This window comes from Streptomyces sp. NBC_01244 (assembly GCF_035987325.1).
GTDB lineage: Bacteria > Actinomycetota > Actinomycetes > Streptomycetales > Streptomycetaceae > Streptomyces.
The window spans coordinates 1,830,795-1,942,974 of the sequence record NZ_CP108488.1 but is presented as its reverse complement, the minus strand read 5'-3'; the positions used below and the strand labels follow the sequence as shown (position 1 = coordinate 1,942,974).

Genomic DNA, 112,180 nt, shown 5'->3' with positions numbered 1-112,180 from the left:
GGGATGGTTTGGCACCTCGATGTCGGCTCGTCGCATCCTGGGGCTGGAGTCGGTCCCAAGGGTTGGGCTGTTCGCCCATTAAAGCGGTACGCGAGCTGGGTTTAGAACGTCGTGAGACAGTTCGGTCCCTATCCGCTGTGCGCGTAGGAATATTGAGAAGGGCTGTCCCTAGTACGAGAGGACCGGGACGGACGAACCTCTGGTGTGCCAGTTGTCCTGCCAAGGGCATGGCTGGTTGGCTACGTTCGGGAGGGATAACCGCTGAAAGCATCTAAGCGGGAAGCCTGCTTCAAGATGAGTATTCCCACCTCCTTGAGAGGGTAAGGCTCCCAGTAGACGACTGGGTTGATAGGCCAGATGTGGAAGCCCGGTAACGGGTGGAGCTGACTGGTACTAATAGGCCGAGGGCTTGTCCTCAGTTGCTCGCGTCCACTGTGTTAGTTCTGAAGTAACGAACTGTGTCATATCCGGTTTGGTTAACTTCATAGTGTTTCGGTGGTCATAGCGTTAGGGAAACGCCCGGTTTACATTCCGAACCCGGAAGCTAAGCCTTTCAGCGCCGATGGTACTGCAGGGGGGACCCTGTGGGAGAGTAGGACGCCGCCGAACAATCATTGTAGAAAGCCCCGTACCGGGTAACCGGTACGGGGCTTTTCTGCGTTTACAGGCCGGTGCACCGGCTCCTGTAGGGTCAGGGGGCATCGTTCGACATTTCTACAGTCACAGTGGAGGCCCCCGGGTGGAGGTCCAGGAGACTCGGGTTCAGACTGACCGAATTTTCACCATTCCGAACATCCTGAGCATGGCTCGCCTCGCAGGCGTACCCCTGTTCCTGTGGCTGATCCTGGCCGAGCACGATGGCTGGGCTCTTGCCGTCCTCATGCTCAGCGGGATCAGCGACTACCTCGACGGGAAGCTGGCCCGGCGCTGGAATCAGATCAGCAGCCTCGGCCGGCTGCTGGATCCCGCCGCGGACCGGCTCTACATCCTGTCCACGCTGTTCGGTCTCACGTACCGCGAGATCCTGCCGCTCTGGCTCACCGGGGCACTGCTCGCGCGTGAGCTGATGCTGCTGGTCATGGTCTGGATCCTGCGCCGGCACGGCTATCCGCCGCCCCAGGTCAACTTCCTCGGCAAGGCCGCGACCTTCAACCTGATGTATGCGTTCCCCTTCCTGCTGGTGAGCACCTGGTCGGGTTGGTTGGCCTGGATGGGGTCAGTTTTCGGATGGGCGTTCGCCGGATGGGGTACAACCCTCTATTGGTGGGCAGGAGTCCTTTACGTGGTACAAGTCCGCCGGCTCGTGAAGGCGGACACCACGGCCGATTGAGCTCGCTCGGCGCCTGACTGACGCGGGGGAGTGTTCCAGTCACCGTCCGGGACGGGTGAGGTCGGCGATACGCCGTCTCTCAAGGAGGACTCTTCCGACATGAAGGCCGTCGTGATGGCTGGTGGCGAAGGCACTCGGCTTCGCCCCATGACCTCAAGCATGCCCAAGCCGCTCCTGCCGGTGGCGAACCGGCCGATCATGGAGCACGTGCTCAGGCTGCTCAAGCGGCATGGGCTCAACGAAACCGTGGTCACCGTACAGTTCCTGGCGTCGCTCGTCAGGAACTACTTCGGTGACGGCGAGGAGCTCGGAATGGAGCTCACCTATGCCAACGAGGAGAAGCCACTCGGGACCGCCGGCAGCGTGAAGAACGCCGAGGAGGCTCTGAAGGACGACACCTTCCTCGTCATTTCCGGCGACGCGCTCACCGACTTCGACCTGACCGACCTGATCCGTTTCCACAAGGAGAAGGGCGGGCTCGTCACGGTGTGCCTGACCCGGGTGCCGAATCCGCTGGAATTCGGCATCACCATCGTGGACGAGGAAGGCAAGGTCGAGCGCTTCCTGGAGAAGCCGACCTGGGGCCAGGTGTTCTCGGACACCATCAACACCGGCATCTACGTCATGGAGCCGGAGATCTTCGACTACGTGGACGCGGACGTCTCCGTGGACTGGTCCGGCGACGTCTTCCCGCAGCTGATGAAGGAAGGCCGGCCCATCTACGGCTACGTCGCCGAGGGCTACTGGGAGGACGTCGGCACCCACGAGAGCTACGTCAAGGCCCAGGCCGACGTACTCGAGGGCCAGGTCCAGGTCGACATGGACGGTTTCGAGATCTCACCCGGCGTGTGGATCGCCGAAGGGGCCGAGGTGAGCCCGGACGCGGTGCTGCGCGGCCCGCTGTACATCGGGGACTACGCCAAGGTCGAGGCCGGCGTGGAGATCCGCGAGCACACCGTCATCGGATCGAACGTCGTCGTCAAGAGCGGTGCGTTCCTGCACAAGGCCGTCGTGCACGACAACGTGTACATCGGGCCTCACAGCAACCTCCGCGGCTGTGTCATCGGCAAGAACACCGACATCATGCGCGCGGCCCGGATCGAGGACGGGGCCGTCATCGGCGACGAGTGCCTCGTCGGCGAGGAATCGATCATCCAGGGGAACGTCCGGGTCTACCCCTTCAAGACGATCGAGGCGGGCGCCTTCGTCAACACCTCGGTCATCTGGGAGTCGCGGGGGCAGGCACATCTGTTCGGCGCGCGCGGGGTCACCGGCATCCTGAACGTGGAGATCACCCCGGAGCTCGTCGTCCGGTTGGCCGGTGCCTATGCGACGACCCTGAAGAAGGGGGCGACGGTCACCACGGCCCGCGACCACTCGCGTGGCGCGAGAGCGCTCAAGCGGGCCGTGATCTCGGCGCTCCAGGCGAGCGCCATCAACGTCCGGGACCTGGAGAACGTACCGCTGCCCGTGGCGCGGCAGCAGACCGCGCGCGGCAGCGCGGGCGGGATCGTGCTGCGGACCTCGCCGGGAGTGCCCGACTCGGTCGACATCATGTTCCTCGACGAGCGCGGGGCGGACCTCTCCCTCCAGCAGCAGCGCAAGCTCGACCGGGTCTACGCACGCCAGGAGTACCGGCGGGCGTTCCCCGGCGAGATCGGCGACCTGCAGTTCCCGGGAAGCGTCTTCGACGCCTACACCGGTTCGCTGCTGCGGCGGGTGGACACCACCGGGGTCGCGGACTCCGGGCTCAAGGTGGTCGTGGACGCGTCCAACGGCAGCGCCGGCCTGGTGCTGCCCAGCCTGCTGGGCCGGCTCGGGGTGGACGCCCTCACGGTCAATCCGGGTCTCGACGAGTCCCGGCCCACGGAGACGGCCGAATCCCGCAGGGCGGGGCTGGTGAGGCTCGGCGAGATCGTGGCGTCCTCGCGGGCCGCCTTCGGAGTGCGCTTCGACCCGGTGGGCGAGCGGATCTCCCTCGTGGACGAGCGCGGCCGGATCATCGAGGACGACCGGGCGCTGCTGGTGCTGCTCGACCTGGTGGCCGCAGAGAAGCGCAGCGGCAAGGTGGCGCTGCCGGTGACCACGACCCGGATCGCCGAGCAGGTGGCGGCGTACCACGGGACCCAGGTGGAGTGGACGACGACCTCGCCCGACGATCTGACCCGGGTGGGCCGGGCGGAGAACACCATCTTCGGCGGTGACGGTCGGGGTGGCTTCATCGTCCCCGAGTTCAGCAGCGTCTTCGACGGGTCGGCCGCCTTCGTGCAGTTGATCGGGCTGGTGGCGCGGACGCAGCTCACGCTGAGCCAGATCGATGCCCGGATCCCTCGTGCGCACGTGCTCAAGCGAGACGTGCCGACCCCGTGGGCCGTGAAGGGGCTCGTCATGCGGCGGGTCGTGGAGGCGGCCGGGGACCGGCAGGTGGACACCACCGACGGGGTGCGGGTCGTGGAGGCCGACGGGCGGTGGGCCCTGGTGCTGCCGGACCCGGCGGAGGCGGTCACCCACCTGTGGGCCGAGGGACCCGACGACGCGTCCGCGCAGGCCCTGCTGGACGGCTGGGCAGCGGTGGTGGACGGCGCCGGGCACTGAGCGCCCCGCACGGGACGGCGTAGGCCGGAACGCAGCGGCGTAGGGCCGGAAGTCCGGTGGAGCGGGCGGGGCGAAGGTCCCGTCCGGTCCACCGGGCGTCCGCATTCGGTGGGAGCGGCGCCGACATGCGACGATGTGCGGCATGTCGCAGCCGCCCCACAACCGCAGTTCGGCACCTCCGGCGCGGCCGGACGCTTCCATGTCGCTGCTGACGCACGTGATGGACCACTCCCTCGACGAGGGCTACGCGGAGGCTTCGGCCCGGCGCGAGGCCGAGGGCACGTCCGGCCTGCCGCGGACCCTCAAGGCCAAACTGGGTCTCGCCGCCGGGCTCGTGCTCGCCGCCATGGTCGTCACCCTGGGCGCCGCGCAGGCGCGGGCGACCGCGCCGGTGCTGGCCAAGGAGCGTCAGGAACTCATCGACCGGGTCGAGCGGGCCGACGCGCACGCGGACGGTCTGGAGCGGGACATCGAGGGGCTGCGGGACACCGTCGCCGGCCGGCAGCGCGAGGCGCTCAAGCAGCACGGCGGCGAACAGGGCCAGCTCGTGGCGCTGCTGTCCGGGGCCACCGAGGTGCACGGGCCCGGGATCAAGCTGACGGTGGACGACGCGAAGGGCTCGACGACCGGAAACGGCACCAAGCCGCGCGAGAGCGCCGGATTCTCGGACACCGGGCGGCTCCGCGACCGAGATATGCAGAAGATCGTCAACGGGCTGTGGCAGTCGGGGGCGGAAGCGATCTCGATCAACGGGCAGCGCCTGACGTCCCTCTCGGCGATCCGGGCCGCCGGTGACGCGATACTGGTCGACAACAGGCCGCTGGTCCCGCCGTACGAAGTGCTGGCGATCGGCGACAAGAAGCGCCTCGGGACCGCGTTCCAGGACTCCGCGGACGGCCAGTACCTGCACGTGCTGCAGGAGAACTACGGCATCCGCTACTCCTTGTCGTCCGAGGCCGAGGTGCGCCTCCCGGCCGCGTCGAGCCTGACCGTACGTACGGCTACAGCAGTAGAGCAGCAGAAGGGTGCATCGTGATCGCGGTACTGGGCCTCGTGGTCGGAGTGGTGGTCGGACTTCTCGTCCGCCCCGAAGTGCCGGCCGTGGTGGAGCCTTATCTGCCGATCGCCGTGGTCGCGGCGCTGGACGCGGTGTTCGGAGGCTTGCGCGCGATGCTGGACGGCATCTTCGTGGACAAGGTCTTCGTGGTGTCGTTCCTGTCGAACGTGGTCGTGGCGGCGCTGATCGTCTTCCTCGGAGACAAACTGGGCGTCGGCTCGCAGCTGTCCACGGGTGTGGTCGTCGTCCTCGGCATCCGCATCTTCTCCAACGCCGCGGCCATCCGCCGGCACGTGTTCCGGGCGTGAGGCCGATGAGTACGAACGACACCCCGCCCGAGGAGCCCGGGGCCTCGGCATCGGCACAGCGGCCGAAGGCACAGCCGCCGCAGGAGCCGTCGGCCGGGCCGTCGGCCGGACCGTTGGGCAACGGGGCCGAGTCCGTGGGCGACGTGCCCGGGCCCGAGCGGACCGGGCCCGAGCAAACCGGGCCCGAGCAGACCGGCCGGCAGCGGCTGGCGGCCGGGCTGTGGCCGCCGCGGGTGAGCCGTGCCCAACTGATCGTCGCGGTGCTGCTGTTCGTTCTGGGGCTCGGGCTGGCCATCCAGGTGCGGTCGAACAGCGACTCCAGCGCGTTGCGCGGTGCCCGTCAGGAGGACCTCGTACGGATCCTCGACGAGCTGGACGGGCGGACGAAGCGGCTGGAGGACGAGAAGCAGACGCTCGAGGACCAACGCCGGGAGCTCGAGAGCAGTTCCAACCAGGCCGAGGAGGCCCGGAAACAGACCGTGGAGAAGGAACGCCAACTCGGGATCCTGGCCGGTACGGTGGCCGCGCAGGGGCCGGGGATCGTGCTGAAGATCACGGACCCCAAGGGTCAGGTGCTGTCGGACAAGCTGCTGGACACCCTCCAGGAGCTGCGGGCCGCCGGGGCCGAGGCCATCCAGATCAACGGGGTGCGGATCGTGGCGGACTCGTACTTCTCGGACGAGGAGGACGGGGTCGCGATCGACGGTAAGAAGATCACACAACCCTACGAGTTCAAGGTGATCGGCAAGCCTCAGGACCTGGAGCCTGCGCTCAACATTCCCGGTGGCGTCGTCCAGTCGCTGGAGAAGGAGCAGGCGGTCGTCGGCATCACACGTCCGGCGAAGATCGTTGTGGATGCCTTGCGGGCTGCGAAGCAGCCTGACTACGCTCGGTCGTCATCGACGTGATGCGGGAGGTGCGGGAGACCGGCTCAGGCGGGCGAATGCCTGCGGGGGGTCGAGGCACCGAAGTCGCGGTGCGTGGTGGAAACTGTCTGATGGTTACGGACGTTGTAAGTATGTCCGGGTCGGCAGGTGTTGCATTCGGAGTTCGTCCTGCCCCACGGGCGGGTCTGTTTCGGTCAAGGGGAATCGCCCGTGAAGTTGTTTGAGAAGTTGTTCGGCAAGAAGAACCGCGAGGAAAGCGGTGCGGCCAGGCACCGCGCGGGGCACGGAGACGTGGAAGGGCAGGGCGACCGGCCGCTCTTCCGCGACGAGGTCGCCGGGGCGGGTGATATTTCGGGCGCGCACGGCGCGTCGACTGTTGACCCTGCCGGTACCGGACGCATAGGTTTCGGTGAACCATCAACCTCAAGTACGGGTGGAGGGTTTGCCCCCGACCCGTATGCCACCAATGCCTCCGCGGGGCAGCCGCGGCGCGAGGAGCCGTCCATGTCGGCCGAGCAGATTTGCAGCAGGTGCGGGCACCGCAGCGATGCGGCGAGCCGGTTCTGCTCCAACTGCGGGGCGCCGCTGCGGGCGGGTCTGACGCCGGAGCGTGCCTCGGAGACCACGTCCACCATCTCGATCTCGGGCCTGGAGGCCTACGAGGCCGAGGTGTCGGGACAGACGCACGTGTCGTCCTCGCTGTCCCCCGAGGCCCAGGCCGCGGTGGAAGCGCTGCCCCCGGGTTCCGCCCTGCTGATCGTGCGGCGCGGCCCGAACTCCGGCAGCCGGTTCCTCCTGGACGGTGAGCTGACGACGGCCGGCCGGCACCCGCAGAGCGACATCTTCCTGGACGACGTCACCGTCTCCCGGCGCCATGTCGAGTTCCGCAGGAGCCACGACGGTTTCACCGTCTCCGACGTCGGCAGCCTCAACGGCACGTACGTGAACCGTGAACCGATCGACTCCGTCGCCCTGCACAACGGCGACGAGGTGCAGATCGGCAAGTACCGGCTGGTCTTCTACGCGAGCCTGCGGGGGCACTGACCCTTCAAGGGAAGGTCCCATGCTGCGTATCCCGGCAGGCGGTGCCGCCAAGGGCGGCACCGCCACCGCCGCCTCCTCGGGCGTGCGGCTGGTGAGCATCGGAACGGTGCTCACGATGCTGCGTGACGAGTTCCCCGAAGTCACGATCTCGAAGATCCGTTTCCTGGAAGCGGAGGGGCTCGTCGAGCCCAGGCGCACACCTTCGGGATATCGCAAGTTCAGCACCGACGACGTGGAGCGTCTCGCCCACGTCCTGCGGCTCCAGCGCGACCACTACCTTCCGTTGAAGGTCATCCGCGAGCAGCTCGACGCGCTCGCGCGGGGTGAGCAGATCCGTATCCCGGCGCCCACGGCGCACGGGGAGTCCGTCGACCCCACGAGCCCCGTCGCCCTCTACGGCGAGGTGGGCCGGGAGCGGCCGACCGTGGCCCGGGTGGGCCGGGCCGAGCTGATCGCCGCCGCGGACGTGGACGAGGTCCAGCTCGTGGAGTGGGAGTCCTACGGGCTCATCGCGGAGGCACCCGGCGGCGGGTTCGACGCCGAGGCCGTCACCGTGGCCCGTCTGGTGGCCGATCTCGGCCGATTCGGTCTGGAGCCGCGCCACCTGCGGGCCATGAAGGCCGCCGCAGACCGGGAGGCCGGTCTGGTGGAACAGGTCGTCTCGCCGCTGCGCCGGCACCGCAATCCGCAGACCAGGGCCCATGCCGAGGCCACCATGAAGGAGCTCGCGGGGCTCTCCGTACGGCTGCACGAGGCCCTCGTACAAACTGCTCTCGGGGTGCGGCTGCACTGATCCTGAGGGGTTTTCGGGCCGACTTCGGGTGACTTGGCAGGGGCTTCGGGGCAGGCTTGGGGCAGCCCGACTACCCAAACCTGCCGAGCAGGTCCTAGGGTTGCTGTGTGAACGAGCTCGACGTTGTGGGTGTCCGGGTGGAAATGCCCTCGAACCAACCGATCGTGCTCCTGCGTGAAGTGGGAGGCGACCGGTACCTCCCCATCTGGATCGGACCAGGGGAGGCGACCGCCATTGCCTTCGCGCAGCAGGGCATGGCCCCTGCCCGGCCGCTGACACACGACCTTTTCAAGGACGTGCTGGAGGCGATCGGCGAGGAGCTCACCGAAGTCCGGATCACGGATCTGCGGGAGGGCGTTTTCTACGCGGAGCTCGTCTTCGCCAGCGGAGTCGAGGTGAGCGCGCGGCCCTCCGACGCCATAGCGCTCGCCCTGCGGACCGGGACGCCGATCTACGGCAGCGACGGCGTGCTCGACGACGCCGGAATCGCGATCCCGGACGAGCAGGAGGACGAGGTGGAGAAGTTCCGCGAGTTCCTCGACCAGATCTCGCCAGAGGACTTCGGTACCGGCCCGCAGTGAGGCGCGGGTCGTGCCGTCCTCCCGGATATTTCAGCCCATTCGAGTAGCCTTTCCCCGCAATGGGGTACGGGAAACCACTCTCAGGGTGATTATCACTCGGCGTGCCGAGTGTGGCGATCGTTGACGCACCCCTGGTGACTGCCTACCTTCGAGATGGCAGGTCAAGGACGGAGGGTCGGCGTGAGAGTCACGGGCGACGGTATGACCGGGGGCATCCCCGCACGGAGTGACGGTGGGCCGTACCCGCTGCACGGTGGTGCGGTGAACTCCGCGCGCCGTCAGCCGGAGCCCGCGCCGGTCGGTTCGGTGGGGCCGGTGGGGCCCCAGGGCGGCGAGCCCGCACCCGAGCAGGTCGGATACCGAGGGCCGACGGCGTGTGCCGCGGCCGGCATCACGTACCGGCAGCTCGACTACTGGGCGCGGACCGGGCTGGTGGAGCCCACGGTGCGTCCCGCCTACGGGTCGGGGACGCAGCGCCTCTACAGCTTCCGGGACGTGGTCGTCCTCAAGATCGTGAAGCGCTTCCTGGACACCGGGGTGGCGCTGCAGAACATCCGCACCGCCGTGCAGCACCTGCGCGACCGGGGTTTCTCGGACCTGGAGCGGATGACGCTGATGAGCGACGGCGCCACCGTGTACGAGTGCACTTCGCCGGACCAGGTCGTCAGCCTGCTCCAGGGCGGCCAGGGCGTCTTCGGCATCGCCGTGGGCGTGGTCTGGCGCGATGTGGAGAACGCGCTGTCGCAGCTGCACGGGGAGCGCGTGGACACGGGCGAGACGGTGGTCGGGCACAACCCGGCCGATGAGCTGGCCGCCCGGAGGAACCGGGCCGTCTGAGGCGCAGGGGCGGGGCCGGGGACCGGGGCGGGCCGGGTGGTCCGTCCGGGTCCGGTCCGGTCCGCGGCGGGCCGCCCGGCCCGCCTGCTGTGGGTTCGGGCCGATTGTCAGTGGCGTAGGGCAGCATCGGAGCTGTGAGAGCCGCGCCGACCATCCTGCACCTGGACATGGACGCCTTCTACGCCTCCGTGGAGCAGGCGTCGAAGCCGAGCCTGCGCGGCAAGGCCGTCATCGTCGGCGGGCTCGGGCCGCGCGGGGTCGTCGCCACCGCCTCCTACGAGGCCAGGCGGTTCGGGGTGCATTCCGCCATGCCGATGGCCCAGGCGCGGCGGCTCTGCCCCAACGGCGCGTGCCTGATTCCGCGCTTCAGCCTGTACCGCGAGGTCAGCGACACGGTCATGGGGATGCTCCGGGAGCTGTCCCCCCTCGTGGAGCCGCTGAGCCTGGACGAGGCCTTCGTGGACCTCGAGGCGGGCGGCGTCGCCTTCGACGCGCAGGCCGCGCGGGCCGTTGGCGAGCGGCTGAGGGCAGACATCACCGCCGCGACCGGGCTGAGCGGGTCGGTGGGGCTCGCGGGGTCCAAGATGCTGGCCAAAGTCGCCTCCGAGGAGGCCAAGCCGGCCGGGCTGCTGCTGATCGAGGTCGGCACGGAGCGGGCGCACCTGGCACCCATGTCGGTACGGACCCTGCCCGGGGTGGGGCCGGCCACGGGGGAACACCTGCGGCGGGCCGGGATCACCACGGTGGGGGAGCTGGCGGAGGCCGGCGAGGACGAACTGGTCCGGATGGTGGGGCGCTCGCACGGCGTCGGGCTGTACCGGATGGCGTTGGGGGTGGACGAGCGGCCGGTCGTCGCCGAGCGCGACGCGAAGTCCGTGTCGGTGGAGGACACCTTCGACGTGGACCTGCACGACCGGGTACGCATCCGGAACGAAGTGCAGCGGCTCGCCGACCGGTGCGTGGAGCGGCTGCGCGGGTCAGGGCATTCGGGGCGGACCATCGTGCTCAAGGTGCGGCGGTACGACTTTTCCACGCTGACCCGCTCGGAGACGCTGCGGGGGCCCACGGACGACCCCGCGGTGGTGCGGGAGGCTGCGGCGCGGCTGCTGGAGGCCGTGGACACCACGGGCGGGGTGCGGCTGCTGGGGGTGGGCGTGACGGGGCTGGCGGACTACACGCAGGAGGATCTGTTCGCTTTCGCCGATGCGATGGCTGCGCGGGCTGGGGCGGGGTCGGGTGACGGCGGCGCCGCGGGGCGGCCTGCGGCCGGCGCTGACGGGGGGCAGGAGCCCGAGGGACCCTTCCGGGTCCGGGGTGCCGTCCCGGGGCCGGGGCCGGGTCCGGGGCCGGAGCCGGAGGCGGACGAGGGTGCCGGTCAGGGCCAGGGTGGGGCAGTCCCCGCCGGGGCGGTGCCGGGCGAGCCCATCGGGCAGGGCCAGGGGCAGGCGGCTGGGGAAGAGCAGGCTGAGGCCGTTGGGCCGTCGGGGCTGGCGGAGGGGCTCGGGCACGCCCAGGGCGCTCAGCGGGGCCCTGGCCGGGGCGAGGGTCCTGGGCAGGGGTCGGGTGAGATCGCTGGGCCGGGGTGCGGTAGCGCGTTGGCGCAGGGGGAGAGCGTTGGGCAGGGGCAGGGGCAGGGGCAGGGGCAGGGGCAGGGGCAGGGGCAGGGCCAAGGCCAGGGCCAGGGCTCGGAGCAGGGCCAGGGATCGGAGCACGGCCAGGGCCAGGGCTCAGAGCAGGTGCAGGTGCAGGTGCCGGGTGAGATTGCTGGGCCTGATCGGGGTGCTGAGTTGGCGCAGGGGGAGGGCGTCGGACAAGGCCAAGGCTCGGGGCTGGGGCTGGGGCAGGCGCAGGGGCTGGGGTCGGGGTCGGGGTCGGGGGAGGTCGCTGCGCCGCGGGGTGTCGGGTCGGGGCAAAGGGGCGACGTCGGGCACGGCCAGGGCGACCTGCAGGGGGTGGGCGTTGGGCGTGGGCCGGGTGAGGTTGCTGGGCAGGGGCTCGGGGGTGCGGGGGGTGTTGAAGGTTTGGTTGAGCGGCGCTGGGCGGCCGGGAGTGATGTGCGGCATGCGGTGTACGGGCCCGGGTGGGTGCAGGGCAGCGGCGTCGGGCGGGTGACCGTACGGTTCGAGCAGCCCGGATCCGAGCCGGGCCGGGTGCGGACGTTCCTGGTGGACGACCCCGAGCTGGAGCCGTCCGACCCGATGCCGCTGGTCGGGGACCGGGCCGTGGGGGTCGGGGGCTCGACGGCTCCGGAGTGAGCCTGGGAGGGCACGTCCTTGCGCCGACCCGGGGTGCCTGTGTCTGGGGGGAGCTGGAGGAACTGTTCGCTGCCCGGCTCCCTGGGGGCCGGCAATAGTGCGCTGCCTGCTGCCTGCTGCCTGCTGCCTGCTGCCTGCTGCCGGGCGCTTGCTAGCGGCCCCGCCGGGTGTCCGCAGCTGGACGCCTGCCATGGGCCGCCGGGTGTCAGCGGGTGCCGCGAGTGTGCTGCTGGGTGCCGGCTGCGTCGTGTGAGGCGCTGAATACCCGCTACCCGCTGGGAGGCGCCGGGTTCCCCGCTGCCGCTGCCGCTGCCGCTGCCGCTGCCGCTGCCGCTGCCGCCGACCGCAGCCAGGGTGCTCGCTGGCAGCTGCTGCGGTCAGGTGTCGGCCGCCGCCGACCGTTCCCGCTGCCCGCTGTCGGGTGTTGTGGCTGCCCGCTGCCCGCTGCCCGCTGCCCGCTGCCCGCTGCCCGCTGCCCGCTGCCCGCTGCCCGCTGCCCGCTGCCCGCTGCCCGCTGCCCCGGGGGTTGGTGGGCAGCGGGTGTGGGGTGGTGGGGTTAGGGGGTGTCGGGGGCTTTGTGGCCGAAGTCGTGCTGGAAGTCGGAGGGGAGGGCCAGGTCCAGGCCGTAGTGGTGGTAGAGCTGCAGCTCCTGTTCGGGGGAGAGGTGGCGGCCGACGCCGAAGTCGGGGGCGTCCTTGATGAGGGAGCGCTCGAAGGGCACGCGCAGGGTGTCGCCCACCATCTCGCTGGGCTCCAGCGGGACGAAGGCGTCCCGGCTGAAGAGTCCGGTGCGTACGGCGGCCCATTCCGGGACGCCCGTGGCGTCGTCGAGGTAGACCTCGTCGACGGTGCCGATCTTGGTGCCATTGCGGTCGAACGCCTTGCGGCCGATCAGGCTGCGGGGATCGATGTCGGTCTGCACGGTCCGGTCCCTCCGTTTGGGCGCAACTCCTCCGGTAATGACTACAAAAGTGCATTTCCGGAGAGGGGGCCACTCGAGGGAGGTGCCCAGATCCTCGCTGGTAGGCTGGGTGACGGCTGTTGACCCTGTGCGGGAGAGTCCTCCGAGTGAGTGAGACGGAGGCGCCGAAGGAGCAAATCCTCCCCGGAATCTCTCAGGCATACGTACCGCACGTGGTGAGGCCACTCTGGAAAGCAGGTGCGGGAACCGGGCGCGCAGTGCCGGTCCCTCTCCTCACCGACGGTGAAAGCCGGATCTCGTGGGCGATCCCCGCGCGGCCCGGTGAAGCTCTCAGGTTGTGATGACAGAGGGGGAGGCCGTCCGGGTGCCCGCGCCGTGGTGCCCCTCGCAGGTCGTACGACCAGGAGGCCTCCGTACATGACCGCCAACCGCATTTCGCTCTCCCAGCTGGAGCGAGGCATCCCCTTCGAGCAGCGCCACATCGGCCCGGATGCCGAGGCGCAGGCGAAGATGCTCGCTCAGGTGGGCTACGGCTCCCTCGACGAGCTCACCGCCGCCGCGGTGCCGGATGTGATCAAGACCACCGCCGCGCTGAACCTGCCCGAGGCGCGGACCGAAGCCGAGGTGCTCGCCGAGCTGCGCCAGCTCGCCGACCGCAATCAGGTCCTGTCTTCGATGATCGGCCTGGGTTACTACGGCACCTTCACGCCGCCGGTGATCCTGCGCAACGTCATGGAGAACCCGGCCTGGTACACGGCGTACACGCCGTACCAGCCGGAGATCTCCCAGGGCCGCCTCGAGGCCCTCCTGAACTTCCAGACCGTCGTCGCCGAGCTGACCGGCCTGCCGACCTCCGGCGCCTCGCTGCTCGACGAGGGCACGGCGGCCGCCGAGGCCATGACCCTGGCCCGCCGCGTGGGCAAGGCCAAGGGCAACGTCTTCCTCGTCGACGCCGACGCGCTGCCGCAGACCATCGCGGTGATCGAGACCCGCGCCGAGCCGATCGGCATCGAGGTCGTGGTCGCGGACCTGTCGGGCGGGATTCCGGCCGAGATCGCCGAGCGCGGCGTCTACGGCGTGCTCCTGCAGTACCCCGGTGCCTCCGGCGCCGTGCGGGAGATCAAGCCGGTCATCGAGCAGGCGCACGCGCTCGGCGCCATCGTCGCCGTCTCCGCCGACCTGCTCGCCCTGACCCTGCTGACCTCCCCCGGTGAGCTGGGCGCGGACATCGCGGTCGGTACCACCCAGCGCTTCGGCGTCCCGATGGGCTTCGGCGGACCGCACGCCGGCTACATGGCCGTCCAGGCCAAGCACGCACGCTCGCTGCCCGGCCGCCTCGTCGGCGTCTCCGTGGACGCGGACGGCAACAAGGCCTACCGCCTGGCGCTGCAGACCCGTGAGCAGCACATCCGCCGTGAGAAGGCCACCAGCAACATCTGCACCGCGCAGGTGCTCCTCGCCGTCATGGCCGGCATGTACGCCGTCTACCACGGCCCGGACGGGCTGCGGACGATCGCCCGCCGCACCCACCGCTACGCCGCCCTGCTCGCCGCCGGTCTGACGGCCGGCGGGGTCGAGATCGTGCACGGCGCCTACTTCGACACGATCACCGCGCGGGTCCCGGGCCGGGCCGCCGAGGTCGTGGCCGCCGCCCGTGAGGGCGGGGTCAACCTGTACCAGGTCGACGCCGACCTGGTCTCCGCCTCCTGTGACGAGACCACCCTGCGCGCCGACGTCGACGCGGTGTGGGCCGCCTTCGGGGTGACCGCGGACCTGGAGGCGCTCGACGCCACCACGGCCGACGCGCTTCCCGAGGGGCTGCTGCGCGAGGACGCGTACCTGACCCACCCGGTCTTCCACCAGCACCGGTCCGAGACGGCGATGCTGCGCTACCTGCGCAAGCTCTCGGACAAGGACTACGCGCTGGACCGCGGCATGATCCCGCTGGGCTCCTGCACCATGAAGCTCAACGCGACCACCGAGATGGAGTCGGTCACCTGGCCCGAATTCGGCCAGGTGCACCCGTTCGCCCCGGTCGAGCAGGCCGAGGGGTACCTCACGCTCATCACCGAGCTGGAGGAACGTCTCTGCGAGGTCACCGGCTACGACAAGGTCTCCATTCAGCCGAATGCCGGCTCCCAGGGTGAGCTCGCCGGCCTGCTGGCCGTCCGCGCGTACCACCGGGCGAACGGCAACGAGCAGCGCACCGTCTGCCTCATCCCCTCCTCCGCGCACGGCACCAACGCCGCGAGCGCCGTGATGGCCGGCATGAAGGTGGTCGTGGTCAAGACCGCCGACGACGGCGAGGTGGACGCGGACGACCTGCGGGCCAAGATCGAGCAGTACCGCGACGAGCTCGCCGTGCTGATGATCACGTACCCCTCCACGCACGGTGTGTTCGAGGAGCACGTCGCCGACATCTGCGCCCAGGTGCACGACGCCGGCGGTCAGGTCTACGTGGACGGTGCCAACCTCAACGCCCTGGTGGGCCTGGCCAAGCCGGGTCACTTCGGCGGCGACGTCTCGCACCTGAACCTGCACAAGACCTTCTGCATCCCGCACGGCGGCGGCGGCCCGGGCGTCGGCCCGGTCGGTGTCCGGGCGCACCTTGCCCCGTACCTGCCCAACCACCCGCTCCAGCCGACCGCCGGTCCCGAGACGGGCGTCGGCCCGATCTCGGCCGCTCCGTGGGGCTCGGCCGGCATCCTGCCGATCTCCTGGTCGTACGTGCGCCTGATGGGCGGCGAGGGCCTCAAGCGCGCCACCCAGGTGGCGGTGCTCGGTGCCAACTACATCGCCAAGCGCCTGGAGCCGCACTACCCGGTGCTCTACACCGGCCCGGGCAACCTGGTCGCGCACGAGTGCATCATCGACATGCGCCCCCTGTCGAAGGCGACGGGCGTGAGCATCGACGACATCGCCAAGCGCCTGATCGACTACGGGTTCCACGCGCCGACCATGTCCTTCCCGGTCGCCGGCACGCTCATGATCGAGCCGACGGAGTCCGAGGACCTCGCCGAGATCGACCGGTTCTGCGACGCGATGATCGCCATCCGCGCCGAGATCGAGCGGGTCGCGGGCGGCGAGTGGCCGGTGGACGACAACCCGCTGGCCAACTCCCCGCACACGGCGGCGGCGCTGGGCGGCGAGTGGAACCACCCGTACACCCGCGACGAGGCCGTCTTCCCGGGCGGGGTGTCGGCCGCGGAGAAGTACTGGCCGCCGGTGCGCCGCATCGACGGTGCCTTCGGCGACCGGAACCTGGTGTGTTCCTGCCCGCCGCTGGACGAGTACGACAACTGATGCGGTGACATGGCGAAGTGACATGACGCCGTGACATGACGAAGGGGCCGGTCCGGGAGTTCTCTCCTGGGCCGGCCCCTTTCGTTTGCGTCGGCGGCTAGGCCGCCTTCATCACCTGAGTCGCCGCGAGCGCGCGGTGCGGGGCGATGATCTGGCCGTCCGGCAGCAGCTCACCGGTGTCCTCGAAGAGCAGGACGCCGTTGCACAGCAGGCTCCAGCCCTGTTCCGGGTGAACGGCCACGGGGTGCGCGGCCTCCCGGTCGGCGGAGTCGGCGGACGGGCACGCTGGCTTGTGCTGGCACATGGATGCGTTCTTTCGCTGCGGTGTGGTCTGTGTGCTGCGGCTCGATGCGTTGTTCATGGCCGCCCCCCGTATCAACGACTTGGCTCGGTCAGAGTCCCCAGTGTTCCCCCACGACCTAGTGTCCGGAGGGATTTCCCGGCAGCTGTCCTCATAGATTGATGACGCATCACCCGTGCGGGCGGTTCAGGTCAACTCCCCTGTCATTTCGGGTGGTTCGTTGGGGGTCCGAGTGGGCTAGGCCGAATGGGCAGAACCGGCCAGGGGCCGGATCAGGCGGCCGGCGCGGCCATGGAAGGCGGGACCGGGGGCGCCGTCGGCGTGAGCCGATGGGTCAGTACGGGCAGCAGTTCGGACACGGGGTGCGGCCGGTAGGCCGCGATGCCCGGCGGGGCGGGCGCCAGTGGGACCAGGAGGTCGGCGGCGGCCGGCAGTCCGGCGGAGGCGTCGGCGCCCACCGAGCCGTGCAGCCACAGGGTGAGCATGTACAGCTCCGGCACGGACAGCAGGCGCGGCTGGTAGCTCTTGCCGAGCGATTCGGCCTGGCGCAGCGCGCGTTCGGTGGCGGCGACGTAAGGGCCCTCGAAGAAGTGGGAGAAGACCCACCCGTCCGGGGTCAGCCGGGTGTCGGCCGCCGCGACGTAGCGGTCGCCGCTGCGGATCAGGAACCGCCAGCCGGTCAGCCGGGTGCGCGGCGGCCTGCCGCCGGCGGTCAGGCCGGAGACGTGCAGCCGGTCCAGGACGTGGACGGGCAGCGGGAGTTCGGCGGTCATCGGCCCCTGGAGGGCGCGCAGGGCCGGGGTGTGCGCCTCGTGGACGGCGGTGGGAGAGCCGAGAGCTGCGAGGACGCTGCGCAGGGCGGGCGCGGGAGCAGGAGGGACGTGCAGCGGCATGGTGGGTCGCCTCTCGCTTGGGAGACCTGTGGAACGGGGCGGGTGCGGGGTGCGGACGGCGCTGTCGCATTCTGGGGTCAGAGGGGGGCTGAGGGGCAATGGCCGCGCGCCAACTCTCTGCCTCGCATGCGGAGTTTATCTGACATGTGTTCACGCAGTGTTTCGGCTAGCTGTCCCGCCTATTGCCGACAAGGCGCTTACCGGTCCCGCTGACGTGGCATTCATGCCGGGCGTGCGCAAAATTTCCGCGCTGACCTCGGAGGTTACCGGATGAGGGCTCGGCTGAAAAGCGTCGGTTATCGGTAACCGGCAAGGTCTACGCTGTATTTGCGTATGGGGGCTTGCCAGGTGAATGTGCCAAAGCGCCTGTCGGCCAAACCGGCGCGCGCTCCCCGCCAGTCACGCCCCTTCCGCGTTATCGATCACGCCGCCGGGGCATCATCGACCGTAACGTGCGCCTGGGGGCGGATCCATTCCACGCCCGCCGGGCCCAGTCGAGGAGGGACGCTCCGATGGGGGAGAAGGTCGTGGCGGGCGGATTCGACCTGTCCGATCGGCAACGGTACCGGAGGAAGCTTCACGAGTGCCTGGAGGTACTGGAGCGACTTCTGGAGGAGAAGAGGTTCGATCGCCCCAAGAACATGATGGGGCTGGAGATCGAATTGAATCTCGCGGGTGCCGACGGGTTGCCGAGAATGGTGAATGCGCAGGTCCTCGAACGTATTGCGAGCAACGATTTCCAGACTGAACTGGGAATGTTCAACCTGGAGGTGAACGTCCTCCCGCACCGGCTCGGCGGTCGGGTATTCGACCAGCTCGCCGAGGAGCTGAGCGCGGGTCTCGGCTATGCCCACCGGCAGGCGCTGGAGGTCGACGCCGGGGTGGTCATGATCGGGATTCTGCCGACGATCTCCCGCAGCGACCTGGTCACCGCCAACCTCTCGGCGGTGGACCGCTACTCCCTGCTCAACGAGCAGATCCTGATGATGCGGGGCGAGGACTTCGTGCTCGACATCGAGGGGGTCGAGCGGCTCACCTGGACCTCCGGGTCGATCGTGCCGGAGGCCGCCTGCACCTCCGTACAACTGCACCTGCAGGTGACCCCGGCCCGGTTCGCGGACGTGTGGAACGCGGCCCAGGCGGTGGCGGCCGTACAGATAGCCGTCGGTGCCAACTCGCCCTTCCTGTTCGGGCGGGAGCTGTGGCGGGAGTCGCGGCCGCCGCTCTTCCAGCAGGCCACCGACACCCGGCCGCCCGAGCTCCAGGCGCAGGGGGTGCGCCCGCGCACCTGGTTCGGCGAGCGGTGGGTGGACTCGGCGTACGAGCTCTTCGCCGAGAACGTCCGCTACTTCCCGGCCCTGCTGCCGATCTGCGACGAGGAGGAGCCGCTGCGGGTGCTCGCCGAGGGCGGGGTGCCGAGCCTGCAGGAGCTGGTGCTGCACAACGGCACCGTCTACCGCTGGAACCGGCCCGTCTACGGGGTCGCCGACGGGGTGCCGCACCTGCGCGTGGAGAACAGGGTCCTGCCCGCCGGCCCGACGGTGGCCGACGTCGTCGCCAACGCGGCCTTCTACTACGGGCTCGTACGGACGCTCGCGGACGAGCAGCGCCCGGTCTGGAGCCGGCTGCCCTTCGCGGAGGCGGAGGCCAACTTCGACGCGGCTTGCCGCTACGGCATCGACGCCCGGCTGCGCTGGCCGCGCCGGGGCCGGGGCGGGGGACTGGCGAGCGTGCCCGCGGTCCGGCTGGTGCTGGAGGAACTGCTGCCGATGGCGGCCGCCGGACTGGACGCGTGGGGCATCGAACCCGCCGACCGGGACCACTACCTCGGCATCATCGAGGAGCGGTGCCGGCGCCGGGTGAACGGAGCCACCTGGCAGGTGGACACGTACCACCGGGCCCTCGCGGGCGGTCTGGAGCGGGACGCGGCGCTGGCCGCGACCACGCGCCGCTACAGCGAGCTGAGTCACCGGGGCGATCCCGTGCACACCTGGCCGGTGGGCCTGGGGAGTGGCGCCGCGGCGGCCGGTCCGGAGGCCGCCGGCTGATCCCGGCATGTTCCGGCAGGTTCCGCCACCCGCCCGCCCGCCCCGGTCCCGCCCGGTCCCGCCCGGTGATCCCCTTGCCCCGTGGAGGAGGCAGTATGGGGTGATCGGGGCGGGACGCCCCGCGAGATGTCGCAGCCGGGATGTCGCGGCGGTGGCGGGACGGGAGACGGGCGTGCGGACGGAGCCGGAACCGGTGGTCGGGGAGCTCGAACTCGGCGAGGGCCCGACGGAGCGCAGGATGCTGCGCTCCGAGACGCTGCTCGTGCTCGCGCTGTCCCTGGGCGCGAGCGGCGTCTCGGCGCTGATCAGCTTCATCGGCTCGCTGACCAAGCCGGGCGGGCTCAAGGACCAGGCCGCCACGCTCAACGGCTCGTACGCCCCCGGGCGGCCGTGGCTGGACCTGGCCTGGCAGCTGTTCGGCATCGCGAGCGCCCTCGTCCCCGTCCTGCTCGTCGCGCACCTGCTCACCCGTGAGGGCGCACCCGGGCTGAAGGTGCTGGGCTTCGACCGCACCCGGCCCTGGTGGGACCTGGGCCGGGGCGCGCTCGTCGCCGCCGGCATCGGCAGCGCGGGACTGGCCTTCTACCTGGGGGCCCGGGCCACCGGCTTCAACCTCACGGTGGTGCCGGAGGCGCTGCCCGACGTGTGGTGGAAGTTCCCCGTGCTGATCCTCTCCGCGGTGCAGAACTCCGTGGTGGAGGAGGTCATCGTGCTGGCCTACCTGCTGCGCCGGCTCGACCAGCTCGGCTGGTCGCCGATGGCCGCGCTGCTCGCCAGCTCCGTGCTGCGCGGCTCCTACCACCTCTACCAGGGCATCGGCGGATTCATCGGCAACGTGGTGATGGGCGTGGTCTTCGTCCTCGCCTACCGCCGCTGGGGCCGGGTCGGCCCGCTCGTCGTCGCGCACGCGCTGCTCGACATCGTGGCCTTCGGCGGGTACGCCCTGCTGGCGGGCAAGGTGGGCTGGCTGCCCACCCCGTAGGCGCACCGCGCGGCTGCCTACGGTGCGCTGAGCAGCTCGCCGTCGACGACCGTGACCGCGCGCCCGATCAGCAGCGTACGGTCGCCCAGCAGCCGCACCCGGACGAGGCCGGTGCGGGCTCCGCCCTGGAGGCCGACCAGCTCCGTGCGGCCCAGCCGCCGCGCCCAGAAGGGGGCCAGGGCGGTGTGGGCGCTGCCGGTGACCGGGTCCTCGTCGATGCCGACCGCGGGGAAGAAGCCGCGCGAGACGAAGTCGTAGCCGCGGGAGGGGTCTTCGGCCACCGCGGTCACGATGATCCCGCGCCGGGAGTAGCCGCGCAGGGCGGCATGGTCCGGCGTGAGCTCCCGTACGGCCCGCTCGTCGGCCAGCTCCACCACGAGGTCCCCGATGTGCTCGGAGGTGTCGTGGACCGACTTCGCCGTGGCGCCCAGCGCGCGCTCCACGGCGGCGTCCGGCTCGACCTCGGTCAGCGAGGAGGTCGGGAAGTCCATGACCAGGGACCCGTCCTCGGCGGCCGTGACCTTCAGGATTCCGCAGCGCGCCGAGAAGCGGACCGTCCCCGTCGCGAGGCCGCCGGTGGCCAGGACATGGGCCGTGGCCAGGGTCGCGTGGCCGCACATGTCGACCTCGGCGGCCGGGGTGAACCAGCGCAGCGCCCAGTCCGCCTCGCCGTCGGGCGGGAGCGGATGGGCGAAGGCGGTCTCGGAGAGGTTGACCTCGGCGGCGACCTGCTGGAGCCAGGCGTCCGGGGGGAACCCGCCTTCGAGGAGCAGGACCCCGGCGGGGTTGCCGCCGAAGGGGCGGTCGGTGAAGGCGTCGACGATTCGGATGCGCATGTCACCGACCGTAGGGACGCGGCGGAGCCGGCCGCAAAGGCCAATCCGGGACGACTGGACTGGCTCCTGCCGGCCGGCGTGGATGTCCCGTCTCACCGAAGGTTGGTCAGTCTCACCGAACTTTGACCACTCGGCTGTTTGTCTCATCGAACTTTGACCGCCGCAGGTCAAGGGCAGGTAGGTGGCTCCCGGGACTGGCCGGCGCCACCTGGTCGGCTGACGCGCTGTCGCCTGCGGTTCCGGTCCTCGAGGAGGTACGGCTCGCTGTGGCCTTACGAACTCCTGTGCAGGGTCCTACCTTTGAGTCATGGAAACTCGGCGTCCCGGCTCGCTTGCGGAAGTTGTGTTACCCGTGACAGCCGGATGGCGGCTGCTGTTCGTGCCCAGCCGGGCCCGGGAGCTGGCTGTCGCGCTCGGCGGGAGCATCATGGTCCCGCCTGTGGTCGCAGCCCCGCTTCTGCTGGGTGCTCTGGTGGCCGCCGTGATCTCGGGGAGCTCGCTCGCCTGGGGCATTTTCTGGGTCCTACTGGCGCTCACGGTGGTCGCAGTGATCGTGCTCGCCGTGGCCATGGTGTTCGTCACGGTCGCCCTGATGGTGCGGTGGGTCGAGTTCCGCCCCCTGGGAGCTCCGGCCCAGATCGTGATCGCCCGCTTTCTGCGTTCGTCGACCATGACGATGGCTGATCTGCAGCGAGTCGTCGTCATCGAGCGACTGAGTCTGGGGCAGCGCAAGTCGATCAAGGTGGTGTTGCATATCGGCAGCGAGACGGTGGAGTGCGAACCGATGACGTCCGCAGCGTTCTCTCGGGTCGACGCACAGGCGCTGACCGACTGGTTGACCGAGCAACTCGGCCAGGTCCAGGTGGCGGTGGAGCATCAGACGGAGGTCAAGCGAGACTTCCTGCGTCCGGACGCGTGGTGGACGCCGTCCCACACCGCAAAGGTGTGGCAGGTACCGGTCGGCGAGGTCGACGGCATAGCCGCCCAGCGCGGCGTCGGAATCTACCAGTACACGCCCGCGGCAGCCGCGATGTACAGCCCTGGCACTTCGGTCATCGTCTACGACCCGGGCCGGGCCTACGACGTCGGCGAAGAACTCCGCGCGGAACGAGCCGCCGGCCAGGCCGCCGACAGCACGGCAGCCCCCGGCCCGGCCGAGGACGACGCAACGGATTCCCGCTGACTCGGTCGGGCCGCTCCTGACGTGGCTCGGAGGCTGCACTCCACGAGCGGGCAGATGGCATCGCCTGCGTGGTGACGAAACCCGTCGGAGTCAGCCTGAAATCCCCTCCGTGAGGCCGCAGCGGCCCGGCGACGAGATCCGTGCCGCCGTCGACGCGGCGCCGGCCGCACGACTCGCCCTGGCCCTGGCCGCCGTCCACGCCAGCCCGGCCGAAGGCAGTGCGTGCGTGAATTCCAGCTCGACGACGTGGCCCTGGGCAATCGCCGCCTGGTCCTGGCCGGCCGCGCCCGCCCGCTCGACGACCTCAACCGCCAGGCGACCCTTGGCCAGCCCCGTCGCTGTCAGCGCCGGCCTGGCTCGGGGGCCACATCTGCCCTTGACCTGCGGCGGTCAAAGTTCGATGAGACAAACAGCCGAGTGGTCAAGGTTCGGTGAGACTGACCAACCTTCGGTGAGACGGGACAGCGGACCGGGGTGATCTCGGGTGTTCGTTGAGAAAGGTTCCGATATATCGTTGACGCATCGCGATGGGTCAGTGATAGTGGAAACATCGCAACAGCGACAACGAGATGCCGAATGACGAAAGGAGCGCAGTCATGCGTTCACACGGACAGCACGGACACGACCACGGACATGAGCACGGACGGGGTCACGGCCACTGCGGGCCGGACCGTCGGGAGGAGTTCCAGGGGCGGCGTGCCGCCTTCGGGCCGTTCGGGCCGCCCTTCGGCGGCGGGCCCTTCGGTGGGCGCGGCGGACCGCGCGGTCGGGCCCGGCGGGGTGATGTGCGCGCCTCCATCCTGGCGCTGCTCGCCGACCGGCCGATGCACGGCTACGAGATGATCCAGGAGATCGGCGAGCGCAGCGGCGGGGCGTGGAGGCCCAGCCCGGGGTCGGTCTACCCGACCCTGCAGCTCCTGGAGGACGAGGGCCTCATCACCAGCGCGAGCGAGGGCGGCAAGAAGCTGTTCACGCTCACCGACGCCGGCCGCACCGAGGCCGAGTCCGGCCCGGACGCTCCCTGGGAGCAGGCCGGCCGCGGCTTCGACTTCGAGGCGATGAACGAGGTCCGGACGGCCGGATTCGGCCTGATGGAGGCCTATGGCCAGGTCTTCAAGACCGGCACTCCCGAGCAGCGGGAGAAGGCCCTCGCCGTCATCAACGACGCCCGCAAGAAGCTCTACCTGATCCTGGCCGACGAGCACTGAGTGCGCCTCGGCGGGACCTCCCGCATCACATGACGGCGCGCCCCGCGAGGCTTCTCGCGGGGCGCGCCGTCATGTGATGCGGGTGCGTGCGTACGGACCTGCCTGACCGGGAGCGGTGCTCAGGCGACCAGGCCGGAGAGCTTGCGGAGCGACTCGTTCAGGGCGGCGGTGGCCGAGTCCTTGAGCTTGCCCGCCATGAGGGAGACCGCGGCGCCGGTGAACTCGCCGTCGATGCGGACCGTGGTGGCCCCGCCGTCCGGGATCAGGGTGTAGCGGGTCAGGACGGCCACGCCCATCGGGCCCTTGCCGGTGATCGCGAAGACGCGCTCGTCCTCCAGCTCCGAGACCGTCCAGAGAACCTCGGCGGGGAAGCCCATCATCTTCATGTTCTCGGCGAAGGTGGAGCCCACCGCGAGGGTCTCGGGGCCGCCCTTCGGGAAGTTGGTGTGGGTCATGCTCCACTGGCCGTAAGCGTCCCAGTCGGTCAGCTGGGACCAGAGCTTCGCGGCGGACGCCTCGATGCGTGATTCCGCGGTGACTTCAGCCATGCGACCACCCCTTCTCGTCAGGTACGTGCGGCGGAAGGTAGTCCCGGCGGACGCAACATTCAAGACTGACGACCTGTCAGATATTGGGGAACGGGACGGAGGGGGACCCGGCCGGTGTCGGGTCGGTCTCGGGAGTGTCTCAACAGGTGTCACGGTCCGGTCGCTCCTGACCGACCCTGCCATGATGTCCGAATGCAAGCGTCAGGGAGACATGCCGGACTGGGCCTCGCCCTCGTTTCGGCGATCGCGTTCGGTGGTTCGGGTGTGGCGGCGAAGCCGCTGATCGAGGCGGGTCTGGACCCGCTCCACATGGTCTGGCTCAGGGTGGCCGGGGCTGCGCTCGTGCTGTCCCCACTGGCCTGGCGCCATCGCGATCTCGTACGCCGCAAACCCCTGCTGCTCGCCGGTTTCGGGCTCGTCGCCGTCGCCGGGGTCCAGGCCTTCTACTTCGCCTCGCTGTCCCGGATCCCGGTCGGCGTGGCCCTGCTGCTGGAGTACCTCGGCCCGGCGCTGCTGCTCGGCTGGATCCGCTTCGTGCAGCGCAAGCCCGTGACCCGGGCCGCCGCGGCCGGCGCCGCCGTGGCGGTCGTTGGTCTCGCCTGCGTGGTGCAGATCTGGGCCGGGCTCAGCCTCGACCTGCTCGGCGTGCTGCTCGGCCTCGCGGCCGCCTGCTGCCAGGCCTTCTACTTCGTCTTCGCCGACCAGGGCAGCGACGGGGACGACGTGCCCGACCCGATGGGCATGATCGCGTACGGCATGATCGTCGGCACCCTCGTGATGACCGTGATCGCCCGGCCCTGGCAGATCGACTGGCAGGTACTGGGCGGCGAAGCGGCTCTCGGGGACCTGATGGTGCCCGCGTCGCTGCTGCTCGGCTGGGTGGTGCTGATCGCGACCGTCTTCGCGTACCTGACCGGCGTGGTCTCCGTGCGCAAGCTGTCGCCGCAGGTCGCGGGCGTGGTGGCCTGCCTGGAAGCGGTCGTGGCGACCGTACTGGCCTGGGTCCTCCTCGGCGAGCACCTCTCGACCTGGCAGATCATCGGCGGCGCGCTGGTGCTGGGCGGGGCCTTCATCGCGCAGACCTCCCGGCAGATCCCGCCCGGGGTCGCGGAGCCGGTGGCCGCCCTGGACCGCGATCCGAGCAAGGTCTAGGCTCTCGATCATGCCGACGACCGTGCTTCCGCCTCCCGCCGCCTAGCGCGGGCGGCTGCCACCACGTAGGAGAACCCGGCCCGGGCCGTGACCCGGGCCGATTCGCGCTGCCCGCGAAGCGATGACCTGCTCCTTTCATCCTTCACGCACGCGCGGAGACCTCTCGTGTCGATCCATTCGGACCAAACGCCCGCCACCGGGCGCAGCCTGCTCTTCCTCGTCATCGCCGGAACCGCCTGGGGTACGGCGGGGGCGGCGGCCTCGCTCCTCTACCTCGCCAGTGACCTCGGCCCGCTCGCCCTGTCGTTCTGGCGGTGCGCGGGCGGGCTGGCGGTGCTCCTCGCGGTGCTCGCCGTACGCCGTCGCCCGCGGGGCGGCGCCGGCAGGGCGGGCGCCGTCCGGAAGCGGGCCTCGGTGGGGTCGCTGATCGGGACCGGGCTGATGTTCACCCTCTTCCAGTCCGCGTACTTCGCCGCCGTGCGCGAGACGGGCCTGGCCGTGGCCACCGTGGTCACCCTCGGGTCGGGGCCCGTGCTCATCGCGCTCGGGGCCCGGTACTGGATGGGGGAGCGGCTCGGCCGGGGCGGGATCCTCGCGGTCGGCGGGGCGCTGGCCGGGCTGGCCGTACTCGTCCTCGGCAGCGGCGGCGGCGAGGTGCGGCCGCTGGGTGTCGGCTGGGCGCTGCTGTCGGCCGCCGGCTACGGGGCCATGACCCTGCGGGCCAGGCTGCTCGGGCGGCGCGGCAGCGGCGGGGACCCGCTGGTCACCACCGTCTGGTCGGTCGGCGTGGGTACGGTGTGCCTGTTGCCGTTCGCCCTGGTGGAGGGGCTGATGCCGCACACCGCGGAGCCCGTCCGAGTGCTCTGGCTGCTCGCCTACATGGCCACCGTGCCGACCGCGCTGGCCTACGCGCTCTACTTCAGCGGGGCCGCCGCGGTGCGGGCCGCGACGGTGTCCGTGATCATGCTGATCGAGCCCGTCGGCGCGGCGGCGATCGCCGTCCTGGTGCTCGGGGAGCGGCTGACCGGGCCGGTGGCGCTGGGCACCGTACTCCTGCTGGCGGCCGTGGGGGCGCTGATCGCCGCCGAGTCGCGGCGCCCGGCGGACACCGGGGACGCGGACGCGCCGAAGGGCGGGCCGGAGGTCCGGCCCGCCCTTGCCGGCGAGGCGGCCGTCAGAGTGCGGTGACGTAGTCCGGGACGGCGATGCCCGCGGCGAGGTCGGCGGCCGGGACCGGGATGCCGTACGCCGGTGCGACCGGGACCACGCCCGACCAGAACGGCAGCCCCAGGTCCTCGGGGTCGTCGTTCGGCCCGCCCGTACGGAGCTTCGCGGACACCTCGTTCAGGTCCAGGCGGATCACGGCCGTGGCCGCGAGCTCCTTGGCGTTCGCCGGCCGCGAGTCGGCCGAGCGGCCCGGGACGACCTGGTCGACGATGGCGTCGAGGGCGATCCCGCGCTCCTGCGGGTCGGTGACCTCGTAGGCGGTGCCGTGCACGACCACCGAGCGGTAGTTGAGCGAGTGGTGGAAGGCGGAGCGGGCCAGGACCAGGCCGTCGAGGTGCGTCACGGTGAGGCAGACCGGCAGCCCCGGGTCGGCCTTGCCGGCTGCGAGGAGGGGGCGCGAGCCCGTGGAGCCGTGGATGTAGAGGGCCTCGCCGACCCGGCCGAAGAGGGTCGGCAGGACCACCGGGGCGCCGTCGCGGACGAAGCCGAGGTGGCAGAGGTAGGCCTGGTCGAGTATCGAGTGCACGGTCTCGCGGTCGTAGCGCGCGCGGTCGCGGGACCGGGTCGGGACGGTACGTTCGGTGGGCGCGTACCCCGCGGCCGGCGCCTGGGAGGGCGCGGTCGCGTCCGCTGCCGTCGACGTCTCCGTGGTGGTCTCGGGGGCAGGTGTGGCGCTCATCGTGCGGACTCCGTTGTATTAGTGCATACTTGGGTTTGTGCTAGGAGAGTATCTGATCATCGGGCGGCGCGCATCGGAAATCGCCGCGAGTGTGGAAGCGGGCGTCGCCTCGGGCGCGCTCGCGCCGGGAGCGCTGTTGCCGCCGATGCGGGAGCTCGCGGGAGTGCTGGGGGTGAACCCCAACACCGTGGCCGCCGCGTACCGCACGCTGCGCGAACGCGGGGTCATCGAGACCGACGGGCGGCGCGGCAGCCGGGTGCGGGCCCGCCCGGCGACCGCGCCGCGCGACCAACTGCGGATGGACGTCCCGGCGGGGGTGCGCGACATCGCCTCCGGCAACCCGGACGTGCGGCTGCTGCCCGCGCTGGACGCCGCACTGGCGGGCGCGGCGCGCCGTTACGCCGCGGAGCCGACGCTCTACGGCCACGACCCGGTGGTTCCGGAGCTGGCCCGGCTCGCCAGGGCCGCCTTCGACGCGGACGGGGTGCCGGCCGGGGAGATGGCGGTGACCTCGGGCGCGCTGGACGGCATCGAACGGGTACTGGCCGCGCACCTGCGGCCCGGAGACGCGGTGGCGGTCGAGGATCCGGGGTGGGGGAGTGTGCTCGACCTCGTCCCGGCGATGGGGCTGCGGGTGCTGCCGGTGGCCGTGGACGACGACGGACCACTGCCCGACTCGGTGGAACGGGCGCTGGCGCAGGGGGTCCGGGCGCTGCTCGTGACGGCCCGGGCGCAGAATCCGACCGGGGCGGTGGTGAGCGAGGAGCGGGCCGCGGAACTGCGGGCGGTGCTCGCCGGGTATCCGGACGTGCTGGTCATCGACGACGACCACGGACACGGCATCGTGGACCTGCCGCTGAACGCGCTGGCAGGGGCGACCCGCCACTGGGTGCTGATCCGCTCCACCGCGAAGGCGTACGCACCGGACCTGAGGCTCGCCGTGCTGACCGGGGACGGCGTCACGCTCGACCGGGTCCGGGGGCGGCAGCGGCTCGGCCCCGGTTGGGTGAGCACCTTGCTGCAGTACACGGCGGTGGAGCTGTGGCGGGCCGGAGCGGTCGACCATGCGGCGGTCGCGCGGTCCTACGCGGAGCGCCGGGACGGACTCGTCGCGGCGCTGGCCCGGCGCGGGGTGCACGCGCAGGGGCGGAGCGGGATGAACGTGTGGGTGCCCGTCGCCGAGGAGACGGCGGTGGTGACACGGCTGCTGGGCTCGGGCTGGGCGGTCGCTCCGGGGGCCCGCTTCCGGGTCGAATCCGGTCCGGCCGTGCGGATGACGATGTCGACGCTCTCCCCGGCCGACGTACCGGGGCTGGCGGAGGCGGTGGCCTCGGCCGTGCGCCCGGCGGCCGGGGGGCGGCTGGACTGACGGCGGGGTACGGCTGGATCGCCGGCGGGGTGCGGCGGCGGCGGGCCCCGCCCTGATCCGAAGGGCGCGCCTCAGCGGCGCCGGGTCTGGGTGAGGGCCGCGCCGGCCAGGACGACGGCCGCGCCCACCGGGGTGTTCCAGTGGAGCTGTTCGTCCAGGAGGAGGACGCCCGCCGTCGTCGCGATGACCGGGATGAAGTACGTGACCATCTGCGCGGTGGTCGGGCCGATCTCCGTGACCAGTCCGTACTGCATCTGGAGGGCCATGCCCGTGCCCAGGGCGCCCAGGGCGATCACCGACAGGGTCGGCCAGAGCGGGAACGAGGCGGGCGCCGAGGTGAACACGGCGCTGACCGCCGCCAGCTGGAGGGTCGAGACCAGGAGCTGGGCGCCGGTCAGGGCGACCGGGGAGCCCGGCGTGGAGGCCAGGGTGCGGCGTACGTAGACCCAGCCGATCGGGTAGCAGAGCGCGGCCAGCAGGGCGAGCGCGGTGCCCTTGGCGTCGAGACCCGAGAAGCCCTGCCAGGCGCCGAGCACGGTCAGGACGCCGAGGAAGCCCAGGCCCAGGCCGGCGAAGCGGCGGCGCGTCGGGCGGTCCTCGGAGAGCGCGACCAGGGACAGGGCCATGCCCCACAGCGGCGAGGTGGCGTTGCAGATGCCCGCCAGGCTGGAGGGGATGCTCAGTTCCGCGTACGCGAAGAGGGAGAACGGGGCCGTGTTGAGCAGCAGCGCCGCCACCGACAGGTGGGCCCAGGTGCGCCGGCCCCGGGGGAGCGGTTCGCGGCGGATCAGGAGCACCGTGAGCAGGGCGAGCGCGCCGAAGAAGACCCGGCCGAGGGCGACCTGGAACGGGGCGTACGCCTCCGTACCCACCTTGATCAGCAGGAAGCTGAAGCCCCAGATCACCGAGAGCACCGCGAAGCGCAGGCGCCAGTCCAGCCGGGCGGTGGCGGGAGCCTTCGGGGCGGAGACGGGAGTGGGGGCGGGCTCCGGGGTGTGGGTGGAGGCCGGTGACAGGGGCGGGATCGGGGTGCTGGGTGGAACCGGGGTGCTGGGGGCGCTCATGACAGCAACCTTGGCCCCCGCGACCTCGTAGGACAAGCGAAAGTTGTTGAGGGTGACGTCGTAGGATCGCTTACATGTTGAACCTGGAGCGACTGCGCACCCTCGATGCCCTCGCCCGCCACGGCTCCGTCAGCGGCGCCGCCGACGGGCTCCACGTCACCACCTCCGCCGTGTCCCAGCAGATGGCGAAACTGGAACGGGAGGTCGGCCAGCCGCTCCTGGCCAAGAACGGGCGCGGGGTCCGGCTCACCGATGCCGGCCGGCTCCTCGCCGAGCACGCGGCCCGGATCATCTCCCAGGTCGAGCTCGCCCAGGCCGATGTCGAGGCCCGGCGCGGGTGTGCGGTCGGCGAGCTGCGGATCGGCGCCTTCCCGACCGCCATGCGCGGGCTGCTGCCCCAGGTCCTGGCGGAGTTGCGTGCCGAGCACCCCGAACTGCGGCCCCGCGTACGGGAACAGGAGCCGGAGGAGAGCATGACCGCCGTGGTGCGGGGCGATCTAGACCTGGCCCTGGCCATCGACTGGCACAACAAGCGAATGCCCGTACCGGCCGAGCTCACCCGGGCCCATCTCCTGGACGACTCCATGGACATCGCGGTGCCGGCGGGGCATCCGCTGGCCGGCCGCGACGGGGTCCGCCTGGCCGAGTTCGGTGCGGACGACTGGATCTCCTGGACCGAGGGCCAGTTCTGCCACGAGTGGCTCGTCTCCACCCTGCGCGGTACCGGCATCGAGCCCCGGATCACGCACATCGCCGAGGAGCACCACACCCAACTGGCCTTCGTGGAGGCCGGGCTGGGCGTGTGCGTGGCCCCCCGGCTGGGGCGCGGACCCGTGCCGCCGGGGGTCCGGCTACTGCCGGTGCGTGACAGCGTCCGGCGTCACGTGTACGTCGTCTGGCGGGCGGACGCCGACCGCAGGCCGTCGATCCGGGCGGCCGTCGAGGCCTTGAAGAGGGCGGCCTCGGCCTCGGCCGCTACGTCCTAGATCTTGCGGAAGTCCCAGGACACGATCGAGTCCGGCGTCAGCCGGATCCAGGCGTGCCGTCCGTCGTGCGGCATCTCCGTGATGCCGAAGTTCTTGACGGGGAACAGGCGCTCCGGCTCCGCCAGTTCCTCGCACGGCTCGCCCGTACGGGGGGCCTCGCCCACGAAGACGGCAGTGCCGGACAGTTCCACCCCGCGCAGTTCGTCGTAGGCCTCGCCCGAGTCCACGACCACCGAGATGCGGGGGTCCTTGCGGAGGTCGGACCAGCGGCGGCTGCGGGTGATCGAGTACAGCCACAGGGAGGTGCCGTCCCAGACGAACCAGAGCGCGCCCACGTGCGGACGCCCGTCGGGGGAGACCGTGGCCACCCGGCAGGTGCGCTGCTCGCGCAGAAAGGCGTCCGTTTCCTCGTCGGTCATCATGATGCGACGGCCCCGCCGCTGCGCCCGGTCCGCGGTTGTTCCGTCCACGGGTGTCCTGTCCATATGGTCCGCGCCCCTTCACATCTGACTATGTGTCAGGAATCATGCGTGCTCTTCCGTCGCCACGCCAGGGGGAGCCATGGCCGATCTCGATCCCGCCACCACCGCACTGCTCACCGTCGAATGCCAGAACGGGGTCGTCGGCGAGGAGAGCGCCCTGCCGGAGCTGGCGAAGGAGGCGCGGGACTCCGGCATGCTGGACCGGGTCGCCGCGCTGGTCGAGGCCGCGCGGGGGGCCGGAGTGCAGGTGCTGCACGCGATCGCCGAGCGGCGGCCCGACGGGCTCGGAGCCAACGGCAACGCCCGGCTGTTCCGGGCCGCGGAGCGGCTGCCGGTGCGTCAGCTGACCGGCAGCCCGGCCGTGGAGGTCGCCGCGCCCATCACCGTCGCCGAGCAGGACCTCGTGGTCCGCCGTCTGCACGGCCTCTCCCCGATGGCGGGCACCGACCTGGACGCCCTGCTGCGCAATCTCGGCATCCGCACGCTCGTCGTCACCGGGGTCTCCTCCAACATCGCGATCCCGAACACCGTCTTCGACGCGGTGAACCTCGGCTACCAGGTCGTGGTCCCTTCCGACGCCATCGCCGGGGTGCCCGCCGCCTGCACCGCCGAGGTGATCCGCAACTCCCTCTCCCTCGTCGCGGCCATCACCACGGCCGAAGCCCTCCTGGCCCAGTGGGCTCCGGGGCGCTGATCTCCGTAAACCCCGCGAAACAGGCGGCCGTTGGGAAGGTCCGGTAGTCGCGGTGACGTAGAGCCAGGGCCTTGTCGCGGCGTACGGGACGCGTAGCGTGTGGGGAGCGGAATCCGCACGCCGTGTGCGTGACGGCCTACGGGGAGGGGGCGGGGCGCCCGTCCGGCGTCCGCCGCTTGCCCCGACGGCGGCCAATCGAGGTCTGTGCCCACATGACCAGTCATCAAGTGCAGTTGTTACTGCTGGACATCGCGCTGATCCTGGTGCTCGCCCGCGGGCTGGGTGCGCTGGCCGCCCGCGTCGGGCAGCCGCCCGTGGTGGGTGAGATCCTCGCCGGGATCCTCCTCGGTCCCACCCTCTTGGGCGACGCGGCCGCGGGCCACCTGTTCCCGGCCGACGTGCGGCCCCTGCTGGCGGGCCTGGCGAACGTCGGGGTCACGCTGTTCATGTTCGTCGTCGGTCTGGAACTGGAGCACCGCTTCCTGCGGGGCAGGGCGCGCGCCGCCCTCGGAGCGGCCCTCGGGTCGACCCTCGTGCCGTTCGGCCTCGGCGCCCTCCTCGCCGTCCACCTGCTGCGCAACCACCCCACCGAACAGCGCGCCGCGTTCGTGGTGTTCGTGGGCCTGTCGGTATCGGTGACCGCGTTTCCCGTCCTCGCCCGGATCCTCGTCAGCCGGGGGTTGTCCCGTACGGCGATCGGAGGCCTCGCCCTGGCGACGGCGGGGGTCGTCGACGTCGTGGCCTGGTCGGCACTCGGCGGCGTGCAAGCGGTGGCCGGCGGCGCCGCGGACTACTGGCTGGTGGCCCTGCTGATCCCGTTCGCGGTACTGCTGCTGGCCGTACGGCCCCTGCTGCGCAGGGTGTTCGCGCCGGGCGGCATCGAGAAACCCCTCACCCAGACGATCCTGTCCTTCGTGATCGTCGGGGCCCTCCTCTGCGCGGCGGCCACCGAAGCGATGGGGATGCACTACATCTTCGGCGCCTTCCTGTTCGGTGCGCTGATGCCCCGCGAGGGGGTGGACGTGCTCCGCGAGCAGATCCTGGAACGCGCCGGGCAGATCACCTTCCTGCTGCTCCCCGTGTACTTCGTGGTGGCGGGCCTCAAGGTGGATCTGCGGGGCGTGGGAATCGAAGGGCTCACCGAGTTCGGAGCCATCCTGCTCGTCGCCATCGGCGGGAAGCTCGGCGGCACCTACCTGGGCGCGCGCTCGCAGGCCCTGGGCAAGAGGGACTCCGCCACCCTGGCGGCCCTGATGAACACGAGGGGCCTGACCGAGCTGGTCATCCTCGGAGTGGGGCTGGAACTCGGCTTGCTGGACGGCTCGTTGTATTCCTTGATGGTCGTGATGGCTCTGGTGACGACGGCGATGACGGGGCCGCTGCTGTCACTGATCGGTGCCAAGGGCGCCGCGGCGCAGGCCCCGAATCCGAATCCGAATCCGAATCCGACGCCGAGCCGGACGCCGAAGCCGAAGCCGATGTCCGGTGCGCCGGACGGAGGGGCCGCGGAGGGTGTCGGCAGCGCGGGCCGGGGCAGCCGGCCACCGTGACCCTCGCTCTGGGCGGACGGCCCGCGCCGGCCTTCCAGCGGATCGTCGACGTGTGGACCACGGCGGACCCGGCGGCCGGCGACGGCCGGGACACGGTGACGGCCGGGACACGGTGACGGCCGGGACACGGTGACGGCGGTCATGGACACGGCGGGGGAGACCCCCGGCACGCTCGTGGGCGGCAGGCCCGCCCAGGACGCCGACTTCATCGACGCGGTCCACGGATCCCTCGGGCTCATCCTCGTTCTCGTCGCCCTGCTCACCTTCGTGGTGCCGGCCCGGACCCCGCGCTCGGTCGTCCTGCCCGTGAAGGCCCTGATCCTCAACGCGCTGTCCACCTGCGCGGCGTACGGCGTGGTCGTGCCGGTCCACGGGCCCGCGCGGCCGCGAACGTCAGGGATCCGGCGCGTGCCGATGTCTGGCAGTCGAAGCCTCCTCGCCCGATCATGGCCGGACGGTCCTGCCCCGGGACGGGCGGACCGGGACCGCGGGTCACGCGAAGGCCCCGTGCGGGAGAGGAGCGGCACGTTCATGGAGGACGAGGCGGCGGACGCGGTGGCCACGGCCACGGCGATCGTGCATGCGGCGGCGGTCAGGCGGGCGCGGCAGGAACAGGTCGTACGGGCGGGGGCCTGGCTCTGGGCCGGGGCGTTCCTGACCGGCTGCCCGTCCGGCCTGTGGTGGCGGGGGGACCGGGCGAACATCCCGCTCGTCGGAGAGGTGCTCGCCGGCTGGGGGCCGGGCGCGATGCCCTATCCGTCCGACCTGATCGGGCTGATGCTCCTGGTGTACGCGGCCCTCTTCGGGGCCGCCGGAGCCGGGGCCCTGTGGTGCGGCGCGGCGGACGTGGCCCGCCGCGTGAACCCGCGCGCGCGGTACGACGGGCCCCGGAAAACCATGGATCGTGAACCATGATCGCCGGATAGCCTGGATAAATGCTCACAGAAGTGATCGCGACCCGCTATGTGACGCCCCTGCGTGAGGGCGGCTCGCTCCCGGGAATCGTAGAGGCCGACGACCTCGGCACGTACGTCATGAAGTTCACCGGAGCCGGCCAGGGCCGCAAGACCCTGGTCGCCGAGGTCATCTGCGGCCGGCTGGCCCAGCGGCTGGGGCTGCGCGTCCCCCCGCTGGTGCAGATGCAGCTCGACCCGGTCATCGGCCTCGGAGAGCCCGACCAGGAGGTCCAGGAGCTACTGAAGGCCAGCGGCGGGCTGAACCTGGGGATGGACTACCTCCCCGGCTCGATCGGCTTCGACCCGCTCGCGTACCAGGTGGACCCGGTGGAGGCGGGGCGCGTGGTCTGGTTCGACGCCCTGATCAACAACGTCGACCGGTCCTGGCGCAACCCCAACATGCTGGTTTGGCACGGGGACCTCTGGCTCATCGACCACGGCGCCACCATGATCTGGCACCACAACTGGCCCACCGCCGAGAGCGCCGCGGCCAAGCCGTACAACGCCTCCGACCACGTACTGGCGCCGGTCGGCCCGGACATCGCCGCGGCGGCGGCCGCACTCGCGCCGCTGGTCACCGAGGAGCTGCTCACCGAGGTCGCCGCCGACGTCCCCGACGAATGGCTGGTCGACGAGCCGGGCTTCGACTCCACCGACGCGCTGCGCCGCGCCTATGTGGAGGCCCTGCTGCCGCGCGCGGCCACGATCCACGAGAGGATCACGATGGAGGCCGAGGTGAAGGCCCGGTCGGGTCCGCCCGGCTGGCTCGCCGACCGCCTCGACCCCCGACCCCGGAAGATGAAGAGCGACAGCGAGTGATCAAGCGGGACGTGTTCGAGTACGCGCTGGTGCGTGTGGTGCCCCGGATGGAGCGCGGCGAGTGTTTCAACGCCGGCGTGATCGTCTACTGCCGGGCGCGCTCCTACGTCGCCGCGCGCACCCATCTCGACGAGGCGAAGCTCCTCGCGCTGGATCCGGAGGCCGACGTGGTCGGGGTGCGGGCCGCGCTGGGCGGGGTCGAGGGAGTGTGTACGGGCGGCGAGCTCGCGGGGCAGGCGGCCGGTGACGACGCGGGACGGCGGTTCCGGTGGCTGATCGCACCACGGAGCACCGTCGTGCAGCCCGGCCCGGTGCACATCGGCCTGACGGCCGATCCCGCCGTGGAGGTGGAGCGGCTGCTGGACCTGTTGGTCCGGTAGCCCGGTGGCGGGCCCCCGGGCGGGCCTGGATCGGCTCCCCGTTGACACGGAGTGCCAGGGCTCCTAGCGTCTCCTCAGCTGAAGCTACTAAGCGGTTGCTCACCTATGGGGGCCGCTTTCCTAGGGCGAGGAGATCCAGCATGTCCACCACCGAGCAGCGCGTCGCGATCGTGACCGGGGCGGCCCGGGGCATCGGCGCGGCCACCGCCGTACGCCTGGCCGCCGAAGGCCGGGCGGTCGCCGTACTCGACCTGGACGAGGCGGCCTGCAAGGACACCGTGGAGACGATCACGGCGGCCGGCGGAACGGCCGTCGCGATCGGCTGCGACGTCTCCGACAGCGCGCAGGTGGAGGCGGCCGTCGAACGGGTGGTGAGCCTGCTCGGCGCCCCGACCATCCTGGTCAACAATGCGGGTGTGCTGCGGGACAACCTGCTCTTCAAGATGAGCGACACCGACTGGGACACCGTCATGAACGTGCACCTGCGCGGTGCGTTCCTGATGTCGAAGGCCTGTCAGAAGCACATGGTGGCAGCCCAGTTCGGCCGGATCGTGAGCCTCTCCAGCAGCTCGGCGCTCGGCAACCGCGGCCAGGCCAACTACTCGGCGGCCAAGGCCGGGCTGCAGGGCTTCACCAAGACCCTGGCCATCGAGCTCGGCAAGTTCGGCATCACCGCGAACGCCGTCGCCCCCGGGTTCATCGTCACCGAGATGACCGCGCACACGGCCGCCCGGGTCGGGATGGACTTCGAGGACTTCCAGGCCGCGGCCGCCACCCAGATCCCGGTGCAGCGCGTCGGGCGCCCGGACGACGTGGCCAACGCCATCGCCTTCTTCACCGGCGAGGCCGCCGGCTTCGTCTCCGGCCAGGTCATGTACGTGGCCGGCGGACCGCTCAGCTGAGAGAAGGCAGGGTGCACGTCATGACGTACGACGGAACGGACAGCGGCAAGGTCGCGCTGATCACCGGGGCGAGCCGGGGCATCGGCTACGGCATCGCCGAGGCCCTGGTGGCGCGCGGTGACCGGCTCTGCATCACCGGCCGGAACGAGGATGCCCTCAAGGAGGCCGTCGAGCGGCTCGGTGCGGACCGGGTGATCGCGGTCGCGGGCAAGGCGCACGACGAGGCCCACCAGGCCGTCGCCGTGGAGCGCACGATGGAGGCCTTCGGCCGCGTCGACTTCCTGATCAACAACGCGGGGACCAATCCGGTCTTCGGGCCGATCGCGGACCTGGACCTCGGGGTCGCCCGCAAGGTCTTCGAGACGAACGTGATCTCGGCGCTCGGCTTCGCCCAGCGGACCTGGCACGCCTGGCAGAAGGAGAACGGCGGCGCGATCGTCAACATCGCCTCCATCGCCGGCGTCTCCGCCTCGCCCTTCATCGGGGCCTACGGGATGAGCAAGGCGGCGATGGTCAACCTGACCCTCCAGCTCGCCCACGAGATGGCGCCGGGGGTCCGGGTCAACGCGATCGCGCCCGCGGTGGTGAAGACCAAGTTCGCGCAGGCGCTCTACGAGGGCCGGGAGCAGGAGGCGGCGGCGGCCTATCCGCTGGGCCGGCTCGGGGTCCCGGAGGACATCGGAGGAGCCGCGGCTTTTCTTACATCTGCACAAGCGGAATGGATCACGGGACAAACTCTCGTCGTTGACGGGGGAATGTTCCTCAATGCCGGAGTGCATTGACCGATAATCGGACGCATTTGCCTCCCAGGGGGAGGCAAATGCGTACCGAATAGGCACGTAATCGGTCAAGTGCCGCATGAAACCTACCCATTGGTTTCGTGATGCTCTGCGGTAGGGTCTGCCGCACCCCTGGCTGATCGAGGAGCGTGCACGTGTTCAACCGGACCAGATGCCTGCAGATCACTGCGGCCGTTGCGTCCATATCCCTGCTCTCCGGATGCGGCCTGTTCTCGGACGACGGCGGCAACGGCGAACAGCGGATTGTCGTCGGAACGACGAGCGCACCCACGACCCTCGATCCGGCCGCGGCCTGGGACGGCTCCTGGGAGCTCTACCGGAACGTCTACCAGACCCTGCTGGCGTTCCCCACGGGTGCCACCAAGCCCCAGCCCGACGCCGCCCAGAGCTGCGAGTTCACCGATTCCGGCAACGAGTCGTACCGCTGCATCGTGCGCAAGGGCCTGAAGTTCTCCGACGGCGAGCCGCTCGACGCGAAGGCCGTCAAGCACTCCCTGGACCGGATCAAGACCATCAACGCCCCGTCCGGCCCCAAGGCCCTCTTCGGCAGCCTCGACAAGATCGAGACGCCGGACGCGCAGACGGTGGTCTTCCACCTGAACACCCCGGACGCCACCTTCCCCTTCGTGCTCGGCTCCCCGGCCGCCTCGCTGGTCTCGCCGAAGCAGTACGCGGCCGACAAGCTGCGCGAGGGCGACAAGGTCACCGGTTCCGGCCCGTACACCCTCGAGTCGTACAAAGAGGGCAGCGAGGCGGTCCTGAACCGCAACGACACCTACAACGGCTTCGCCAACCGCCGCAACGGCGGGGCCACCATCCGCTACTTCGCGGACTCCAAGAAGATGATCGCGGCCCTCAAGGGCAAGGAGATCGACGCGACCTACCGCGGCCTCTCCGCCGAGGAGGTCAAGGACCTCCAGGCCCCCGCCTCGCACGACGCGGGCGTCCAGGTCGTCGAGAACGTCGGCGCGGAGATCCGCTACCTGATCTTCAACCCCAGGGACCCGCAGGTCGCCAAGGTCCAGGTGCGCCAGGCCATCGCGCAGATCGTCGACCGCGGGGCGCTCGTCTCGCAGGTCTACCAGGGCACCGCCGAGCCGCTCTACTCGATGGTCCCCAAGGGGGTCGTCGGCCACAAGACGCCGTTCTACGACAAGTACGGCCAGCCGGACGTGGCCAAGGCCAAGAAGACCCTCAAGGACGCCGGGATCCCCACGCCGGTGGACCTGACCTTCTGGTACACCACCGACCGCTACGGCGCCTCCACCGCGGACGAGTTCACCGAGCTCAAGCGCCAGCTCGACGAGAGCGGGCTCTTCAAGATCACCCTGCGCGGGCAGCCCTGGAAGGCCTTCCAGGAGGGCTACAAGAAGGGCGACTACCCGGTCTTCGGCCGCGGCTGGTTCCCCGACTTCCCGGACCCGGACAACTTCATCGCGCCGTTCGTCGGCAAGGACAACGCGGTCGGCACCCCGTACGAGTCCAACGAGATCCTGAACGTCATCCTGCCCAAGTCCCGCCGCGAGAGCGACCGGTCGGCCGGCATCCACGAGTTCGAGAAGGCCCAGCAGATCTTCGCCGACGACGTCCGGCTGCTGCCCCTGTGGCAGGGCAAGCTGTACGTCGCCGCCCGCGAGGACATCGCCGGCGCGGAGCGGGCGCTCGACCCGCAGACCGTCATGCAGCTGTGGGAGATGTACCGCAAGACCAGCTGGTAGCAGGCCCGTACGCCGCCCCGCCCGTCCGCACCGCCCACCCGGGCGGGGCGGGCGGGCGCCGCGTTGTCAGTGGCCACCGGTAAGTTCTTGATCCGTCGCGCGAAGCAGTTGCGCGAGCGCGGAGAACGCGCGGACGTGAAGTCTCGAACAACGTGTACCGGAGGTTGTCGTCGTGACCCAGATGCTGCCCGAGTCCTGGCTCCCCGTCCTCGGCGGGGAGCTGGACCAGCCCTACTTCAAAGAACTCACCGAGTTCGTCGAGAAGGAGCGGGCGAACGGGCCGGTCTACCCGCCCCGCGAGCAGGTCTTCGCGGCCCTGGAGGCCACTGCGTTCGACCAGGTGAAGGTACTGGTCCTCGGCCAGGACCCGTACCACGGAGCCGGCCAGGGCCACGGGCTGTGCTTCTCCGTGCAGCCCGGCGTCAAGACCCCGCCCTCGCTGCGCAACATCTACAAGGAGATGCAGGCCGAACTGGGCACCCCCATCCCGGACAACGGCTATCTGATGCCGTGGGCCGAGCAGGGCGTCCTGCTGCTCAACGCGGTGCTCACCGTCCGCGAGGCGGAGCCCAACTCGCACAAGGGCAAGGGCTGGGAGAAGTTCACCGACGCGGTGATCCGCGCGGTGGCGGCGCGCCCCGACCCGGCCGTCTTCGTCCTCTGGGGGGCGTACGCGCAGAAGAAGCTCCCCCTGATCGACGAGGAGCGGCACGCGGTCGTCAAGGGTGCCCACCCCTCTCCGCTGTCGGCCAAGAAGTTCTTCGGCTCCCGGCCGTTCACCCAGATCAACGAGGCCGTCGCCGCCCAGGGCCATGCGCCGATCGACTGGCGGATCCCGGACCTGGGCTGACGCCCGACCGCGCCTAGGCGGCATTGCCGGTGCCTCCGGCTAGCGTCTTGATGATCAGACCGGAGCAGGTCTGACGGGATCAAGCCGGAGGCCGCGTTGACGGAGCAGCAGGAGGCGTCTGAGGACGCCGTCATGACCAGGATCGGCCAAGCGGCCATCCTGCTGCACGCCGGCGACCGCGAGGAGGCCCGCAACCGGCTCGGCGAGATCTGGTCCGAGATCGGCACGGAGGGCGACTCCTTGCACCGCTGCACGCTCGCGCACTACCTCGCCGACGCGCAGGACGACCCCGCCGAGGAGCTGGCCTGGGACCTGCGGGCCCTGGCCGCCGCGCACGCCGACTCCGACGGTCCCGGTCCGCCCTCGGCCGTCCGGGTCTTCTACCCGTCGCTGCACCTGAGCCTGGCCGGCGACTACCTGAAGCTGCGGCGTCCCGAGGCGGCCCGGATCCACCTGGCGCGGGCCCGCGCCGCCACCGGGGAACTGGCCGACGACGGGTACGGGAACGGCGTACGGGCCGCCATCGCCCGCCTGGAGCGCCGGCTCGCGGCGGAACCGGGGGAGGGGCTCAGGCCGTTCCCGGAGCAGAACCAGTAGCGGAAGCCTGGTCCGGGGGCCGGGTCCCGGGAGAGCGGGACCGAGGGCCGGGGGCCGGGGGCCGGGCAGGATGGGGCCGTCAGCCGCCCTCGACGCCCGCGCAGATACGGGCCTCCGGACTGTCCGGGTGCCAGCGCCCGTGCCGGCGGCCCAGCGCGCACACGTCGGCCGGCCGTACCGGCAGCTCCCGCACCAGCTCGCGCGGCACCTCGCCGCCCCCGGAACCGGGCCGCCCGGGGTGCTGCCCGCCCGGACGCCCGTCGGAGTGGTCGCGGTGCCCGCCGGGCTGCCGGGGTTCCGGGATGTCCGGGACCGGCGCGGCGGCCGCCGGGGCTCTGCGGGCTCCGGGCCGGCCGTCCCCCGCCGCCCGTGCGGCCGGGACTCCGGTGCGCGGGACCGCGGCCCGGCCGGAAGTGGAGGGGGCCGGCCCGGCCGGCCGTCCCGGCCCTGCCTCCACGGCCTCCAGCGCCTCCAGGGCGGGTGCCCGGACGGCCACCGGCGCGGCCCCCGGCCCGCCGCGGGGCTCGTGCCGGGGCGGCGTGCCCGGGGTGCCGGGGGCGGTCGCCGGCTGCAGGGGGGCCGGTGTCACGTTCACGCAGCCGGAGACGGCCGAGACCGCACAGGCGACGCCGAGCAGCAGCTTTGTCGTGGTTCGGGTTGGATGCACTCACCCAACTCTGCTGTGCGAGGACCCCGCCCGGAAAACCCGGAGCCGATATTCACCCCGCACGGGTGACGGCTACTCGCCCGTGGCGCCGTCGATGTGCTCCCGCAGCAGGTCCGCGTGGCCGTTGTGGCGCGCGTACTCCTCGATCATGTGGCCGTAGACCCAGCGCAGGCTGAACACCTCGCCCCGGCGGTGGCTCTCGGGCTTGGAGGCGAGGTCCAGGGAGTGCCCGGCCGCGGCCTGCCGGGCCAGCTCGATCTCGGTCTGCCACACCTGCTCGGCCTCGGCCCAGGTGTCCTCGTCGGCGAAGTGGAAGTCCCCGTCAGGGTTCTCGCCGGTGCTGTAGAGCTCGGGCAGCTCCTCGTCCAGCATGATCTCCCGGAACCAGTACCGCTCCACCTCGGCCATGTGCCGCACCAGCCCCAGCAGGCTCAGCTCGGACGGCAGCAACGGGGTGGTGCGCAACTGCGCGTCGGACAGCCCCTCGCACTTCCAAGCCAGGGTGGAACGGTGGTAGTCGAGCCAGCCTTCGAGCATCTCGCGCTCGTCGGCCGTGGTGGAGGGTTCGGAACGCTGGGATCCGTCACTGATGGTCATGGGTCCATCCTGGTCGAACACGGCTGTGGTCACCACCGATTAGGCTGCGTACTCCCACAAGGAACAAACCTGGAGGTCCCGGTGAAGGTCGGCTGTATCGGACTCGGCGATATCGCGCAGAAGGCGTACCTGCCCGTCCTGACCACCCGCCCGGGGCTCGAACTGCACCTGCAGACCCGGACCCCGGCCACCCTCGAACGCGTCGCCGCCCAGCACCGCGTTCCCGCCGAACGCCTGCACACCGACCTCGACTCGCTGCTCGCGCAGAAACTCGACGCCGCCTTCGTGCACGCCCCGACCGCCGTCCACCCCGAGATCGTGGAACGGCTGCTGGAAGCGGGCGTGCCGACGTACGTCGACAAGCCGATCGCCTACGAGCTCGCCGCATCGCGCCGCCTGGTCGAACTGGCCGAGGAGCGCGGGGTCTCGCTCGCCGTCGGCTTCAACCGCCGCCACGCGCCCGGCTACGCGCAGTGCGCCGACCACGCGCGCGACCTGATCGTCATGCAGAAGAACCGGGTCGGCCTGCCCGAGGACGTACGGACCTTCGTCCTGGACGACTTCATCCACGTCGTCGACACCCTGCGCTTCCTGCTGCCCGGCGAGGCCGACCAGGTCGACGTACGGGCCGTGGTGCGGGACGGACTGATGAGCCAGGTGGTCCTCCAGCTGTCCGGTACGGGCTTCACCGCGCTCGGCATCATGAACCGGCTCTCCGGTTCCACGGAGGAGGTGCTGGAGGTCTCCGGGCAGGACACCAAGCGCCAGGTCGTCAACCTCGCGGAGGTCATCGACCACAAGGGCCAGCCCACGGTCCGGCGGCGCGGGGACTGGGTGTCGGTGGCCCGCCAGCGCGGCATCGAGCAGGTCGTCGACGCCTTCCTGGAGGCCGTCGCCACGGGCACGACCCTCAGCGCGCGCGACGCCCTGCTGACCCACGAACTGTGCGAGCGGGTGGTGCGCTCGGCTCTGGAGCAGGCGTCCTGAGCGCATCGCCGACGGGCGTCCCGGCCGGTTCCCCGGCCGGCGTCCCGAGGGGTCGGCCGAGGGGCCTCCCGCTTCGTACGGAGCGGGCGCCGGCGACGGTGTAGTACGCGGCGAGGGCGGCCAGCGCCGCGCCCACCGCCCAGTCCCCGTGGCGGACGTAGAGGGTCGTGCCCCGGGCGAGCGGGACCTCGTACACCCGCGCCGTTCGCGCCGAGGTGGGCAGCGCGGACCCGATCCGCTCGCCGGACGGGCCGTGCACCGCGCTGATCCCGGTCAGGGCGGCGTGCACCTCGGGCCGGCCGGTCTCCGCCGCCCGCAGCGCGGACAGCGAGGCGTGCTGGGCCGGGGCCCAGCCGTCCTGGAAGCTGGACGTGGCCGACTGGTCGATCAGCACGGCGGCCCCGTCGCGGACGAGGCGGCGGCTCATGTCGGGGAACGCCGACTCGAAGCAGACCAGCGGGCCGAGGCGGACGTCCGCACGGCCGGGCAGGTCCATCAGGACCGGTGCCCCGCCCGGAACGCGGTTCTCCTGCGCGGCCTTGCCGACCGAGGTGGCCCAGCCCAGCAGCTCGCGGGCCGGCACGTACTCCCCGAAGGGGACCAGGCGCATCTTGTCGTACCGGTCACCGGTCGGGCCCCCGGGACCGACGAGCACCGCCGATTTGCGGATCCCCGGCCGGTCGGCGGCCCGCGCGTCCACGTTGACCAGCAGCGGAGCCCCCACCCGCGCCGACAGGGCGGACAGCCGCCGGGCCAGGTCCGGGCGGGCCGTCAGGTCCTCGCCGACACTGCTCTCCCCCCACACCACGAGGTCGGGCCGCTGCGCGGCCAGGGTCCCCGTCAGCTGCTCCCCGGCGGCGAACCGCCGCTCCGCGCTGTCCGGGCCGTCCTCGACCGGGCCGGGCTGTACGAGGGCCACGCGCAGCACGCCCGAGACCTCGGGGCGCGGCGCCCACAGCCACACCACCCCCGTCAGCACCGCGCAGCCCGTCACCCCGGCCAGCGCGGCCGCCCGCGCCCCCGGCGACGTGATCAGCAGGACCAGCACGCAGTTCACCGCCACGACCAGCAGGCCGACCAGCCAGACCCCGCCCACCGAAGCCAGCCGCAGCGCGGGCGCCACCTGCCACTGACTGGCACCGAGCAGCCCCCACGGCCCGCCCAGCCCCTGCCAGGACCGGGCCAGCTCCGACAGCAGCCAGCCCGCCGGTACGAGGACCAGCGCGGCTCCCGCCCGGCCCGGGCCGGGGGCGCCGCCGAGCAACTCCCGCACCAGCAGCGCCCAGGGGATCCAGAGCAGGCCCAGCAGAGCCGCCAGGGCGAACAGGAACACGTGCAGACTGGGCAGCAGCCAGTGGTGGACGGCGAAGACGAAGCCCGCGCCGCCGAGCCAGCCCTCCAGGGCCGCGCGCCGGCCGGTGGGGGCCGACCTCAGCAGCAGGATCCAGGGCACGAGGGCGACGTAGGCGAACCACCACAGCGCCGGGGCGGGGAAAGCGAGGCACGGCAGTGCTCCCGCCGTGACGGCCGCCACCGCACGCCACCACGGGACCCGCTCGGGGACCGTCGAGACCGTCAGCATTACGTGGGCCTCCGCTTCCAGTGTGGAACAGACCTGCCCGTCGAACCACCTGCCCGCCGAGCCACCTGTCGGCCGAGCCGCCCGCCCGTCCGACCACCCGCCCGCCGGACCATCAGAACGACATGTGCCGCCACTTCTCGTGGACGGTGACCCGCGCGAGCCGCCAGCCGGACCGGGCGGTACGGACCACGGCGAAGGTGTAGCGGCCCGCCGCGACGAAGTTGGGCGCGGTGACGGCGGGGCCACCCTCGTCGGGCTCCTCCCCGGCCAGCCGCATGGGATTGAGGAAGTCGGCCCGGACCTCCGCCGTGTCGCCGGGGGAGCCGCCCTGGTCCGGGATCCGGATGAGCCGGTTGACGATCAGGTGCTGGCGCACCGGGAACAGCTTCATCGTCTCCGCGAGCCAGTCCGCGACCTCCCCGGCCGGGCCCTCGATCCCGCCGGCCGAGGCGTAGTCGGCCCGCCCGCCCGGGGCGAACAGGGCGCGGTAGGCGTCCCAGTCCCCGTCGTCCACGGCGATGGCGTACCCCGTGACCAGCTCGTCGATCGCCAGTCGGTCCATCACGCCCGCAAGGTCCACACGCTGCGTCATCGGGTCAGTGTGCGGGCGCCGGGCGCGGAGGCCAAGGGGCGTGCGCGGCCCGGATCTTCCGGCGCCGGGTCAGTGACCGGAACGCGCCTCCCGGGGACGGACCACCACGAGGTACGCGTCGCTGGCCAGATCCATCACCACCTCCGCGGGCACGCCCTCGCGCGTCCGCTGCGCCGCGTACTCCTCGGCCGGCCAACTTCCCCTCGGACTTCCGGCCGGAAACCGCTCCAGCACCACTCGACCCATGGGACACCCCCTGCTGCTCGTCTTCAGGTCTCTCCCTGCACAACGACGCGAAGGCCGCCCGGGAACGTTCCCGAGCGGCCTCCGATTCGCCCGAAGCGGTGAGCGGGAGCCGTACTAGCCGGCCGACTCGCCGGCGTGGGGGCTGAGGACACCCATGCCGATCAGGACGAACAGCAGGATGCCGAGCAGGACCCGGTAGATCACGAACGGCATGAAGCTCTTGCTGGAGATGAACTTCATGAACCAGGCGATGACCGCGTAGCCGACGACGAAGGCGACGACCGTGGCGAAGATCGTCTGAGGCCATTCGATGTGCCCCGGGTTCTCCATCACGTCCTTGATCTCGAACAGGCCCGAGGCCAGCACGGCCGGGATGGCGAGGAGGAAGGAGTAGCGGGCGGCCGCCTCGCGGGTGAAGCCGAGCAGCAGACCGCCGGAGAGCGTCGCACCCGACCGGGACACACCAGGGATCAGGGCCATCGCCTGGCAGAGACCGAAGATGAGGCCGTCCTTGACGCCCAGTTCCTTCAGGGTCTTGCGCTCGCGGATGGCGCGGTGCCGGCCGCCCTCCTCGTCGCGCGCGGCCAGCCGGTCGGCGAAGCCGAGCACGAGGCCCATCACGATGAGGGTGGTGGCGATCAGTCGCAGATCGCGGAACGGGCCCTCGATCTGGTCCTTGAAGGCGAGGCCGAGGACACCGATCGGAATCGAGCCGACGATCACCAGCCAGCCCATCTTGGCTTCCTGCTCGGAGCGCAGCGCCTTCGTGTACAGCGAGCGGAACCAGGTGGAGATGATCTTCGCGATGTCCTTGCGGAAGTAGATCAGTACGGCGGCCTCGGTGCCGATCTGCGTGATGGCGGTGAAGGCGGCTCCCGGATCGTGCCAGCCGGCGAACGCCGCGGTCAGCCGGAGGTGGGCGCTGGAGGAGATCGGGAGGAACTCCGTAAGTCCTTGGACGAGACCGAGGATGAGGGATTCGATCCAGTTCATGTCGGGGTGCGCTCGTCCTTGTGATCGTTGGGCAGTTCGGGTCCGATGCTAGGGCCCGTGGGGTGCCGCCGTGACCACAGGGGGGTGTACGACCGTCAGTTCCCGCGCCGGCCCCGGCCGCTCGGGCTTGCGTACGGGCGCCAGCCGGTGCCGTTTGCGCCAGGCGACGACCGACGCACCCACCGCGGAGACGGCGATGAAGCCGAACGAGGCGAGGAACGCGGGGGAGGTCGGGGAGGAGGCGCTGGCCCCCGCGATCACGTACGCGGCGGTGTTCGGGACCACGCCGATCGCGGTGGCGAGGAGGAAGGGGAGCCAGCCGCAGCGGGACAGCGCGGCGGCGTAGTTGGCCATCGCGAAGGGCAGACCGGGGAAGATGCGGATCGCCAGCATCGAGCGGAAGCCGTGCCGGGCCAACTGGTCGTCGGCCGCCTGCAGCCAGCGGCCGCGGATCAGCGGACGCAGGGCGTCGCGCCCCATCATCCGGCCCAGGCCGAAGGCGATCCCCGCGCCGATCACCGATCCGGCAACCGCGGCGACCAGACCGAACTGGGAGCCGAAGAGGGCCCCGGAAGCCAGGTTCAGCAGGGGGCGGGGCACCAGGGCGGCCGTGCACACCCCGTACGCCGCGGCGAAGAACAGGACCGCGGTGCCCACCGGGAGCCCCGGGGGCCAGCCCTCCGCGAGCAGGCGCTGGGGCTCGTACAGCACGACGCAGACGCCGGCCGCGAGGAGCAGCACGACGAGCAGCGAGAGCCGTGTCCACGGCGCGAGGAGGAGGGACATTCCGGGAGACTAACCGACCCCCCTGTCCGAGCGCCGTAATCTGGGCCTCATGCAGTCGAACGACCGGCGGCCTCCGCAGGTTCCGCACAGCGGCCTCGCCGAGCTGTTGGTGGCGCGGCTCACGGAGTCCTACGGCGCCGCGGCCGACGCGCGGCGGGCCGGGCCCATGGCCGCGTACATGAAGGACGTCTCGCCCTTCCTCGGGATCCCCACCCCGCTGCGCCGCGAGCTGTCGAGGGCCGTGACCAAGGACACCCCGAAACCGTCCGAAGCGGACTGCGCGGCCCTCGCGCTGCGCTGCTGGGAGCTTCCGGAGCGTGAGTACCGGTACTTCGCCGTCGACTACCTGCGCCGACACGTCTCCCGCTGCTCCTCCGGCTTCCTGCCCGTGGTCCGGCACCTGATCGTGACAGTCCCCTGGTGGGACACCGTCGACCTGCTCGCCGCGCACACGGTCGGGCCGCTCGTGGCGGCGGACCCGGCGCTCGCCGCCGTCATGGACGAGTGGATCGGGGACGAGGACCTGTGGGTGGCCCGCACCGCCCTGCTCCACCAGCTCCGGTTCAAGTCCGCGACCGACACCGAGCGGCTCTTCGCGTACTGCCGCCGCCAGAGCGACCACCCCGACTTCTTCGTCCGCAAGGCCATCGGCTGGTGCCTTCGCGAGTACGCGAAGACGGACCCCGGCGCCGTACGCGCCTTCGTCACCGCAGAGCGGGAGTCGCTGTCGCCGCTCTCGGCGCGCGAGGCGCTGAAGAACATCGGCGGGGCGTAGGCCCGACGGCGTGCGGCGCCCACGGGCCCTTCGCGCGGGGTGGCCGGAGTGCCCCCGCGCCAAGTCGGGGCCGCCGCCGCGTAATTCGCTGGCCCCGCCGACCCCGGTCCGGCAGGATCGGGCACATGTCCAGGCACGCCTTCCCCGCAGCGCCGTCCGCAGTCGCGGACGCGCCGAAGGCTGCCGTCCCCGCACAGCTCGCCGCAGGCGCACCCGCATTCGGCGGCGCACGAAGCTGACCCTTCCCGGATCGTCCGGCGGACCCCACAGGGGGAGGGTCGGTTCGCTCAGGGGTCCCGTCATTCGAGTTCTCAGCTTCGGAATCACACGGGAAGACATCATGGCCAAGACGGCCTTCGTGCGCACCAAGCCGCACCTCAACATCGGCACCATGGGTCACGTCGACCACGGCAAGACGACGCTGACCGCCGCCATCACCAAGGTCCTCGCCGAGCGCGGCGGCGCCTCCTTCGTGCCGTTCGACCGGATCGACCGGGCCCCCGAGGAGGCCCGGCGCGGCATCACCATCAACCTCACGCACGTCGAGTACGAGACCGACACCCGCCACTACGCCCACGTGGACATGCCCGGCCACGCCGACTACGTCAAGAACATGGTCACGGGCGCGGCCCAGCTCGACGGGGCGATCCTCGTCGTCTCCGCCCTCGACGGGGTCATGCCGCAAACCGCGGAGCACGTGCTCCTCGCGCGGCAGGTCGGCGTCGACCACATCGTCGTCGCGCTGAACAAGGCCGACGCGGGGGACCCCGAGCTCACCGACCTCGTCGAGCTGGAGGTCCGCGAGCTGCTCACCGCGAACGGCTACGGCGGCGACGGCGCCCCGGTCGTACGGGTCTCCGGGCTCGGGGCGCTGGACGGCGACCCGCGCTGGACCTCGTCGATCGAGGCCCTGCTCGACGCCGTGGACACGTACGTGCCCATGCCCGTGCGGTACACCGACGCGCCGTTCCTGATGCCGGTCGAGAACGTCCTGACCATCACCGGGCGCGGCACCGTCGTCACCGGCGCCGTCGAGCGGGGCACCGTGGCCATGGGCGACCGCGTCGCACTGCTCGGCGGCGACGGCGCGGCCGTGGAGTCCGTGGTCACCGGGCTGGAGACCTTCGGGAAGCCGATGGACTCCGCCGAGGCCGGGGACAACGTCGCGCTGCTGCTGCGCGGGGTGCCCCGAGAGGCGGTGCGCCGCGGCGACGTGGTGGCCGCGCCCGGCAGCGTCGTACCGAAGCGCCGCTTCACGGCGCGGGTGTACGTGCTGTCCGCCCGCGAGGGCGGCCGCAGCACGCCGGTGGCGACCGGCTACCGGCCCCAGTTCTACATCCGCACCGCCGACGTGGTGGGGAACGTGGACCTGGGCGAGGCGGGCCCGGCCCGGCCGGGGGACACGGTCACCATGACCGTGGAGCTCGGCCGGGACGTCCCGCTGGAGAGCGGCCTCGGCTTCGCGATCCGTGAGGGCGGCCGCACCATCGGGGCCGGGACGGTCACCGAGGTCGGGTAGCGGCCGGATAGCCGTCGGGCAGTACCCGCTGTGGTGGCGGTGGTCGGCTTGCGCCAGACTGCCGTCACCACTGGCATGCGGGGAGGGAGCGGTTCGTGGAAGACGGCAGCACGGGCGGCAGGGGCGGCGGCAGCGGGGAAGGCAAGGGCACGGCTCTGGTGCTCGGAGGCGGCGGGCTGACCGGCGTCGGCTGGGAGGCCGGGATGCTCTACGGGCTCGCCCGCGCGGGCGTCGACCTGACCGGAGCGGACCTCGTCGTCGGTACCTCGGCCGGCTCGGTCGTCGGCGCGCAGCTCACCTCCGGACTGCTCACCCCGCAGGAGCTGTACGAGCGCCAGCTCGGCGACCCCGGCGGGGAGCTCCCCGCGAAGCTGGGGGCCACCCTGATCGGGCGGTACGCCGTCGCGATGGTGCGCTCCCGCGACGCGAAGTCCTACCGGCGCCGGATCGGCGCCTTCGCGCTGGCCGCCGACACGGAGCCGGAGGCGGTGCGCCGCAAGGTGCTGGAAGCCCGGCTGGTGTCGCGCGACTGGCCCGAGCGGCGCTTCGTCGTCACGGCGGTGGACGCGCTGACCGGCGAGCTCGCCGCCTTCGAGCGCGGGAGCGCGGCCGGGCTGGTCGAGGCCGTCTCGGCGAGCTGCGCCGTACCCGGCGTGTGGCCGCCCGTGACGGTCGCCGGACGCCGGTTCATCGACGGCGGGATCCGCTCCGCGACCAACGCCGACCTCGCCTCCGGCTACGCGCGCGTGGTGATCCTCGCGCCGATGGCCACGGGCGCCGGACTGATCCCCTCGCCCGCGGCGCAGGCCGCACGGCTGCGGGAGGCCGGGGCGAAGGTGCTGCTGATCACCCCGTCGTCGCAGGCCCGCAAGGTCTTCGGACGCAACGTACTGGACCCCGCGCGCCGCGATCCCGCCGCGCGGGCGGGGCTGGAGCAGGCCGCGGTCCACGTGGAGCAGGCGCGCGAGGTGTGGGCGGCTGCGGGGGCCTGACAATGGTCCGGTGAGTGACGAACAGATCCCGGTGATCCGGGACGTGGCCCAGGGCACCGCCAAACTGATGCCGGACATCGACCGGGAGCGGGCCTGGCTGCTCACCGTGGACGGGGCGCCGCAGTCGTACGTGGACCTCGACGACCCGGAGCACCTGGAGTTCGAGTACGTACGCCGCCTCGCGCACGTCCTGGACTGCGTGGGCGAGCCGGGGGCCGCGCTGGACCTGTTGCACCTGGGCGGCGGCGCGCTGACCCTGCCCCGGTACGCGGCGGCGGGCCGGCCGGGGTCGCGCCAGGACGTGGTCGAGTTCGACGCCGGGCTGGTCGCGCTGGTCGGGGAGTTCCTGCCGGTGGCCGCCGGGAGCGGGATCACGGTGCACGTCGCCGACGCGCGGGCCTGGCTGGCCGGGGCGCCGGACGCGAGCGCCGACGTGGTGGTGGGCGACGTCTTCGGTGGATCCCGGGTGCCCGCTTCGCTGGCCTCGGTGGAGTACGCGCGCGAGGTGGCGCGGGTGCTGAGGCCCGGCGGGGTCTATGTGGCGAACCTCGCCGACGGGGCGCCGTTCGCGTTCCTGCGCGGGCAACTCGCGAACTTCGGGGCGGTCTTCGGGGAGTTGGCGCTGATCGCGGAGCCGGGGGTGCTGCGCGGGCGGCGCTTCGGGAACGCGGTGCTGCTGGCTTCGGCGCGGGAGCTGCCGGTGGCGGAGCTTTCGCGGGTGTGCGCGGGTGACGCGTTTCCGGCGCGGGTGGAGGTGGGGGCGGCCCTGGCGCGGCTGATGCGGGGGGCTCTGCCGGTGGCCGACGCCGATGCGGTGGCTTCGCCCGAGCCGCCGGAGGGGGCCTTCAGCCTCGGCTGAGGGGCTTGCCGCTGCGCGGGGCGAAGTCCCCTACCCGCCCTTCGCCCGTTCCCCGGGCTCTGCCCGGACCCCGCGCCTCACACGCCGGCGGGGCTGGATGCGGCCGAGCTGGGCTGGACGGGGCCCGGTTCGGTGGGGACCGACTTGGTGAGGGCGGCGGGCGGTTTGCGGGTCATGCGGCGGACGTCCGGGACCAGCAGGACGGCCGCGGTCACCACGATCACCAGGGCCGCGCAGCCCCAGAGGGCCGAGGTGCGGCCGATCGCGGATTCGACCGGGCCGGCCACCGCCGTGGCCAGCGGGAGCATCGAGAGCGAGCCGAACCAGTCGTAGGCGGAGACGCGGGAGAACATCTCCTCCGGGATCTCCTGGTGCATCGTCGTCATCCAGCTCACGCCGAACACCTCGATGGCCGCGCCGCTCACGAACATCACCGCGCACAGGCCCCACACGGGAAGCGGCACCGCCAGCCCGGCCGAGGGGAGCGCCAGCGGGAAGACGCACAGGGTGCCGGCCAGCAGCAGGCGGCGCGGTTTCCAGACCATCATCAGGACGGCCCCGCCGATGGTGCCGAGGCCGAAGAAGGCCAGGGCCACGCCCCACGGAGCCGCCCCGCCCAGTTGCTCCAGGGCGACCAGGGGACCGTAGACCGCTTCGGCGGCGCCGACGACCGCCACGACGACGGAGAACTGGAGCACGATGCTCCACAGCCACGGCCGGCTCCTGAACTCCGCCCAGCCCTCGCGCAGATCGGACAGCAGGCCGCCGCCGGGAGCGCGTTCGGCGATGTGACCGACGTCGAGGAAGGCCCGCAGGGCTCCGGCGGCGGCGAAGGCTGCCGCGTCCACGGCCAGCACCCAGCCGGGGCCCAGCAGGGCGACCATGGCTCCACCGAGGGCCGCGCCGCCGACGCCGGCGCCGTTCATCGCCATCCGGAAGAGGGCGAAGGCGCGGTTGGCCTGCGGGCCGGAGACGCTGGCCATGAGCATGCCCTCGGCGGCCGGGTTGAAGAAGGCCGTACCGGTGCCGCACAGCGCCGTGAGCAGCATCATCTGCCACAGCTTCGGATCGCCGGTCAGGACGAGGAAGGCGAAGGCGGCCTGCGAGAGGCAGTTGAGGGTGTTCGCCGCGACCATGACGTGGTGGCGGGGAATCCGGTCGGCGACCGCTCCGCCGATGAGGAGGAAGAGGACGAGCGGCAGCGTACGGGCGGCGGCCACCAGGCCGACGTCGCCGGCGGAGCCGCCCGCCTGGACGACCGCGAAGGCGGTCGCGATGAGCGCTCCGTGGCTCCCGAGGTTCGTGATGACCGCGGCGCCCGTCAGCAGGGTGTAGTTGCGGCCGGCCCATTCCGGCCTGCGGCGGAGGGAGCCGCGGAGGGTGCCGCGGCGGGAGGAAGCCGGGCGGGCGGGACCGGGGGAGGAGGCGGGGGGAGAGCTCACCTCCGGACTATCCCCGGCCCGGGCCGGGAATCCAAACGGATTTCCGGCCCGGGACGCAGGACGGGAGGGGTCAGCCCGCGTTGAGGCGGACGCTGCTCAGGATCTTCTCGTAGGTCTCCTGGCTCACTTCGCCCGGGACGCCCGCGACGCCGTAGAGGACCCAGGTGGAGAGGTCACCGTTGGAGGTCGTGAAGCTGAAGGCGACGGACTTGCCGTCCGTGGAGCACTTGTTCTCCTTGGGCAGGCCGCTGACGGTCGCGGTCGCCATGTGGCCCTTGAGGCCGGAGGCGGTCGTGTACTCCTTCGCCTGGGCGACCTTGGTGGTGCCCTTCGGCGCCTTCTGCGCGTACGCGGCGAAGGCCCAGTTTCCGGCCTCGTTGTACGCGGCCTCGGCGGTGCTCTTCGCGCCCATGCCGCCCTTGGTGGCGGTGCCCGCCAGCTCGGTCGACTCCTCCTTGCCGTCCTTGTCGGAGTCGACCTTGCACCAGTCCTCCTTGAGGAAGGCGGGCGCCGACATCATGACCAGGGGCGAGCCGTCGTTCTTGGCGTCGTCCTCGAAGCCGATGGACAGGCCCGAGGACTTGACCTCCCACTCCGGCGGGACGTCGAAGGCGGTGCCGTACTTCGGGTTGAGGACGACCTTCCAGCCCGGGATCACCGGCTTGGTGTCCGCGCTGCCGCGCGGGTTGGCGCTCGGGCTCGGCGGGGCGGCCGGGGCGGACGGGGTGGAGGAGGCCGGGGCGGAGGGGGAGGAGCTCGGCTTGCCGTCCGCCTGGTCGGCGGTCTTGTCGTCCCGGGTCAGGACGAAGGCCCCGGTGGCGGCGGCCGCCACGACGACGGCCGAGACCGCGACGATGGCGACGGTCCTGGTCGCGAAGGGGCTCCCGCCGCGCGGGGCCTGGGGCGGGGTGCCGCCCCACTGGGGTACGGGAACGGTCGGGGGCTGCTGGCCCCAGGCCTGGGGAGCGGGGGGCTGCTGCGGGTACCCGTAGCCGGGCTGCTGCTCCCCGTACGCCACCGTCGGCGGTTGCTGCTGGTACGGGTTCGGTGTTCCCGGCTGCTGCTGCTGGTACGGGTTCTGATGCGCGTCCTGGGGGTTGGGTTCTCCCCCGGGCGGCTGCTGCTGTCCTGGCCACATGGCCGGTAACGATAGTGGGAGGGCGGGCAGGGAGCCACGGCCGCCCCCGTACGGGTATGGCCAATGCCTACTACTCGCGGGTAACATCGCGTTCCATGAGCGCTGAACAGATGAACGTGGGCGAACTGCTCGCCGCGACCGTGCCGATGGCCAAGACCCTGAACCTCCAGTTCCTGGAGACCACCCCCGAGCGTGCCGTCGTCCGTCTTCCGGACCAGGCCGAGTTCCACAACCACCTCGGCGGCCCGCACGCCGGCGCCATGTTCACCCTCGCCGAGTCCGCGAGCGGCGCGATCGTCCTGGCCGCCTTCGGCGACCAGCTCTCCCGCGCCGTGCCCCTCGCGGTGAGCGCGGAGATCGGCTACAAGAAGCTCGCCAAGGGCGTCGTGACGGCCACCGCCACCCTCGGCCGCCCGGCCGCCGAGGTCGTCGCCGAACTCGACGCGGGCGGCCGCCCCGAGTTCCCCGTCGCCATATCCATCCAGCGCGAGGACGAGGCCGTGACCGGCGAGATGACCGTCGTCTGGACCCTGCGCCCCAACGCCTGACCCCGCTAGAGTCCCTCACCCGACGACGGATGGAGCGGGTCCCGTGCCGGGCCGAGCCAAGATCAGCATCAGCCTCGACGCCGAGCTCGTGGTGGAGGTGATGGTCCTCGCCGGGATCGGGTCGCCCCAGGACGCGGTGGAGGCCGTCGTGCGGGACTACGTCGAGCGCGGCCACCGCACCGAGGCGCGGGTCCAGCTCCAGGACGAGCCCCGGCGCGACGCCGACCCCGGCGGGCAGCCGCCGCAGGGCTGAACATCGGCGTCGCGGTGGCGCGCCTGAAGCGGGCCCGCGGGGCGGTCGGCGCACAGTGGGCGGCGGGAGCGGTCCGGCGCGGGCCGCTCCCGCCACCTGACGCCGATGCCCACGCCGCAGGGAGCGCCCATGAGCGAGGCCGTGTCCAGACGTCGTGCGATGCGCCTCCTCGGGGCGGTGGGCGGCCTCGGTGCCGCCCTCGGTGCGGCCGGCTGCGTACCGGCGCCGCCGCCCGGCGCGCAGCTCCGTAAGGCCTCCGGCTCCGCGGCGTCCCCCGCCGCCGCGCCCGCGGCCGGCCGCAGTGCCCGGATCGACGCCCTGCTGGAGCGGCTCACGCTGGAGGAGAAGACCGTCCTGCTGCACGGCGGCCCGGACCCGGACCCGCTCGGCCAGGCCGGCTACGTGCCGGGCATCCCGCGCCTGGGCATCCCGGCGCTCCGCCTCGCCGACGGCCCGGCCGGAGTCCGCGTCGCCAGGCCCGCCACCGCGCTGCCCGCGCCGGTCCTGCTCGCCTCCGCCTTCGACCCGGCGCTCGCCCGCGCGTACGGGCGGGTCATCGGCAGCGAGGGCCGCGCGCTCGGCATCGACGTGCTCCTCTCGCCGATGGCCAACCTCATCCGCACCCCGTACGCCGGGCGGAACTTCGAGACGTTCTCGGAGGATCCGAAGCTGACGGCCGACCTGGTCGCCGAGGTCGTCCGCGGCATCCAGGACGAGGGCCTCATCGCCACCGTCAAGCACTTCGCGCTCAACAACCAGGAGAAGGGCCGCGACACCGTCGACGTGATCGCCGCCGAGCAGACCCTCCACGAGACGGAGCTACGGGGCTTCGAAGCCGCCGTGGCCGCCGGGGCCGGCGCCGTGATGGGCGCCTACAACAAGGTCAACGGGGTCTATGCCTGCGAGAGCAAGCCCCTCCTCGGCGAACTGCTCCGCGGACGCTGGGGCTTCGACGGCTGGGTGATGTCCGACTGGAACGCCACCCACAGCACCGTCGCCTCGATCGGCGCCGGCCTCGACATGGAGATGCCCGCAGGCACCCACTACGGCGCCCCGCTGCGGGAGGCGGTGCGCGGCGGCTCCGTCCACGAGGGCACGGTGGACCTCGCCGTACGCCGCATCCTGACCACCCTGGACCGCTTCGGACTGCTCGCCGGGGACCCCGCCGCCCGGCCCGCCCGGGACGCCGCCGCCGGAGCCCGCACCGCACGGCAGATCGCCACCGCCGGAGCGGTCCTGCTGCGCAACGAGCGGGCCACCCTGCCGCTGACGGGCCCCGCCGCCCGCTCCATCGCCGTGATCGGCCCCACCGGGCGGACCCCCTTCGTCGGCGGCGGTGGCAGCGCTCACGTGGTGCCGGACGCGGCCGCCGCCCCCCTCGACGAGATCCGGCGGCGGGCCGGGAGCGGCTCCACGGTGGGCTACGCCCTCGGCGAGGACCTCTACGGGCGCCCGTTCCCGGCGAAACTCCTGACGCCCGACGCGGGCCTCGACGACCGCTCGGTGGCCCCCGGGCGCACCTGGGGCTTCGAGGGGACCTTCCGGCTGGCCGCCGACGACGAGTGGACCCTGCTCGTCCACTACACCGGCAAGCGGCCGGCCGTCCGGCTCGACGGGGAGGAACTCTTCCCCGTACGGCAGGGCGTGGCCGAGCAGTTCGCCGGCGGACTGCTCGGCGCCGCGCCCGACGGCCGCACCGTGCGCCGCCGCACCCTCGCGCTCAAGGCGGGCGAACACCGGCTCTCCGTCTTCGCCGAGGGCGGGCCGAAGGGGCAGCGGCTGCGGCTGCGGCACACCACGAAGGCGACCCGGGCCGCCGACCTCGCCGAGGCCGTCAAGGCGGCCAAGGCTGCCCGCAGTGTGGTGCTGTTCGCCTACGAGGACGCCACCGAGGGCAGCGACCGCACCACCCTGGGGCTCCCCGGCGGCCAGGAGGCGCTGATCGAGGCGGTCGCCGCCGTCAACCCGCGCACCACGGTGGTGCTCAACACCTCTTCCGGTACGACCATGCCGTGGCTCCCGCGTACCGGAGCGGTCCTCCAGATGTACTACCCGGGCCAGGAGGGCGCGGCCGCCACCGCCGACGTGCTCTTCGGTGACGCGGACCCGGGCGGCCGCCTCACCCAGACCTTCCCGGCCGACGAGCGGGCGACCCCGGTCGGCGGCGACCTGATGCGCTACCCCGGGGTGGGCGGGCGGCAGGAGTACACCGAGGGCGTGCACGTGGGCCACCGCTGGTACGACCGGCAGCGGGTGGCTCCGCTGTTCGCCTTCGGGTACGGGCTCTCGTACACGACCTGGGCGTACGAGAAGCTGGCCGTCCGGCCGGGCGGCGCGCACGGGAAGCGGAGCGGGCTGCGGGTGGAGTTCACCGTCCGCAACACCGGCCGCCGCACCGGCACCGAGGTGGCCCAGGTCTACGTAGGGCCGTCCCCGGACCTGAAACTGGACCAGCCGGTCCGGGCGCTGGCCGGATACCGGCGCCTGACCCTCGAACCGGGCGAAGCGCGGCGGATCGTCCTGGACATCGACCCGCGCACGCTGTCGTCCTGGGATCCGGAGCGGGACGCGTGGGTCCTGGGAACGGGCCGGCGCGAAGTGTTCGCGGGGCGTTCCTCCCGCGAACTGCCGCTGCGGGCAAAGGCTGTGGTGGCGACCGGATAGGCTGCTCGTTCGGCCCGCCACAGGGGGCGGGCCGGGCGGAGAACTCGGGAGGACGTACCGGTGCACATCCAGGAATGGCTGGAGACGATTCCGGCGGTCAGCATCTACCTCCTGGTGGGGCTCGTCATCGGACTGGAAAGCCTCGGCATCCCGCTGCCGGGGGAGATCGTCCTGGTCAGCTCGGCGCTGCTGGCCTCCCAGCAGGGACACATCGACCCCGTGGTCCTGGGCATCTGCGCGACCACCGGCGCGATCGTGGGCGACTCGATCGGCTACGCGATCGGGCGCAGGGGCGGCAAGCCGATGCTGGAGCGGCTGGGACGGCGCTTCCCCAAGCACTTCGGGCCGGACCAGGTGGCCATGGCGGAGCGCTCCTTCGACAAGTGGGGCATGTGGGCCGTCTTCTTCGGGCGGTTCGTGGCCCTGCTGCGGATCTTCGCGGGGCCGCTGGCGGGCGTCCTGCACATGCCCTACTGGAGGTTCCTCGTCGCGAACGTCCTCGGTGGGATCCTGTGGGCCGGCGGCACGACGGCCGTCATCTACTCGATCGGGATCGTGGCGGAGCCGTGGCTGAAGGGGTTCTCGTGGGCGGCCCTCGCCCTGGCCCTCGTCTGCGGGCTCGCCATGACCTTGGTGGTGCGCGGACGGATGAAGAAGGCCGCAGCGGCGGCGCGGGCCGAGGCCGGTGCGGCCGCCGATGCGGCCCCGGAGGCGGCCGACGCGGCCCCGGTGCCGGGGCAGGCTTCGGCCGCTCCGACCGTGCTCACCGACTGAGGGGCCCGGCGATCGCCCCCGCCAAGCCCGAGGCCGAGGGCGGGGGGACGTGGATGCCCGGCCCGTTACGCGCCCGGGGTCACCGAGGCGCGGTGCTGATCGGCCAGTTCGTTGTACATGAGGGCGTTGACCTTGAGGCCCTCGCGCTCCTCCGCGGTCAGGGCGCGCCGCACCTTCGCCGGAACGCCCGCGACCAGCGAACCGGGCGGGACGACCATCCCCTGCGGGACCAGCGCCTGGGCGGCCACCAGTGAGCCGGCGCCGATCACCGCGCCGTTGAGGACCGTCGCGCCCATCCCGATCAGGCAGTCGTCCTCGATCGTGCAGCCGTGCACGACGGCGTTGTGTCCGATGGACACGCGCTCGCCGATGGAGACCGGGAATCCGGGGTCCACGTGCACGGTGCAGTTGTCCTGCACGTTGCTGTCGGCGCCGAGCGTGATCGGACCGCAGTCCGCGCGGAGCACCGCCGAGTACCAGATGCTCGACCCCGCGCCGAGGGTCACGTCCCCGACCACGACCGAGGTGGGAGCGGTGAACGCCGTCGGATCGATCACGGGGTTCTTCCCGCCGACACCCGCCACGAGTGCCTGGGCCGCCTGCTGCGTCATGTGTTCTCTTCCTCTTCCGGTACGTCGTATCGCGCTACCGGCACCGTAGGCCACGCCGTCCGCGCCCCCGGAGATGGGGTGAAGATCACGGCGCGGCCCGGGCTCCCGGCGCGCTACGGTGACCCGGTGGCGAAGAACCAGAACACGTTCTCTTCTCTGACGGCGCTCCCTTCCCTCACGGGCCTGCGCCGCCGGCTCGCCGGGCGCGCGGTCCACGCGGGTTGGCGCTGGATGCAGCGGGCCGGCGCGGTCACCGCCCAGACCCCCGGAGGGCTGCGCTTCGGCGCGATCGGGCACGGCACCCGGCTCGCCTTCCCGCAGGGCACGGTCTTCGGCGCGCCCTGGATCCGCCTCGGAGACCACTGCATCATCGGGGAACAGGTCACGCTCACCGCCGGGATGATGCCGGACCTCGACCTCGGCGCCGAACCGGTCCTGGTCCTCGGCAACGGCGTGGTCATCGGCCGGGACAGCCACGTCATCGCCGACACCCGGATCACCATCGGCAACGACACCTTCTGCGGTCCCGGGGTGTACATCACCTCCACCAACCACAGCTACGACGACCCGCACGAGCCCATCGGCAAGCAGTGGCCGCGCAGCGCACCCGTGGAGATCGGACCGGGCTGCTGGCTGGGGACGGGCGCGGTGATCCTGCCCGGGGCGCGGCTGGGCCGCAACGTCGTGGTGGCGGCGGGAGCCGTCGTACGGGGTGACGTGCCGGACCACGCCGTGGTGGCGGGGGCGCCGGCGCGGATCGTCCGCCGCTGGGACCCCGAGACGGGCTGGCAGCCGCCGCTGCGCACCCCGCCGCCGGTACCGATCCCCGACGGGGTCACCCCGGAGCAGCTGCGCGCCCTGGCGGACGTGACGGAGCCGGAGTGAACCGGAGTGAACACGACGCCTCCTGCCCGGTCGCCGGGCCCTAGCCCGCCGCGAGGAGGACCGTGCCGGCCAGGGCCAGGCCTGCGCCCGCCGCCTGGACGGTGCGCAGGCGTTCCTTGAGGACGGTGAAGGCGGCCAGGGCGGTGATCACCGGGTAGAGGGAGGAGAGGACGGCGGCGGTGGTGACCGGGCCGTGCTGGGCGGCGATGGAGTAGGTGCCGTTCGCGGCGACGTCCGCGAGCCCGACGAAGGCGAGCGCCGGCAGCAGAGCCCACAGGAGCCGCAGGCCGCCCGTACCCGCCGGGAGGGCGGGGGCGCCGCGCCGGGTCCGCACCCACAGGGCCGTGCCGCCGACGGCGACGTTGGTGACCCGCTGGACGAACAGCGCGAGGAACAGGCCGGGCAATGTGGAGGAGGCGGGGGCGATCAGGGCCATCACCGCGCCGAAGCCGAAGGCCGCGACGAGGGTGAGGACGACGGCCTGTCGCTGGACGGGAGCGCCGCGCAGCTCGGGTCCGCCCGCGAGGACGATGCCCACGACGGCCACCGCGATCCCCGCGAGCTGGGCGGCGCCGGGCCGCTCGCCCAGGAGCAGCCCCGCGGCCATCGGCACCACCACGCCGAGCGAGCCGAGCGGGGAGACCACGCCCATCGGGCCCAGGGCGAGCGCCTTGTAGAAGCTGAGCATCGCGACCGGCCCCACCAGCCCCGCGCCCACCGCGAACCAGAGCTGCGGTCCGGCCTCCCGCCAGGCGCCGGTGCCCAGGACCACCGCGCCCAGCACGAGGACGGCGAGGATCTGGGAGGCCACGACCACCGTGAGGGCCGGTATCCGGCGGGTCAGCAGCCCGCCGCCGAAGTCGGCGAGCCCCCACAGGACGGTGGTGGCCAGGGCGAACAGGGCGGTCATGACAGGCCTCGCAGTACAGTGCGTTGAACGATGGAGTACAACGCACCATAGTTCAGTCTAATGGACCCTGTCATTCAAAATATTGTACGGAGTGGACGGAACGGTGTCGGACCTCGAACAGCTCACCCAGGCGCTCGGCCGCAACCTCAAGCGCTGGCGCGGAGAGCGCGGATTCACCCTGGAGGCCCTCGCCGCCCGTGCGGGGGTGAGCCGCGGCATGATCATCCAGATCGAGCAGGCCCGTACGAACCCCAGTGTCGGCACGACGGTCAAACTCGCCGACGCGCTCGGCGTCAGCATCACCACCCTGCTCGATCACGACCGCGGTCCGCGGGTGCAGGTGGTACTGCCGGGGCAGGGGGTGCGGATGTGGTCCACGGAGGGTGGCAGCGGCGCCAGCATGCTGCTCGGCGACGACCGGCGCGGGCCGGTGGAGATGTGGACCTACCGGCTGGAACCCGGCGAGGGGACCGCCTCGGACCCGCATCCGCCGGGCACCTTCGAGATGCTGCACGTCACCGTGGGGGAGCTGACACTGGTGGTCGCCGACGAGACGTACGCCGTACCGGCCGGCGGGGCCGTCTCCTTCGAGGCGGACGCCCCGCACGCCTACCGCAACGAGGGGCCCGGTCCGATGGAGATGACGATGGCTGTCTCCATCCCGCCGGTGACCGCCCACACCTGACCCGGCCGGGACGGGGCGGAGTGGTGCGCGGGCCCGGTGCGCGGGTCAGTGCGGGCCGGTGACCCCGAGGCCGGCTCCGCGGGAGGTCCCGCGGGCCGTCTCCGGGGTCGCGCCCAGCGCCGGGTGCGTCGCGATGAGGTCCTGGCAGACGGCCAGTACGTCGCGCCGGTCGGCCGTGATCCAGTCCCGGTCCACCGCCCAGCCCCGCAGGACCGGGTCCGGTTCGAAGGCGATGGCGAGGCCGACCTGCTCGAACACCTCGGCGTCGGAGGGGGAGTTCCCGATGGCGAAGGAGCTCCGGCGGTCCACGGGGCTGCCCTTGGTCGCGGTGCGCAGCGCCGCGCGCTTGCCGCCGGGCAGCGCCGGCGTGGCCGTGAGGGCTCCGGTGCAGCGGCCGCGCCGGAACTCGGCCCGCATGCCGTGGGCCTCGCCGATGCCCAGCTCCGCGGCCGCGCGCCGGACGATCTCGTACGGGCTCCCCGAGATCAGCACCGTCCGCAGCCCGGCCGCGTGCAGGAGCCGTACGAGCTCGTCGGCGAAGGGGAGGATCTTCTTCCGGGCCGCCGGCCAGGCGGCTTCGGCGGCCCGCTCCACGTCGCTCCGGTCCGCGCCCTCCAGGGCCCGCGCGAAGTGGGCGTAGAAGGCGGCCGCGGTGGGGGCATGGGCGGCCGAGTCCCCCGGACCGGCGTCCTCGTCGTGGTAGCCGGCTATCGCGGCGAGCGCCGCCCGCCCGGCCTCCGGTTCGCAGACGCCGCCGGCGATGAGCGACTCCACGAACGGCGCCGCCAGCGAGCCCTCGGCCAGGGTTCCGTCGAGGTCGAGCACGGCGATGCGGGCATGACTGCGGGCGTGGCTTCGGGCATGACTGCGGGCATGGCTTCCGGCATGGCTGATCACGGTGGCACTCCCTGGTCGGGGTCGGTCCGAGGTGCGCGGCAGACCCCGACGGGGAGGCGCGGTCTCAAGTATTCGTACCGTTTGGGCGGTTTGGATACTTGAGTCGCGTTGAAAGGGTTGAAGGCGAGGGAGCCTCCTGGGCTTCCCGGGCCCCTGGGAGCGCTGGGAGCGCTGGGACCCCTGGGGGTCTCAGAGGGCGGGGATCTCGATCGCCGGGCAGCGGTCCATGATCATGTCCACTCCGGCCGCGCGGGTGCGGTCGAAGGCGGCCTCGTCGACCACGTTCAGCTGGAACCAGACGGCCTCCGCCCCCTTCGCGACGGCCTCGTCGGCGACCGTGCCCGCCAGCGCGCTGTTCACGAAGACGTCCACCACGTCCACCTTGAAGGGGATCGCCTCCAGCGAGGGGTAGCCCTGCTCGCCGTGGACCGTCTCGGCCTTGGGGTGCACGGGAATCACGCGCTTGCCGTACCGCTGGAGGACCTCTGCCACGCGGTACGCGGCCCGGTCCTGGTTGTTGGACAGGCCGACCACCGCCCAGGTGTCGCCGAGCTCGGTGAGGATCTTGCGGATGGTTGCCGGATCGCCGTACACGTGTGCCGCCTCCTGCTGCGTCTGACTGCTGATTGCCGTCAGACCGATCAACAGAAAAGACGCATGTCGGATTCCCCGTAAGGTGGACGAGTGAAGGCAGACCAGTACGTGACGGTGGCCCGTGAGGGTGTGCACGAGTCCGAGATCAACCGCTCGCGGTTCCTGTGCGCGCTCGCGCCCGCGGCGACCGAGCGGGAGGCGCAGGAGTTCGTCGCGCGGATCCGCAAGGAGCACCCCACCGCCTCGCACAACTGCTTCGCCTACGTCATCGGCGCCGACGCCTCCGTACAGAAGGCCAGCGACGACGGCGAGCCCGGTGGCACCGCCGGGGTGCCGATGCTGCAGATGCTCACGCGCCGGGACATCCGCTACGCCGTCGCCGTCGTCACCCGCTACTACGGCGGCGTGAAGCTCGGCGCCGGCGGGCTCATCCGGGCCTACGGCGGGGTCGTCGGGGAGGCGCTCGACGTACTCGGCACCGTCACCCGCCACCGCTACCGGCTGGTCACCGTCACCGTGGACCACCAGCGGGCCGGCAAGACCGAGAACGACCTGCGCTCCACCGGCAGGACCGTGATCGACGTGCGCTACGGGGCCTCCGTGGAGATCGAGGTCGCCCTGCCCGAGGCCGACCTGCCCGCCTTCGAGGCCTGGCTCGCCGACAGCACGTCCGGGAGCGCCACCCTCACACCGGGCGGGGAGACGTACGCACCCTGAGGACGGGCGAGGGGATCCACTGAGCGGATCCACTGAGTGGATCCGCTCAGTGGATCCCCTCCTGAGGGGAGGGGCATCAACTCGCCTGCTGCGCCGCCCCCATGAGCCGCGGGTCGGAGAAGAACTCGCCGGGCTTGGTGATGCCCGCGTTCACCCGGACGAAGCCGTCCATGGTGTCCTGGCTCTCGGTGACCTTGCCGAGGACCCGCTGCATCTCGGGCGGCGGAGGTTCGAGGGCCGCGAATCCGGCGGTGAACTCGTACATCTGCATGACCCGTTCGTCCCTCGCCCGCTGGTAGCCGCGCATGGCGTCGCCGAACGCGCTGCGGCCCGCGAAGGCGTCGCCCAGGGCCCCCGCGCACAACTCGGCGTCCTGGAAGGCGTCCTGGATTCCCTGGGCCGTGATGAAGTCCTTCAGGTAGCCGGCGTCGCCGACCAGCGCCCACCCCGGTCCGTACGGGACCCGGAAATGGTTCTCGACGGCGGTGCCGACCAGCCGTCCGGTACTGGTGGCGGAGGCGATCCGGTCGGCGAAGGCCGGCGCGCGGTCGAGGGTCTCGTGGTAGCCGCCCTCGATGTCGGCGCGGTTGGCCTCGAAGTCCCGCATCGGCAGTCCGCAGACCACCAGTGTCACGTCGTCGTTGGTGGGCCAGGCCGCGAAGGCGCGGTCGCCCCGCATGTACGCCTCGAACCCGCCGTGCATCGGCAGGTTCGCCCAGTACGCGTAGTAGCTGACCTGGAGCTTCGGCTTCTCCGCGTAGCGGGGGGCGTCCACGGCGCGGGCGATCATCGAGTGGGCGCCGTCGGCGCCGATGACGACCCGGCCGTACTCGGCGGTCGCGGCCCCGTCCGGGCCGTGGCCGCGGATACCGGTCACCTCGTCCCCCTCCGTGACCAGGCCCTCCACGGTGAACTTCTCCCGCACCTCGGCGCCGGCCTCCACGGCCGCGTCGACGAGGATCTTGTCGAGGACGGTCCGTCGGGGCGCGTACGAGCCCTCGCAGCCCAGTCCGGCCGGCGACCCGGAGATGACGAGGGGGCCCAGGTCGTAGGTGTACGTGGTGATCTCCGGGCAGCCGGTGGCGACGACCCGGTCCAGCAGGCCCCAGCGCCGCAGGGCCGCGAGCCCGGGCGGGTGGATGAGGTGGGTGGAGAGCGTGTCGCTGGGGAAGGCCGCCCGGTCCACCACCAGCACCCGGTAGCCCTGGCGGGCCAACAGCATCGCCGTGCTCGCGCCCGCGCAGCGGGCTCCCACGATCACGGCGTCGTAGGTCTTTCCGGTCATGTGGATCGCCTCCCCGGAGGGGTAGGGCTCTTGTTCCCACGGTAGGCGGCGGCACTGGCCACCGCCCAGGGAGAACCACCCGTCGCCCCGTCGCCGTCCGTGGGTGCTTCCCCTCATGCGTGGCGGTACGGGCCATGAGCGGCGGTACTGCGGGCCGTGTCGGGGAGCGTCACCTTTCCGAGGTGAGGGGTGGGTCAGGCGGCGGCATGCGTTAGCGTGGCAGGGGGCCGCTGTGGGTCCTGGGGTGGTTCGTGCGGGTCTTAGAGGGGCAGTAGGGGTAAACGTGCAGGTCGGGGCCGTTCTGTGAAGTTCCTGCACACCTCCGACTGGCACCTGGGGCGGAGCTTCCACCGGGTGAACCTGCTCGGCGCCCAGGCCGCCTTCATCGACCACCTGGTCGAGACCGTGCGGGAGCACGAGGTCGACGCCGTGCTCGTCGCCGGTGACGTGTACGACCGGGCCGTGCCTCCGCTGCCTGCCGTGGAGCTGTACGACCGGGCCTTGCACCGGCTTGCTGAACTTGGCGTGCCCACCGTGATGATCTCCGGGAACCACGACTCCGCCCGCCGCCTCGGTGTCGGGGCCGGGCTGATCGGGCGGGCCGGGATCCACCTCAGGACCGATCCCGCCGGGTGTGCCGACCCCGTGGTGCTGGCCGACGTACACGGTGACGTGGCGCTGTACGGGCTGCCGTACCTGGAGCCCGCGCTGGTCAAGGACGAGTTCGGTGCCGGGAAGGTGAGCCACGAGGCTGTGCTCGGTGCGGCCATGGACCGGATCCGGGCGGATCTGGCCGGGCGGATGCCCGGGACGCGGTCTGTTGTGCTCGCGCATGCCTTCGTCACCGGCGGGCAGGCCAGCGACAGCGAGCGCGACATCACCGTCGGCGGGGTCGAGGCCGTGCCGGCCTCCGTCTTCGACGGGGTCGACTACGCCGCCCTCGGCCACCTCCACGGCTGCCAGACGATCAACGAACGGGTCCGCTACTCCGGTTCCCCGCTCGCCTACTCCTTCTCCGAAGCCGACCACCGCAAGAGCATGTGGCTCGTGGAACTGGGAGGGGAGGGGGAGATTCTGAGCGCCGAGCGCGTCGACACGCCCGTACCGCGCCGCCTCGCCCGGGTCCGCGGGCCGCTGGAGGAACTGCTCTCCGAAGGGGCGTACGCCCGGTACGAGGACTCCTGGCTGGAGGCCACCCTCACCGACCCCGTCCGGCCCGAGGACCCCATGGCCAGGCTCGCCACCCGCTTCCCGCACACCCTCAGCCTGGCCTTCGATCCCGAGGGTCGTGGCGAGGACGCAGGCGGGTCCTATGCGCAGCGGCTCAAGGGCCGCAGCGACCGGGAGATCGCCGAGGACTTCGTCGCCCACGTGCGCGGCGGCGGCGGTTTCTCCGATGATGCCGAACGGGACGTGCTCCAGGGCGCCTTCGACGAGGTTCGGGCCGAGGACAGCCGGCAGGAGACCCACCGATGAGGCTGCACCGGCTCCGCATCACCGCCTTCGGCCCCTTCGCCGAACCCCAGGAGATCGACTTCGACGCCCTCTCCGGCGCCGGGATCTTCCTGCTGCACGGTCCCACCGGCGCGGGCAAGACCTCCGTCCTGGACGCCGTCTGCTACGCCCTCTACGGGTCCGTCCCCGGCTCCCGCCAGGCCCCCGGCACCAGCCTGCGCAGCGACCACGCGGCCTCGGACACCCCGACCGAGATCACCCTCGAACTCACCGCGGGCGGCCGGCGCCTGGAGATCACCCGGCGCCCCGAACAGGACCGGCCCAAGAAGCGCGGCACCGGGACGACCAAGGACAAGGCGCAGAGCTGGCTGCGCGAGTACGACGGGGAGAAGTGGGCAGCGCTGAGCCGGTCCCATCAGGAGATCGGCGAGGAGGTCGAGCAGCTGCTCGGCATGAGCCGCGAGCAGTTCTGCCAGGTCGTGCTGTTGCCGCAGGGGGAGTTCGCGCGCTTCCTGCGCGCCGACGAGGTGGCGCGCGGCCGGCTGCTGGGCCGGCTCTTCGACACCCGCCGCTTCGCCGCCGTGGAAACCCTGCTCGGTGAACGCCGCCGGGCCGCCGAGGCCAAGGTCCGCGCCGGTGACGAGCAGGTGCTGCACACCGCCCAGCGCCTCGCCCAGGCCGCCGGGGACTGCGCCGACCTGCGCGCCTGGCCGCTGCCCCGGCACCAGCCGGGCGACCCCGGGCTGGCCGGGGCGATCCGCGCCTGGGCCGCCGTCGCGCGCTGCTCCGCCCGGGAGCGGCTCACCGTCGCCGAGTACGCCCTCGCCGCCGTCGAGGGGCGGTACCACGCCGCCCGGCGGGCCGCCGAGGACGCGCGGGAGCTCGACCGGCTGCAGCGCCGGCACGCCGAGACCACCCGCCGGGCGGCCCTGCTCGCCGAGGCCGGTCCGGAACGGGAGCGGGTGAGCGCCCTGCTCGACCGGGCCCGGCGCGGAGCCCTGGTCGCCCCCGCCCTGGAGCTGCGCGGAGCCGCCGCCGGCGCCCACATGGCCGCCGCGCACGCGGAGTCGGTGGCCCGGGCGGAGCTTCCGCCTCAGCTCGCCGAGGCGGGGACCGAGCAGCTGGCCGCGGTCGAGCAGCGGCTGCGGGGCGACCTGGGAGCACTCGCAGCCGCCCGCCGCGCCGAGCAGCGCAGCGCCGAGATCGGCCGCGAACGGGCCGACCTGGAACGGGAGTCCCGGGCAGCCGAGGAGCAGCAGCAGGAGACCGCAGAGTGGCTCGCCCGCTGGGACAACACCCGGACCGAGCTGGCCGGGCGCGCGGACGCCGCCCAGCAGGCCGCGACCCTGGCCGAGCAGCTCGCCGGCAAGCTGGAGCCCGCCAGGCTGCACCTGCACGCCGCCCGGCGGCGCGACACCCTCGACGGGGACGCGGAGCGGGCCTCCGGCGAACTGCTCACCGCCCGCGAGGAGTCGGCCGCCGCCCGGGAACGCTGGCTCGAGCTCAAGGAGACCCGGCTGCGCGGGATCGCCGCCGAACTCGCCGCCGCCCTGGTGGAGGGGGAGCCCTGCACCGTGTGCGGGGCCGCGGAGCACCCCTCCCCGGCCCGGCCCGCCCCCGGTCACGTCGACCGGGCCGCGGAGGAGGCGGCGCACGCCCGCTTCGAGGGGGCCGAGGAGCGCAGGGCCGGCGTCGAGCGCAGGCTGGCCGCCGTACGGGAGGCCCGCGTGGAGGCCGCGGCCGCCGCGGGCGAGGCCACCACGGCCGAACTCCTGGAACTCACCTCCGCGCTGAGTTCCCGTCACGCCGAGGCGCACGCCGCGGCCGCCGGACTGCACACCGCCCGCGAGCGGCTGGCCCGCGCGGAGCGGGAGCACGCCGTGCGCAGCGCCGAGCGGAGCGAAGCCGAGGCCCGGGCGGCGGCGCGAGCCTCGCGCCGCGAGGCCCTCGACCGGGAGCGGGCCTCGCTGGAGGCGGAGCTGGCCCTCGTACGGGACGGCGCGCCCAGCGTCGCGGCCCGCGCCGGAGTCCTGGAGGACAGGGTCCGCATGGTCACGGCGGCGGCCGCCTCGCTGCGCCGGGCCGAAACCACCGCCGCCCGGCTGAAGGAGGCCGACGACCAGCTCGCCGACGCCGCCTTCAAGGCCGGCTTCGACACCACCGAGGAGGCGGCCGACGCCGTGCTCCCCGAGTACGAACGCAGCGCGCTCCAACGCCGCACGGACGCCTGGCAGGCGGAGGAGGCCATGCTGGCCGACCGCCTCGGCGAGGCCGACACCGCCGCGGCGGCGGCCCTGCCCCCGGCCGCGCCGGAGGAGGCCGAGGCGCGTGCGGACCGGGCCGGGGCGAAGCTCCGTACGGCCGGGTCCGCCGTGGACGCGGCCCGGGTCCGGTGCAAGGACCTCGACGGGCTCTCCCTCCAGGCCGAGCGGGAGCTGCGCTCCCTGGGACCCTTGCGCGAGGCCTACGAACGGGTGGCCCGGCTCGCCGGACTCACCGCGGGCACCTCCGCGGACAACGAGCGCAAGATGCGGCTGGAGGCCTACGTGCTCGCGGCCCGGCTGGAGCAGGTCGCCGCCGCGGCGACGGTACGGCTGCTGCGCATGTCGGGCGGCCGCTACACCCTGCTGCACTCCGACGCCAAGGCGAGCGGACGGGGGCGTTCCGGGCTCGGGCTGCACGTGGTCGACGCCTGGACCGGCAGCGAACGGGACACCGCCACCCTGTCCGGCGGCGAGACCTTCTTCGCCTCGCTCGCGCTCGCGCTGGGCCTGGCCGACGTGGTCACCGACGAGGCGGGCGGCATGCGGCTCGACACCCTGTTCATCGACGAGGGCTTCGGCAGCCTCGACGACCAGGCGCTGGACGAGGTGCTCGACGTACTGGACTCGCTGCGCGAACGCGACCGCAGCGTGGGCATCGTGAGCCACGTCGCCGACCTGCGGACCCGGGTGCAGGCCCAGCTGGAGATCGTCAAACAGCGCGGAGGTTCGGTGGTGCGGCACCGCACGGCGGGCGGAACGGGCTGAAGTCCCCGCTCCCTGAAGTCCCCGCTCACTGGAGACGGGCTGCCGCCGACGACCGGCCCGCCCCGCGTGCGGACGGACGGACGGACGGACGGACGGGCCGGCTCCGTGAGGGGCGAGCCGGCCCGTCCGTCCGTCCGTGGGGCGGTCCGATCCGGTGATCAGAGCTTCGACAGCTCGTCCACCAGGTCGTCCAGGCCCAGCGAACCCTGGGACAGCGCCGCCATGTGCCAGGCCTTCAGGTCGAAGGAATCGCCGTGCGCCGCACGCGCGTTGTCACGGCCCAGCAGCCAGGCGCGCTCGCCCAGCTTGTAGCCGATCGCCTGGCCCGGCATCGACAGGTAGCGGGTCAGCTCGCTCTCGACGAAGTCGCCCGGCCGGCCGCTGTGCAGGCCGAAGAACTCCTGCGCCAGGTCCACCGTCCAGCGCTCGCCCGGGTGGAACGGCGAGTCCGCCGGGATCTCCAGACCCAGGTGCATGCCGATGTCCACGATGACCCGCGCGGCGCGCATCATCTGGCAGTCCAGGTAACCGAGCCGCTGTTCGGCGTCCTTGAGGTAGCCCAGCTCGTCCATGAGCCGCTCCGCGTACAGCGCCCAGCCCTCGGCGTTCGCGCTGACGAGACCGACACTGGCCTGGTAGCGGGACAGCTGGTCCGCCACGTGCGTCCACTGCGCCAGCTGGAGGTGGTGGCCCGGAACGCCCTCGTGGTACCAGGTGGAGACCAGGTCGTAGACGGGGAAGCGGGTCTGGCCCATGGTCGGCAGCCAGGTGCGCCCCGGACGGGAGAAGTCCTCCGAGGGGTTCGTGTAGTACGGGGCCGCGGCGCCGCCCGGAGGGGCGATCCGCGACTCCACGCGCTTGACCCGCTCGGCGAGTTCGAAGTGGGTGCCGTCGAGGTTCTCGATGGCCTCGTCCATCAGGCCCTGCAGCCAGGCCTGGACCTCGTCCACGCCCTCGATGTGGGTGCCGTGCTCGTCCAGGTGCTTGAGCACCTCCCAGGGACCGGCGTCCGGCAGGATCTTGGCGGCTTCGGTCTTCATCTCCGCCAGCAGCCGGTGGTACTCCGACCAGCCGTAGGCGTACGCCTCGTCCAGGTCCAGGTCGGTGCCGTTGAAGTAGCGCGACCAGCGGGCGTAGCGCTCGCGGCCCACCGGATCGGGCTTGCCCTCGACCGCGGGGGCGTACACGTCCCGCATCCAGTCGCGCAGTTCCACGACGGCGGCGGTCGCGGCGGCGGCGGCCCCGTCGAGCTCGGCGCGCAGTGCCTCGGGGCCGGCGGCGGCGAACTCGGCGAAGTAGCCGTCCTTGCCCTCGCCCTCGGCTCCCTCGCCCTCGCCCGCCCAGGCGGTGAGCTGTTCGACGAAGGTGGCGGTGGGGCGCGGGCTGCCGAACAGGCCGCGCTCCAGGCCGAGCGCGAGGCACTCGCGGTAGCCCGCGTAGGCGGCCGGTACGGCGCGCAGCCGCTCGGCGATCGCGGCCCAGTCCTCGTCGGTTTCGGCCGGGGTCAGGGAGAAGACCTCGCGGACCGAGTGCGCCGGGGAGTGGATGTTGCTGACCGCGCGCAGGTCCTCATCGGCCTCGTGGACGGCGAGTTCGGCGGTGAGCCGCTCGCGCAGCAGCCTGGCGCAGCGGCGCTCGACATCGCTGTCGGCGCCGGGCAGGCGCTCGGCGGCGTCGAGCTTCGCGAGCGTGGCGCGGGAAAGTTCGGCGGCCGCCGAGCGGCCCGCGGGAGAGAGGTCCGGGAGCTTTCCTGAGCTCGCGGCGACACCGAGATAGGTGCCCGTGATCGGGTCGATGGCGATGAGGTCGTCGACGTAGGTATCGGCGACCTGTCGGGGCAGCCGTGCGGCGCTGTCACTGGTGATGATGTCTGACATGTGGACATCTTCGTATGCGGGACGGGTCCGCGTCATCACCAAAGATCGTCAGCCTGCTGACGCAGGGGGAGATGCCGGCCTCGGTGGCGAGATCGCGGCAGGTGGTCCGGGCGTCGTTCCGCAGACTCGCCGGGCGGCTCGCCGCCGACCCGCGGGTGCTTGCGGGTGCTTGGGGGGTGCTTGCGGGTGCACCACCCCGGGATCGGCGGCGAGCCGCCCGGAGGGATCCGAAAGATCCGGCTCAGGTCACGGCTGGCTGCGGGGCAGGCCGCGGGATTCGGCCGGGAGCTCGTACGGCAGCCGGGAGCTGACCGGGGTCGCGTCCAGCCGGGCCGTGATCACCAGGGTGCCCTCCTCGATCTGGTAGTCGAGGGGGAGGCCGAGGCCGCGCATCGCGGCGACCATGCCGGTGTTGTGGGCCTGGGTGACGGCGTACACGCTGTCGCATCCGGCCTCGACGGCCATCGAGATCAGTCGGCCCAGCAGTTCGGAGCCGATGCCGCGGCGCTGCCAGTCGTCCTCGATGAGCAGCGCCACCTCGGTCTCGTCGCCGTCCCAGAGCAGGTGGCCGAGGGCGACGAGCTTGCCGGAGGCGGTGGTCGCGGCGAGGGTGCGGCCGAAGCGCGGGCTCAGCAGGTGGCCGAGGTAGCGGTCGGCGTCGGCGACGGGGCCGTGGTAGCGCAGGCCGAGGGTGCGCTCCGAGCAGCGGTCGTGCATGGCACGGGCCGCGGGCAGGTCGGAGCCGTCGGCGCGGCGGACGGTGATCTCGTTGCCCTCGGGGAGGGTCAGCACGTCCCGGCTGCGCGGGACGCGCGGTCCGAGCCGGGCGTCCAGCTCGACGAGCGCGCGGGCGCGGGCGAACTCGGTCGGGGTGAAGGGCAGGTAGGGCCGCTCGATGGTGATCGCACCGCCGGACGGGTCGCGCAGCCGCATGACCGTGGCTTCCAGGACGCCTTCGACGGGCGCGTCGGCGCCGGCGTTGGGGCGCCCGGAGAGGGTGGTCGCCGGGATCGAGTGGATGGTGCAGCGGCCGAGCAGCTGGCGCAGGGCGAGCGGCAGCTCGGCGGCGTCCAGCGCGGTGCGGGTGGCCAGCCCCAGGACGCGGGTCGGGGTGTCGACCAGGTCGTGCGCGTCGGCGCGCTCGATCCAGGTGCTGTGGCCGCCGGCGCCGGAGATGGCCCGGGTGAGGTCGGCGGAGGGCAGCTGCTGCGGGGCGCGCAGCAGGAACTCGTCCACCGTGCCGCCCTCGGGGAGCGGGTGCGTCTGCAGGGTCAGGATGTCGACCCCGCTCCGGGCGAGCGCGGTGCAGAGCGCGGCGAGGCTGCCGGGCTCGTCGCGCACGGTCGTCCGCATCCGCCACAGGGCGGAGGCCAGCGCGGTGTCCGTACCGACCGTCGCCGCGACCGCCGCCGCGGCGGGGTCCGCGGCGAGGTCCGAGGGCGCGGTGTCCGTGGGCGGCGGCGCATGGCTGTGGCGGCGTGCCCACCAGGTGTGGAACGCCGCCGTGACCAGGAGTGCGACGGCCGAGGCCACGAGCAGCACCGGGCCGCGGGGACCGTGCACCACGAGATTGGCGATGGCGTCGGCGACCGCGACGGCGCAGAAGAGAGCGGCGAGCTCGACGACGTCGCGGCGCCAGTGGTGGCGGTGGGGACGCTGGGCAGAGGCAGGAATACGCTCAGTCATGCAGACCACTGTGACGCCTGGGTGTTGCGTGATCACGAACGATCTGTGACCGACTGGTTAAGGATCCATCTGGCCGATTTCGCCCTGTTTTCCGGCCGATTTCAGATCCCGGCGTCTCGGCGGGCCGCCTTCGTCGGCTTCCGCTCCCTCGCGCACGGCCCGCTTACCGCCCGCTCACGTGCCCGCTTGCCGTCCGCCTACTGCCCGACTACTGCCCCACCCGGCCGGGCTGCAGGGTCCGGGTGAAGAGTACGCCGCCTCCCTGGCGGCGCAGCCGGACGGTGAGCTCGCCGCCGTCCCCGTCGATCTCGACCTCCCCGTAGTACGGGGGGTTCTCGGAGGGGGACATGTTCGCGAAGGGCGCGGACTGGACGTACGCCATCTCCGGGCCGAAGGTGGCGTCCAGCCGGCCGGAGGGGAAGCCGCCCGCGCCGATGGGGCCGGAGACGAACTCCCAGAACGGCGCGAAGTCGGTGAAGGCGGCCCGCTCGGGCGCGTAGTGGTTCGCGGCCGTGTAGTGGACGTCGGCGGTGAGCCAGAGGGTGCCGGTGATGCGCTGGTGCTTGATGTGGCGCAGCAGCTCCGCGATCTGCAGCTCGCGCCCGAGCGGCGCGCCGGGGTCGCCTTGGGCGACGGCCTCGAAGTTGGCGGTCCCGTCGGCCACCACGATGCCGAGCGGCATGTCGGCGGCGATGACCTTCCAGGTGGCGCGGGAGCGCGACAGCTCGCGCTTGATCCAGGCCAGCTGCTCGGGGCCGAGGATGCCTACCGGGTCATCGGTCTGGCGGCCGGGGGAGTTCGGGTCGCGGTAGGTGCGCATGTCGAGGACGAACACGTCGAGCAGCGGGCCGTAGCGCATCACCCGGTACATCCGGCCCTCGGTGCGGCCGCCGCGCAGGTCGGTGACGGGGAAGTACTCGCCGAAGGCCCGGCGGGCCCGGCCGGCGAGGGTGTCGACGTCCTTCACGGTGTAGCGGGGGTCGTCGAGGATCTGGCCGGGGTACCAGTTGTTGCGCACCTCGTGGTCGTCCCACTGGGCGAGGACCGGCACCTGGGCGTTGAAATCGCGCAGGTTGCCGTCGAGCAGGTTGTAGCGGAAGTTGCCCCGGAACTCGGCGAGGGTCTCGGCGACCTTCGCCTTCTCCTCGGTGGTCACGTTGTGCCACAGGGTTCCGTCGCGCAGCGGTACGGAGGCCTGGATCGGCCCGTCGGCGTAGATGGTGTCCCCGCTGAAGAGGAAGAAGTCGGGGTCGCGCAGGCGCATTTCGTCGAACACGCGGTAGCCGCCGAGCTCCGGGTTGATGCCCCAGCCCTGGCCGGCGAGGTCCCCGGACCACAGGAAGCGCACGTCGCGGCGGCGGGAGGCCGGGGTGGTCCGGAAGGTGCCGTGGACCGGCTCGCCGGTGCGGCGCGGATCGTCGGGGTCGGCGAGGAGCACCCGGTAGTGGATCTGCTGTCCGGGCGGGAGCTCGCGCAGGGTGGTGGTGCCCGTGAAGTCGGTGTCGGGGCCGAGCAGCGGGCCGCGGTGGCGGCGGACGGCGTAGCGGAACGACTCGCTCGGGGAGGTGTCGACGTACATCCGTGCGGGGCGGTCGGAACGCGTCCAGACGGTGGCCGAGTGGGCGGTGATCTCGCCGGACTGGACACCCCAGAAGGCGTTCGGGCGGCCCGAGCGGGCGAAGGCGGGAGCATCCGCGTGGGCGGGAGTGCTGAGGGCGCCCGTCAGGGCGCTGGACAGGGCGAGGCCCACCGGGACGGCGAGGGAACCGCCGAGCAGGGAGCGTCGGGTGTGCGGCAGAGGTGCCATCGGTGCGTCTCCAGAGGCCGGCGGGGACGGGCCGGACCAGTGTGCCGCCGTACACCGGCCGCACACCGGACCGCCCGCGTCGCGCACGCGAACCATGCGTGAACACTGATGCGGATGGCTGATGCCCCGTCAATGGCCGGTCAGCGCCCCGGCAATGCCTCCACCAGTACTTCCACCAGCACCTCCACCCATGCCTCCACCCATGCCCGTCAACGTCTCATCGGGCGAGCTTGGTCGTGTCCAGGATGACGCGGGCGACCAGGGCCGGGTCGTCGTTCATGGGGACGTGGCCGCAGCCGGGGAGCCGGACGAGGCGGGCGCCGGGAATGGTGCGCTTCGCGCGGATGCCCTGGCGGCGCAGGAGCAGCCGGTCGCGACTGCCCCAGGCGATGGTGACGGGCAGGTCCGGCAGATCCGCGGTGAACCGTACGGAGCCGCCCGCGGACAGGGTCTGCTCGAAGCCGGAGGCCTCACGCAGGGCGAGGGTCTCGGCGACCACGGAGCCGGGCGAACGCCGCCCCGGGCGCGCGTAGATGCTGCCGGTGAGCGCGGCGCGTCCGGCGGCGCTGCGGGCGAGCCGTTCCACGGCGGAGCGGGGCAGCACGCCGGCGCCGGCGCGCATCGCGCGGAGTGCGGTGAAGGCGTAGCGGCGTTCCCCCTCCGACCAGAAGCCGGCGGGGGAGAGGGCGGTGACCGAGCGCGCCAGGCCCACGCGCCCCATCTCCAGGGCGAGCAGCCCGCCGAGGGAGTTGCCCGCGACGTGCGGCCGCTCTATGCCGAGCGCTGCGCAGAGCGAGCTCAGCGCCGAGGCGACGGTGCCCAGATCGTACGGAACCCCGTGCGGCAGCGGCTCCGAGACACCGAAGCCGGGCAGGTCGACGGCGATCACGTCGTACTCGGCGGCCAGGACGTCGGTCACCGGGTGCCAGGCCTGGAGGTGGTGGCCGATGCCGTGCAGCAGCAGGAGCGGCTCGCCCGCGCCCTTGCGCTCGTAGGCGGCGGTGGTGCTGTGGGGGCCCAGTGGCGAATCGATCGTGAAGGAGACCGTGGCGGTCATGCTGCTCCTCGTCGGGGGTCGGGCGGTGCGGCGGCCGTGTGAGACGGCTCGTCAGTAGTGTCTCTCGGCCGGTTACCGCCCGGTAGCCCCCGGGGGCGGGACTTCTGTTTTCGCGGCGCCCCTCAAGGTGGCCTTCGGGGTGCCGTCGCGGTACCCCTCGAGGTGTCTTTTGGGGTGGCTTCCGTGACGTCTTCCGCGCGGTTTCCGCGGTGCTCGCGAACATCCCGTGAACAGCTTGATGCATATGCCCGATCTGCCCGACAAAGGGATGAGCATTGGTCTTGACCAAGGGGGTGCGCCGTCCTATCGTCGCAGGCATAGTGCAGGAACCTTTAATAAACAAAGGCGCGGAACTCCCGCTGGAACACGGCGAGTGCGGCGATAGCAGGAGGAGTCAGGGTGGGGACCACGCAGCTCGAAACGGTGCCGGAGCCGAAGTACTTGCACCTCAAGACCGTCCTCAGTGAGGCGCTCGACCAGGACTTCGCCGTGGGCGAGATCCTGCCGAACGAGCGCGAGCTCGCCGCCCGCTTCGGCGTCGCCCGGGCGACCCTGCGCCAGGCACTGGAGCAGCTCGAGCTCGAAGGCCGCCTCCAGCGCCGCCGGGGCGTCGGCACCACCGTCGCCCCGCCGCGCGTGGGCGTCGACGTCGGCAGCGCGCAGCACAGCTGGCCCGGCGAGAGCGTCGACGGGTGGGAGCCGGTGGACGCGGCGGAGGAGGCCGTGCTCACCCCCGCCCTCCTGAAGCTCCTCGGGGCCGCCCCCGGCGAGATGGTGCTCGCGGTGCGCCGCAGCCGCGTCGAGCAGGGCCAGGTCCTCGCCGCCGAGCTGCTGTACGTGCCGGCCTCCTCGGTGCCGGGCCTCTCCGCCATCGACGCCCCGGCCGGTCCGGCCCGCGCCCGCACGGTCATGCGCGAGCTGCAGAAGCTGGTCCTCGACGGCCAGGACCGCTCCGTGGAGCTCGGCTCCGCCCGTGCCGAGGACGCGAAGGAACTGGACCGCCTGCCCGGCGCCCCGGTCCTCCTGGTCACCACCCGCTACTTCACGGCGGCCGGCACGGCGGCCGTCTCGGTGGCCACCTACCGGGCGGACACCTGCCGGCTGACCTTCGGCGACTCGGGCGACGTGCAGATCACCCACGACGCGCGGGTCGCGTCCTGACCATGCCGACCAGCTGCTGACCGGGGCCGCCACGCAGCGGTGGCCCCGCTCGGCGGACGGACGGGCCGCTGTTCTCAGCCTGTCCGGCGTTTGAGGACCGGGGTCTGGGGCGGAGCCCCAGGGGCCTGTCAGCCCGTCCGGCGTTTGAGGACCGGGTCCGGGCAGAGCCCGGGGAACGGGCGAAGGGCGGGTAGGGGACTCTGCCCCGCAGGGACTCACCGACGCCGACCCGCAAGTTGGACCGGCGCCTGGGCTGGACCCGGCGGCGCGTGCGTCGATCCGCGGCACCGGCGGCGGCGTGCACCCGTATCCGTACCGCGCCCCCGAGGGGATCAGCGGCGGGCGGTGACCGTCTTCTCCACCGCGAACAGTTCTTCTTCCACGTGGTCCAGCGCCAGCCGCAGCGCTCCCGTGGCCACCGCCGCCTCGCCCAGCAGGGACAGCGCCACGCGCGGCGGGCGCAGACAGTAGCGCTCCAGTTCCCGGCGCAGGGGGTCCAGTACCCCGTCCAGCCCGGCCGCCCAGCCGCCGACCACGACCAGCTCCGGATCCATCGCCAGGACCAGCGCGGCCACGTCGTGGACCAGCCGCTGGATGAACCGCTCCACCGCTGCCACCGACCCCACGTCCCCGCGCTTGGCCTTCGCGAAGACCTCCGCCACCGCCCGCTCGTCCAGCGGGTGCAGCGGTTCGCCGGTGGTCGAGAGCAGCTTCTCCGGCGTGACCTCGCGTCCCAGCAGGTGCAGGGCGCCGATCTCCCCGGCGGCCCCGCCGAACCCGCGGTGCAGCCGACCTCCGATCAGGGAGCCCGCTCCGGGGCTGAGCCCGGCCATCACGAAGACCATGTCGTCGGTGTCGGTCGCGGCGCCCTTCCAGTGCTCGGCGACCGCGGCGGCGTTGGCGTCGTTCTCCACCTGCACCGGGCAGCGGAACGAGCGCCGCAGCCGCTCCCCGAGCGGCAGCCCGGTCCAGCCGGGCAGGGCCGTGCCGAGGCGGACGGTGCCGTCGGCCTCCACGATCCCGGGGCTGCCCACGCCGACCGCGCGCAGGGAGTCCCGCGGTACCCCGGCGCGGCGCAGCAGGTCGGCCACCGCGCCGCGGACCCGTTCGAGCCGTTCGTCGGCGGAGGCCGTCTCGGCGACCTCCTTGGTGCCGGCGCCGATCACCCGGCCGTCCAGCCCGGACAGCAGCACCGCGATCCGGTGCGCGCCGATCTCCACGCCGAGCAGGTGCCCCGCCTCCGCGCGGAAGCGGAACCGTCTGGCCGGGCGTCCCTGGCGCCGCGCACCCTCCTCCGCGCCCGCCTCGACGACGAGGCCCGTCCCGATGAGCCCTTCGACGACTCCCTCGACAGTGGGCCGCGAGAGTCCGGTGACCCGGGTGAGGTCGGTGAGCGTCGGCGCTTCGGCCGCGCGCAGGGCCCGCAGCACCACCGCGGAGTTGATCCGCCGCAGCAGAGAGGGGTCCCCGCCGGTCAGCTGCCCCAACGTGTGTCCTCCCAGCTAGCGAGCTTGTCAGGCGGATCGTACTGCTCACCGGGCGCGGCGGCGAGAAGCAGCCCCCCATAGTCCGGAATCCGGCGTTCCCCTCGTGGGCCGGTCACGCGGGAGCGACGAACCCGGACTCGTACGCGGTGATCACGGCCTGGGTCCGGTCCCGAGCCCCCAGCTTCCCCAGGATCGCACTGACGTGGGACTTCACCGTCTCCGTGCCGACGATCAGCTCGCGGGCGATCTCGATGTTGGTCAGTCCCTTCGCCATCAGCCGGAGCACGGCCTCCTCGCGCTCGGTCAGCGCCGCCCGATCCAGTACCGTCCGCGCAGAGCGGTTCCCGTACTCGGCGGCCAGCGAGCGGACCGCCGCGGGGAAGAGCAGCGTTTCACCCTCCGCCACCAGACGGACCGCGTGCACGATCTCCGACGGGCGGGCCCGCTTGAGCAGGAACCCGTCCGCGCCGGCGCGCAGCGCCTGGTAGACGTACTCGTCGTTCTCGAAGGTGGTGACCACGAGGATCTTCGGCGGCGAGTCCACGCTCCGCAGGACCGCCCTGGTCGCCTCGATCCCGTCGAGCAGCGGCATCCGCACATCCATCGCCACGACATCGGGGCGCAGTTGCCGCACCAGCGGGACCACCGCGGCGCCGTCGGCGGCCTCGCCGACCACCTCGATGTCGGGCTGGGCGTCCAGGACGGCGCGCAGACCCGCGCGCACCAGGGGTTCGTCGTCGACGAGCAGTACGGTAACCGGCATCCGGTCAGCGTATTCGCTCCAGTGGCAGCCGCGTACGCACCCTCCAACCCCCCTTGTACAGCCCGGTCTCGGTCTCCCCGCCGAGCAGCGCGGCCCGCTCCCGCATCCCGCGCAGTCCGGTGCCGCCGCCGGTCATGACGGAGGGCCGGTCCGGCAGTGGATTGGTCACCTCCAGGTCCAGCCGGTCGGCGACCATGCCGATCCGCACCCGCACCGGCACGGGACCGCAGTGCCGCAGCACATTGGTCAGCGCCTCCTGCAGGATCCGGTACCCCTCCTGGCTCACGGGGTCGGGCAACTGGTCGAGCGGGCCGATCAGTTGCGCGTCGACGGTGGCGCCGGAGGCGCGCGCCGACTCGAACAGCCGGTCGGCCTCCGCCAGGGTGGGCCGCTGGGACGGCCGCTGACCGGACTCCCGCAGGACGCGCAGCACCCGGTCCAGGTCCTCCAGGGCGGCCCGGCCCGTCTCCTCGATCGCGCTCAGCGCACGGTCCGTGAACTCCGGATCGCCCGCCGCCCGCGCGGCCCCCGCCTGGACCACGGCCACGGTCAGCGCGTGCCCGATGGAGTCGTGCAGCTCTCGCGCGATGCGCGTGCGCTCCAGAAGCTGCTCGGTCCGCACCTCCAGCGCGGTGAGCCGCTCCGCCGCCGAAGGCCCCAGCAGCCGGCGGGCGATGGCCGTGATCATGTCGCCGAGCAGGACCACGAGGACGATCAGGAGGACCGGTGGAAGGGGAGCCAGCAGCCACGCCGCCCAGACCGGGAATCCGGGAGGTATCACATTCTCCTGGGTGACCCTGCTGCCGAGTCCGGCCGTGACCAGCTGGACCGTCAGCATCGGCAGCCACACGGTGGCCATCATCGTGGCCAGGGAGACGACGAGCCGTATCTCCAGCCACAACAGGGTCCGCCAGCGGTCGCTCCAGGTCTGGGACCCGACGGTGCTGAAGCTGTTCTCCTCGGTCTCCCGCGCGCCTCGGGCGCCGCGCTCGGAGGGGGTGAGGAGGAACTGTGCCTGGAGCCCTTCGGCCACCCGCATCCAGGGCAGCAGTCCCATCGGTATGACGAGGACGAGCGGCACCCACGGAGCCTCGGGCTCGATGAACATCCACACGGCCAGCATCAGGATGGGAACGCACAGGTGCACCCAGCGCGAGTAGGTCACTGGGCGCAGTGCGGCGCGGAACAGTCGGTGCATCCCCTCATCGTCGCAGTTCGGGGCGGGGCGGCTCCTCCCCCACGTGGGGGAGAAGGAACCCTCGCTTGGGGGAGGAAGAGGGGTGGGGCCGGCGGCGAACCTTGAGACATGAACAGCATCGAGATCCGAGAACTGACCAAGGAATTCGGCCGGACCCGGGCCGTGGACCACCTCACCTTCGATGTCATGCCGGGCCGTGTCACCGGGTTCCTCGGGCCCAACGGGGCCGGGAAGTCGACCACGATGAGGCTGCTGCTGGGCCTCGACCGGATCACCTCCGGGACGGCCACCATCGGCGGCCGGCGGTTCACCGAACTCCCCGACCCGCTCCACCGGGTGGGAGCCCTGCTGGACGCGCAGTCGGCGCACGGCGGACGCACGGCCCGGGACCACCTGCGCTTCCTCGCCGCCGCCAACCGCATCCCGATGAGCCGCGTGGAGGCGGTCCTGGAGCAGTCCGGGATAGCCTCGGCGGCCAAGCGGCGGATCAAGACCTTCTCGCTGGGCATGCGTCAGCGCCTCGGCATAGCGGCCGCGCTGCTCGGAGACCCCGAGGTGCTGCTCCTGGACGAGCCCACCAACGGCCTCGACCCCGAAGGCATCATCTGGATCCGCGAGCTCATGCGCGGCCTGGCTGCCGAAGGGCGCACGGTCCTGGTCTCCAGTCACCTGATGACCGAGACCGCCGCCCTCGCCGACCACCTCATCGTCCTCGGGCAGGGCAAGCTGCTGGCCGACACCTCCATAGAGGAGTTCATCGACGCCCGCAGCACCCCGAGGGTGCGGCTGCGCACCACGGACCCCGTCCGGCTCCGGGCCACCCTGGCCCGGGAGGACTTCGAGCTGGTCATCGCCGAGGGCGGGCGGTGGACCGTGGACGGCATGCAGGCCGAGCAGCTCGGCGTCATCGCCGCCCGCGAAGGCATCCCGATGCTGGAACTGATCGACGAGCGGGCCTCCCTGGAGCAGGCCTACCTCGACCTCACCGCGGACAGCGCCCAGTTCGCCGCCACCAGCTGACCCACCCCTTTCAAGGAGGCTTCCCCATGAGCACCGCTCTGCCCACCGTCCCCGTCCTGCACTCGGAATGGATCAAGATACGGTCCCTGCGCGGCACCTTCGGGGCGCTGATAGCCGTCTTCGCCGCCACGGTGGGCATCCAGGTACTGACCGCCTCGCTCATCGGCGACGTAGAGGCCGGCAGCATGGGGGACGACCCGCTCCTCGCGGCCTTCTACAGCCTCAACTTCGGTCAGGTAGCCGCCTTCGCCTTCGGCGCGACCGCGCTGTCGTCCGAGTTCCACAACGGCGCGCTGCGCACGTCACTTGCCGCGGTACCGAACAGGGCGCGGCTCTACCTCTCGAAGATGGCCGTGATCGGCGGGCTGGCCTTCCTGGTGGGACAGCTCACCGCACTGGCGACCTTCCTCGGCGGGCAGGCTTTCATGGGCCCCTACACCCTGGAACTGGGCAGCCCGGGTACCTACCGTGCCATCTTCGGCTGCGGTGCGTACCTCGCGATGATGGCCCTGCTGTCGGCCGGACTGACGGCGGTGCTGCGCAGCGCTTCGGCCGTCCTGAGCCTGCTCATACCCTTCACGTTGATCGTGTCGTTCGTACTCGGGGCGCACGCCGGGGGCATCGCCCAGTACCTGCCGGACCGTGCGGGCCAGATGATGATGCGGCTGGACACCTCGGTGGGCCTCGCCCCCTGGGCCGGGTTCGGGGTCATGGTCCTGTGGGCGCTGGTCGCGGTGGGCGGCGGCTGGCTGGCGGTCCGGCGGCGGGACGCCTGACGCCGGAGCGGCTCGGCGGATCGGCTCGACCGACCGGCTCGACGGGGTGGACGAGCTTCCCGCCGGGCCGAGCCGGTCCGTTGCGGCAGCCAGGCAGGCTCCGCCGTCCGGCGGGGTCAGTGGTCGGTGAGGAGGCCGGGGAGTTGGCGCATGTCGTCGAAGACGACGGTGCCGGGGCCTTCGAGTCGCTCGGCGGGGGTCAGCCCGCCGGCGTAGCCGAAGGCCCGCATTCCGGCGGCGCGGGCGGCCTGGACGCCGGGACGGCTGTCCTCGACGACCGCGCAAGCGGCGGGATCCACGCCCATCCGCCGCGCGGCGTACAGGAAGAGGTCCGGGGCGGGTTTGCCGCGGGAGACCTCGGTGGCGCTGTGGATGCGGCCTTCGAAGCGTGCGTAGAGGCCGGTGCGGCCGAGGGTGTGCCGCATCTTCTCGTGCGAGCCGCTGGAGGCGACACACGTCGGCAGGGCGATCGCGTCGAGCGCCTGAGGAAGACCGTCCACGGGTGACAGCCCCGAGTCCACCGCCTCCCGGTGGAGTTCCTCGAACCGGTCCCACCAGTGCGCGGCCGCCTCGGGACCGAGCCGGTCGGTGATCTGCTCGCGGATGGAGACGGAGGAGCGTCCGATGAACCGGTCGATGACCTCGGCCTCGGTGAGGGGCCAGCCGAGCTCCGCCCCCAGAGCGACCTGGACGCGGGCGGCTATCCGTTCGCTGTCGACGAGAACCCCGTCGCAGTCGAATATCACGAGTTCGATCGGCTTGATGATCATCCCCGGATGATAGAGGCCCGCCATGCGGCGGCCGCGGGCGTCCTACGGGTCGGCGCCGGCGGGATCGGTGGACTCGGCGGCCGCGCGGAGGCGGGCGTACTCCTGGGCCATGGAGGCGGCGGTCCAGCGGGCGTTGAGGCCGCTGGGGTTGGGGAGGGCCCAGATGCGGGTGGCGCCGATGGTGCGCTCCTGGGGGCCGATCCGGGCCTTTCGCTCGCCGAAGGCGGTGCGGTAGGCGGTGACTCCGACCACGGCCAGCCACTGGGGGCGCAGGAGTTCCACCTTGGCCGTCAGGATGCGGCCGCCCTCACGGAACTCCTCGGCGCTCAGCTCGTCGGCGCGGGCCGTGGCGCGGGCCACGACGTTCGTGATGCCGAGGCGGTACGTCGGCAACTCGTCCTGCTCGTCGGGGGACAGGAGCCGCGGGGTGAAACCCGACAGATGGAGGACCGGCCAGAAGCGGTTGCCGGGGCGGGCGAAGTGGTGGCCCGTCGCGGCGGAGAGGAGGCCCGGGTTGATGCCGCAGAAGAGGACGCGAAGACCGCCCGCGACCACGTCCGGGAGGACGCGGTCGCGGGCGGAGTCGAGCTCTTCGGGGGTCAGAGGATCGACCCGGGGGTGTAGCCCGCGGCCTCGGGGTGCTCCTTGGTGATCTCCTCGATGCGCGAGACCACCGCGGCGACCTGGTCGCCCGCCGCGCCGGTGAAGGACAGCTTGTCGGCCATCAGGGCGTCCAGCTGGGCCCGGTCCAGCGGCATCCGCTCGTCGGCGGCCAGCTTGTCGAGCAGCTCGTTGCGCTCGGCACCCTGCTCGCGCATGGCGAGGGCGGAGGCCACCGCGTGCTCCTTGATGACCTCGTGGGCGGACTCGCGGCCCACCCCGGCCCGCACGGCACCCATCAGAACCTTGGTGGTGGCAAGGAAGGGGAGGTAGCGGTCCAGCTCGCGGGCCACGACGGCGGGGAAGGCGCCGAACTCGTCCAGGACCGTCAGGAAGGTCTCCATCAGGCCGTCGAGGGCGAAGAACGCGTCGGGCAGCGCGACCCGGCGGACGACGGAGCAGGAGACGTCGCCCTCGTTCCACTGGTCGCCGGCCAGCTCGCCGGTCATCGACGCGTAGCCGCGCAGGATGACCATCAGGCCGTTCACGCGCTCGCAGGAGCGGGTGTTCATCTTGTGCGGCATCGCGGAGGAGCCGACCTGGCCGGGCTTGAAGCCCTCGGTCACGAGCTCGTGGCCGGCCATCAGGCGGATCGTCTTGGCGATGGAGGAGGGTGCCGCGGCCAGCTGGACCAGGGCGGTGACCACGTCGTAGTCGAGGGAGCGCGGGTAGACCTGGCCGACCGAGGTGAAGGCCTGGCCGAAGCCGAGGTGGGCCGCGATCCGCTGCTCGAGGTCGGCCAGCTTCGCGGCGTCGCCGCCCAGCAGGTCGAGCATGTCCTGCGAGGTGCCGACCGGTCCCTTGATGCCGCGCAGCGGGTAGCGGGTCAGCAGGTCGTCCAGGCGGCCGTACGAGACCAGCAGCTCGTCGGCGGCGGTGGCGAAGCGCTTGCCCAGGGTGGTCGCCTGAGCGGCGACGTTGTGGGAGCGGCCGGCCATGACCAGCTCGGCGTGCTCGCCGGCCAGCTTGCCGAGACGGGCGAGGACGGCGACCGTGCGGTCACGGATCAGTTCCAGCGAGAGGCGGATCTGGAGCTGCTCGACGTTCTCGGTGAGGTCGCGGGAGGTCATGCCCTTGTGGACGTGCTCGTGGCCGGCGAGGGCGTTGAACTCCTCGATGCGGGCCTTCACGTCGTGCCGGGTGATCTTCTCGCGCTCGGCGATGGAGGCGAGGTCGACGGTCTCCAGGACGCGCTCGTAGTCGGCGAGGGCCTCGTCGGGGACCTCGATGCCGAGATCCTTCTGGGCGCGGAGCACGGCGAGCCACAGCCGCCGCTCCAGCGTCACCTTGTACTCGGGGGACCACAGGACGGCGAGCTCCGCGGAGGCGTAGCGGCCGGCCAGGACATTGGGGATGCGGGGCTTGGCAGTCACGTGGAGGGATTCTACTTGGGCCTCGGCTGTGTGTTTACGCAGGTAGGGGACCCGGCCGGGATTGTGCCTTGCTACGAGAGCGCGCGGGGCGGAGCAGGGGCGGGCGCGGGGCCCGCGGGCTATGCGAGCCGGTCGGCCGCCGGAGCCTCGTACGGCAGCAGTTCCGGGCGTTTGGCGGGCCGGCCGTCCCCGCTGGAGCGGCCCGTGAGGCGGCGGCCGACCCAGGGCAGGAGGTGCTGCCGGGCGAAGCTGAGGTCCTGCGAGCGGCGCGCGGTCCACCCGGGAGGGGGCGTGGGCGCCAGTTCGGCGCTCCAGTCCGCCTCGGGCGGCAGGCCCAGCGTCTGCCAGACGGCCTCCGCGACCCTGCGGTGGCCTTCGGCCGTCAGGTGCAGCCGGTCCACGTCCCACATCCGCGGGTCGCCGAGCGCGGAGGACCCGTACAGGTCGACCACGAGGGCGCCGTGCCGCGCGGCGAGCTCCTCGATGATGACGAAGAGCTCCTCCATGCGCGGACGGAAACGTTCCATCACGGGGCCGTCGCGGCCCGGCGAGCGCATCAGGACCAGCGTCCCGCAGGAGGGCGCCAGCAGCCCGACGGCCTCTTCCAGGTGCCCGCGCACCCGGCCCACGTCCACCTTGGGGCGCAGGGTGTCGTTCAGCCCGCCGACCAGGGTCACCACGTCGGCGCCCATCTCGGCGGCCGCGGGAGCCTGCTCCCCGGCGATCTGCCCGATCAGCTTGCCGCGGACCGCGAGGTTCGCGTAGCGGAAGCCCGGCTCGCGGGCGGCGAGGCGGTCGGCGAGCAGATCGGCCCAGCCCCGGTAGGAGCCGTCGGGGAGCAGGTCCGACATGCCCTCGGTGAAGGAGTCGCCGACCGCGACGAAACTGGTGTACCGCGCATTCATCTCCATGGCGGGAGCGATGCTACCGCCCGGTACCCCGGCCCCGCACGCGGGACCGGGGGAGCAGGCGCACCGCGCCCCGCTACGCCGAAGCAGGCCTGCCGAACAGCTCCCGCAGCACGTCCTCCATCGTGACCAGGCCCGTCATGACCCCGTCCGGCCCGAGCACCGCCGCCAGGTGCGTACGGCTGCGCCGCATCGCGGTCAGCACGTCGTCCAGCGGGGTCTCCGCCCGGACGTGCGCGATCGTCCGCAGCGCGCCGACCGGGAAGGGCTCGTCCCGCTCGGCCGCGTCCAGTGCGTCCTTGACGTGCAGGTACCCCAGGATCCGGCCCTGCGCGTCGATCATCGGGAACCGGGAGTACCCCGACTCGGCCGACAGCCGCTCCAGTCCGGCCGGTGTGATGCCCTCGCGGGCCGGAACCACCCGGTCCGCGGGCAGCACCACATCGGTCACCGGCCGCCGCCCCAGTCCCAGGGCGTCGTGCAGCCGCTCGCTCGCGCGGTCGTCGATGAGTCCCGCGTCGCTGGAGTCCTTGACGATCCGGGCCAGCTCGTCGTCCGAGAAGGTCGCCCCGACCTCGCCCTTGACCTCCACCCGCAGCAGACGGAGCAGGGTGTTGGCGAAGGCGTTGATCGCGAAGATCACCGGCTTCAGCCCACGGGTCAGGGTCACCAGCGGCGGACCCAGCAGCAGGGCGGTCCGCACCGGCTCGGCCAGCGCCACGTTCTTCGGCAGCATCTCGCCGAAGAGCATGTGCAGGTACGTGGCCAGGGCCAGCGCCACCACGAAGGAGATCGCGTGGGTCAGCCCGGACGGCACCCCGAAGAAGTCGAACACCGGGGTCAGCAGGTGGGCGATGGCCGGCTCGGCCACCACACCCAGCACCAAGGTGCACAGCGTGATGCCCAGCTGGGCAGCCGCCATGAGCGCCGACACGTGCTCCAGGCCCCACAGCACGGCGCGCGCCCTGCGGTCGCCCTGCTCGGCGTACGGCTCGATCTGGCTGCGCCGTACGGAGATCATGGCGAACTCCGCGCCGACGAAGAAGGCGTTGACGACCAGGGTCGCCAGGCCGATCAGCAACTGGACGGCGGTCATCGGGCCTCCTCCGCACCATCATCGGGGGTCGGTTCGGCCGGCACGTGCAACAGCACCCGCGCCGCCCGCCGCCCGCTCGCGTCCACCACGTCCAGCCGCCAGCCGTCGAGCTCCAGGCTGTCGCCGACCAGCGGGATCCGCCCCAGCTCGGTCGCTATCAGGCCGGCCAGCGTCTCGTACGGGCCGTCCGGCACGCGCAGCCCGATCCGCTGGAGCTGGTCGGTGCGCGCGGAGCCGTCCGCGGAGAACAGGGCGCGCCCGGAGGGGTCCTCCCCGGCCGGGGCCAGGTCGGGGGTCTCGTGCGGGTCGTGCTCGTCGCGGACCTCGCCGACGACCTCCTCGACGATGTCCTCCAGCGTGGCCACACCCGCCGTGCCGCCGTACTCGTCGATGACCACGGCCATCGTCTGCTTCCCGGACAACCGGTCCAGGAGCCGGTCCACGGTCAGCGACTCCGGTACGAGGAGGGGTTCGCGCAGCAGCGAGGACACGGGGTGGTTGTGGCGCTCCTCGGCCGGCAGCGCCAGTACGTCCTTGATGTGGACGGTGCCGACGACGCTGTCGAGGTTGCCCCGGTAGACGGGGAAGCGCGACAGCCCGGTGGCCAGGGTCGCGTTCGCCACGTCCTCGGCGGTGGTCTGCAGCTCCAGGGCGGTGACCTGGACCCGGGGGGTCATGACGTTCTCCGCGGTCAGGTCGGCGAGGTTCAAGGTCCGCATGAACAGTTCGGCGGTGTCCTTCTCCAGGGCGCCCGCCTTCGCGGAGTGCCAGGCCAGGGCCGCCAGCTCCTGGGGGGTGCGCGCCGAGGCGAGTTCCTCGGCGGGCTCCATGCCGAACCGGCGGACCATGTGGTTCGCCGTGGTGTTCAGATGGCTGATGAGGGGCCTGAAGGCGCGGCTGAAGACCCGCTGCGCGGTGGCGACCCGCCTGGCGACGGCCAGCGGGGAGGAGATCGCCCAGTTCTTGGGGACGAGCTCGCCCACGACCATCAGGACGACGGTCGACAGCACGGTGCCGAGGACCAGGGCGGTGGAGGACGCGGCTCCGGCGGACAGTCCCATGGCCTCGAAGGGGCCCTTGAGGAGGGCGGCGATCGAGGGCTTGGAGATCATGCCGATGACCAGGCCGGTCACCGTGATGCCGAGCTGGGCGCCGGAGAGCTGGAACGTCAGGCTGCGGACCGCGGCCAGGGCGCTGTCGGCGCCGCGCTCGCCGCGCTCGACGGCCCGTTCCAGTTCACTGCGCTCGATGGTGGTCAGCGAGAACTCGGCCGCGACGAAGACTCCGCAGGCAAGGCAGAGCAGCAGCGCCACGACGAGCAGGAGCACTTCGGTCATCGATCCTTCACCTCCGTCCCATGATCAGCCAGGAGGAGGGGTGTCGCGCGCTGTCGCGGACGGGAAGGGAGGGGACTGGGAGGCTCGCCCATGGACGGACGCTCACACCTTTCGTTCGAGGGGGATTCGAGGGGGAGAGGAACAGCTGCCTACAGGGTAAAGGAAGAGCAAAGTGGGCGGATCATTCGTTCGGTGGACCACCCGGCCATGACGGGGTCGGATGTGAAGGATCTTCGCATCCCACCCGCGTCGGCGTCCGGGAGATGGGCGCGGGTGCGCCCGCGGTACGTCTCGGCAGGCGGAAGTCGGTGGCGGGCCACCGGGCGGCCGTGCTTGGCTCCGGCACATGACCGATCTGCACATACGGGCCGCGGTGCCGGCCGATGCCGAGACCGTGCTCGCCTTCTGGAAGGAAGCGGCGGAGGGCACGTCGATCACGGACGACGCGGACGGGGTGACCCGGCTCGTCACCCGGGATCCCGAGGCGCTGATCCTCGCGGAATGCGACGGGGTCCTGGTCGGGTCCGTGATCGCCGGCTGGGACGGGTGGCGGGCGTCGCTCTACCGGCTAGCCGTCCTGCCGTCCCGGCGTCGCCGGGGGATCGCCACGGCGCTCCTGGAGGCGGCCGAACGGCGTTTCGTCGCCGTCGGGGGCCGCCGGGGTGACGCGATGGTCCTCGAAGCGAACGAGCGCGCGCAGCGGGCGTGGGCCGCGGCCGGCTACCACCGCGAGGATCACTGGCGGCGCTGGGTCAAACCGCTCGTGGAGACGGCGTGACGACGCCCCGCACCGGCCCCCGCCCCCGTGCGGGCGCCCTTGCCGTCCCCTTGCTCTTCGCCGCCGGAGCGCTCGTGCTGACCGGCTGCGGTACGCGTACCGCGGGCTCCGGGGACCCGGAGCCCGCGGCCCCTTCCGTGGACTACGCGGCTCAGGCAGCCGCCGCGGTCGCACGCCACGACAAGCTGTTCCCCGAGATCGCGGCGCGGTGCGCGGACGTGGGGACGGCCGGCGCGAGCCCCGAGGCCACGGGGCGCGAGCTGCCCGCGGATCCCGAGGCGCGGAAGCACGCGGAGAACCACGCCTTCAAACAGCAGGCGGAGCTCACCCCCGGGGCCCGGTGCCGGGGCGACGCACACGCCGCACGGATCAGGGCGGCGGTGGCGGGCGGCTCCGGCGCGAAGGGTGCACCGCACACGGTGGAGGAGCTGCGCGCGGTCCTGACCGGGCTGGGCTACGGGTTCGACGCCGGGGGCGTGTACGGATCCGGGTCGGTGAACGTCTCGTTCGTCCTGTCGGTCCCCGAGAGCGGCCCGTGCGTGACGGGCCGGCTGGGCCCGCCGCCGACCGTGGAGGCCCACGGGATGTACGTAGAGGGCGGCTGCCTGGAGCCGCGCGGAGGCCACTGACCCGGCGGCGACCCTTTCACCCTCGGTCGCTGGTTCCGCGGGGGCCGCTGGTCCTGCGGGCCTGCTGGTCTCGCGGGGCTGCTGGTCTCACGGGGGCCGCTGGCCCTGCGGGGGCTGCTGGTCCCGCGCGGCCGCTGATCTCGCGGGGCTGCTGGTCCTGCGGAGCCGCTGATCTCACGGGGGGCCTGGTCCTGCGGGGTCACCGGTGCTGCGGGTGCACTGGTTCCGCAGGGGCCACTGGTCCCGCGGAGGTCGCTGATCCCGCAGCGGCCGCTGACCCCATGGAGGCCGCCGCCCCCCGGCGGCCGGGCCGCCGGATCACGTCGTGCCCGCATCGGCTCCCGCGCTGTGCCTGGTCAGGGCGAGCACTCCGGCGCAGATCAGGCACAGGCCCAGCAGCTGCGGCAGCAGCCACCAGTGGGCCCGGAGGTGTTCCTCGTACAGCAGCACTCCCAGCGCGACGCTCACGCCCGCGTCGCCGAGCGTCAGCGCGGGCTGCGAGGCGACCAGTGGGCCGCCCTGCATGGCGTGTTCGAGGAGCAGGAGGGCGCAGATGCCGGTCGCGGCGAAGCCGTAGGTTTCCCAGGTGCGCAGGAAGGCGCCGATGCCGCCCTCGTCGAGTACGTGCATGGCCGACTTCATCAGCGCGGCGGTCAGCGCGTAGCAGACGGCGGTGGCCGCGCCGAGGCATCCGGCCCGCATCCGGCCGGGCCGCTGCCGCAGGCCGGCCACGGAGAGCGCCGCCACCGCCACGGCGCACGCGGCCAGGGCCGTGACCCACCGGTCGGCCGGAACATCCGTACGGTTCCCCGCCGGTGAGGCGGCCACCAGCGCGATCCCGAGCCCGGCCACCACTCCGGCCACGGCGAGCCACAAAGGCCCGGGCAACCGGGTCCGCGTCACCAGCGAGGCGATCAGGAGCGCGAGCGGCAGCTCGAGGACGAACAGGGGCTGTACGAGGGCCAGCGCGCCCGTGGCCAGGGCCACGGCCTGCCCGGCGCCGGCCGCGATGACGGCCAGGATCCCGCCGATCCAGAGCGGCCGGCGCAGCAGGTCGAGCACCAGCCCGAAGCGGAATCCGTCGCTCTGCGGCACGGTGAGTGCCGCCCGCCGCTGGAGCACGGTCGCGAGGGCGTTGCTGAGCGCCGCGAACAGCGCGAAGAGGACCGGCACGAGGAAGCCCACCCCCCGATACTCAGCCGCCCCGCCGCGGCCGCCCACCACGACACCGCCGGGTGACCGCGAGGCACCGCCCGTTCCCCCGTCCGGCCCCACGGACCGGGCGGCGAGGCGCCGCCGTACGGAGCCTTGCCGCCCGCTCCGCCCGCGGAGGTGGGGTTGGTCAGCCGGCTTGCGCCGACCAGGTGCCGTGGAGGGGGGCGGCGAGCCAGGCGGGCGCCGAGCTGCGGAAAGCGGCCGGGGGGAGGGTGCCCGCGCCGGCCGGGACCGCGCCCAGGAGCGGGAGGGCGGAGACCGAGGGCAGGTCGGCCAGGTTGCAGCGGGACGCCAGGTCCGGTTCGGCCGGCCAGCTGCCGATCACCACGCCCGGGGAGGTCAGGCCGCGGGCCCGGAGGGCTTCGGCCGTCAGGGCGGTGGAGTTGAGGGTGCCGAGACCCGCCGGGGCCACGATCAGTACCGGAGCGCCGAGCAGGCGGGCCGCGTCCGCCAGGGTGTGGCCGGCCTCGTCGAAGCGGACCAGAAGGCCGCCCGCGCCCTCGACCAGGACCAGGTCGTGGGAGAGGGCGAGCTCGCGGGCCGCCTCCGCGATCCGCTCCGGGGACACCGTCGGGAGCCCCGCGCGCCGGGCCGCCGTGTCCGGGGCCAACGGCTCCGGGTAGCGGGCGAGCTCCACCGTGGTGACGGCCGAGCCGGCCAGCCGGCCGACCTCGGCCGCGTCTGCGGGCTCGTCCGGGCCGACGCCGGTCTGGGCGGGCTTGAGCACGGCCACCGAGAGGCCCGCCGCGAGGGCGGCCGCCGCGACGGCCGAGGTGACGACCGTCTTGCCGATCTCGGTTCCCGTCCCCGAGACCATCAGCACCGCCATGTCAGGCCTCCTTCGCGGCCGCGACCACGGCCCGGCAGATGCGGGCCATGTCGGCGTCACCCGTCACGAACGGCGGCATCGTGTAGATCAGGTCCCGGAACGGGCGCAGCCAGACGCCCTCCCGGACCGCCGCCGCCGTGGCGCGGGCCATGTCGACCTGGCGGTCGAGCTGGACGACGCCGATCGCGCCCAGGACCCGTACCTCCCGGACGCCCGGCAGGTCCGCGGCCGGGGCCAGGCCCTCCAGCAGGGCCGCCTCGAGGCGCTTGACCTCGCCCTGCCAGTCCTGACCGAGCAGCAGGTCGATGGAGGCCAGCGCCACCGAGCTGGCCAGCGGGTTGCCCATGAAGGTCGGCCCGTGGGCCAGGACCGGGACCTCGCCGCGCGAGATCCCGTCCGCGACCCGCTCCGTGCAGAGCGTCGCGGACAGGGTGAGGTAACCGCCGGTCAGCGACTTGCCCAGGCACATCACGTCCGGGGTGATCCCGGCGTGGTCCGCCGCGAACAGCGCGCCCGTGCGGCCGAAGCCCGTGGCGATCTCGTCCAGGATCAGCAGCACGTCGAACTCGTCGCACAGCTCGCGCAGCACCCGGAGGTAGCCCGGGTTGTGGAACCGCATGCCGCCCGCGCCCTGGACCACCGGCTCCACGATCACGGCCGCCAGTTCGTCCCGGTGCGCGGCGAACATCGAGCGCAGGTGGGCGACGTAGGACTCGTCCACGGGTGCGGAGAAGCCGCTCGGCGGGGCGTCAGCGAAGAGCTGGCGCGGGAGGATGCCCGACCACAGCTCGTGCATGCCGCCCTCGGGGTCGCAGACGGCCATCGGCTGCCAGGTGTCCCCGTGGTAGCCGCCCCGCCAGGTGAGGAGGCGGCTCTTCCCGGGGCGCCCCACCGAACGCCAGTACTGGAGGCACATCTTCACCGCGACCTCGACCGAGACCGAGCCCGAGTCGGCGAGGAAGACGTGCTCCAGGCCGGCCGGGGTGAGCTCGACGAGCTTGGCGGCCAGCCGGACGGCGGGCTCGTGGGTGAGCCCGCCGAACATCACGTGCGACATCCGGCCGAGCTGGCCGGTGACGGCCTCGTTCAGCGCCGGGTGGTTGTACCCGTGGATCGCCGACCACCAGGAGGACATGCCGTCGACCAGCTCGTCGTGGCCCTGCGAGGGCTCGGCCAGCCGGAGGCGGACCCCGGAGGCGGAGGACACGACGAGCGGCTCCTGCCGCCCGGGCATCGGGCCGTACGGGTGCCAGACGTGCTGCCGGTCCAGGGCGAGCAGTTCGCGGGCCGACAGCACGTCGGGCGCGAGGTGCGCGTGGTGCTGATCAGGCATTGGGCGCGAGATCCGTTCCCGCACCGCGGCGGCGTACCGCCACCAGACCCGGCCGGACCTCGCCCGCCTCGGCCTGGGCCGGTACGGGTCCCGCGGCCTGAGCCGCTGCGGGGGCCTCGTGCCCGGCGTGCCCCGAGCAGCCGCCGCACGCCGAACCGCAGCCGGAGCCGGCCTCGTCCGCCGTGGCGGAGGAGCCGCAGACCGAGGCGCCGGAGCCCTGGGAGCCGCAGCCCCCGGTGGCCGCCGCCGCGACCTCGGAGCGGTGCGCGGGCAGGGTCGTCGTACCGGCGCCCTCCACCTCGAAACCGGCGTCCGCGATCATGTCGAGGTCGGCCTGTCCGGCCTGGCCCTCGCTGGTCAGGTAGTCGCCCAGGAAGATCGAATTCGCCACGTGCAGCGCCAGCGGCTGCAGGGTGCGCAGGTGCACCTCGCGGCCGCCCGCGATGCGGACCTCGACGTCGGGGCAGACGAAGCGGACCATCGCGAGGATGCGCAGGGCGCGCTGCGGGGTGAGGTTCCACTCCTTGGCCAGCGGGGTGCCCTCGAAGGGGATCAGGAAGTTGACCGGGACCGAGTCGCTGTCGAGCTCGCGCAGCGCGTAGACGACGTCGACGAGGTCCTCGTCGCTCTCGCCCATGCCCGCGATCAGGCCCGAGCACGCCGACAGGCCGGCGGCGTGCGCCTTCTGCACCGTATCGACCCGGTCCGCGTAGGTGTGGGTCTTGGTGATCTGGCCGTACGTGGCCTCGGAGGTGTTGAGGTTGTGGTTGTAGGCATCCGCGCCCGCGTCCTTCAGGCGCTCGGCCTGGCCGTCCGACAGGAGACCGAGGCAGGCGCACACCTCGACGCCCTCGTTCTGCTCCTTGATGGCCGCGATCGTCTTGCCGACACGGTCCACGTCGCGGTCCGTCGGACCCCGCCCGCTGGCCACCAGGCAGACCCGCTTGGCCCCGCCGGCGACGCCCGCGGCCGCGGCCTGGGAGGCCTCGTCGGGCTTCAGCCACGTGTATTTGAGGATCTCGGCCTTCGATCCCAGCCGCTGGGAACAGTACGAGCAGTCCTCGGGGCAGAGCCCCGACTTCAGGTTGACCAGGTAGTTCAGCTTGACCCGGCGACCGAACCACTGTCGGCGCACCTTGCCGGCCGCGGCCACCACGTCGAGCAGTTCGTCGTCAGAGGTCGCCAGCACGGCGAGCGCCTCTTCGCGGGTCGGCAGCTCACGCCGCAGCCCCTTGTCCACGAGGGTGTTCAGCAGGTCCATGATGCCGATCCTGTCCCACACGGGCACTCCCGGCCAAGGAGAGATCGAACAACATGGCCGGAAGAGAGTGTGTGTATCGCCACACCTGACGCAGGGGTCACGGGCGGTTAGGGTCGGGCAGGTCTGTGGACTGCCGACAAAAAACGCGAGGACCCGTCGATGCCAGACCAGCACACCCCCGCCCCCGTGGACGTCTTCTCCTGGATCGACGACGCGGAGCAGGCCCGGGAGCAGGCCGGACTCGTCCGGACGCTGCGCCCGCGTCCGGCCGCCTCCCCGCTCCTCGACCTCGCGAGCAACGACTACCTCGGACTGTCGCGGCACCCCGAAACGGTGCGGGGAGCGAGCGAGGCGGCCGAGCGCTGGGGCGCCGGAGCCACTGGATCACGTCTCGTCACGGGCACGACCGAACTTCATGCGGAGCTCGAGCGGGAGCTGGCGGCCTTCTGCGGGTTCGAGGCCGCGCTGGTGCTCTCCTCCGGCTACGCGGCCAACCTGGCCGCCGTCACCGCGCTCAGCGACCGGGGCACCCTGGTGGTCTCCGACGCGGGCAACCACGCCTCGATCGTGGACGGCTGCCGGCTGTCGCGCGCCGAGACCGCCGTCGTCGCGCACTGCGACCCGGACACCGTCCGCAAGACCCTCGCCGCCCACCAGGGGCGGGCGCTGCTGGTCACCGACTCGGTGTTCTCGGTCGACGGGGACGCCGCCCCGCTCGCGGCCCACGCCGAGGCCTGCCGGGCGGAGGGTGCGGCCCTGCTGGTGGACGACGCGCACGGCCTCGGGGTGCTGGGCGAGGGAGGCCGCGGGGCGCTGTACGCCGCCGGGCTCGCGGGGGCCCCCGGGGTGGTCGCGACGCTGACCCTCTCGAAGTCCCTGGGCAGCCAGGGCGGGGCGGTGCTCGGCCCGGCCAAGGTGATCCGGCACCTGGTCAACACGGCGCGGACCTTCATCTTCGACACCGGGCTGGCCCCGGCCGCGACGGGCGCCGCTCTGGCCGCCCTGCGCCTGCTCCAGCGGGAACCGGAGCGCGCGGACCGCGCCCGCGAGGTGGCCGCCGAACTGTACGGACGGCTCACCGCGTCCGGCCTGACCGCGGCCCGGCCGGACGCGGCCGTGGTGTCGGTACGGGCCCCGTCGGCTTCGGCGGCACTGCGCTGGGCCGCCGACTGCCGCGAGGCAGGTCTGTCCGTGGGGTGCTTCCGGCCGCCGTCGGTACCGGACGGCATCTCCCGGCTGCGACTGACCGCGCGGGCGGATCTCACGGGGGTGGAGATCAGCCGTGCGGTGGAGACGATCCTGAGGACCGCTCCGGCCGGAGCCACGGACCGCTGAACGGAGCCGGTACGGGCGCTCCGGCGTTCCCGCGCCTTGCCTGACGCCCTGGCCTTACGGCTTGCCCGACGTCATGCGCGCGCCTTGCCTACGTCTCGAGATCCGCACGAACGGAGACGAGGAAGCCGTCCCAGGCCGGCCCGGTGAAGAGCACGGCCGGGCCGTCCGTCCGCTTGGAGTCGCGGACGGCGAGCAGACCGCCGCCGAGGACGGCCGTTTCCACGCAGTTGTTCATTCCGGTGCTGCGGCTGCTTCGCCGCCACCGCGCGCTGTTCAGAAGTCCGCCTGTGGATAAGGGGGTTGCGGACACGGAGGTGCCTCCTTACGCGTCGTCAGCGAGGGCGCTGATGAGATCCGACGAATCGCGGGGCGGGAGGGCGTGCGCCTGGATGGTGCGGAACGCGGCGCTGTACGCCTCAAGGTCTTCCTTCCGCTCCAGATAGAGGCTACTCGTCAAATGGTCGAGTACCACCACATCCAGATCGGCGATGTTCGGAAATGAGAAAATGACGAACGGTCCGGTGAGGCCGAGATGTCCCCCCACGCTGAACGGCAGTACCTGAAGCCGCACTTGGGGCAAACGCGCCACCTCCACCAGGTGCCTCAACTGTTCCTCCATCACCCCCGTCCCGCCGATCGTGCGCCGCAGGACCGCCTCGTCCAGCACCGCGCTCAGCTCCAGCGGCGGATCGGCCCGCAGTACGGACTGACGTGCCAGCCGTACGTCGACCAGCGCGTCCACCTTCGGCTCCGGCAGCCCGCCCAGCGCGGCCCGGGTCACGGCGCGCGCGTACTCCGGGGTCTGGAGCAGTCCCGGCACCACGGACAGCTCGACGGTGCGGGCCGACCGGGCGCCCGCCTCCAGACTGATGAAGTCCCGGTACTCCTGCGGCAGCAGCCCCCGGTAGTCGTGCCACCACTGACGGCCGCGCCCGGTCTCGGCGTCCGGGGCCGGGCCCGCCGCCGAGGCCGAGAGGGCCTCCAGCAGGGCGCGCTGCTGCGCGCTCACGACGTCCTCCCCGTAGACGTCGAGCAGCAGCCGGATGTCCTCCACCTTGACGCCGCTGCGCCCCGTCTCGATACGGCTGATCTTCGACTGGTGCCATCCCGCCAGCCGGGCCGCCTCACCGCTGGTGAGTCCCGTCCGGTCGCGAAGGGCACGCAGTTCCTCGCCGAGCTTGCGTCGGCGCACTGCGGGACCATGCTGCACACCCGCCTCCTTCCACCGGCACAGCTCGCACCAGTCTGCCGTCCAAATACGCTCTTCCGTAGCAGAGTTCACCGCATTGAGCGACAGATATATGCATATCTTGAGGGATCTGCGGAAACGGCGGGACGATGGGTGGCACTCTGGCGTCCAGCACAGATCCGGGGCGGCTTCGCCCCGGTGGGAAAGGGACCGTCGCCATGGCAGATCATCAGGAAGCATCCGTCACTCTGCCGAGCGATCCCGCCTCGGTCGCGGCCGCCCGCCGCTACGTGGCGGACGTGCTGGGCGAGTGGGGACTGTCCGAGGGGACCGAGGCCGCCGACAGCATCCGGCTCATCGTCTCGGAACTGGCCACCAACTCCGTGCAGCACACCTTCGGCCAGTCGCCGACCTTCACCGTGGAGATCCGCCTGGAGCGCGAGGAGTGGCTCCGCATCGGGGTCACCGACAGCCACCCGCGCTGGCCCAAGCGGCTCCCGGCCGCCGTCCAGCAGGACAACGGCCGGGGGATGGTCATCATCCGCTGGCTCGCCGCGGAGGCGGGCGGCCGGCTCTCGGTCAGTCCGACCGAGGACGGCGGCAAGACCGTGTGGATCGCCCTGCCCTGGACGGCCACGGCCGCCGGCGCTCCGGCGCGGACCGCCACCGGCTGTTGAGGCCGCTCAGGCTCCGGCGCGCTCCGACACGCTGCGCTCGATGCACAGCTCGTTGCCCTCGGGGTCGGTCAGGGTGACCCAGCCCATGCCACCCTCCCGGCGGTGGTCACCCTGCAGCTTCGCGCCGAGCGCTATCAGACGCTCGACGTTCTCGTCGCGGGTTCCCGTCACGGGCTGGATGTCCAAGTGGACCCGGTTCTTCGCGGACTTCCCCTCGGGCACCCGGACGAAGAGCACCCCGGGCACGCCCGGCTGACCCGGGTCCAGCAGGATCTCGTCGTCGTCCGGCTGGTCGTCGGGGTGGATGGGGAAACCGGTCACTGCGGACCAGAACTGCGCCAGCCGGTACGGCTCCTGCGCGTCGAAGGTGATGTGGCGGACGGGATTGACGAACATGCGGCTCCTTGTGGACGGCTCCGTATACGGAACCGAGCTGTGCGACGCCCGGAGTTGAACCGGGTACCTGCTCGAAACGTGGGTTAACTCAGCGGAAAAGCGCGGCCCTTAGCGTGACGGCCACGTTCCTTCCGCCAATGGTGACCCATGGGCCGGCAAAGCGGCGGTGGGCGGGACGGAAAGCCTTTCCCTGTGTTGGGCAAGACACGCTTGGCTCGGATATGCGCAGGTCAACAAAGTGTTGACGGCCCATAAGGTCGGCTCGGCGCGACGTTGATCATGTCCCGGAAGCTTGGTGATTGCTGTGCAGCTGACCCCCCACGAGCAGGAAAGACTGCTCATCCACGTCGCCGCCGACGTGGCCGAGAGACGCAAGGCGCGGGGCGTGCTCCTCAACCATCCCGAGGTGATAGCCCTGATCACCGCACACATCCTCGAAGGAGCCCGCGACGGGCGCACGGTGGCCGAGCTGATGGCCTCCGGGCGGACCGTGCTCTCCCGTGAGGAGGTCATGGAGGGGATACCCGAGATGATCCACGACGTCCAGGTCGAGGCGACCTTCCCCGACGGCACCAAGCTCGTCACCGTCCACGACCCCATCGTCTGAGAGCGAGTCCCGCATGATCCCCGGCGAAATCGTCTACGGGGACGGCCCGGTGCGCCTCAACGAAGGCCGGCCCGTCACCCGACTCACCGTGCTCAACGCCGCCGACCGGCCCGTCCAGGTCGGCTCGCACTACCACTTCGCCGAGGCCAACCCCGGCCTCGATTTCGACCGCCGCGCCGCCCACGGACTGCGCCTCGACATCGCCGCGGGCACCGCGGTCCGCTTCGAGCCGGGCATCCCGGTCGCCGTGACCCTCGTACCGCTGGCCGGGCTGCGCACCGTGCCGGGACTGCGCGGGGAGACCGGAGGGCCGCTCGATGGCTGAGATATCGCGCCAGGTCTACGCCGACCTGTTCGGGCCCACCACCGGCGACCGCATCCGCCTCGCCGACACCGACCTGTTCGTCGAGATCGAGCAGGACCTCGGCGGCGGCCCCGGCCGGGCCGGCGACGAGGCCGTCTTCGGCGGCGGCAAGGTCATCCGCGAATCCATGGGCCAGGCCCGCACCACCCGCGCCGAGGGCGCCGCCGACACCGTCATCACCGGGGTGGTCATCCTCGACCACTGGGGCATCGTCAAGGCCGACGTGGGCATCCGTGACGGCCGGATCTGCGGCATCGGCAAGGCGGGCAACCCCGACACCATGGACGGCGTCGACCGCGCACTGGTGATCGGCCCCGAGACGGAGATCATCGCGGGCAACGGGAAGATCCTCACGGCGGGTGCCGTCGACGCCCACGTGCACTTCATCTCCCCGACCGTGATCGAGGAGGCCCTCGCCTCCGGCATCACCACCCTCGTCGGCGGCGGCACCGGCCCCGCCGAGGGCACCAAGGCCACCACCGTCACCCCCGGACCCTGGCACCTGGCCCGGATGTTCGCCGCGCTGGAGGCCCACCCCGTCAACATCGGCCTGCTCGGCAAGGGAAACACCATGTCCCGCGAGGGCATGTACTCCCAACTGCGCGGCGGAGCACTCGGCTTCAAGCTCCACGAGGACTGGGGATCCACCCCCGCCGTCATCGACGCCTGCCTCACCGTCTGCGAGGAGACCGGCGCCCAGGCCGCCATCCACACCGACACCCTCAACGAGGCCGGGTTCGTCGCCGACACCCTCGCCGCCATCGGCGGACGGACCATCCACTCGTACCACACCGAAGGCGCGGGCGGCGGGCACGCTCCCGACATCATCACCGTGGTCTCCGAGCCGAACATCCTGCCCAGCTCCACCAACCCGACCCGGCCGCACACCGTCAACACCGTCGAGGAACACCTCGACATGCTGATGGTCTGCCACCACCTCAACCCCGCCGTCCCCGAGGACCTGGCCTTCGCCGAGTCCCGGATCCGGCCCTCCACCATCGCCGCCGAGGACGTCCTGCACGACCTCGGAGCCATCTCGATCATCTCCTCCGACGCCCAGGCCATGGGCCGCGTCGGCGAGGTGATCCTGCGCACCTGGCAGACCGCCCACGTGATGAAGAAGCGGCGCGGCTCCCTGCCCGGCGACGGACCCGCCGACAACCACCGGGCCCGGCGCTACGTCGCCAAATACACGATCAACCCCGCCGTCGCCCAGGGCCTGGCCCGCGAGATCGGCTCCGTCGAGACCGGCAAACTCGCCGACCTCGTGCTGTGGAAGCCCGCCTTCTTCGGGGTCAAACCCGAACTGGTCATCAAGGGCGGCCAGATAGCCTACGCGCAGATGGGCGATGCCAACGCCTCCATCCCCACCCCGCAGCCGGTCCTGCCGCGCCCGATGTTCGGGGCCTACGGGCGGGCCCCCGGGCTCAACTCGGTCAACTTCACCGCCCAGGCGGCCCTCGACGACGGACTGCCCGAACGGCTCGGACTCGGCAAGGAGTTCGTCGCCATCGAGAGCACCCGCAAGGTGACCAAGGCGGACATGCGCAACAACGATGCCATGCCGAGGGTGGAAGTCGACGCCGACACCTTCACCGTCACCATCGACGGCGAGGTGGTGGAACCGGCCCCGGCGGCGGAACTGCCCATGGCCCAGCGCTATTTCCTCTTCTGATGGGAACCCTCTGATGGGAAGGGGCCCCGTCCGATGAGCCTCGCCACCCTCCTCGTCCTCGCCGACGGCCGCTTCCCCGCCGGAGGGCACGCCCATTCCGGCGGGGCCGAGGCCGCCTGCAAGGCGGGCCGGATCCACGACGCCGCCACCCTGGCGGAGTTCTGCCGGGGCCGGCTGCACACCGCCGGGCTCGTCGCGGCCGGGCTCGCCGCGGCGGCCGCCCTCGGGATCGACCCGGCGGCCCTCGACGAGGCCGCCGACGCCCGGACCCCGTCGCCCGCGCTGCGCGCCTGCGCCCGGCGGCTCGGGCGCCAGCTGATGCGCGCCGCCCGCGCCACCTGGCCCGGCGCGGAACTGGACGCGCTGGCCGCCGCGTTCCCGCGCGGGGCGCACCAGCCCGTGGTGCTCGGCGTGACGGCCCGGTCGGCCGGGCTCGGGCCGCTCGACGCCGCGCACGTGGCCGCGTACGAGAGCGTGAGCGGGCCGGCCACCGCCACCGTACGGCTGCTCGGCCTGGACCCCTTCGAGGCGAGCCGGGTCCTGGCCGGGCTCGCACCCGAGCTGGACTCCGTGTCCCGCCGCGCGGAGCGGGCCGCGCTGCGGGCCCGCACCGGCGGTACGCAGACCCTGCCCGCGGCCTCCTCGCCGCTGCTGGACATCGCGGCGCAGGCCCATGCCGACTGGCCGGTACGGCTGTTCGCCTCCTGATCCCTCATCCCTCCGGCGCCCCGCCCCGCACGCCCCCGCATCCCCCTGCCCCAGCTCAAGGAGACCTGCCATGCACCTCGACCACTCCCTCGGCGGTGTGACCTTCCCGCACCGCCACACCCACAGCGCCGAGCCGCTGCGGGCGGACGGGACCCGCCGGGCCCTGCGCATCGGCCTCGGCGGGCCCGTGGGCTCCGGGAAGACCGCCACCGTCGCCGCCCTCTGCCGGGCCCTGCGCGCGGAGCTGTCCATGGCCGTGGTCACCAACGACATCTACACCCGCGAGGACGCGGAGTTCCTGCTCCGCGAAGCCGTCCTGCCGCCCGAGCGGATCAGCGCCGTGGAAACCGGGGCCTGCCCGCACACCGCCATCCGCGACGACATCTCCGCCAACCTGGAGGCCGTGGAGGAGCTGGAGGAGGCCTTCCACGGGCACGGGCGGCTCGACCTGATCCTCGTCGAGTCCGGCGGAGACAACCTCACCGCCACCTTCTCCAGGGGGCTCGTCGACGCCCAGATCTTCGTCATCGACGTGGCCGGCGGCGACGACATCCCGCGCAAGGGCGGCCCCGGCGTCACCACCGCCGACCTGCTCGTCGTCAACAAGACCGACCTCGCCCCGCACGTGGGCTCGGACCTGGACCGGATGGCCCTCGACGCCGCCGCGCAGCGCGGCGAACTGCCCGTCGCCTTCCAGTCCCTGCGCGGCGGGGAGGGCGTGGGCCCGGTGGCCGCCTGGGTGCGCGAGCGGATCGCCGCCTGGACCGCCCGGTGAGCCCCGCGGTGAGCCCTACGGTGATCCCCGCACGCGTCCCCACGGCGACGGGCGTGGTGCACCCCGCCCGCCCCCCGGCCCCCGCTCCGGCCGGCCTGCGCGCCACCGCCCGGATCGGCGCCGCCGCCGACGGCCGGGGCTCCACCGCCCTGCCGCTGCTGGCCGGGGAGGGGCCGCTCGCCCTGCGCCGCACCCGGGGCGGGCCAGGGGAGGCGGGCGTCATGCTGGTCGGCGCCATGAGCGCTCCCCTGGGCGGGGACCACCTCACGGTCGAAGCCACCGCAGGAGCGGGCGCCCGGCTGGTGCTCCGCTCGGCGGCGGCCACCCTGGCGCTCCCCGGCCGGAACGGGGAACCGGCGCGGTACGACGTACGGCTCCGGCTCGGGGCCGGGGCGGCGGTGCGCTGGCTGCCGGAGCCCCTGGTCTCGGTGCGCGGCAGCGACCTGCGGGTCCGCACCCGCGCCGAACTCGCCCCCACCGCCCGGCTCCTGCTGCGCGAGGAGCAGGTGCTCGGCCGCACCGGGGAGGCTCCGGGCCTGCTGCGGTCCCGGCTCACCGTGACCCGGGACGGGCGCCCGCTGCTGGACCAGGAGGTGGCCTGCGGACCCGGCGCGCCCGGCGGCTGGGACGGTCCGGGGGGACTCGCGGGCCACCGGGCACTGGGCCAGCTGCTGGTGGTGGACCCGGAGTTCGCGAAGGCCCCGCCGCAGGCCGGGATGCTGGGGGAGTTCGCCGCCATCACGCCGCTGGCTGGTCCGGCCGTCCTGGTCACGGCCCTGGCCCCGGACGCACTGCGGCTCCGCGAACTGCTCGACTCCGCCTGCGCCACCTACGGTTGGTGAACCCGGGCGGCCGCCACGGCAGACGGCCGCCGAACCCGGGACGAACCCGACACCGCTCAGCGGTACACGCATTTCCGGATATCGGGTTGGCAAAGAACGGCCCCGTGCTCTGTCGCCCGCTCCCGGTCAGGCGGAAGTATCCCCTGCAGATGCCGACGCACATTCACACCGGCACGAACCACGCCGCCCACGGCGGCAGATGACGCAGGGGGAACAACCACGTGATACGCAACGCGGTGCTGGGGAGCGCCGCAACTCTGGTCACCGGCACGCTGGCGGCGAGCCTGCTGCTCGCCCCGTCGGCGTCGGCCTCCTCCACCTTCTCGTCCGGCCCCTCCGGCCGCGACAACCCGATCGCCGAGGCGTTCGGCACCCAGATCGCCGCCGCCCGCGCGGCGCGCGCCGGGATCGACTGGAAGGACTGCCCGCCCGACTGGGGATTCGCGGCGCCCATCCAGTGCGGCTTCGTGAAGGTCCCGCTCGACTACAGCAAGCCCTTCGGCAAGACGATCGACCTCGCGGTCGACCGCGCCGTCAGCACCGGCACCAAGGAAGAGCGCCAGGGCGCGCTCGTCTACAACCCCGGCGGCCCCGGCGGCTCCGGCATGCGCTTCCCCCGCCGGATCACCACCAAGAGCCCGCTGTGGGTCAACACCGCGAAGGCGTACGACTTTGTGGGCTTCGACCCGCGCGGCGTCGGCCACTCCGCGCCGATCTCCTGCATCGACCCACAGGAGTACGTCAAGGCCCCCAAGGCCGACCCGGTGCCGGGCAGCAAGGCCGACAAGGACGCCCAGCGCAAGCTCGCCGAGGAATACGCGGACGGCTGCAAGGAGCGCAGCGGCGAGATGCTGCCGTTCATGACCACGCCGAACGTCGCGCGTGACCTGGACGTCATCCGTGCCGCCCTCGGCGAGAAGAAGCTGAACTTCCTCGGCGTCTCCTACGGCACCTACATCGCCGGGGTCTACGCGACCCTGTTCCCGACGCACGTGCGCCGCATGATCGCGGACAGCGTGGTCGACCCGTCCCGCGACAACATCTGGTACGAGGCCAACCTCGGCCAGGACGTCGCCTTCCAGATGCGCTGGAACGACTGGGAGGACTGGGTCGCCAAGAACGACGCCTCCTTCCACCTCGGTACCACCCGCGCCGCGGTCGAGGCCAAGTGGCTGGAGCTGCGCGCCAAGGCCAAGGCCAACCCGCTCGGCGGGATCGTCGGCCCGGCCGAGCTGATCGGCTTCTTCCAGAGCGCCCCGTACTACGACTCCTCCTGGGTGCCCGTCGCCCAGACCTGGGCCGCGTACGCCGCCGGTGACGAGCAGGCGCTGATCGACGCCATCGCCCCCGACATGAGCGACATCCAGGGCAACGCCTCGGCCGAGAACAGCAACGCCGTCTACACCGCCGTCGAGTGCGCCGACGCCAAGTGGCCCACCAGCTGGTCCAAGTGGGACCGGGACAACTCCAAGCTGCACGCCCAGTACCCCTTCATGACCTGGGCCAACGCGTGGATGAACCTGCCCTGCGCCACCTGGAAGTCCAAGCAGCACCACGCGATCGAGGTCGGGGTCGGCGCTCACCGCGGCCTGCCTCCGGTGCTGATCGTCCAGGCCGAGCGGGACGCGGCCACGCCGTACAAGGGCGGGGTCTCGCTGAACCAGCGGCTCGCCGGCTCGCGGCTCATCACCGAGAAGGGCGCCGGCTCGCACGGTGTCACCAACCTGGTGAACCCCTGCATCAACACCCGGGTGGACACCTACCTGCTCACCGGCAAGGTGGACGCCCGGAACGTGACGTGCGATCCGCACGCCACCCCGGTGGCCCCGGCCCCCGTCGCCGCCAAGCTGCTCGCGCCGGCCCCGGCCGCCGACCAGCGGGCGATCGACGAGCTCCCGGCCGTCCGCTAGCCGGACCGGGCGGGAACAGCTCCACACCGCACGGGAGAGGGCTCAGCGCAACCTGCGCCGGGCCTTCTTCCGCGCTTCCTCTTCCTCCGCCTTGACCTCGGCGGCGTACCGGTCCACGTACTCCTGGCCGGACAGGGCGAGGACCTCGTACATGATCTCGTCGGTGATGGCCCGCAGCACGGCCCGCTCGCCCTCCATCCCCGCGTACCGGGAGAAGTCCAGCGGCCGGCCGAAGCGGATCGTGACCCGGCGGATCTTGGGGATCTTCTGCCCGGGCGGCTGGATCTCGAAGGTCCCGACCATCGCGCACGGGACGACGGGCACTTCGGCGCCGAGTGCCATCGCCGCGACGCCGACCTTGCCCTTGTAGAGCCGCCCGTCGTGCGAGCGGGTGCCCTCCGGGTAGATGCCGAGCAGCTCTCCCTTGGACAGCACCCCGAGTCCCTCGCGGAGCGCCGCCTGACCGGCGTCCTTACCGGACCGGTCGACCGGGATCTGTCCGGCGCTGCGGAAGAAGGCGGCGGTGAGCCGTCCCTTCACGCCCGGTCCGGTGAAGTACTCGGCCTTGGCGAGGAAGGTGATGCGCCGTTTGAGGATCGCGGGCATCAGGAAATGGTCCGAGAACGACAGGTGGTTGCCCGCGATGATCGCGGCCCCGTCCTCCGGGATGTTCTCCAGTCCTTCGATGCGGGGCCGGAACAGGAGCCGCAGCAGCGGTCCCAGGATCACGTGCTTGAGCAAGTGGTAGAACACCAAGCGGCTCCCGTCGACGTCCCGTGGTCACGGACATCCTACGGACGGCTCGCGAGGGGGTGGAGGGGGCGGCGGCTCACGCACCGCCCGTGGCCGCCATTCCCGCGGTGAGCAGCCCCAGCACGACCCAGCCGAACCACAGCCAGCCGTTGCTTCCCAGGGCCACGGAATACGTGGCGATCGCCACCAGAGAGGCGAAGGTCATCACTGCCATCGCCTTCACGGATCCGGTCATGCCCCATGGTGGCGCCTGAAGGTGGTCCCGCGCTACTGGCCACGCGCTTGGAGCGAGGCGAGATACGAGTTGTAGGCCGCCAGCTCCTGGTCCCCGTTGCGGTCCTCGGACCGGTCGGAGCGCTTCGCGGCCCGCTGTTCCGAGTGGTACCACTGGTAGACCAGCGCGATCAGCACCAGCACCGAGGGGATCTCGCTGAAGGCCCAGGCGATGCCGCCGCCCCACTGCTGGTCGAGCAGGGGGTCGATGCCGAGGGAGGCGGGCGGGTTCGCGTACGTCTTGATCATCGGCTCGCTGCCCATCATCAGCGCGATGCCGAAGAAGGCGTGGAAGGGCATTCCGGCGAACAGCTCCAGCATCCGCATCACGTAGCCGGGGCGGTGCGGGCCCGGGTCCACGCCCATGATCGGCCAGAAGAAGACGAGGCCGACGGCGAGGAAGTGCACCATCATCGCGATGTGGCCGGTCTTCGAGCCCATGAGGAAGTCGAAGAGCGGGGTGAAGTACAGCCCGTAGAGGCTGGCGATGAACATCGGGATGGTGAACACCGGATGGGTGATCACCTTCATGTACCGGCTGTGCAGGAGCATCAGCAGCAGCTCGCGCGGCCCCTTGTGACCGCGGGCCGCGGGCGGCAGCGCGCGCAGGGCCAGCGTCACGGGCGCGCCCAGCAGCAGCAGGATCGGGCTGAGCATGCTGATCACCATGTGCTGGACCATGTGCACGCTGAACATGACCATGCCGTAGTCGTTCAGCTTGGTGCACATCACCAGGGCCACGCTCAGCACGCCGATGGTGAAGGCGACCGTCCGCCCGACCGGCCAGGCGTCCCCGCGCCGGCGCAGCCGCACCACGCCCCACCCGTACAGCGCGAGGCCGAGGAGCGAGCCGATGAGGAAGAAGGCGTCGAAGGAGAACTCCAGCCCGCGCCCGAGGGTGAAGGGCGGCAGGTCCATGTCGTGCATGTCCATGCCGTCGTGCGCGAGGTAACTCAATCTCTTCACTCCCTTGACCCGTGGTGCCCCACCACAGTAATGCCGCCCCCGGACGGGAAATCGTCCGGGGGCGGCCATTACGGGAGTGACACGCGGAAAAGGGGAAAGATCACAGCACGTTCTGTGCCTCGTCGTAGCGCTCGGACGGGACCGTCTTCAGGGTCTGGACCGCCTCGTCGAGCGGGACCATGACGATGTCCGTGCCGCGCAGGGCCGTGAGCATCCCGAACTCGCCCCGGTGGGCGGCCTCCACGGCGTGCCAGCCGAAGCGGGTCGCCAGGACGCGGTCGTACGCCGTGGGGGTGCCGCCGCGCTGGACGTGGCCCAGGATGACCGGCCGGGCCTCCTTGCCGAGGCGCTCCTCCAGCTCGACGGCGAGGCGGTTGCCGATGCCGGCGAACCGCTCGTGGCCGTACATGTCGGTGCCGCCCTCCTCGAGGGCCATCGAGCTGCCCGCGGCGGGCTTGGCGCCCTCGGCGACCACGACGATCGCGAAGCGCTTGCCCTGCTGGAAGCGTTCGCCGACGATCGCCGTCAGCTCCTCGATGTCGAAGGGGCGCTCCGGTACGACGATCGCGTGCGCGCCGGCCGCCATGCCCGAGTGCAGGGCGATCCACCCGGTGTGGCGGCCCATGACCTCGACGACCATCACGCGCTGGTGGGACTCCGCGGTGGTCTTCAGCCGGTCCAGCGCCTCGGTGGCGACCCCGACGGCGGTGTCGAAGCCGAAGGTGACGTCGGTGGAGGCGATGTCGTTGTCGATCGTCTTGGGGACGCCGACGATCGGCAGGCCGCCCTGCGAGAGCAGGTTCGCGGCCTTCAGGGTGCCTTCGCCGCCGATCGGGATGATGGCGTCCAGGCCGAGATCGGCGACGTGGCCGCGGGCCCGCTCCACGCCGTCGCGCAGATGGGCGGGCTGGACCCGGGAGGAACCCAGAATCGTTCCGCCACGGGCCAGGATGCCGCTCACGGCGTCCAGGTCGAGCTTGCGGTAGTCGCACTCCAGGAGGCCGCGCCAGCCGTCGTGGAAACCGATGACCTCGTCTCCGTGGTCGACGACGGCGCGGTGCACGACGGAGCGGATGACGGCGTTGAGCCCGGGGCAGTCGCCTCCGGAAGTGAGCACACCTATGCGCATGGCAGGGAGGACCTTTGCAACGTGGGCCGACGACCGGACCACGTCGTCCGGTTGGAACTACCCAGCACCCTACAAGCGGATCGAGGGTGGACTGAACCATCCTCCACATGCTGGTCAGATCAGTCGTACGAAAACACGTCGGCCCGGATGCCCCGAGGGGAATCCGGGCCGAACGCCGGGTATCGGCGGTGCCGGTGGTGCCGGTGGTGCCGCTGGCGGTGCGGCTACGCGGGCTGCGTGGCCGCCGCGATGCGCTCGGCGCGCAGCGCCTCGTACCAGCGGTCGTCGATGGGCGGCAGCGCGTTCACGTCGAGGGCCAGCTTCAGCAGCAGGTCCGCGATCTGCGGGTTGCGCGCCATCACGGGACCGTGCATGTACGTGCCGAACACCGTGTCGTTGTACGCGCCTTCGGTGCCGTCACCGGTGCCGTTGCCCCGGCCGAGCCGGGTGTGGGCGAACGGCCTGGCCGTCGGGCCGAGGTGCGTGACGCCCTGGTGGTTCTCGAAGCCGGTCAGCTGCGGCAGCCCGAGCCGCGGGTCGATGTCCGCCAGCACGTCGCCGACGCACCGCTCGCCCTCGCCGCGCACGGTCACCACGTCCAGCAGGCCGAGGCCCTGCTGGCGCTCGCCGACGTCGTTGACGAACTCCTGGCCCAGGATCTGGTAGCCGGCGCAGACGGAGAAGACGATCGCTCCGTTGGAGACGGCGCGCTCCAGGCCGCCGTCGCGCAGCAGGCGCTCCGCGGCCAGTCGCTGCGGCCGGTCCTCGCCGCCGCCGATCAGGTAGATGTCGCCCGAGGTCGGGATCGGCTGGTCGCTGCGCACGTCCACGCGCTGTACGTCCAGGCCGCGCCGGCGGGCCCGGCGCTCGACGACCAGGGCGTTGCCCTGGTCTCCGTACGTGCTGAGCAGGTCGGGGTAGATCCACACCAGACGCAGGCTGTTGTCGCTCATGCTCTTGTCCTTATGGGTACTAGTTGCCGACGCGGCGGCGCACGTCCTGGAAGGCGGTGTAGTTGGCGATCAGCTCGATCTGCCCGGGCGGCGCCAGCTGCACGGCCTCGTCGAGGGTCTCGCACACGCGGAAGTCCAGGCCCGCGACTTCCAGGCGGACCGCGAGGTCCAGCTTGCGGTCGCCGATCACGAAGATCGGGTGGCCGGCCAGGCGCGGGTAGTCCACGTCCCACAGCCAGGAGGTGTCGGTGCCGTCCGCGCCGCGGGCGTTCACCGACAGGATCACCGGGGTCGGCGGCGGGTCGATCAGGGAGAAGGTCTCCAGCCAGCCGGCCGGGTTCTTCGCGAGCAGCAGGCGCAGTTCGCGGCCCTGGAAGCTCACCACGTCGTAGCGTCCGGCGACGGCCTGCACCTGGTACATCCGCTCCAGCGCCACCTGCGGCGGGACGCCGAAGACGGCGGCCACCGCGGCCGAGGTGGCCGCGTTCGCCTTGTTGGCGCGGCCCGGGAGCTGGAGGCTGATCGGCCAGGCGCTGCCGTGCGGGTCGAGCACGTGGTCACCGGAGAGCACCCAGCTCGGGGTGGGACGGCGGAAACCGCACTCGGCGCAGAACCAGTCGTCGCCCGGACGCTGCATGACGCCACCGCAGGAGGGGCACGACCAGGCGTCGTCCTTCCACTCCTGGCCGGCCGCGACCCACACCACGTTCTGCGAGGAGGAGGCCGCCCACACGATCAGCGGGTCGTCCGCGTTCGCGACGACGACGGCCTTGGAGCCCGAGAGGCCCTCGCGCCACTTCTCCGCGAGCATGCGGGTCTCGGCGGCGCGGTCCAGTTGGTCGCGGGAGAGGTTCAGCAGGGCGATCACCTTGGGGGTGACGTCCCGGGCCACTCCGGCCAGGTACTTCTCGTCCACCTCGATGACGCCGTAGCGGGCGTCCGAGCCGCCCGCCAGGGCGGAGGTGATGCCCGCGGGCATGTTGGCGCCCAGGGCGTTCGAGACGACCGGCCCGCTGGCCCGCAGGGCCTCGGCGATGAGCCGGGTCGTCGTGGTCTTGCCGTTCGTCGCCGAGACGAGGACGACGTCGAGATGCTGCGCCAGCGCGCCGAGGAGATCGGGGTCGAGCTTGAGCGCGACCTTGCCTCCGATCACCGATCCGCTTCCGCGTCCCGCGGCCCGCGACACCGCCGCTGCGGCCTTGCCCGCCGTCACGGCCAGCTTGGCCCGCGGCGAAAGCGGCTCTGTGTTGCCTGCCATCGTCCCTTGTCCTCCTTGCGTCGGTCGCCCCCAGCCTATCCATGACCTGCCCGCGCCCCGACCGCGGCGCCCCCGGTCTGCCGAAGATCTCCTCATATAGTCGCCCGTCGTAGGCTTACGGCCATGCGACAGCGCCCCCTCCCCGGTACCTCCGGCATCGTCCGCACCATGAGCCTCCTGGGCGACCCGGTGCTCCATTCCGCTTGCGCGGAGGTCACCGAGTTCGGCCCGGCCCTCGACCGGCTCATCGAGGACATGTTCGCGACGATGTACGCCGCCCAGGGTGTCGGCCTCGCCGCGAACCAGATCGGTGTCGGGCAGCGGGTGTTCGTATACGACTGCCCCGACGACGAGGACGTCCGCCACGTCGGGCACATCGTCAACCCGCGCCTGGTGTCGGCCGACGGGGACGAGTTCCTCGGGCCCGAGGGCTGCCTGTCCCTGCCGGGGCTGGAGGCGGGAACGCTCCGTTACGACAGCGCGGTGGTGGAGGGGGTCACCTCGGACGGCGCGGCCGTACGGATCTCCGGGACGGGGTTCTTCGCGCGGTGCCTGCAGCACGAGTGCGATCACCTGGCCGGTGTGGTGTACGCGGACCGGGTGACCGGGCTGCGGGCCCGCCGCCTGCGCAGGGCCATCCGCAAGACGGACTGGGGCGCGGCGGCGCTGCGCGACTAGCCTCCGGACGGCCGGCGGGGCTGAACTTGGCCCGGCGGCGCCGGATGTGACCGGGTGGGCTCAGAAGCCCGGGCCGTCCGCTCGGTTGCCGGCTGTGGCCAGGCGGCCCCACAGGAGGTCGGTGAGGGCGCTGACGAGTTCCGCGCGTTCGCAGGGGCGTTCGCCGAGCCACCAGTCGCCCGCCGCGTGCATCATGCCGACGATGCCGTGCCCCCAGACCCGGGCCAGGCGTTCGCCGCCGGGGCCCAGGTCCACGCGTTCGCCGATCACCTGGGCCAGTTCCTCGCCGAGGCGGCGCAGCAGCGGGGCCGAGTGCAGGCCGACGTCGAAGCCGCGCTCGGGGGCCTGGGAGTCCTCGGCCGGGTGCATGAGGAAGCGGTAGACCTGGGGGCGGGCCTCGATCGCGGCGAGGTAGGTGTCGAGGGTGGCCTCCACCCGGCTGCGCCGTTCGGCGGGTGCGTCCAGCGCCGCGCGCAGCGAGTCGAGCAGGGCGTCCGTGTGCCGGACGGCCAGGGCCTGGTAGAGGCCCGCCTTGTCGCCGAAGTGGCGGTAGAGGATGGGCTTGGTGATCCCCGCTTCCGCCGCGATGGCGTTCATGGACGCTTTGGGGCCGTCCCTGAGGACGACCCGGTCGGCGGCCTCCAGCAGCTCCCGCCGCCGGCGCTCGCCCGCTCCCGGCTCACCGGACTGCCGTGTGGTCTCCATGCCCTGTTCACTCCCCGCCCTTGCGATGTCCTGAGGCCCACGCAACGTAACACCCCGCACACCCTGGTGATCTCATCGGCGGTCCGTCATCGCCGCTGCTTGACAGTGCTTACCGGCCGGTAACAGACTGGAGTCGGAATGGGGGTTACCGTTGGTAACTACTACGGGGTAACCATCTGCACGGCAGGCGAGACGAAAGCTGGAGGGGACATGGCGGAGTTCACCATGGAGCTCAACGACGACCAGAAGCAGGTGCGGGACTGGATCCACGGCTTCGCCGCCGACGTGATCCGGCCCGCCGCCGCGGAATGGGACGAGCGCGAAGAGACTCCGTGGCCCGTCATCCAGGAGGCCGCCAAGGTCGGCATCTACTCCCTCGACTTCTACGCCCAGCAGTTCTTCGACCCCACCGGCCTCGGCATCCCGATGGCCATGGAGGAGCTGTTCTGGGGCGACGCGGGCATCGCCCTGTCGATCGTCGGCACCGGGCTCGCCGCCATCGGCGTCGTCGCCAACGGCACCGAGGAGCAGATCGGCACCTGGATCCCGCAGATGTACGGCACCCCCGACGACGTGAAGGTCGCAGCCTTCTGCTCCTCCGAGCCCGACGCCGGCTCCGACGTGGGCGCGATGCGCACCCGCGCGGTGTACGACCAGGCCACGGACGAGTGGGTGCTGGACGGCACCAAGACCTGGGCGACCAACGGCGGCATCGCCAACGTCCACATCGTCGTGGCCGTCGTCGACCCCGAGCTCGGTACCAAGGGGCACGCCTCCTTCATCGTGCCGCCGAACACCCCGGGCCTCTCCCAGGGGCAGAAGTTCAAGAAGCACGGGATCCGTGCCTCGCACACCGCCGAGGTGGTGCTGGAGGACGTACGGATCCCCGGTTCCTGCCTGCTCGGCGGCAAGGAGAAGCTGGACGAGCGGCTCGCGCGGGCTCACGAGCGGGCCAAGGCGGGCGGCGGGCAGGGGGTCCCCCCGGCCGAAGGCTGGGGGAGCGTGAAGAACGCGGCCATGGCCACCTTCGAGGCCTCCCGCCCGGCCGTCGGCGCCATGGCGGTGGGCACGGCGCGCGCCGCGTACGAGGTGGCGCTGGACTACGCGAAGACCCGTACGCAGTTCGGCCGGCCGATCATCGACAACCAGGGCGTCGCCTTCCAGCTCGCGGACATGCGGACCTCCATCGACGCGGCCCGGCTGCTGGTGTGGCGGGCCTCCTGGATGGCGGTCGCGGGCAAGCCCTTCACCTCGGCCGAGGGCTCGATGTCGAAGCTCTTCGCGAGCGAGACCGCGAAGAAGGTCACCGCGCAGGCGCTCCAGATCCTGGGCGGCAACGGCTTCACCC

At 72.2% G+C, this 112,180-nt stretch carries 108 protein-coding genes, 2 rRNA genes and 1 riboswitch (2 of these 111 only partly in view); of the genes, 61 read left to right on the top strand and 49 right to left on the bottom strand.

Annotated features, from left to right (window positions below):
• The 12 genes from OG247_RS08440 to OG247_RS08385 form a co-directional block, all read left to right on the top strand.
• A 23S ribosomal RNA gene (locus tag OG247_RS08440) occupies nt 1-417 on the top strand; it begins 2,707 nt to the left of the window's first position.
• Between the two features lie 74 nt (nt 418-491).
• Nucleotides 492-609: ribosomal RNA gene (gene rrf, locus OG247_RS08435) — 5S ribosomal RNA — on the top strand.
• A gap of 130 nt (nt 610-739) precedes the next feature.
• Entirely contained in the window at nt 740-1,330 is a 591-nt protein-coding gene (locus tag OG247_RS08430) for a CDP-alcohol phosphatidyltransferase family protein (RefSeq protein ID WP_327251653.1), read from the top strand.
• 99 nt (nt 1,331-1,429) lie between these two features.
• The gene (locus tag OG247_RS08425) at nt 1,430-3,925 is read left to right on the top strand and encodes a mannose-1-phosphate guanyltransferase (RefSeq protein ID WP_327251652.1); all 2,496 of its coding nucleotides are present in this window, start codon (nt 1,430-1,432) and stop codon (nt 3,923-3,925) included.
• A gap of 133 nt (nt 3,926-4,058) precedes the next feature.
• The gene (locus OG247_RS08420; protein ID WP_327251651.1) at nt 4,059-4,961 is read left to right on the top strand and encodes a DUF881 domain-containing protein; all 903 of its coding nucleotides are present in this window, start codon (nt 4,059-4,061) and stop codon (nt 4,959-4,961) included.
• A complete protein-coding gene (locus tag OG247_RS08415) occupies nt 4,958-5,290 on the top strand; it encodes a small basic family protein (protein WP_112452698.1) in 333 nt (110 codons plus the stop codon). The genes OG247_RS08420 and OG247_RS08415 overlap by 4 nt, the downstream gene beginning before the upstream one ends.
• 5 nt (nt 5,291-5,295) lie before the next feature.
• Complete coding sequence (locus OG247_RS08410) at nt 5,296-6,198, top strand: DUF881 domain-containing protein (RefSeq protein WP_442813238.1); 903 nt, start codon at nt 5,296-5,298, stop codon at nt 6,196-6,198.
• Between the two features lie 483 nt (nt 6,199-6,681).
• A complete protein-coding gene (locus OG247_RS08405; protein WP_274547808.1) occupies nt 6,682-7,221 on the top strand; it encodes an FHA domain-containing protein in 540 nt (179 codons plus the stop codon).
• A gap of 19 nt (nt 7,222-7,240) precedes the next feature.
• On the top strand, nt 7,241-8,014 hold the full coding sequence (gene ftsR, locus OG247_RS08400) for a transcriptional regulator FtsR (protein ID WP_327251649.1): 774 nt from the start codon (nt 7,241-7,243) through the stop codon (nt 8,012-8,014).
• Nucleotides 8,015-8,121: 107 nt separating this feature from the next.
• The gene (locus OG247_RS08395; RefSeq protein ID WP_030009777.1) at nt 8,122-8,595 is read left to right on the top strand and encodes a bifunctional nuclease family protein; all 474 of its coding nucleotides are present in this window, start codon (nt 8,122-8,124) and stop codon (nt 8,593-8,595) included.
• Between the two features lie 180 nt (nt 8,596-8,775).
• Complete coding sequence (locus tag OG247_RS08390) at nt 8,776-9,432, top strand: MerR family transcriptional regulator (protein WP_388495152.1); 657 nt, start codon at nt 8,776-8,778, stop codon at nt 9,430-9,432.
• Between the two features lie 134 nt (nt 9,433-9,566).
• The gene (locus OG247_RS08385) at nt 9,567-11,687 is read left to right on the top strand and encodes a DNA polymerase IV (protein ID WP_327251648.1); all 2,121 of its coding nucleotides are present in this window, start codon (nt 9,567-9,569) and stop codon (nt 11,685-11,687) included.
• Nucleotides 11,688-12,243: 556 nt separating this feature from the next.
• On the opposite strand, the gene OG247_RS08380 is transcribed toward OG247_RS08385, so the two are convergent.
• Nucleotides 12,244-12,609, bottom strand: a complete 366-nt coding sequence (locus OG247_RS08380; RefSeq protein WP_327251647.1) for a PRC-barrel domain-containing protein — start codon at nt 12,607-12,609, stop codon at nt 12,244-12,246.
• Nucleotides 12,610-12,729: 120 nt separating this feature from the next.
• Nucleotides 12,730-12,828, top strand: a riboswitch (glycine riboswitch).
• Nucleotides 12,829-13,026: 198 nt separating this feature from the next.
• Here OG247_RS08380 and gcvP point away from each other — a divergent pair.
• The gene (gene gcvP / locus OG247_RS08375) at nt 13,027-15,912 is read left to right on the top strand and encodes an aminomethyl-transferring glycine dehydrogenase (protein ID WP_327251646.1); all 2,886 of its coding nucleotides are present in this window, start codon (nt 13,027-13,029) and stop codon (nt 15,910-15,912) included.
• Nucleotides 15,913-16,009: 97 nt separating this feature from the next.
• Here gcvP and OG247_RS08370 read toward each other — a convergent pair whose 3' ends face one another.
• Together OG247_RS08370 and OG247_RS08365 are read right to left on the bottom strand one after the other, a co-directional pair.
• The gene (locus tag OG247_RS08370) at nt 16,010-16,216 is read right to left on the bottom strand and encodes a DUF5999 family protein (protein WP_327251645.1); all 207 of its coding nucleotides are present in this window, start codon (nt 16,214-16,216) and stop codon (nt 16,010-16,012) included.
• Between the two features lie 269 nt (nt 16,217-16,485).
• The gene (locus OG247_RS08365; protein ID WP_327251644.1) at nt 16,486-17,106 is read right to left on the bottom strand and encodes a hypothetical protein; all 621 of its coding nucleotides are present in this window, start codon (nt 17,104-17,106) and stop codon (nt 16,486-16,488) included.
• 512 nt (nt 17,107-17,618) lie between these two features.
• On the opposite strand from OG247_RS08365, the gene OG247_RS08360 reads away from it, so the two are divergent.
• The gene (locus tag OG247_RS08360; RefSeq protein ID WP_327251643.1) at nt 17,619-19,154 is read left to right on the top strand and encodes a glutamate-cysteine ligase family protein; all 1,536 of its coding nucleotides are present in this window, start codon (nt 17,619-17,621) and stop codon (nt 19,152-19,154) included.
• 238 nt (nt 19,155-19,392) lie between these two features.
• A complete protein-coding gene (locus tag OG247_RS08355; RefSeq protein WP_266913286.1) occupies nt 19,393-20,136 on the top strand; it encodes a CPBP family intramembrane glutamic endopeptidase in 744 nt (247 codons plus the stop codon).
• Between the two features lie 17 nt (nt 20,137-20,153).
• Here OG247_RS08355 and OG247_RS08350 read toward each other — a convergent pair whose 3' ends face one another.
• Nucleotides 20,154-20,972: a PhzF family phenazine biosynthesis protein gene (locus OG247_RS08350; protein ID WP_327251642.1), complete on the bottom strand. Its 819-nt coding sequence runs from the start codon at nt 20,970-20,972 to the stop codon at nt 20,154-20,156.
• A 307-nt stretch (nt 20,973-21,279) separates the two neighbouring features.
• Between OG247_RS08350 and OG247_RS08345 the strand changes: the two genes are divergently transcribed.
• Both OG247_RS08345 and OG247_RS08340 read left to right on the top strand, forming a co-directional pair.
• Nucleotides 21,280-22,155, top strand: coding sequence for a hypothetical protein (locus OG247_RS08345; protein ID WP_327251641.1), 876 nt, complete (start codon nt 21,280-21,282; stop codon nt 22,153-22,155).
• 596 nt (nt 22,156-22,751) lie between these two features.
• Complete coding sequence (locus tag OG247_RS08340; RefSeq protein WP_327251640.1) at nt 22,752-23,363, top strand: PadR family transcriptional regulator; 612 nt, start codon at nt 22,752-22,754, stop codon at nt 23,361-23,363.
• Between the two features lie 119 nt (nt 23,364-23,482).
• On the opposite strand, the gene OG247_RS08335 is transcribed toward OG247_RS08340, so the two are convergent.
• A complete protein-coding gene (locus OG247_RS08335) occupies nt 23,483-23,911 on the bottom strand; it encodes a type II toxin-antitoxin system Rv0910 family toxin (protein WP_266910679.1) in 429 nt (142 codons plus the stop codon).
• Between the two features lie 192 nt (nt 23,912-24,103).
• Between OG247_RS08335 and OG247_RS08330 the strand changes: the two genes are divergently transcribed.
• Together OG247_RS08330 and OG247_RS08325 are read left to right on the top strand one after the other, a co-directional pair.
• Nucleotides 24,104-25,063: an EamA family transporter gene (locus OG247_RS08330; protein WP_327251639.1), complete on the top strand. Its 960-nt coding sequence runs from the start codon at nt 24,104-24,106 to the stop codon at nt 25,061-25,063.
• A gap of 165 nt (nt 25,064-25,228) precedes the next feature.
• Nucleotides 25,229-26,251, top strand: a complete 1,023-nt coding sequence (locus OG247_RS08325; RefSeq protein WP_327251638.1) for a DMT family transporter — start codon at nt 25,229-25,231, stop codon at nt 26,249-26,251.
• On the opposite strand, the gene OG247_RS08320 is transcribed toward OG247_RS08325, so the two are convergent.
• Nucleotides 26,238-26,969 carry a pyridoxamine 5'-phosphate oxidase family protein gene (locus tag OG247_RS08320; RefSeq protein ID WP_327251637.1) on the bottom strand — a complete coding sequence of 244 codons (732 nt, stop codon included), beginning with the start codon at nt 26,967-26,969 and terminating at the stop codon, nt 26,238-26,240. The two genes, OG247_RS08325 and OG247_RS08320, sit on opposite strands and share 14 nt — an antisense overlap.
• A gap of 37 nt (nt 26,970-27,006) precedes the next feature.
• Between OG247_RS08320 and OG247_RS08315 the strand changes: the two genes are divergently transcribed.
• Nucleotides 27,007-28,338: an aminotransferase class I/II-fold pyridoxal phosphate-dependent enzyme gene (locus tag OG247_RS08315; RefSeq protein ID WP_327251636.1), complete on the top strand. Its 1,332-nt coding sequence runs from the start codon at nt 27,007-27,009 to the stop codon at nt 28,336-28,338.
• 71 nt (nt 28,339-28,409) lie between these two features.
• On the opposite strand, the gene OG247_RS08310 is transcribed toward OG247_RS08315, so the two are convergent.
• The gene (locus OG247_RS08310) at nt 28,410-29,402 is read right to left on the bottom strand and encodes a DMT family transporter (protein WP_327251635.1); all 993 of its coding nucleotides are present in this window, start codon (nt 29,400-29,402) and stop codon (nt 28,410-28,412) included.
• Nucleotides 29,403-29,476: 74 nt separating this feature from the next.
• Here OG247_RS08310 and OG247_RS08305 point away from each other — a divergent pair, with 74 nt between their 5' ends.
• The gene (locus OG247_RS08305) at nt 29,477-30,388 is read left to right on the top strand and encodes a LysR family transcriptional regulator (protein WP_327251634.1); all 912 of its coding nucleotides are present in this window, start codon (nt 29,477-29,479) and stop codon (nt 30,386-30,388) included.
• On the opposite strand, the gene OG247_RS08300 is transcribed toward OG247_RS08305, so the two are convergent.
• Complete coding sequence (locus OG247_RS08300; RefSeq protein ID WP_327251633.1) at nt 30,385-30,873, bottom strand: pyridoxamine 5'-phosphate oxidase family protein; 489 nt, start codon at nt 30,871-30,873, stop codon at nt 30,385-30,387. The two genes, OG247_RS08305 and OG247_RS08300, sit on opposite strands and share 4 nt — an antisense overlap.
• Nucleotides 30,874-30,949: 76 nt before the next feature.
• On the opposite strand from OG247_RS08300, the gene OG247_RS08295 reads away from it, so the two are divergent.
• The 10 genes from OG247_RS08295 to OG247_RS08250 all read left to right on the top strand — a co-directional run bounded on the left by OG247_RS08295 (nt 30,950) and on the right by OG247_RS08250 (nt 40,136).
• Complete coding sequence (locus OG247_RS08295) at nt 30,950-31,564, top strand: cysteine hydrolase (RefSeq protein ID WP_327251632.1); 615 nt, start codon at nt 30,950-30,952, stop codon at nt 31,562-31,564.
• Nucleotides 31,565-31,776: 212 nt separating this feature from the next.
• Complete coding sequence (locus OG247_RS08290; protein WP_327251631.1) at nt 31,777-33,114, top strand: cation:proton antiporter; 1,338 nt, start codon at nt 31,777-31,779, stop codon at nt 33,112-33,114.
• Nucleotides 33,115-33,255: 141 nt separating this feature from the next.
• Complete coding sequence (locus tag OG247_RS08285; protein WP_327251630.1) at nt 33,256-34,029, top strand: hypothetical protein; 774 nt, start codon at nt 33,256-33,258, stop codon at nt 34,027-34,029.
• 20 nt (nt 34,030-34,049) lie between these two features.
• Nucleotides 34,050-34,889: a HipA family kinase gene (locus tag OG247_RS08280; RefSeq protein ID WP_327251629.1), complete on the top strand. Its 840-nt coding sequence runs from the start codon at nt 34,050-34,052 to the stop codon at nt 34,887-34,889.
• Nucleotides 34,886-35,269, top strand: a complete 384-nt coding sequence (locus OG247_RS08275) for a DUF3037 domain-containing protein (protein WP_327251628.1) — start codon at nt 34,886-34,888, stop codon at nt 35,267-35,269. The genes OG247_RS08280 and OG247_RS08275 overlap by 4 nt, the downstream gene beginning before the upstream one ends.
• Before the next feature lie 140 nt (nt 35,270-35,409).
• On the top strand, nt 35,410-36,171 hold the full coding sequence (fabG, locus tag OG247_RS08270; RefSeq protein ID WP_327251627.1) for a 3-oxoacyl-ACP reductase FabG: 762 nt from the start codon (nt 35,410-35,412) through the stop codon (nt 36,169-36,171).
• Between the two features lie 20 nt (nt 36,172-36,191).
• Nucleotides 36,192-36,953, top strand: coding sequence for an SDR family oxidoreductase (locus OG247_RS08265; RefSeq protein WP_267761286.1), 762 nt, complete (start codon nt 36,192-36,194; stop codon nt 36,951-36,953).
• A 152-nt stretch (nt 36,954-37,105) separates the two neighbouring features.
• Entirely contained in the window at nt 37,106-38,689 is a 1,584-nt protein-coding gene (locus OG247_RS08260; protein WP_327251626.1) for an ABC transporter substrate-binding protein, read from the top strand.
• A 181-nt stretch (nt 38,690-38,870) separates the two neighbouring features.
• The gene (locus OG247_RS08255) at nt 38,871-39,539 is read left to right on the top strand and encodes a uracil-DNA glycosylase (RefSeq protein ID WP_327257387.1); all 669 of its coding nucleotides are present in this window, start codon (nt 38,871-38,873) and stop codon (nt 39,537-39,539) included.
• 96 nt (nt 39,540-39,635) lie between these two features.
• Nucleotides 39,636-40,136, top strand: a complete 501-nt coding sequence (locus OG247_RS08250) for a hypothetical protein (RefSeq protein WP_327251625.1) — start codon at nt 39,636-39,638, stop codon at nt 40,134-40,136.
• A 79-nt stretch (nt 40,137-40,215) separates the two neighbouring features.
• Here the strand turns inward: OG247_RS08250 and OG247_RS08245 are convergent, their stop codons facing one another.
• Both OG247_RS08245 and OG247_RS08240 read right to left on the bottom strand, forming a co-directional pair.
• Nucleotides 40,216-40,803, bottom strand: coding sequence for a hypothetical protein (locus tag OG247_RS08245; RefSeq protein WP_327251624.1), 588 nt, complete (start codon nt 40,801-40,803; stop codon nt 40,216-40,218).
• Between the two features lie 72 nt (nt 40,804-40,875).
• Nucleotides 40,876-41,400, bottom strand: coding sequence for a DinB family protein (locus OG247_RS08240; RefSeq protein ID WP_327251623.1), 525 nt, complete (start codon nt 41,398-41,400; stop codon nt 40,876-40,878).
• Nucleotides 41,401-41,481: 81 nt separating this feature from the next.
• On the opposite strand from OG247_RS08240, the gene OG247_RS08235 reads away from it, so the two are divergent.
• A complete protein-coding gene (locus tag OG247_RS08235) occupies nt 41,482-42,387 on the top strand; it encodes a Gfo/Idh/MocA family protein (protein ID WP_327251622.1) in 906 nt (301 codons plus the stop codon).
• Here the strand turns inward: OG247_RS08235 and lnt are convergent.
• The 5 genes from lnt to OG247_RS08210 form a co-directional block, all read right to left on the bottom strand.
• Nucleotides 42,311-43,969, bottom strand: coding sequence for an apolipoprotein N-acyltransferase (lnt, locus tag OG247_RS08230; RefSeq protein WP_327251621.1), 1,659 nt, complete (start codon nt 43,967-43,969; stop codon nt 42,311-42,313). The genes OG247_RS08235 and lnt overlap by 77 nt on opposite strands.
• Nucleotides 43,970-44,081: 112 nt before the next feature.
• Nucleotides 44,082-44,561 (bottom strand): nuclear transport factor 2 family protein, encoded by a 480-nt coding sequence (locus tag OG247_RS08225; RefSeq protein ID WP_327251620.1) that lies wholly within the window; start codon nt 44,559-44,561, stop codon nt 44,082-44,084.
• Between the two features lie 69 nt (nt 44,562-44,630).
• The gene (locus tag OG247_RS08220; protein ID WP_266876352.1) at nt 44,631-44,807 is read right to left on the bottom strand and encodes a hypothetical protein; all 177 of its coding nucleotides are present in this window, start codon (nt 44,805-44,807) and stop codon (nt 44,631-44,633) included.
• A 114-nt stretch (nt 44,808-44,921) separates the two neighbouring features.
• Complete coding sequence (locus OG247_RS08215; RefSeq protein WP_327251619.1) at nt 44,922-45,800, bottom strand: undecaprenyl-diphosphate phosphatase; 879 nt, start codon at nt 45,798-45,800, stop codon at nt 44,922-44,924.
• Between the two features lie 48 nt (nt 45,801-45,848).
• Nucleotides 45,849-46,586, bottom strand: a complete 738-nt coding sequence (locus OG247_RS08210) for a TVP38/TMEM64 family protein (protein ID WP_327251618.1) — start codon at nt 46,584-46,586, stop codon at nt 45,849-45,851.
• 49 nt (nt 46,587-46,635) lie between these two features.
• On the opposite strand from OG247_RS08210, the gene OG247_RS08205 reads away from it, so the two are divergent.
• The 4 genes from OG247_RS08205 (at nt 46,636) to OG247_RS08190 (ending at nt 50,731) form a co-directional block, all read left to right on the top strand.
• Nucleotides 46,636-47,361: a DNA alkylation repair protein gene (locus tag OG247_RS08205; RefSeq protein ID WP_327251617.1), complete on the top strand. Its 726-nt coding sequence runs from the start codon at nt 46,636-46,638 to the stop codon at nt 47,359-47,361.
• 340 nt (nt 47,362-47,701) lie between these two features.
• On the top strand, nt 47,702-48,880 hold the full coding sequence (tuf, locus tag OG247_RS08200) for an elongation factor Tu (protein WP_327251616.1): 1,179 nt from the start codon (nt 47,702-47,704) through the stop codon (nt 48,878-48,880).
• Nucleotides 48,881-48,975: 95 nt separating this feature from the next.
• Entirely contained in the window at nt 48,976-49,872 is an 897-nt protein-coding gene (locus tag OG247_RS08195) for a patatin-like phospholipase family protein (protein ID WP_327251615.1), read from the top strand.
• A gap of 67 nt (nt 49,873-49,939) precedes the next feature.
• On the top strand, nt 49,940-50,731 hold the full coding sequence (locus OG247_RS08190; RefSeq protein WP_327257386.1) for a spermidine synthase: 792 nt from the start codon (nt 49,940-49,942) through the stop codon (nt 50,729-50,731).
• Nucleotides 50,732-50,808: 77 nt separating this feature from the next.
• Here OG247_RS08190 and OG247_RS08185 read toward each other — a convergent pair whose 3' ends face one another.
• A complete protein-coding gene (locus OG247_RS08185; RefSeq protein ID WP_327257385.1) occupies nt 50,809-52,059 on the bottom strand; it encodes an MFS transporter in 1,251 nt (416 codons plus the stop codon).
• Nucleotides 52,060-52,243: 184 nt separating this feature from the next.
• Entirely contained in the window at nt 52,244-53,311 is a 1,068-nt protein-coding gene (locus OG247_RS08180; protein WP_327251614.1) for a hypothetical protein, read from the bottom strand.
• 110 nt (nt 53,312-53,421) lie between these two features.
• Here OG247_RS08180 and OG247_RS08175 point away from each other — a divergent pair, with 110 nt between their 5' ends.
• The 4 genes from OG247_RS08175 (at nt 53,422) to OG247_RS08160 (ending at nt 57,550) form a co-directional block, all read left to right on the top strand.
• On the top strand, nt 53,422-53,859 hold the full coding sequence (locus tag OG247_RS08175; RefSeq protein ID WP_327257384.1) for a DUF4442 domain-containing protein: 438 nt from the start codon (nt 53,422-53,424) through the stop codon (nt 53,857-53,859).
• 100 nt (nt 53,860-53,959) lie between these two features.
• Entirely contained in the window at nt 53,960-54,112 is a 153-nt protein-coding gene (locus OG247_RS08170) for a DUF2191 domain-containing protein (protein ID WP_327257383.1), read from the top strand.
• Nucleotides 54,113-54,241: 129 nt separating this feature from the next.
• On the top strand, nt 54,242-56,776 hold the full coding sequence (locus OG247_RS08165; protein ID WP_327251613.1) for a glycoside hydrolase family 3 protein: 2,535 nt from the start codon (nt 54,242-54,244) through the stop codon (nt 56,774-56,776).
• Between the two features lie 60 nt (nt 56,777-56,836).
• Entirely contained in the window at nt 56,837-57,550 is a 714-nt protein-coding gene (locus OG247_RS08160) for a DedA family protein (RefSeq protein ID WP_327251612.1), read from the top strand.
• A gap of 65 nt (nt 57,551-57,615) precedes the next feature.
• Here OG247_RS08160 and OG247_RS08155 read toward each other — a convergent pair whose 3' ends face one another.
• Nucleotides 57,616-58,161, bottom strand: a complete 546-nt coding sequence (locus tag OG247_RS08155) for a gamma carbonic anhydrase family protein (protein ID WP_327251611.1) — start codon at nt 58,159-58,161, stop codon at nt 57,616-57,618.
• Nucleotides 58,162-58,287: 126 nt separating this feature from the next.
• Between OG247_RS08155 and OG247_RS08150 the strand changes: the two genes are divergently transcribed.
• Nucleotides 58,288-59,046 (top strand): acyltransferase, encoded by a 759-nt coding sequence (locus OG247_RS08150; RefSeq protein ID WP_442813237.1) that lies wholly within the window; start codon nt 58,288-58,290, stop codon nt 59,044-59,046.
• Nucleotides 59,047-59,086: 40 nt separating this feature from the next.
• Here the strand turns inward: OG247_RS08150 and OG247_RS08145 are convergent, their stop codons facing one another.
• Nucleotides 59,087-59,956: a DMT family transporter gene (locus OG247_RS08145; RefSeq protein ID WP_327251610.1), complete on the bottom strand. Its 870-nt coding sequence runs from the start codon at nt 59,954-59,956 to the stop codon at nt 59,087-59,089.
• Between the two features lie 103 nt (nt 59,957-60,059).
• On the opposite strand from OG247_RS08145, the gene OG247_RS08140 reads away from it, so the two are divergent.
• Nucleotides 60,060-60,641: a helix-turn-helix domain-containing protein gene (locus tag OG247_RS08140; protein WP_327257381.1), complete on the top strand. Its 582-nt coding sequence runs from the start codon at nt 60,060-60,062 to the stop codon at nt 60,639-60,641.
• Nucleotides 60,642-60,686: 45 nt separating this feature from the next.
• On the opposite strand, the gene OG247_RS08135 is transcribed toward OG247_RS08140, so the two are convergent.
• Entirely contained in the window at nt 60,687-61,538 is an 852-nt protein-coding gene (locus OG247_RS08135; protein ID WP_327251609.1) for an HAD family hydrolase, read from the bottom strand.
• Between the two features lie 189 nt (nt 61,539-61,727).
• On the bottom strand, nt 61,728-62,132 hold the full coding sequence (locus tag OG247_RS08130) for a CoA-binding protein (RefSeq protein ID WP_327251608.1): 405 nt from the start codon (nt 62,130-62,132) through the stop codon (nt 61,728-61,730).
• A 90-nt stretch (nt 62,133-62,222) separates the two neighbouring features.
• Between OG247_RS08130 and OG247_RS08125 the strand changes: the two genes are divergently transcribed.
• The gene (locus tag OG247_RS08125) at nt 62,223-62,849 is read left to right on the top strand and encodes a YigZ family protein (RefSeq protein WP_327251607.1); all 627 of its coding nucleotides are present in this window, start codon (nt 62,223-62,225) and stop codon (nt 62,847-62,849) included.
• A gap of 76 nt (nt 62,850-62,925) precedes the next feature.
• Here the strand turns inward: OG247_RS08125 and OG247_RS08120 are convergent, their stop codons facing one another.
• Nucleotides 62,926-64,134: an NAD(P)/FAD-dependent oxidoreductase gene (locus OG247_RS08120; protein WP_327251606.1), complete on the bottom strand. Its 1,209-nt coding sequence runs from the start codon at nt 64,132-64,134 to the stop codon at nt 62,926-62,928.
• 303 nt (nt 64,135-64,437) lie between these two features.
• On the opposite strand from OG247_RS08120, the gene OG247_RS08115 reads away from it, so the two are divergent.
• Together OG247_RS08115 and OG247_RS08110 are read left to right on the top strand one after the other, a co-directional pair.
• A complete protein-coding gene (locus OG247_RS08115) occupies nt 64,438-65,610 on the top strand; it encodes an exonuclease SbcCD subunit D (RefSeq protein ID WP_327251605.1) in 1,173 nt (390 codons plus the stop codon).
• The gene (locus OG247_RS08110; RefSeq protein WP_327251604.1) at nt 65,607-68,618 is read left to right on the top strand and encodes an SMC family ATPase; all 3,012 of its coding nucleotides are present in this window, start codon (nt 65,607-65,609) and stop codon (nt 68,616-68,618) included. Before OG247_RS08115 ends, OG247_RS08110 begins: the two co-directional genes overlap by 4 nt.
• Before the next feature lie 158 nt (nt 68,619-68,776).
• Here the strand turns inward: OG247_RS08110 and OG247_RS08105 are convergent, their stop codons facing one another.
• The 4 genes from OG247_RS08105 to OG247_RS08090 all read right to left on the bottom strand — a co-directional run bounded on the left by OG247_RS08105 (nt 68,777) and on the right by OG247_RS08090 (nt 75,045).
• Nucleotides 68,777-70,495: a DUF885 domain-containing protein gene (locus OG247_RS08105; RefSeq protein WP_327251603.1), complete on the bottom strand. Its 1,719-nt coding sequence runs from the start codon at nt 70,493-70,495 to the stop codon at nt 68,777-68,779.
• A 246-nt stretch (nt 70,496-70,741) separates the two neighbouring features.
• Complete coding sequence (locus OG247_RS08100) at nt 70,742-72,181, bottom strand: GNAT family N-acetyltransferase (protein WP_327251602.1); 1,440 nt, start codon at nt 72,179-72,181, stop codon at nt 70,742-70,744.
• Between the two features lie 208 nt (nt 72,182-72,389).
• Nucleotides 72,390-73,988 carry an alkaline phosphatase D family protein gene (locus OG247_RS08095; protein WP_327251601.1) on the bottom strand — a complete coding sequence of 533 codons (1,599 nt, stop codon included), beginning with the start codon at nt 73,986-73,988 and terminating at the stop codon, nt 72,390-72,392.
• Between the two features lie 217 nt (nt 73,989-74,205).
• A complete protein-coding gene (locus tag OG247_RS08090; RefSeq protein WP_327251600.1) occupies nt 74,206-75,045 on the bottom strand; it encodes an alpha/beta fold hydrolase in 840 nt (279 codons plus the stop codon).
• 399 nt (nt 75,046-75,444) lie between these two features.
• Here OG247_RS08090 and OG247_RS08085 point away from each other — a divergent pair, with 399 nt between their 5' ends.
• Nucleotides 75,445-76,206 (top strand): GntR family transcriptional regulator, encoded by a 762-nt coding sequence (locus tag OG247_RS08085; RefSeq protein WP_327251599.1) that lies wholly within the window; start codon nt 75,445-75,447, stop codon nt 76,204-76,206.
• 332 nt (nt 76,207-76,538) lie between these two features.
• On the opposite strand, the gene OG247_RS08080 is transcribed toward OG247_RS08085, so the two are convergent.
• The 3 genes from OG247_RS08080 to OG247_RS08070 all read right to left on the bottom strand — a co-directional run bounded on the left by OG247_RS08080 (nt 76,539) and on the right by OG247_RS08070 (nt 79,654).
• On the bottom strand, nt 76,539-77,693 hold the full coding sequence (locus OG247_RS08080; RefSeq protein WP_327251598.1) for an ROK family transcriptional regulator: 1,155 nt from the start codon (nt 77,691-77,693) through the stop codon (nt 76,539-76,541).
• 112 nt (nt 77,694-77,805) lie between these two features.
• The gene (locus OG247_RS08075) at nt 77,806-78,456 is read right to left on the bottom strand and encodes a response regulator transcription factor (RefSeq protein ID WP_327251597.1); all 651 of its coding nucleotides are present in this window, start codon (nt 78,454-78,456) and stop codon (nt 77,806-77,808) included.
• A gap of 4 nt (nt 78,457-78,460) precedes the next feature.
• Nucleotides 78,461-79,654: a sensor histidine kinase gene (locus OG247_RS08070; protein ID WP_327251596.1), complete on the bottom strand. Its 1,194-nt coding sequence runs from the start codon at nt 79,652-79,654 to the stop codon at nt 78,461-78,463.
• 108 nt (nt 79,655-79,762) lie between these two features.
• Between OG247_RS08070 and OG247_RS08065 the strand changes: the two genes are divergently transcribed.
• Together OG247_RS08065 and OG247_RS08060 are read left to right on the top strand one after the other, a co-directional pair.
• The gene (locus OG247_RS08065; RefSeq protein ID WP_327251595.1) at nt 79,763-80,674 is read left to right on the top strand and encodes an ABC transporter ATP-binding protein; all 912 of its coding nucleotides are present in this window, start codon (nt 79,763-79,765) and stop codon (nt 80,672-80,674) included.
• A gap of 26 nt (nt 80,675-80,700) precedes the next feature.
• Nucleotides 80,701-81,450 (top strand): ABC transporter permease, encoded by a 750-nt coding sequence (locus tag OG247_RS08060; RefSeq protein WP_327251594.1) that lies wholly within the window; start codon nt 80,701-80,703, stop codon nt 81,448-81,450.
• A gap of 116 nt (nt 81,451-81,566) precedes the next feature.
• On the opposite strand, the gene OG247_RS08055 is transcribed toward OG247_RS08060, so the two are convergent.
• The 6 genes from OG247_RS08055 to OG247_RS08030 all read right to left on the bottom strand — a co-directional run bounded on the left by OG247_RS08055 (nt 81,567) and on the right by OG247_RS08030 (nt 87,594).
• Complete coding sequence (locus OG247_RS08055) at nt 81,567-82,217, bottom strand: HAD family hydrolase (protein ID WP_327257380.1); 651 nt, start codon at nt 82,215-82,217, stop codon at nt 81,567-81,569.
• Between the two features lie 45 nt (nt 82,218-82,262).
• Nucleotides 82,263-82,823, bottom strand: a complete 561-nt coding sequence (gene mug / locus OG247_RS08050) for a G/U mismatch-specific DNA glycosylase (RefSeq protein WP_327257379.1) — start codon at nt 82,821-82,823, stop codon at nt 82,263-82,265.
• The gene (gene purB / locus OG247_RS08045; RefSeq protein WP_327251593.1) at nt 82,820-84,253 is read right to left on the bottom strand and encodes an adenylosuccinate lyase; all 1,434 of its coding nucleotides are present in this window, start codon (nt 84,251-84,253) and stop codon (nt 82,820-82,822) included. Before purB ends, mug begins: the two co-directional genes overlap by 4 nt.
• A 119-nt stretch (nt 84,254-84,372) precedes the next feature.
• Complete coding sequence (locus OG247_RS08040; RefSeq protein ID WP_327251592.1) at nt 84,373-85,164, bottom strand: SGNH/GDSL hydrolase family protein; 792 nt, start codon at nt 85,162-85,164, stop codon at nt 84,373-84,375.
• 73 nt (nt 85,165-85,237) lie between these two features.
• Nucleotides 85,238-86,257 (bottom strand): hemolysin family protein, encoded by a 1,020-nt coding sequence (locus OG247_RS08035; protein WP_327251591.1) that lies wholly within the window; start codon nt 86,255-86,257, stop codon nt 85,238-85,240.
• Entirely contained in the window at nt 86,254-87,594 is a 1,341-nt protein-coding gene (locus OG247_RS08030) for a hemolysin family protein (protein WP_327251590.1), read from the bottom strand. The genes OG247_RS08035 and OG247_RS08030 overlap by 4 nt, the downstream gene beginning before the upstream one ends.
• A 346-nt stretch (nt 87,595-87,940) precedes the next feature.
• Here OG247_RS08030 and OG247_RS08025 point away from each other — a divergent pair, with 346 nt between their 5' ends.
• Nucleotides 87,941-88,372 carry a GNAT family N-acetyltransferase gene (locus OG247_RS08025; RefSeq protein WP_327251589.1) on the top strand — a complete coding sequence of 144 codons (432 nt, stop codon included), beginning with the start codon at nt 87,941-87,943 and terminating at the stop codon, nt 88,370-88,372.
• Nucleotides 88,369-89,001, top strand: a complete 633-nt coding sequence (locus OG247_RS08020) for a hypothetical protein (RefSeq protein ID WP_327251588.1) — start codon at nt 88,369-88,371, stop codon at nt 88,999-89,001. The genes OG247_RS08025 and OG247_RS08020 overlap by 4 nt, the downstream gene beginning before the upstream one ends.
• 318 nt (nt 89,002-89,319) lie before the next feature.
• Here the strand turns inward: OG247_RS08020 and OG247_RS08015 are convergent, their stop codons facing one another.
• From OG247_RS08015 to bioB, 4 genes are all read right to left on the bottom strand, one after another.
• On the bottom strand, nt 89,320-90,186 hold the full coding sequence (locus tag OG247_RS08015) for a DMT family transporter (RefSeq protein WP_327251587.1): 867 nt from the start codon (nt 90,184-90,186) through the stop codon (nt 89,320-89,322).
• A 157-nt stretch (nt 90,187-90,343) separates the two neighbouring features.
• Complete coding sequence (gene bioD, locus OG247_RS08010) at nt 90,344-91,045, bottom strand: dethiobiotin synthase (protein ID WP_327251586.1); 702 nt, start codon at nt 91,043-91,045, stop codon at nt 90,344-90,346.
• Between the two features lies 1 nt (nt 91,046).
• Entirely contained in the window at nt 91,047-92,378 is a 1,332-nt protein-coding gene (locus OG247_RS08005) for an adenosylmethionine--8-amino-7-oxononanoate transaminase (RefSeq protein WP_327251585.1), read from the bottom strand.
• Nucleotides 92,371-93,639, bottom strand: coding sequence for a biotin synthase BioB (gene bioB / locus OG247_RS08000; RefSeq protein WP_327251584.1), 1,269 nt, complete (start codon nt 93,637-93,639; stop codon nt 92,371-92,373). Before bioB ends, OG247_RS08005 begins: the two co-directional genes overlap by 8 nt.
• A gap of 159 nt (nt 93,640-93,798) precedes the next feature.
• Here bioB and OG247_RS07995 point away from each other — a divergent pair, with 159 nt between their 5' ends.
• Nucleotides 93,799-94,974 (top strand): 8-amino-7-oxononanoate synthase, encoded by a 1,176-nt coding sequence (locus OG247_RS07995; RefSeq protein ID WP_327251583.1) that lies wholly within the window; start codon nt 93,799-93,801, stop codon nt 94,972-94,974.
• 88 nt (nt 94,975-95,062) lie between these two features.
• Here OG247_RS07995 and OG247_RS07990 read toward each other — a convergent pair whose 3' ends face one another.
• The gene (locus tag OG247_RS07990) at nt 95,063-95,284 is read right to left on the bottom strand and encodes a DUF397 domain-containing protein (protein ID WP_243339618.1); all 222 of its coding nucleotides are present in this window, start codon (nt 95,282-95,284) and stop codon (nt 95,063-95,065) included.
• A 12-nt stretch (nt 95,285-95,296) separates the two neighbouring features.
• Nucleotides 95,297-96,184, bottom strand: a complete 888-nt coding sequence (locus OG247_RS07985) for a helix-turn-helix domain-containing protein (protein WP_327251582.1) — start codon at nt 96,182-96,184, stop codon at nt 95,297-95,299.
• Nucleotides 96,185-96,381: 197 nt separating this feature from the next.
• Here OG247_RS07985 and OG247_RS07980 point away from each other — a divergent pair, with 197 nt between their 5' ends.
• A complete protein-coding gene (locus OG247_RS07980; protein WP_327251581.1) occupies nt 96,382-96,840 on the top strand; it encodes an ATP-binding protein in 459 nt (152 codons plus the stop codon).
• Nucleotides 96,841-96,846: 6 nt separating this feature from the next.
• Here the strand turns inward: OG247_RS07980 and OG247_RS07975 are convergent, their stop codons facing one another.
• Nucleotides 96,847-97,236 (bottom strand): VOC family protein, encoded by a 390-nt coding sequence (locus OG247_RS07975; RefSeq protein ID WP_327251580.1) that lies wholly within the window; start codon nt 97,234-97,236, stop codon nt 96,847-96,849.
• Between the two features lie 304 nt (nt 97,237-97,540).
• Here OG247_RS07975 and OG247_RS07970 point away from each other — a divergent pair, with 304 nt between their 5' ends.
• The 7 genes from OG247_RS07970 to OG247_RS07940 all read left to right on the top strand — a co-directional run bounded on the left by OG247_RS07970 (nt 97,541) and on the right by OG247_RS07940 (nt 104,117).
• Nucleotides 97,541-97,843, top strand: a complete 303-nt coding sequence (locus OG247_RS07970; RefSeq protein ID WP_266876111.1) for an urease subunit gamma — start codon at nt 97,541-97,543, stop codon at nt 97,841-97,843.
• Nucleotides 97,844-97,856: 13 nt separating this feature from the next.
• Nucleotides 97,857-98,168, top strand: coding sequence for an urease subunit beta (locus tag OG247_RS07965; RefSeq protein ID WP_327251579.1), 312 nt, complete (start codon nt 97,857-97,859; stop codon nt 98,166-98,168).
• Nucleotides 98,161-99,882, top strand: coding sequence for an urease subunit alpha (locus OG247_RS07960; protein ID WP_327251578.1), 1,722 nt, complete (start codon nt 98,161-98,163; stop codon nt 99,880-99,882). The genes OG247_RS07965 and OG247_RS07960 overlap by 8 nt, the downstream gene beginning before the upstream one ends.
• Nucleotides 99,883-99,915: 33 nt before the next feature.
• Complete coding sequence (locus tag OG247_RS07955; protein WP_327251577.1) at nt 99,916-100,590, top strand: urease accessory protein UreF; 675 nt, start codon at nt 99,916-99,918, stop codon at nt 100,588-100,590.
• 70 nt (nt 100,591-100,660) lie between these two features.
• Nucleotides 100,661-101,365 carry an urease accessory protein UreG gene (gene ureG / locus OG247_RS07950; protein WP_327251576.1) on the top strand — a complete coding sequence of 235 codons (705 nt, stop codon included), beginning with the start codon at nt 100,661-100,663 and terminating at the stop codon, nt 101,363-101,365.
• Nucleotides 101,366-101,421: 56 nt separating this feature from the next.
• Nucleotides 101,422-102,207 (top strand): urease accessory protein UreD, encoded by a 786-nt coding sequence (locus tag OG247_RS07945; protein ID WP_442813587.1) that lies wholly within the window; start codon nt 101,422-101,424, stop codon nt 102,205-102,207.
• A gap of 221 nt (nt 102,208-102,428) precedes the next feature.
• Nucleotides 102,429-104,117, top strand: coding sequence for an alpha/beta hydrolase (locus tag OG247_RS07940; protein ID WP_327251575.1), 1,689 nt, complete (start codon nt 102,429-102,431; stop codon nt 104,115-104,117).
• Nucleotides 104,118-104,159: 42 nt separating this feature from the next.
• On the opposite strand, the gene OG247_RS07935 is transcribed toward OG247_RS07940, so the two are convergent.
• The 6 genes from OG247_RS07935 to OG247_RS07910 form a co-directional block, all read right to left on the bottom strand.
• Nucleotides 104,160-104,870 (bottom strand): lysophospholipid acyltransferase family protein, encoded by a 711-nt coding sequence (locus OG247_RS07935; protein ID WP_327251574.1) that lies wholly within the window; start codon nt 104,868-104,870, stop codon nt 104,160-104,162.
• A gap of 76 nt (nt 104,871-104,946) precedes the next feature.
• The gene (locus OG247_RS07930) at nt 104,947-105,105 is read right to left on the bottom strand and encodes a hypothetical protein (RefSeq protein WP_327251573.1); all 159 of its coding nucleotides are present in this window, start codon (nt 105,103-105,105) and stop codon (nt 104,947-104,949) included.
• Nucleotides 105,106-105,137: 32 nt separating this feature from the next.
• Nucleotides 105,138-106,076, bottom strand: coding sequence for a cytochrome c oxidase assembly protein (locus tag OG247_RS07925; RefSeq protein ID WP_327257377.1), 939 nt, complete (start codon nt 106,074-106,076; stop codon nt 105,138-105,140).
• A gap of 133 nt (nt 106,077-106,209) precedes the next feature.
• Nucleotides 106,210-107,238 carry a 6-phosphofructokinase gene (locus tag OG247_RS07920; RefSeq protein ID WP_327251572.1) on the bottom strand — a complete coding sequence of 343 codons (1,029 nt, stop codon included), beginning with the start codon at nt 107,236-107,238 and terminating at the stop codon, nt 106,210-106,212.
• Nucleotides 107,239-107,462: 224 nt separating this feature from the next.
• A complete protein-coding gene (locus tag OG247_RS07915; RefSeq protein ID WP_327251571.1) occupies nt 107,463-108,191 on the bottom strand; it encodes a type 1 glutamine amidotransferase in 729 nt (242 codons plus the stop codon).
• Between the two features lie 19 nt (nt 108,192-108,210).
• Complete coding sequence (locus tag OG247_RS07910; RefSeq protein ID WP_327251570.1) at nt 108,211-109,449, bottom strand: MurT ligase domain-containing protein; 1,239 nt, start codon at nt 109,447-109,449, stop codon at nt 108,211-108,213.
• A 123-nt stretch (nt 109,450-109,572) separates the two neighbouring features.
• Here OG247_RS07910 and def point away from each other — a divergent pair, with 123 nt between their 5' ends.
• Entirely contained in the window at nt 109,573-110,127 is a 555-nt protein-coding gene (gene def / locus OG247_RS07905; RefSeq protein WP_327251569.1) for a peptide deformylase, read from the top strand.
• A 60-nt stretch (nt 110,128-110,187) separates the two neighbouring features.
• Here the strand turns inward: def and OG247_RS07900 are convergent, their stop codons facing one another.
• Nucleotides 110,188-110,832, bottom strand: a complete 645-nt coding sequence (locus OG247_RS07900) for a TetR family transcriptional regulator (protein WP_327251568.1) — start codon at nt 110,830-110,832, stop codon at nt 110,188-110,190.
• Between the two features lie 210 nt (nt 110,833-111,042).
• On the opposite strand from OG247_RS07900, the gene OG247_RS07895 reads away from it, so the two are divergent.
• Nucleotides 111,043-112,180: the 5' portion of an acyl-CoA dehydrogenase family protein gene (locus OG247_RS07895; protein WP_327251567.1), read on the top strand. The gene runs 119 nt beyond the window's last position; only the first 1,138 of its 1,257 coding nucleotides appear in the window; the start codon lies at nt 111,043-111,045; the stop codon falls past the right edge of the window.

Bases quoted from the DNA above. Each gene is read 5' to 3' on its own strand.
- gcvP (WP_327251646.1), top strand. From the start codon at position 13,027: ATGACCGCCAACCGCATTTCGCTCTCCCAGCTGGAGCGAGGCATCCCC.
- bioD (WP_327251586.1), bottom strand. From the start codon at position 91,045: ATGGCGGTGCTGATGGTCTCGGGGACGGGAACCGAGATCGGCAAGACG.
- OG247_RS08280 (WP_327251629.1), top strand. From the start codon at position 34,050: ATGCTCACAGAAGTGATCGCGACCCGCTATGTGACGCCCCTGCGTGAG.
- OG247_RS08210 (WP_327251618.1), bottom strand. From the start codon at position 46,586: ATGTCCCTCCTCCTCGCGCCGTGGACACGGCTCTCGCTGCTCGTCGTG.
- OG247_RS08225 (WP_327251620.1), bottom strand. From the start codon at position 44,561: ATGACGCAGCGTGTGGACCTTGCGGGCGTGATGGACCGACTGGCGATC.
- OG247_RS08100 (WP_327251602.1), bottom strand. From the start codon at position 72,181: ATGACTGAGCGTATTCCTGCCTCTGCCCAGCGTCCCCACCGCCACCAC.
- OG247_RS07955 (WP_327251577.1), top strand. From the start codon at position 99,916: ATGAGCCTCGCCACCCTCCTCGTCCTCGCCGACGGCCGCTTCCCCGCC.
- OG247_RS08405 (WP_274547808.1), top strand. From the start codon at position 6,682: ATGTCGGCCGAGCAGATTTGCAGCAGGTGCGGGCACCGCAGCGATGCG.
- OG247_RS08350 (WP_327251642.1), bottom strand. From the start codon at position 20,972: ATGCGCATCCGAATCGTCGACGCCTTCACCGACCGCCCCTTCGGCGGC.
- OG247_RS07980 (WP_327251581.1), top strand. From the start codon at position 96,382: ATGGCAGATCATCAGGAAGCATCCGTCACTCTGCCGAGCGATCCCGCC.
- OG247_RS08165 (WP_327251613.1), top strand. From the start codon at position 54,242: ATGAGCGAGGCCGTGTCCAGACGTCGTGCGATGCGCCTCCTCGGGGCG.
- OG247_RS08310 (WP_327251635.1), bottom strand. From the start codon at position 29,402: ATGAGCGCCCCCAGCACCCCGGTTCCACCCAGCACCCCGATCCCGCCC.
- OG247_RS08065 (WP_327251595.1), top strand. From the start codon at position 79,763: ATGAACAGCATCGAGATCCGAGAACTGACCAAGGAATTCGGCCGGACC.
- OG247_RS08295 (WP_327251632.1), top strand. From the start codon at position 30,950: ATGGCCGATCTCGATCCCGCCACCACCGCACTGCTCACCGTCGAATGC.
- OG247_RS07960 (WP_327251578.1), top strand. From the start codon at position 98,161: ATGGCTGAGATATCGCGCCAGGTCTACGCCGACCTGTTCGGGCCCACC.
- OG247_RS08075 (WP_327251597.1), bottom strand. From the start codon at position 78,456: ATGCCGGTTACCGTACTGCTCGTCGACGACGAACCCCTGGTGCGCGCG.
- OG247_RS08145 (WP_327251610.1), bottom strand. From the start codon at position 59,956: ATGACCGCCCTGTTCGCCCTGGCCACCACCGTCCTGTGGGGGCTCGCC.
- OG247_RS07915 (WP_327251571.1), bottom strand. From the start codon at position 108,191: ATGAGCGACAACAGCCTGCGTCTGGTGTGGATCTACCCCGACCTGCTC.
- OG247_RS08095 (WP_327251601.1), bottom strand. From the start codon at position 73,988: ATGGCACCTCTGCCGCACACCCGACGCTCCCTGCTCGGCGGTTCCCTC.
- OG247_RS08300 (WP_327251633.1), bottom strand. From the start codon at position 30,873: ATGGACAGGACACCCGTGGACGGAACAACCGCGGACCGGGCGCAGCGG.
- lnt (WP_327251621.1), bottom strand. From the start codon at position 43,969: ATGCTGACGGTCTCGACGGTCCCCGAGCGGGTCCCGTGGTGGCGTGCG.
- OG247_RS08420 (WP_327251651.1), top strand. From the start codon at position 4,059: ATGTGCGGCATGTCGCAGCCGCCCCACAACCGCAGTTCGGCACCTCCG.
- OG247_RS08345 (WP_327251641.1), top strand. From the start codon at position 21,280: ATGGAAACTCGGCGTCCCGGCTCGCTTGCGGAAGTTGTGTTACCCGTG.
- OG247_RS08370 (WP_327251645.1), bottom strand. From the start codon at position 16,216: ATGTGCCAGCACAAGCCAGCGTGCCCGTCCGCCGACTCCGCCGACCGG.
- OG247_RS08035 (WP_327251591.1), bottom strand. From the start codon at position 86,257: ATGACCGCCGTCCAGTTGCTGATCGGCCTGGCGACCCTGGTCGTCAAC.
- OG247_RS08040 (WP_327251592.1), bottom strand. From the start codon at position 85,164: ATGGAGATGAATGCGCGGTACACCAGTTTCGTCGCGGTCGGCGACTCC.
- def (WP_327251569.1), top strand. From the start codon at position 109,573: ATGCGACAGCGCCCCCTCCCCGGTACCTCCGGCATCGTCCGCACCATG.
- ureG (WP_327251576.1), top strand. From the start codon at position 100,661: ATGCACCTCGACCACTCCCTCGGCGGTGTGACCTTCCCGCACCGCCAC.
- OG247_RS08105 (WP_327251603.1), bottom strand. From the start codon at position 70,495: ATGTCAGACATCATCACCAGTGACAGCGCCGCACGGCTGCCCCGACAG.
- OG247_RS08335 (WP_266910679.1), bottom strand. From the start codon at position 23,911: ATGGCTGAAGTCACCGCGGAATCACGCATCGAGGCGTCCGCCGCGAAG.
- OG247_RS07995 (WP_327251583.1), top strand. From the start codon at position 93,799: ATGCCAGACCAGCACACCCCCGCCCCCGTGGACGTCTTCTCCTGGATC.
- OG247_RS07920 (WP_327251572.1), bottom strand. From the start codon at position 107,238: ATGCGCATAGGTGTGCTCACTTCCGGAGGCGACTGCCCCGGGCTCAAC.
- OG247_RS08365 (WP_327251644.1), bottom strand. From the start codon at position 17,106: ATGCCGCTGCACGTCCCTCCTGCTCCCGCGCCCGCCCTGCGCAGCGTC.
- OG247_RS08355 (WP_266913286.1), top strand. From the start codon at position 19,393: ATGCTGCGCTCCGAGACGCTGCTCGTGCTCGCGCTGTCCCTGGGCGCG.
- OG247_RS08425 (WP_327251652.1), top strand. From the start codon at position 1,430: ATGAAGGCCGTCGTGATGGCTGGTGGCGAAGGCACTCGGCTTCGCCCC.
- OG247_RS08290 (WP_327251631.1), top strand. From the start codon at position 31,777: ATGACCAGTCATCAAGTGCAGTTGTTACTGCTGGACATCGCGCTGATC.
- OG247_RS08285 (WP_327251630.1), top strand. From the start codon at position 33,256: ATGGACACGGCGGGGGAGACCCCCGGCACGCTCGTGGGCGGCAGGCCC.
- OG247_RS08060 (WP_327251594.1), top strand. From the start codon at position 80,701: ATGAGCACCGCTCTGCCCACCGTCCCCGTCCTGCACTCGGAATGGATC.
- OG247_RS08330 (WP_327251639.1), top strand. From the start codon at position 24,104: ATGCAAGCGTCAGGGAGACATGCCGGACTGGGCCTCGCCCTCGTTTCG.
- OG247_RS08320 (WP_327251637.1), bottom strand. From the start codon at position 26,969: ATGAGCGCCACACCTGCCCCCGAGACCACCACGGAGACGTCGACGGCA.
- bioB (WP_327251584.1), bottom strand. From the start codon at position 93,639: ATGGACCTGCTGAACACCCTCGTGGACAAGGGGCTGCGGCGTGAGCTG.
- OG247_RS07900 (WP_327251568.1), bottom strand. From the start codon at position 110,832: ATGGAGACCACACGGCAGTCCGGTGAGCCGGGAGCGGGCGAGCGCCGG.
- OG247_RS07925 (WP_327257377.1), bottom strand. From the start codon at position 106,076: ATGGACATGCACGACATGGACCTGCCGCCCTTCACCCTCGGGCGCGGG.
- OG247_RS08110 (WP_327251604.1), top strand. From the start codon at position 65,607: ATGAGGCTGCACCGGCTCCGCATCACCGCCTTCGGCCCCTTCGCCGAA.
- OG247_RS08190 (WP_327257386.1), top strand. From the start codon at position 49,940: ATGCCGGACATCGACCGGGAGCGGGCCTGGCTGCTCACCGTGGACGGG.
- OG247_RS08170 (WP_327257383.1), top strand. From the start codon at position 53,960: ATGGTCCTCGCCGGGATCGGGTCGCCCCAGGACGCGGTGGAGGCCGTC.
- OG247_RS08205 (WP_327251617.1), top strand. From the start codon at position 46,636: ATGCAGTCGAACGACCGGCGGCCTCCGCAGGTTCCGCACAGCGGCCTC.
- OG247_RS07975 (WP_327251580.1), bottom strand. From the start codon at position 97,236: ATGTTCGTCAATCCCGTCCGCCACATCACCTTCGACGCGCAGGAGCCG.
- OG247_RS08120 (WP_327251606.1), bottom strand. From the start codon at position 64,134: ATGACCGGAAAGACCTACGACGCCGTGATCGTGGGAGCCCGCTGCGCG.
- OG247_RS08025 (WP_327251589.1), top strand. From the start codon at position 87,941: ATGACCGATCTGCACATACGGGCCGCGGTGCCGGCCGATGCCGAGACC.
- OG247_RS08175 (WP_327257384.1), top strand. From the start codon at position 53,422: ATGAACGTGGGCGAACTGCTCGCCGCGACCGTGCCGATGGCCAAGACC.
- ftsR (WP_327251649.1), top strand. From the start codon at position 7,241: ATGCTGCGTATCCCGGCAGGCGGTGCCGCCAAGGGCGGCACCGCCACC.
- OG247_RS07930 (WP_327251573.1), bottom strand. From the start codon at position 105,105: ATGACCGGATCCGTGAAGGCGATGGCAGTGATGACCTTCGCCTCTCTG.
- fabG (WP_327251627.1), top strand. From the start codon at position 35,410: ATGTCCACCACCGAGCAGCGCGTCGCGATCGTGACCGGGGCGGCCCGG.
- OG247_RS07910 (WP_327251570.1), bottom strand. From the start codon at position 109,449: ATGGCAGGCAACACAGAGCCGCTTTCGCCGCGGGCCAAGCTGGCCGTG.
- OG247_RS08220 (WP_266876352.1), bottom strand. From the start codon at position 44,807: ATGGGTCGAGTGGTGCTGGAGCGGTTTCCGGCCGGAAGTCCGAGGGGA.
- OG247_RS08030 (WP_327251590.1), bottom strand. From the start codon at position 87,594: ATGACCGAAGTGCTCCTGCTCGTCGTGGCGCTGCTGCTCTGCCTTGCC.
- OG247_RS08155 (WP_327251611.1), bottom strand. From the start codon at position 58,161: ATGACGCAGCAGGCGGCCCAGGCACTCGTGGCGGGTGTCGGCGGGAAG.
- OG247_RS08180 (WP_327251614.1), bottom strand. From the start codon at position 53,311: ATGTGGCCAGGACAGCAGCAGCCGCCCGGGGGAGAACCCAACCCCCAG.
- OG247_RS08340 (WP_327251640.1), top strand. From the start codon at position 22,752: ATGCGTTCACACGGACAGCACGGACACGACCACGGACATGAGCACGGA.
- OG247_RS08215 (WP_327251619.1), bottom strand. From the start codon at position 45,800: ATGAACTGGATCGAATCCCTCATCCTCGGTCTCGTCCAAGGACTTACG.
- OG247_RS08255 (WP_327257387.1), top strand. From the start codon at position 38,871: ATGCTGCCCGAGTCCTGGCTCCCCGTCCTCGGCGGGGAGCTGGACCAG.
- OG247_RS07965 (WP_327251579.1), top strand. From the start codon at position 97,857: ATGATCCCCGGCGAAATCGTCTACGGGGACGGCCCGGTGCGCCTCAAC.
- OG247_RS08360 (WP_327251643.1), top strand. From the start codon at position 17,619: ATGGGGGAGAAGGTCGTGGCGGGCGGATTCGACCTGTCCGATCGGCAA.
- OG247_RS08005 (WP_327251585.1), bottom strand. From the start codon at position 92,378: ATGCCTGATCAGCACCACGCGCACCTCGCGCCCGACGTGCTGTCGGCC.
- OG247_RS08240 (WP_327251623.1), bottom strand. From the start codon at position 41,400: ATGACCATCAGTGACGGATCCCAGCGTTCCGAACCCTCCACCACGGCC.
- OG247_RS08305 (WP_327251634.1), top strand. From the start codon at position 29,477: ATGTTGAACCTGGAGCGACTGCGCACCCTCGATGCCCTCGCCCGCCAC.
- OG247_RS08070 (WP_327251596.1), bottom strand. From the start codon at position 79,654: ATGCACCGACTGTTCCGCGCCGCACTGCGCCCAGTGACCTACTCGCGC.
- OG247_RS08265 (WP_267761286.1), top strand. From the start codon at position 36,192: ATGACGTACGACGGAACGGACAGCGGCAAGGTCGCGCTGATCACCGGG.
- OG247_RS08410 (WP_442813238.1), top strand. From the start codon at position 5,296: ATGAGTACGAACGACACCCCGCCCGAGGAGCCCGGGGCCTCGGCATCG.
- tuf (WP_327251616.1), top strand. From the start codon at position 47,702: ATGGCCAAGACGGCCTTCGTGCGCACCAAGCCGCACCTCAACATCGGC.
- OG247_RS08090 (WP_327251600.1), bottom strand. From the start codon at position 75,045: ATGACCGCCACGGTCTCCTTCACGATCGATTCGCCACTGGGCCCCCAC.